The organism is Mesorhizobium sp. WSM4817 (assembly GCF_055811135.1).
This window is the reverse complement of record NZ_JBVVQQ010000003.1, coordinates 229,708-345,050: the sequence shown is the minus strand read 5'-3', so window position 1 is coordinate 345,050 and position 115,343 is coordinate 229,708. Positions and strand designations below refer to the sequence as shown.

Sequence of the window (115,343 nt, the reverse complement as noted above, 5' to 3'; positions counted from 1 at the left end):
GCCAAGCTCGCCCAGGCCGCGCTCGCCAGCCGTTGTGGCGAGCCACGGATGGCGGCCGAGGCCGAGATCCCAAAGATGATGGTGGGCATCGATGATCGGTCCGGAGTAAGGCTTTGACACGCATCTCTCTCATGCTGTGGCCGGCTTCGGAAATCGATCCGGGCTTCATCCTGCGAAGGCGAAAGGACTAGCATCGGATGACCGAAAACTCACCCATGCCGGCGCTCGCGACCCGTGAAAATTTCCTGCTCGACGACCGCATCCGCGGCGTGCCGCCCGGCACCTTCGGGCTGGACAGCAGCCTTGTCGCGTCTGAGCGCTGGCATCCGGCTGCCGGGCGCATGTCGTTGCCGGTGCTGACCCTCGATGAGGAGGCCTTCATCGCCAATCGTGACCTGTTCCTGCGCTACGCGCGCGAACAGGGCGCCATGATCGCGCCGCATGCCAAGACCCCGATGGCGCCGGACCTTGCCCGATCTTTGGTAGAGGCCGGAGCATGGGGCACGACCGTCGCCGATATCAGGCAAGCCGCGGTGATGCTCAGGGCCGGCCTCACACGGCTGATCGTCGCCAACGAGGTTGGTGGATCAGGCGGTGCGAACCGGCTCGCGGCGCTGGTTGGCGTTTGGCCAGGCGTCGAGCTCTTCGTCTTCGCCGACTCTGTCGCCGCCGTGCATGCGCTCGCCGAAGCCTGGCGGGACAATGCAATGCTGCCGCCGTTGCGCGTGCTCGTCGAACTCGGTGCTGGCAGGGCAGGCGCGCGGACCACTGGCGAAGCCGAGGCGATCGCCGATGCAGTTGCTGCAGCCGGCGGACGGCTGCTGATTGCCGGCGTTGCGACCTACGAAGGTGCCGCGGCGCAACCCGACCCCGGCCGCACCGAGGAGGTGATCTCGGCTCTGCTGGCGATGACCGCCGACATGTTCCTGCGGCTGCGCGCCCGCGTCGGCGGCGACGTGCCGCTTATCGTCACGGCCGGCGGCTCGGTGTTCTTCGACAAAGTGGTCGCCGCGCTTTCGCCCGCCGTTTCCGGGGACGGCAATGCGACGCTGGTATTGCGCAGCGGCGCCATCTTCTTCCACGACCATGGTGTCTATGATCGCTCGCTTGGCGCACTTGACGCCCACAACGGCTTTGCGGTCGGCGGCGTCAGCGTTTCCGCACGAAATTCGTTTCGTCCGGCTTTGCGCCTGTGGGCCGAGGTGCTGTCGCGGCCGGAGGCCGGCCTGGCAATCTGCGGCATGGGCCTGCGCGACGTGTCGTTCGATCAGGGCCTTCCGATGGTGCTCGCGGTCTTCCGGACCGGCAAGCCGCTGCCGGCAGCGCGCGCCGACGTATTCAAGCTGAACGACCAGCACGCCTTCCTGACAATCGCGCCGGACGACGACATTGCCGTTGGCGACGTCATTGAATTCGGCATCTCGCATCCCTGCACCTGCCTCGATCGCCATCGCGTGATCTTCGGCGTCGACGCGGCCGGGCATGTCCGCCACGCCTTTCCCACCTATTTCGGCTGACCGGATCTTGTGGTGGCCCCAAGAGAATCTCGAAAGGATCCAATATGATCAAGTATTTCCAGTCCGGCTCCCGCATGTCGCAGGCGGTCGTCTATGGTGGCCTTGTCCACATTGCAGGCCAGGTCGCCGACGATCGCAAGGCCGGCATCGAAGGCCAGACCAGCGATGTGCTCTCAAAGATCGAGGCGCTTTTGGTCGAGGCCGGCAGCAGCAAGTCGAAGCTTGTCGCGGTCAATATCTTCCTGCCGCAGATCGGCGACTTCGACGCCATGAACAGCATCTACGATGCCTGGGTGGATCCCCAACGCCTGCCGGCGCGGGCCTGCGTTGAGGCGCGTCTCGCCGATCCCGACCTCCGCATTGAGGTCTCGGCGATCGCCGCCATCTGAGTCTCCGCCATGCACACCGGCCTCACCCATACGCTCGATTTCGACCGGGACGGCAAGACATCAGGCCATCTCAGCATGCCCTTCTCGATAGACCGTTCGCCCTATTTCCAGGTCAAGGTCCCGATCTGCCTCATACGCAACGGTGAACGGCCTTCGCTGCTTCTGATGGCCGGCAATCACGGTGACGAATATGAGGGCGAGCTGTCTCTGGCAAAGCTGATCCGCCGGCTCGATCCCAAGCAGATCAAGGGCCGCGTCACCATCCTGCCGATGGCGAACGCGCCGGCGGTCATGGCCGCCAAACGTTGTTCGCCGCTCGATGGCGGCAATCTCAACCGAGCCTTTCCAGGCGATCCGTTGGGCACACCGACAAGCCGGCTCGCCAGTTTCCTCGAGACGGAACTGTTCCCTCGCCACGACATCGTCTTTGACATCCATTCGGGGGGCACCTCGATGGAACATCTGCCTACAGCACTCGTCGAGCGCAATACCGATCCCGACCGCCACAGGCGCGGGGTGGAACTGATGCGGACGCTCGGCATGCCGTATGGCTTCGTGGCCAACAATGGTCAGGCCTCGCCGACCTCGATGGGCGCAGCCCGCCGGGCCGGCGCCATTGGCATCAGCGGCGAGTTCGGCGGCGGCGGCACCGCGACAGTCGATACGATGGCGATTACCGCTCGCGCGATCGACAATCTGATGGTCGCCGTTGGCGTGGTCGAGGCGCCTGTCCTTTCGCCGGAGTTAAAGCCTTCGGCGCCGACGCGACTGCTCTCGCTCTCCCGGCACGGTCAGGGCCTCTACGCCACCCGCCGCGGCTGGTTCGAGCCCGCCGTCAGGCTCGGCGACGGCGTCAGCGCCGGACAATTGGCCGGCTGGTATCACGACCTCGAACGGCTCGATCTTGCCGAGGAAGCCCTGCATTTCGCCGAAGGCGGTATCGTGCTTTCGCGCAGGCTACACACGATGTGCGAGGCAGGAGATTGCCTTTTGCAGGTCGCCGAGCCGGTGGAAGGCTGACAGAAAACCAACCGGCGCTTGCTCACGCCACATTGCAGAAAACTGAGGATACTTCATGCAGCATTCGATGTGGACCTACCCCTGGGATGTCCAGGATCTGGGCTTGGAAGCCGTCGAACGCGATCTCGTCGAGCGCGCCGGGCTCAACATGATCAGTCTCGCAACCTCCTATCATGCCGGTCGCTTCCTGCAGCCGCGCAGCCCGCGCCGCAAAGCCTATTTCCCGGAGGATGGCACGATCTACTTCAAGCCAACCGCCGCCCGATGGGCCGATCTCGTGATCCAGCCGAAGGTGGCCCAAATGATCACGGAAGGTGGCGACGTTCTGGCCGAACTTATCCAACGGCGCGAGGCAGGCGGCCTCCAGGTGTCGTGCTGGACGGTCTGCCTGCACAATACCCGCCTCGGCATGCTTTATCCGCAGGCCGTCACCCGCAACGCCTTTGGCGATCCCAATTATTACAATCTGTGCCCGTCGCATCCGGATGCGCGCGCTTATGTCCGCGCGCTCGTCGCCGATGTTACGCACACTTATAAGCCGGACAGAATCGAACTTGAAAGCCCGTCCTTCATGGGCTTTGCCCATGAATACCATCATGAGAAGGATGGTGTCGGGCTGACGCCGGAAGACGACTTTCTTCTGTCGCTGTGCTTCTGTCCGTCCTGCCTCGCCCGCGCCGCTTGTGCCGGCATCGAAGGCCAGGCGGCGCGTGACCTCGTCAAGCAGTGGATTGCCGAGGCGTGCGAGCGCGCGGTGCCTGAACGGCGCTTTCCAGAATTTCCCGCAAGTGGCCTCGACACCTTTTTGCCCTGGCCGCATCTCCACGCCTATCTGTTGTGGCGGATCGAGCCGGTGACCAGTCTTGTCGCCGAACTGCGCGAGGTTGCCGATCCGGGGACCCGTGTCCTCGTCATCGACCTGCGAGACGGCTGGCTCGGCGCCTGCGATCTGGCAGCGCTCGGCAAGGTCTGCGACGGGGCAATCCTTTGTGCCTACGACATGCAGGCCGGCGACGTGACGGGCCTTATGGCGGCTGGCCGCACCGCGCTCGGGGCAGAGAAATTCCTCGGCGCCGGCTACCGGCTCTTTTATCCGGAAATGGCAGGCCCTGAAATTCTCGCCGCCAAGGTGAAGCCGGCGCTGGCGCCGGACGTCGACGGTATCAATTTTTACAATTACGGCCTTGTCCCCGCCGCACGACTCGATTGGGTGCGTGCAGCACGACCTGGCTGAACAAAACGATCCGTGTGCCGCAGTCGAAAGCGCGTCGCGGCTGAATGGATTCATGCGAGGCGCTTTAAGTCATTGTTATGCATGACAGCGCTGTCCGGCCTCGCGACCTGTCATTTCCCTCCGCTCCAGAACCTCGCGCTATCGGATCGGGGCTGACGCGCAGCGAGCGGATGGACGCGATCGCCGGCCCCGTTCTGGACCTGGCGGCCCTTCTCCCAGCAAACTTCCCGCTCTGAGCCGAGGGGTGGCTGCCAGACCGACCCAGTGTTTCGCCAGACAGCGCAAAACCGTCGTCAGCGCGTGTGCCGCACAAGATGGGGTTCGACCAAGGCGCGTATTTCCGCGGCGGGCGCCGCTTCGCCGGCAGCACGCAGCGCCCGTTCGTAGCGTGCATAGTCTTCTACCGCGCCTTCGAAATCACGGCGCGACAGCCGCTCCCTGATCAGCGCCTTGCAGACGGGTCCGGCATCCGGATAGAGGTCCAGCGCCCTCAAATAGATCGAGCGCGCTTCCTGGACGTTGCCGGTTGTCTCCAGCCGCTGGCCGATCCGCAATCCAAGATCGATCAGATCGCGACGCACTTTTTCAGCTGCGGCGAGCGACCAGAAGCTGCCTCGCTCGTGCAGGAACAACGGACCGGGGAATGCGAGGAACAGCGCTTCCGCTTCCGGTCGCAGCCCGGCCGCCTCGCCATTGGCTGTCGTCACGGATTTGAGCCGTGCATCCCAGTCGGCGAGGTCGACCCAGACCTTGTACGATGCGAGGCGAAGCTTGCCTTCGCGCTGAACGATGAGGTCGATCCGCCCGAGCAGCTTGCGCAGCCGATGCAGCGCCTGCTCGCACGCCGCCCGCGCCTGGTCGCCGTCGAGATCTGGCCACAGCCAGTCCTGAAGGGTCTCCAGCGAGCAGGTGTTGTCTTTCGAGATCGCCAGTACCCGCAGGATGTCGAGAGCCTTCGTCGGTGGCTTGGCGCCGAGATTAAGGCGGTTTCCATCGAGTTCGAGCCGAAAGCCCCCGAGGACGTGGACCTTGAGCGGCCATGGCCAGGCCGTGGGCCGCCGTTGCGGCGCGTCCAATCGACGTTCCCGGATAAGTGACCGGCAAAGCTTGGGCTCGATGCCGCGCTCAAGCGCATCGCCAAGCAGTTCGGCGAGCAATTCCGGAACGTTGAGGAGCACCATTGGCCAGCTGACGTCGCGCAGCGCCTCCATGAAGAGCTTCAGCCGATCGCCGTAGCGTGGACCCTGGTCCCACAGGCTCTCCAGCGCGGCCGCTGCAAGCATGCATATCTGGGTTCGCTTGCGGGCGCCGCCCTCCAGCCGCGGCAGCAAGTCGCTGAGTAGCGCGGCGGCTTCGCGCGGCTTCCTGTCGGCGAGCAGCACCTGGAACTTCGTGATGCAGTGGGCCCAGCGCTCGACCATCGGCTCGTTGGCGGCCTCGCTCGCCGCCATGAAGCGCTCGCAATCCTCATAGGCGGCCGCGAAATCGCCTTGCCTGGCATGAAGCGCGGCATAGCAATTGGCGACGATGGCAACCTGTGTGCTGAAACGGCTGTCGGCGATCTCGGCCAGGCGCTCGACCACCTGGTGGAGCTCGGCATAGTCGTTGCGGAACTTCATCTGCATCTGGAGATGATACAGGCCACCGAACTCCACACCCTTGAGCGACTCGCGCTCACCGATGGCGATCGCCTCCCGCAACGCCGCTTCGGCCGACGGGTAGGGAAAGCCCCGTCTCTTATACGGGAAGTAACGGCCGCTCTTGGCGCCAAACTCGACCAGCCACATGCCGAGGACCCAAGGCAGCACCTCCTTGTCGGCCAAATCCTCGACAACGCTGTCGACGGCCTTGGTGAACAGATCGGCCCGCATGACCGATACCGAATGCTCGATCAGCGTTTCGCTGGCAAGCAGCCGTAAGCCGCTTGGGTCGTGCTCGGGATTCCGGGTCAGCCGCTCCAGCAGTTCCGTTTCCAGCGCCTGCCCGGCCGGGCTGTTGCGGTAGTACTCGTCGCCGAAGTTCAACGCCCGCACCATGCCGATGCGCACCAGCATCGCTTCCTCTGAAGGCAGTTCCGGCAGGCCGCGCTCGATGATTTCGAACGCCCGGCGGGTCCAGGCTGAAAGACCCTCATAGGTGCGCCAACTGTCCGTCTTGACCAGAACCGCGCGCGACACCGTAAGACAAAGCCCGCGCTGATCGTCGGCCTCGCCAAAGGCATGCCATGCCTTCGACAGCCAGTGCTCTGCCGCGGCGTCGTTCGGCATGTGGGCCACGCCCAGCCAATAGAAATGCCAGCCATTCATGAACGCTTCCGGCAACCGGCCCACCCATTCGGTGAAGGTCGTTCGATGTCCCTGCGCCAGCACGGCCTCCGCCCGGCTCAGCATGAGCCCGCTCGCCTGGTCCCAGTCCTCTGCCTGCAAGGCGAGGTGTATGGCTTCGTCATATAGACCGGCGTCGGCGAGCACCTTTGCCGCCCTTTGTTTGAGCGACTTCTGCTCTTCTGCCGTCACACGCTGTGCGAAGCGTCGGTCGAGGAAGTCCCGCAACAGGTCGTGCAGGTGGAAAACGTCGCGGCTGTTTTCCGTTCGCGTGACCAGCAATTGCCGCTGGTAGAGCCTGTCGAGCAGCTTGCCCGCTTCGCCCGACCCGATCATCACGTCCGCCAGTTCGGTGCTGATCTCGGGCAGCAGATTGAGTTTCAGCAGCATGTCCTGGTCGGCGGCGGGAAGGGAAAGGAAGAAATGGCGGCCGAGAACGTCCGACAGCGCGTTCTGCCCGCCGGCTGCTGCCCCGCTCGTTTCGTCAGGTCCGACCGCCGAGCCGTGATCGGCGAGGAGAACCAGCCCGATCGCCCAGCCGCGCGCCGCTTCGACATCGACTGGAAGGGCGCCGTTCTTCGAACGCAGCTTGACGAAATCGCGTGCTTCCGATGTCGAGAATTCGAGCGCCGATCGATCGATGACGGCCACTTGGCCCTTGAGGACGAGGTCGCCCAGTTCGTCGTGGGGCAGCGTGCGCGAGACGCAGATGCAGCGGACCGTGTCAGGAAGTTCACGGAACATCACGGAAAGCACAGCCCGGAATTCGGGCGTGTCGGCGTCGTGCAAGTCGTCGAGGACCAGAATGGTGCCGGGCTTCAACCGCGCAAAATACGCTCTGAAGAAGCGCCTGGCGAACTCCTTCGGCTGCTCGACATATTCGACCCCAAAGACCGGCAAGTTTCCAACTGCGGGTGAGGCGAGTGACTGCGCCAGATATTGAAAGAAGCGCGCGATATCCTGGTCGCCCTCGTCGATGCGGAACCACACATGCGGTGCCGCGACGCTTTCGAGGTAGTCGATGACCGCCGTCGTCTTGCCGTAGCCGGCCGGCGCGGCCACCCAGCATACGCTCGAACGCGATTTCAGGCCGATCGCTTCGAGAACGCGGTTCCGCCTCAATATCCTGGCGCTGCGCGGCGCCGCCAGCTTGGCGATCCTGCCTGTGCCCGAGAGCGGGCGCCTCGCATCGGCGTCAATGGCATCTGGGGCGGTCATCGGGGCTCCCGCTCGACGAATCATCGAGCGTCGGTCGGGCCATGATGACCGTCCCGCCGCCCGGATTGACCTTAGGGTAGCGCAATCCTGCGACAATTCGTAGGGGCTTCGCAGATGAAGCGGCAACAGCCGAGTGCAACCGTCGACTGGATGCCTGCGCGGTCGCGAAATCAGCAGCAGACGCGGCCGAATTGCGAGCGGCAATGGGCGACCGGTGAATCCCGCGCTCCATCTTCGACAGTCCGCTCCAGCGGCCCGCGCGCGGATTGTCCGCACTGCCGCACGCGGATCGCTTGCGGAATTCGGTGCTCGCCGTACCAACTGCAAGCCGAGCATCGCTGCTACGATTTGAGCTCACGCTGACGTTGCCGGTGCGAACGGCCGGTCGTTCAATCGGCCGGGACGCTTTCCTGTCGCTCTCCGCTGGCTTTTGCGATGAAGCTGCGCCAACCGCCATAGGCCGAAATGTCGATCGCCTCTGACAACCCGGCGGTCTCAACCAGAAAGCCTTTGGCCGATGTCCCGTCTTCGAGCTCGATCGTGCCTATGCCGAGCGGCGGCGGGATCGCGGCCACGAAGCGTCCGAACGCGTCTGGTGAAAGCCGCCAAACCTCGACATCGATCGACGTCCCGTGGCCATCGGCAACACGCACGAGCCCTGGCTTGGGCACGGACTGGCCGGCGAGCGCATAGAGCTGATAGGAGGCAACTGTCTTGGCGGCCCTGCTCAATCGCGCGCCAAGCGCGCAGAGCTGGCCGTTGAGCGGCATCCCCGACAAATGCGCGCCGACGACCACGAGCTCGATCATGCCGTCATCGACGTCAGGGGTCTTGGCGACGCAGGCAGGCATTGCCCAACCAGTCGCGCCAAGGCCGAGACCGCTGGCTCGATGGAGATCACGGGCGAGCGCCGCCGTCAGGGCGTCCTTGCCGGCGGCAGCAAGCAAGGTAACGCTCATCGGCAGACCGTCGTCGCGCTTGCCCATCGGCACGGCGATGCCGCACATATCGAGCAGATTGACGAAGTTGGTGTAGGTGCCGAGCCGGCTGTTGGTGACGATCGGATCGGCCAAAACAGTCTCCAGCGAATAGTGCGTCGGCGCCGTCGGCACGCAGAAAAGGTCGACCGAGGCGATGACAGGTGCGAGCCTGGCCTTGTGGCCCTGCAGCGCATAAAGGCCGTTGAACGCGTCTGCCGCGGAGAGCTTTCGCGCCCCTCCGATGATTGCGCGCGTTACCGGGTGCATGGCTGCTTCGCTCGCTTCCATGAAATCCGCAATCGCCGCATAGCGCTCGGCCACCCAGGCGCCTTCGTAGAGCAGGTTGGCGGTAGCGTAGAAATCGCCGAAGGGAATTTCGATCAGTCGGCAGCCGAGCTGTTGCAGCGTCCGCAGCGCCGTTTCGAATCCAGCCTGCATGGCCGCGTCGCCAAAAAATTCCCGGTCCGCTTTTGCGGGAACCCCGACGGTCAGCGCTGGTGGACGCGGACCAAGCGGCGGCGCCGCGATAGCGCGCGAATAAGGATCGACGTCATCTTTGGCCGTCGCGGCCCTGAAGACGCTGTAGGCGTCATCGACGGTGAGCGCGAATACAGAGACGCAGTCGAGCGTGCGGCAGGCCGGCACCACGCCGGTGGCCGACAGCGCGCCGACGGTCGGCTTCAGCCCGACGATGTTGTTGAGGCCGGCGGGAATGCGGCCGGAGCCTGCGGTGTCGGTGCCGAGGGCGAAAGAAACGATGCCGTGCGCCGTCGCCACGGCCGAGCCGCACGAGGAACCGCCCGGCACCAGGTTAGGATCGATCGCGTTTCTCGGGATCGGATAGGGCGTGCGCACGCCGACGAGGCCGGTGGCGAATTGGTCGAGATTGGTTTTTCCGACGACCAGCGCGCCGGCCGCCCTCAGACGCGCGACGACGGTGGCGTCTTTCGACGGCAAGTAGGCATATTCGGCGCAGGCGGCCGTCGTCGGCATGCCGGCGACATCGATGTTGTCCTTGACCGCGAACGGCATGCCCCACAGCGGCTTTGCCACCGGATCGAACCCGCCGAGTGCGTCGGCTTCGGCGAGCAGGTCCGCCCTGCTCGCCAGATGGATGAAGATGCCGGGATCGTCCGCTTTCGCTATGCGCTGAAACACGGTTTCAATAATGGTAGTGGCCGACATGCCGGTTGCATAGCTCGCGTGCAGGCTGCCGATATCGAAGCGGATGTCGCTCATTTCGTCTCGTCCAGAATGATCACCGGCAGATTCCACTGGATCAGCACGACGCAGCCGTCTTTCGTCCACACCGAATGCTCGGTCCCGACCGGGTTCAGGATCACGCTTCCGGGAAGATAGTCGCCATTCTCGTCGCTCTGGGTGCCTTCCAGCACAACGATGGTTTCCAGTGCGACATGACGATGGCGCGGCACGCCGGCGCCGGGCCGATAATTCAGGATCGCGACGGAGGGTTCGGCCGGTCCGCCCCTGAGCAGCCAATGCACCGTGATGCCTTCGCGAAAATGCTCGAATGCCAGATCACGCCAGCCCCCATGGATGAGAGCCGGGTATGCAATGTTAGGCATCGGCAATTCCTTTGAGCACCTGGTCCGTCATCGCCGTCCAGCCGACGATCGCGCCCTGCGCCCTGATCATGGCCAGCGCGGCCGCCTTGAATTCCGGAAAATAGCTCTCCGTCGCATCCTCCGCCAGCAGGCATTCGTAGCCGCGGTCGTTGGCCTCGCGCATCGTCGTCTGCACGCAGACTTCCGTCGTAACTCCGGCGAAGACGAGCTGCTGCACGCCGAGCCGCTTCAGGTCCTCGCCGAAGCTGGTAGCGTAGAACGCGCCCTTGCCGGGTTTTTCGATGACGATTTCGCCAGGCAGCGGGGCTACCTCGTCGAGGATCGCCGTTCCCGGCTCGCCGACGACCAGCACGCGGCCCATCGGACCGACATCGCCGATTCGGATCGACGGATTGCCACGATTGCGCTTGGCCGGCGGCAGGTCCGAAAGGTCCGACCTGTGGCACTCCATCGTGTGGATCACCGGCAGGCCGGCGGCGCGAAATCCCTGGATCAGCCTTTTTACCGTCGGCACAATCGCCACCACCCGGCCGACGTCATTGCCGAGGCTGGCGCCGAAGCCGCCCGGCTCGGCGAAATCGCGCTGCATGTCGATGACGACCAGCGCCACCGCCTCAGGCTTGAAGGCAAACGGAAACGGCAGCGCGTCGATCTCCGCCATCAGTGATGTCCCGCCATTTGCTCGCCGATCGTCTGGACGCTCGCCTGGGCGATCGGCGTTTCGTAGACCAGCGCGCCGTCGGACATGACGAAGATGCGGTCCGAGAGCTCCAGCAATTCGTCGAGGTCCTCCGACATCAAGAGCACCGCGGCACCAGCGTTGCGCGCCTTCATGATGCGGGCGCGGATTTCGGCGACGGCAGAGAAGTCGAGGCCGAAGCACGGATTCGAAACAATCAGCAGATCGACCTTGCCGGTCAGTTCGCGGGCGAGCACAGCGCGCTGGACGTTGCCGCCGGAGAGCGACGAAATCGGCGAGGCGAGCGAGGCTGTCTTGACCTTGAACTGCTCGACCAGCCGCGTCGCATAGTCCCTGATGGCGCTCATCCGGATCCAGCTTATCGGCTTGCCGGCCTCGTTCAGGTCGAAGGTCCGGAATGCCATGTTTTCCGCCACCGTCATCCTCGGCGCGCAGGCATTGCGCAACGGTTCCTCCGGGATGAAGCGCACATTGAGCGTGCGGGCCTCGGCGCGGCTGGCGCCGTAGGGCGTTCCCTTCACCAGAACGTCGCCGGCATCACGCGTACGCTGCCCGGCAAGGACTTCTAGAAATTCCTTCTGGCCGTTGCCGGAAATGCCGGCGACACCGACGATCTCGCCGGACTTCACATCGAGCTCGCCGATATTGATGGTTTTCAGGCCGGTGCGGTCGGGCGCCTTCAGTGCCTTCACCGTCAGGATTTGCTTGGCGCCGACCGGCAACGGAGCGCGGCTGTCGAGCGCGGCGATCGGCTGGTCACCGATCATCATCGCCGCCATCTGCTTGTGAGACAGCTCCGATACTTTCCCCGTTCCTGTCAGTCTGCCCTTGCGCAACACAGTGATGTCGTCGGCAAACGCCGTCACCTCGTGGAACTTGTGCGAGATCATCAGCACGGTGAGATCGCCCGCCTTGGTCATGCCGCGCACAAGGCCCAGCACTTCCTGCGCCTCGCCGGGGGTTAGCACCGACGTCGGCTCATCCAGCACCAGAAAACTGCGGCCGAGATAAAGCTGCTTGATGATTTCGAGCTTCTGTTTCTCGCCGGCGGCGAGTTCGGCCACCTTGACGTCGAGCGGCAGCTTGAACGGCATCCGCTCCATGAATTGGGCAAGTGCGGCGCGTTCCTTGCGCCAGTCGATAATCCCCGGCACCTTCTCGCGGGAAATGACCAGGTTTTCCGCACCCGTGAGCGACGGGACGAGGGTAAAATGCTGGTAGACCATGCCGAGGCCGAGCGCCGAGGCGTCCTTCGAACTGGCGATCCCGACCTCGCGGCCGTCGACCAGAATTTCGCCGGCGGTCGGGTGATAAAAGCCCATGATGCATTTGACCAGCGTCGACTTGCCCGCGCCGTTTTCGCCAAGCAGCGCATGAAACGATCCCGCCGGCACCTTGATGGAGACGTCGTCCAGCGCGGTGAAGGCGTCGAAACGCATGCTCATGCCGATCGTCTCGACGCCAACCGCTCTTTTGCTGCGATCACTCATGATCGAACCTCATGGCAACTGGGCGACGAAGGACGCCGAATTGGACACCGCGCCGAACACGCCGCCTTGCATCTTGATCATCTTGATCGCAGCGAGATGGTTGCCGTAGTCAGTCGCCCCGCAGCAATCCTCCAGCATTACGCATTCGAAGCCGCGGTCGTTGGCTTCGCGCATCGTCGTGTGCACGCAGACGTCGGTGGTGATGCCGGTCAGCACGATGTTTTCGATGCCGCGCTGGTTGAGGATCAGCTCCAGGTCGGTGGCGCAGAACGAGCCCTTTCCCGGCTTGTCGATGATCGGCTCGCCTTCGGCCGGATAGAGGTCGGGGATGATGTCCCAGCCCGGCTCGCCGCGCACCAGGATGCGCCCGCAGGGTCCGGGGTCGCCGATGCCGGCATTGATGCGGCGCGAGCGCCAGCGCTTGTTGGCCGGCAGGTCGGCGAGATCGGGCCGGTGGCCCTCTCGCGTATGAATGACGGTGTAGCCCTTCGCCCGCATGGCAGACAGCACCGATCTGATCGGTTCGATCGGCGCCCGCACCAGCGAGAGATCGTAGCCCATATGATCGACATAGCCGCCCGGCCCACAGAAATCGGTCTGCATGTCGATGATGATCAGCGCCGTGTTGTCGGGCCGAAGCTCGCCATTGTAGGGCCATGGATAGGGATCGGCATCGATGTAGCGCTGCGTGATCTCGGCTCTGGCGTTCATTGAGAAAAACTCCAGTCTGGAAACGTCATTTGGTGATCGACAGTTCGCCCGGTGCGCCGGCCAGCGAACGGCTCGGCGACGAGGTGGCGATCATGATGACGAGGGTGAGAATGTAGGGTGCGGCGTAGAACAGATAGTAGCCTTGCGTGACGCCGACCGATTGCAGCGCCGGCCCCAGCGCGCCGGCCCCGCCGAACAGCAGCGCGGCGGCAAAGCAGCCGAGCGGGTTCCAGCGCGCGAAGATGACCAGCGCCACCGCCATCAGCCCCTGGCCCGACGAAATGCCTTCGGTCCAGCTGCCGGGATAGTAGAGCGACAGATAAGCGCCGCCGATTCCGGCCAGCGCGCCGCCGATGCCGGTGGCGATGAGGCGCACCGTATTCGGGTTGAGGCCCATGGCGCGCGCGGCGTCGGAACTGTCGCCGACCACGCGCAGGATCAGGCCGGCCCGGGTGTTGCGGAAAGCCCACCACAGGAACACGGCAAGTGCTGCACCGATCAGGAACAGCACGTTGACGTTGAGCGCCGCCTGCACCTGCGGAACATCGGACCAGCCGCCAAACGGGATGGCCGGCAGGTCGGGCGCCGAGGGCTGGATGAACGGTTTGCCGAAGAAGAAGGCGAGACCCGAGCCGAACAGCATCAGCGCAATGCCGATGGCGATGTCGTTAACGCCACGGAATCTGCAGATCCAGCCGTGGAACAGGCCGAAACAAAGACCGGCGGCTGCGGCGGCCAGCAGACCGAGCCATGGTGAGCCGGTCATCACCGCGACGGCATAGGCGGTCATCGCGCCGAACACCAGTGTGCCTTCGAGACCGAGATTGATGCGCCCCGAACGCTCGGTGATGGCTTCGCCCAGCGACACGAAAATGAAGGGCGTCGACACCCGGATGGCGCCGCCGAGCATGGCGAGCGGAACGCCCCAGAGGCCGATCTCGGTTGCGTTCATCAGGCAGTTCCCTTCAGGAGATCGGGCCTTTTCAAGAGATCGCCCCTCTGCCAGAGGTCGGGATTGAAGGCCTTGAAGCGGCCGTAGAAGGTTTCGCTGAACAGGATGACGACGAAGAGCATGCCCTGCAGCACCAGCACGGTGGCGTCGGGCAGGTCCATGCGGCGCTGGATCAGCCCGCCGGAGGCGTCGATGCCGCCAAGCAGGAAGGCGACCGGGATGATGGCGAGCGGATTGTGGCGGGCGAGGAAGGCGACCAGGATACCGGTATATCCATAGCCGGCGGCGAGCGAGGCGTTGGCGCTGCCCTGCACGGCGGCGACTTCGAGCATGCCGGCAAGGCCGGCAAAGCCGCCGGCCAGCGCGGTGAAACCGACAATCAGCGGTCCAACGGCAAGTCCCTGCACCTGGGCTGCCCTGACATTGCCGCCAGCGATGCGAGCGGCGAACCCCCAGCGGGTCTTTTCGATCAGCAGCCAGGACAGAATGCAGGCGATGATGCCGACGACAAGGCCCCAATGCACGTCCATGCCGGGAATGTTGCCGATGCGGTAGGCCTCAGCCAACGGCTCGGTCGACGGTTTGTTGAGCGAGGCGGGATCGCGCAGCGGTCCGTCCACCAGATGGTTCATCAGGGCGATGGCGATATAGGCCATCAAAAGGCTCGATATGGTTTCGTTGACGGCACGGTAGTGGCGTAGCGCGCCGACGGCACCGATCCAGATGCCGCCGGCGGCCAGGCCCGCCACGCCCATGACAAGAATAACGAAAAAGGCGGGGGCGCCGCTGGCGGCCACGCCCATGGCAGCCGCCGCAACGCCGCCCAGCACGATCGCGCCTTCGCCCCCGATGACGACAAGGCCGAGCCGGGCCGGCAGCGCCACGCAGAGCGCCGCAAGCAGCAAGGGTGCGGCCCGCGACAGCGAGTTCTGGATCGAGAACCACGAGCCGAAGCCGCCGCGCCACATCGTTTCATAGAGCTGCGCCGGCGATTTGCCGACCAGCGCGATGAACAGGCTGAACAGGGCCATGCCGACAATCAGGGCCGCGAGCGGGATGACGAGGGCTTCCGCCCGCCGGGCGATCCATTCGAGCGCCGTCGGATAGCTTTTGGCGCCGAGCATCACTGGCACGCTCGCGCTGCTCACGGTGTCTGCCATGGCCCCCGTCTCCGATCCATGCTCAAGCGGTCGAGCCGACGACACCCTCGACGAGATAGTCCATGCTTTCCAGCTCGATCGCGGCTTCGACGAAGGTCTGGCCCTCGGTTGCGACGACGTCGCCCTTGTTGTTCTTCAACGGCCCCTTGATCACCGAAAAGCCGCCCTTCATCATTTCGGCGAGCGTGCCGTCGAACTGTGCGCGCGCCGCCTCGCTGACCGCGGGGCCGAGCGGGCTCATCTTGACGAAGCCGTCGGCCAGTCCGCCGCGCGTGAAATTGGGCAGCGGCTTGCCGGCCACGAGGTCGTCGACGAACATCTTGTAGACCTTCGCCCAGTTCCATTCCGCGCCGGTCAGGTATTTTTCAGGTGCCAGCGGGCTCTGATTGGCATGGTAGCCGCAGATGAAGGCGCCGCGCCCCGCCGCCGTTTCGACCACCACTTTCGGGCTGTCGACATGGCAGGTGATGACGTCGGCACCCTGATCGACCAGTGCATTGGTGGCCTCCGCCTCCTTGACCGCCAGCGACCATTCGCCGGTGAAGATCACCTGGCAGGTGATTGCCGGGTCGACCGAGCGTGCGCCGAGCAGGAAGGAGTTGATGTTGAGCAGGACCTGCGGAATGGGCTTTGCCGCGACGAAGCCGATCTTCTTGGTCTTGGTGGCGTGGCCGGCGGCGACGCCGTTGAGATACTGGCCCATGCCGATATAGCCGAAATAGGAACCGGCATTCATCGGATGCTTGTCCTTGTTCCACATGCCGCCGCAATGGCGGAACTGCACGTCGGGGAATTTCGCGCACATGGCCATCATGTGCGGATCGAAATAGCCGAAGGAGGTCGGGAAGATCAGCGAGGCGCCGTCGAGGTTGATCATCGATTCCATCGACTTCTGGACATCGACCGTTTCGGGGACGTTCTCCTCCTCGACCACGGAGATGCCCTCGATGGCCTTCAATGTGGCGGCACCCTCGGCATGCGCCTGGTTATAGCCGTAGTCGTCCTTCGGCCCGACATAGATGAAGCCGACAGTGACGGCAGCGGCGAACGCCCTGCTGATCGGGAATGACGCCGAGGCCAGGCCGAGCGCCGCTCCGGCGGCGGAGGTCTTGAGCAGATCGCGGCGGCTAAGCATGAATCTCTCGGTCATGTGAATGCTCCCTGTTGAACCGTTTCCGGGTCGATTAATCCCCTTCTCGTACAAGTGCATGCAATCGCCGTGCCAGTTCAAAAGCTGGATTTTATCCAATTAAATCAGTTGGCTGGCTAATTAGCCGTGCTCAAGCGAAAGGCAATTGCATACACTTTTTGCCATTCAATTAGCCAGTTTGACATCCAGATTAAAATTGAGGCATAGAGGACGCGCCCGAGTCGAAACTTCCGGCGAGCCACTTGCCGCACGGCCGCGAAAAAGACTGGACGGAGGAGAATTGTCGGGGAAGCGCAGCTTGATCAGGTCGGGCACGACCGTCGATCAGATGGTGAGGGCGATCGGTGACCGGATCGTCACCGGCTTCCTGCGCCCCGGCGAAAAGCTCGACGAGGCCTCGCTTGCTGCCCGTTTCGATGTGTCGCGCACCCCCGTCAGGGAGGCGCTTGGCCGGCTGAGCGCCATGGGGCTGGTTGAAAGGCGGCCCAACCGTGGCGCTACCGTCGCCGTGGTGACGCAGGAGCATCTTGCCTCGATGTTCGAGAGCATGGCCGAGCTTGAAGCGATCTGCGCGCGGTTCTCGGCCGAGCGCATGACCGCTGGCGAACGCCGCGCGCTCGAAATCGAGCACCAGGCATCGGCGCGCCTCGTGCAATTGGGTGCGGAGGAGGACTACGAGTATTTCAACACCGAGTTCCACACGCGGCTCTATCGCGGCGCGCACAGCAAGCACATCTATGAACTGACCGTCATGACACGCAGCCGGCTGGCGCCGTTCCGGCGCGCGCAATTCATGCTGCCGGGCCGCCTGGCCAAATCCTGGCAGGAGCATGACGTCATCGTTACCGCAATCATGCGCGGTGACGGCGCCGCCGCAGGACAAGCAGCCAAGGATCACGTCTCCATCGTCAGCGAGGCGAGCGCCGTCTTTGCTGCGGCCGACCCGATGAAACCGGCGACGGTTTCGATCGGAGTGTCTTCCTAATGGACAAAACCTGACGCGTGGTACCCGAAAACGGAATACCGTTTTGACCCCGAGGCGACCTATGTCTTGCGTGTAGCGAATGGCCGCTTCGCGCCTCGATGTCGACCTCGCGGCACGCCATCCCGGCGTGAGCCCCATGGGACTGCAGCAACTGCTTGAAGCTTTCCGCGCCTATACGGGCGACGTCGAAAATCGTGCTATATCATCGGACACGAAGCACGGAGGCAGCTCAGGCGCAAAAAAGCCGTGAGACAAGAGTCGGCGAAATCTGTCGGATTTGGTCTTAGCCGTCATCGATGCCTTAGTTGCGCTGCCCGGCGTCTCGCCGCACAGAGATTTCTATCTCAGCGCGCGCCAGTTGCAACGTCACGAGTAGTGGAATGCCACGTGGCAATCGGTCCCCAACATCAGCCCGTCTTCGATCTCAAATCGGCGGCGGCGATGACAAAAGTCACGCCGAGCAGGCCATGGCCTAGACATCAGGATGCTCTCGGCAGCGCTTCTGACGATGGGATAACCCGCAAGGAATCCCGGAGGGTGTGAGCCATGTGGAGGATAGGCCATGAAGTGGAAGTCGCTTCGATCAACTGCGCTCGCCGGCCTCACCGTGGCCGCGATTCTCCTGGAGGCGCGGGCTGGGTTCGCCGTCGACGAAGAACCGTTGAACCTGCTGCGGCTCACCTCGGCGAAGGTCGAATCGACCACTTCTCCCGCCGACGTGACTGCGATCGCGCGGTTGACAGACGGCGACGCGAAGACGGTCGCGGAGATCGACGCGACGGAAGCCACACCGCTGGACGTCACGTTCACGTTCGGTGGAGGCGTTGTGGCGCCGGAGGGGATCAGGGTCACGCTGCCGGAGGGCTCGGGCAGCGCGGCAGTTCGCGTGGAGATCCTCGTCTCGACGGCGTCGGCGCACGCCGGGTTCCGGTCCCTTCGCACTGACCCGCTTGCGGCGGAGGGCAAGCCGCAGACGTTCGAGTTCCCCACCACCGCGGCGCGCTGGATCATCGTGCGGCTCGCGCCGCAGCCCGGGGCGCGCAAGGTAGCGGCAGCGGAAGTGGAGGTTATCGGTCGGGAGGGTGAGCCGAAGAGCCACTACGCGTTCGCCGAGTCTCCGGCGAAGGCCTTCGACGTGCTCACGCGCCTCGAGAAGACGACGTCGCTCAAGCTGGCGGTCTCCGACGACGAGAAGGCGATGTTCGCGAAGGCGAAGGCGGGGCGCTTGACGCCCGTGGAGTTCGCCGAGGCCGCGCTGCTGGCGTCGGGCGTAGTCGACGCGGGAAAAAGGAAGGAGTACCTGAAGCGCCTGGACGCGTTGGAGCAGCAGGCCCGCGCGGCGGTGGCGAACACGCGCACTCCCGCGGCCAAGGGCGAGGCGCTCCTCGAGTGGCTCCACAAGGGCCCGATTTCGAAGGGCTACGTGGCGCGCCAGACCGGCCTCTCGGTGATCTTCGACACGGGTACGTTCAATTGCGTGTCGTCCGCCGTGCTCTACAACGTGCTCGCGCTGCGGCTCGGGCTGGACGTGCGCGCGATCGAGGTGCCCGACCACGCGTTCTCGATCCTCTACGACGGCACGCGGCACATGGACGTGGAGACAACGAACGCCAAGGGGTTCAACCCCGCTAGGGACAAGGCCGCCATCGCCAAGTTCGAGCAGATGACGGGCTTCCGCTACATCCCCGACGCGCACCGCGACCAGCGCCGAGAGGTCGAGGAGGCGGGGCTGGCGGCGATCATCTACTACAACCAGGGCGTGTTGCTCTCGGAGGCGAAGCGCTACCACGAGGCGCTCGTGGCGAATTTCCGGGCGATGAGCCTCGACCCCGAGTTCGGCTCGGCGGTGAAGAACGCGCTGGCCGTGCTCGCGAACTGGGGAGCGGAGCTTTCGCGCGACGGCAAGTTCCAGGAGGCCCTGGAAGTCGTGACGACCGGCCTCGCGCTGGCGCCGAAGGACGCGGCGCTCGTCAATAACCATTCGGCTGTTTGGAGCCAGTGGGCGCTCAGCGCGGTGGACGCCGGCAAGCCGTCCGAGGCGCTCGCCATCCTCGAGCGAGCGGCCGCCGCGGTGCCCAGCGGGGGGTTCGAGGGGATGCAATCGCTCGTGTACATCCGGCCGGCGGACATACGGATGCGGGAGGGCCGGTGGGAGGACGCGCTCGCGGCGGCCGTGCCGGGCTTCGAGGCGCTCGCGGGCGAGCCGCGCAAGGAGCTCGAGAAGTGGCTCGGCTACTTCGGGCAGGAGTGGTCCGCCGCGCTGGCCAAGAAGGAGGGTGAGGCGAGGGCACTTGGGGCACTGCGCGGTTTCGTGGCGCGCTTCCCCGGCAACGAGCACGTGACTTCGGCGGCGGACAGCCACGTACGCCGGATGGCGTTCGGGTTGGCCGACGCGGGGAAGTTCGAGGAGGCGCTCGCGGCGATCCAGGGGGCCAAGGATTTGATGAAAGACACAGCGGGCGTCCGCGAGGCGTCGCTTTACGTCTACGACGACTGGGCGAAGCGCCACATGAAGGACGGTCGGTGGGAAATGGCGGCGGATGTGTACGTGAAGGGGTTCGCGGCGTACCCGGGCGAGGGGCTGTTCAAGGGCAACGTGGCGTATCTTGCGCAGGAGTGGACGAAAGCCGCCTACGCGAAGGGCGGCGCGAACGCGGCGGCCGAGGTGATGAAGTTGATGGCGGAGCGGTTTCCGGGGCTGACGGGCCTGTCGAAGAGTGGCGGGAATGAACTGCAACGGCCCGTAAACGCGCGCGTCGAGGAGGGGAAGTACGAGGAGGCGCTCGCGGCCTTGGAGAAGGGGCGGCAGCTGCTGGAGGATAGCGACGCGGAGCAGACGTACCTGTACGTGTACGACTTCTGGGCGAGGAAGCGCATGGAGGCCGGCGCGTGGGAGGAGGCAGCGGACGTGTACCTGAAGGCGCTCGCGCGATATCCCGACGCGGGCATGCTCAAGCAGAACGTCGCGTACCTGGGCCAGGAGTGGACGAAAGCCGCCTACACGAAGGGCGGAGCCCCGGCGGCCGCCGCGGTCGCGAAGGTCCTCGCGGCGAAGTTCCCTGGAGTCGAGTCGATCGGGAAGTCCGGCGGCCAAGGGGTGGCCCGTGTAGTCCATGACTTGATTGGAAACGGGAAGTTCGAGGCCGCGCTCGCGGCCGTGGACCAAGGGAAGGAGTTCCTGCCGGGAAACGAGGCGCAGGAGCTCTACTTCGCGGCATACGACGGCTGGGCCAAGCGTTACATGCAGGACGGCCAGTGGGAGAAGGCGGCAGACGTCTACGAGGCGGGTCTCGGGCGGTTCCCCGCGATGGAAAAGCTTCACGGGAACATCGGGTGGTTCGCGCAAGAATGGGCGAAGGAAGTGGCCGCTGGGCAGGGGCCGGACAAGGCCGTGGAAGTTCTGCGAGCGTTGAAGCAGAGGTTCCCGGGCCTGCAGAACGTAGCGCGATCGTCTAAGAACTACCTGAACAACAATGTGAACGCTCTCGTGCGGGACAACAAACACGAGGAGGCGCTCGCTGTGCTCGAGAGGCTGAAGGACCTCGCGGAAGGGGAGGCGGACGTGGAGAGGCTCGCAGTGTTCGCGTACGACCGGTGGGCGAGGAGGTTCATAGAAAAGAAGGACTGGGACGGGGCGATTGCGATCTACGACGAGGGCCTCGCGCGGTATCCGGACCAACGATTGTTCGAGCAGAACAAGGCGTATTGCATCGAGCAAAAGAGCAGGTAGGAGCGGGCTGTCCGCTCACGGGTGGATCCGGCACCCGTATGCCTCCCAGAGAGGACCCGGGTGTTGGGGGCAGGGAAGGGGAGTTGCTAACGGCATCAAGTCCAGTCCCGCACAACTGGACGAGAAAACCAAGCAATCTCGGGGCCGTGTGTTTTGGGGGAATGACGTGAGATGACCCCTAGCAGCAATCAGGCAAACTGCCCAATCCGTCGGCGATGCGATGATTTTCGCGTCACTCGGGCAAATCTCGAAGCCGCACAGTTCCACAAATGCCGGGCATTTGGCATAATTCGGCTTTGGCATGCTCCTTGCTTCGTAGATGGTGTGCAGAGCGTCTAGGGTTCCGGCCGCGACAAAGCGGTGCTGGTCCAAGAGATGCGACCGCCAGGGATGCACTGAGGCATCCGGCGGAACACGGCGGGCCAAAATCCCGGGAGAACCCTGCACGGGTTTGCTGGCGCGAACCTCTCCCGGATACGCGCTCGCAAACCCCAACATCAAGTCCGGTCGCAATCCGGATCGCGAACAGGGGTACGCAATGCTTCGCAAGCTGGCCGCAATCATCCTAGCCGCATCACTCAGCCTTCCCATCGTTTCCGCCGCCGGCGCGGCGCCCAAGAAAGACTTCAAGATATGCTGGTCGATCTATGTCGGCTGGATGCCGTGGGGCTATCTCTCCGACAGCGGCATCATGAAGAAATGGGCCGACAAAAACGGCATCAATGTCGAGATCACCCGCATCAACGACTATGTCGAAAGCATCAACCAGTACACCGCCGGCGGTTTCGACGGCTGTTCGATGACCAACATGGACGCGCTGTCGATCCCCGCTGGCGGCGGCGTCGACACCACCGCCTTGATCATCGGCGACTTCTCCAACGGCAATGATGCGGTGATCCTCAAGGACAAGGCAGCGCTCGCCGACATTGCCGGCCAGAAGGTCAACCTCGTCGAGCTCTCCGTCTCGCATTACCTGCTGGCGCGGGCGCTGGACACGGTCAAGCTCGCCGAGAAGGACATTACCGTCGTCAACACGTCCGACGCCGACATGGTCGCCGCCTATGGCACCAGCGACGTCACCTCGGTCGTTACCTGGAACCCGCTGGTTTCCGAGATCGTCGCCATGCCGGGTGCGCACAAGGTTTTCGATTCCGCGCAGATTCCCGGTGAGATCATCGACATGATGGTCGTCAACACCGAGACGCTTAAGGACAATCCGGCATTGGGCAAGGCGCTTGTCGGCGCATGGTACGAGGTGATGGAACTGATGAACTCCGACAGGCCGGAAGGCAAGGCAGCCAAGGAGGAGATGGCCAAGGCATCCGGCACCGACCTCGCCGGCTTCGACGCGCAGCTTGCCTCGACGGCAATGTTCTACGATCCTGCCAAGGCGGTCGACTTCGCCAACGGCGCCGAATTGCCGAAGACGATGGATCTGGTCCGCAACTTCCTGTTCAGCCATGGCATTCTTGGCACCAACGCGACGAGCGTCGACGTGGTCGGCATGAGCTTTGCCGACGGATCGACGCTGGGCGACGCCAACAACGTCAAGCTGCGTTTCGATCCAGCCTTCATGGCCGAGGCGGCAACCGCAACGCCCTGACCCGACATGCTGGCCAAGGGAATGAGCGCCAGGGATGAAGCCTCCGCGACGGGCGGTGAGGGCATTGCGCGCCCTTCCCGGCCAAGGCCGAGGGTGCGCCTTCGTATGATCAATGCGAAGGTTTCGCGCGGCGGCGCCTTGTTCCTCGGCGGCTTGCCGTTCCTGTTCGTGGCGATTGCCTATCTGATCGCCTCGGCGCAACGGCTGGCGGTCAATCCCAGCGACAAGCTGCTGCCTTCGCCGCCACAGATGTGGTCGGCCTTTCTTGACCTTGCCACGGTGCCTGACAAGCGCTCCGGCGACCTCATCCTGTGGGTCGACACCTATGCCAGCCTCCTCAGGCTGTTCGCGGGCGTGGGCGTGGCGACGGTCGCCGCGCTTTCGCTCGGCATTGCCATCGGCTTCATCCCGCGGGTGCGGGCCTTCCTGCTGCCCTTCGTCACCGTCGTTTGCGTCATCCCTCCGCTGGCGTTGCTGCCGATCCTGTTCATCGCGCTCGGCCTCGGCGAAACGGCCAAGATCACGCTGATTGCTCTTGGCGTCGCGCCGGTGATGGTGCGCGACATCGCCAACCGGGTGGTGGAGTTGCCACCAGAGTTGGTGGCCAAGGCGCAGACGCTTGGCGGCAACAGCTGGACCACGGTCTTGCGGCTGGTGCTGCCGCAGATCATGCCGCGCCTCATCACTTGCGTGCGGCTGGCGCTCGGGCCGGCCTGGCTGTTCCTGATCGCCGCCGAAGCCATCGCCTCGACCGAAGGGCTGGGTTACCGCATCTTCCTCGTCCGCCGCTATCTCTCGATGGACGTCATCCTGCCCTATGTCGCCTGGATCACGCTGCTTGCCGTGATCACCGACTGGCTGCTGGTGCGGCTGTCGCGGGCAATCTCCCCTTGGGCGCATCCGGTGGAGGCCAGATGATCCGCATCGTCGTTCACGGGCTGGAAAAGAGTTATGGCGATGCCCGCGTGCTCGAGCGGGTCAACGTCACCGCCGAAGCCGGCGAATTCCTGTCGCTGGTCGGCGCCAGCGGCTGCGGAAAATCGACGTTCCTGCGCATTCTGCTCGGCCAGGAGCAGCAGAGCAGCGGCGTCGTCATCGTCGGCGATGGTCCGATCGTGCCCGAGCCGACGCCGCAGCGCGGCATCGTCTTTCAGCGCTATTCGGTGTTTCCGCATCTGACCGCCATCCAGAACCTGCTGCTGGTCGAAGACTTTCGCTCGGGCGGGCCGTTTGGCCGCGTCTTCGGCGCCAGGCGCAGAAACGCCAGGCAACAGGCCGAGGCCATGCTGGCGCGGGTTGGCCTCGCCCATGCGCGCGACCTCTATCCGGCATCGCTCTCCGGCGGCATGCAGCAGCGGCTGGCGATTGCGCAGACCTTGCTCGGCCGGCCGCAGATCCTGCTTCTCGACGAGCCGTTCGGGGCGCTCGATCCGGGCATCCGCGTCGAGATGCACGACCTGCTGACCGAGCTCTGGACCGAGCATGGCATGACGGTGGTGATGGTCACCCACGATATCGGCGAGGCCTTCAAGCTCGGCACCCGTGTGCTGGTCTTCGACAAGGTGCGCCACGATCCGCAGTTCCCGTCGGCTTACGGCGCGACGATCACCTACGATTTGAAGCTCGATCGCAAGACCCGGGCTTCCTCTCATCACTTGGCCAAGGTGGCCGCGATGGTTGGGACGACCCGGCCGGATACAGCAACGGCGACGACGGCGTCGTAACGGAGAGTTTGAATGTCCAGAGATATCCCCGAACGCAGCCACCGCCGTGCAGGGCTCGTCGCCCGGGCGGCCAGGGAGCGTTTTCACCACCCCGATTTCGACGCCCGCGGCACGCAGGGCTGGAAATCTATCGAGGCCGAGGGCAAGCTGCCGGAAAGCGGCTGGCGCAAGGAGCAGCAATGGGCGCTCGACATGGGCCTGCCAGGGTCGGAGTCGATCGTCGACAAGTCGATCCCGACATTCGCGCGCGGCGAGTTGCCGCATTTCGCCGGCATCAACACCTTTCTCAAGGCGCCCTATGTCGAGAACGTCCGCGACGTCGGCAAATATGATGCTGCCGTCATCGGCATTCCTTTCGACAGCGGCACCACTTACCGGCCGGGAACCCGCTTCGGGCCGCAAGGCATTCGCCGCATCTCGGCGCTGTACACGCCGTACAATTACGAGCTCGGCGTCGATTTGCGCGAGCAGATGACGCTGTGCGACGCCGGCGACGTCTTCACCATTCCCGCCAACCTGGAAAAGAGCTTCGACCAGATCACCAAGGGCGTCAGCCATGTCGCTTCGTCCGGCGCGCTTCCGATCATGCTGGGCGGCGACCACTCGATCGGTTTCCCTTGCGTGCGCGGCATCGCCGATGTGACCTCGAAGCGCATCGGCATCATCCATTTCGACCGCCATATCGACATCCAGGAAAAGGATCTCGACGAGCGCATGCACACCACGCCCTGGTACTGGGCGACCAACCTGCCGAACGTCTCGGCGACCAATCTCGTGCAGCTCGGCATCGGCGGCTGGCAGGTCCCGCGCTACGGCGTCGCCGAGGCGAGAAAACGCGGCACCAACGTGCTGACCATTGCCGACATCGAGCAGATGGGGCTTGAGAAGGCGGCGGAAATCGCGCTCGAGCTCGCATGGAAGGACACCGACGCCGTCTACATCTCTTTCGACGTCGACAGCCTCGATTGCGGTTTCGTGCCCGGCACGGGCTGGCCTGAGCCGGGCGGCTTCCTGCCGCGCGAGGCGCTCAAGCTGCTTGGGCTGGTGACCGCACCCGGCATTTGCGGCCTGGAAGTGGTCGAGGTCTCGCCGCCCTACGACACGTCGGACATCACCGCGCTGTTCGGCGTGCGCGTCGTCGTCGAGGCGCTTGGCTCGATGGTCGCCCACGGCAATCTCGGCAAGCACAAATCGATCATCGACAAACCGGTGAGTTTCTGACCATGCACGACGATCATCACCACAGTCATGGCCATGACGGCGGCCACAATCATCACGGGCCGAACGGTCATCATGACCATCCGCACGCCCCCGGCCACAATGGGCCCGCTGGCAAGCCGCTGCAATGGCAGACGCCGCATCTGCCGGACCAGGCTCACGAGCCGCCGGTTGATCCCGCATCGGTCGACCTCGACCTTGTCGAAACCGCCTTCCTCGAAGGCTTTGCGCGGGCGCCGGACCCATCCAGCTTTCTGCGCCTGGCCGGCATACCCTTTGTCGGCGAGATGGCCAACGGCGTGCGGCTTCATCTCTTGCGCGTCGAAACCGAGGATCTGGTCGACGTCGGCGCGGTCATGCCGCTCGTCGGCGGCACCGGCGTCGCCTATCATCCGCTGCCGGCGCGCCTGACATCGCACCGCCGACGTCTCGCTTTCATCTATCACGACGGCGCTGAGCAAAAGCCGCTCGGCTTCGCCGCGGCGCGCGCCCTTGCGGACCGTTCCGCCGCTTCGCAATTCACCGTCCCCGGGCACTGAAACCAGAACCCGTCATTCTCATCAAACAGGTGCAACCATGAAAACTTTCGCAAGCATGAAGACATTTGCAAGACTTGGCATCCTTTCAGCTCTCGCCGCCCTCACACCGTCGCTGGCGTTTGCCCATAGCGGCGGCGCTCACGTCCACGGCTTTTTCGCCGGCCTTGAACATCCGCTGTTCGGCATGGATCATCTGCTCGCAATGGTCGCAGTCGGCATCATCGGCGCCCGTGCCGGCGGGCGCAGCATTGTCCATGTGCCGCTGTTCTTTGTCTCGGCCATGGTCGCAGGGGCCTTTCTCGGCATGGCCGGCATCGGCCTGCCTTCGCTTGAAACCGGCATCGCGCTGTCGCTCGTGGTCTTCGGCGCCGTGGTCGGCCTCGCCAGGCCGCTGCCGCTGGCCACCGCCGCGGCGCTGACGGCCCTGTTCGGCCTCTTCCACGGCAACGCCCACGGCCTCGAGATCCCCGGGAACGCCGACAGCATCGCCTACGCAGCTGGCTTCGTGCTCGCCACGTCGATGCTGCATGCGATCGGCATTCTGTCCGCTGTCAAGCTGGCTCGTTGGCCGACGACGGTCCGCACTGCGGGGTTCGCCACCTCGCTGGTTGGAATGGCCATGGCGGCCCAAAGTTTGTGAGTGAGGCGATCAAAAACGCAGGCAGTCGGCAAACAGAACTGGAATGCAGATGAGCCAGAAATTGTCGATGAGGCTGCAGCGCATCCGCGATTTGCTTTACCAGATCCTGAAGATCCGGGCCGAGCGGCTTTGAGGGACGCGGTTATCGCGTCCCTGCGGTCATCATGAGCGTCAGAACTCGAGCGCCTGTCTGAGCGCCGGACCGCTCCTGACGCGCAGATCGAGGTCGGCCTCGATATGGTCGATGTGGTGCAGCATCAGTGCGCTGGCGCGTTCGGAATTGCCATTTTCCAGCGCCTCCAGGATATTCATGTGTTCGCTATGGCCGCAGCTCGAGACGCCCGAGCGGCCATAGAGCGCGATCACCAGCGATGACCGCGCCACCAGTTCTTCCATGAAGCGCTGGAGGATGGCGTTTCCGGCAACCGAAGCCAGCAGCAGGTGAAAATCGCCCGAAGCCTTGATTTCCGAGCGTCTTGCATTTGGTCCGCGTTCGGCAATGAAGCGGCCCTCTTCATCGAGCTGCGCCTTGAAGGCAGCGACATGGTCCGGCGTCATCCGCCCGGCTGCGGCAATCGCTATGCCGGGCTCGATCAGCCGGCGCGAAGCGAAGACCTGACGCGCTTCCTCCGGCGACGGGTTGGCGACGAAGGCGCCACGATTGCGCTCGGTCCGCACCAGGCCTTCGAAGGAGAGCATCTGCAGCGCCGCGCGCGCCACGGTGCGGCTGACATCGAATAAAGTGCCGACCTCGCCTTCCGACAGCTTGGTTCCGGGCGCCAGCCGGCGATCGACGATCGCGTCGCGCAACTGGTCGCGGATCGCCTGGGCGCGATCCTCGTTGGCACTGTCGACAGCAGGGAAAGTCTGGTCGGCTATATTCATGATGGTGGTCCCTGCGCCTTTCTACCCTGAACCGGGTCGCTTGCACGAGGGGCAAAGTGAATACGATGCCGGAAAAGATTGCATACGATTTTTGCGGGAATCGCCAGCGATCGCCTATAATTTGTGCATTCGTAGGCATGCCATTTCGAGGGGCGGCCGGAGGCAATTCTGATTTTCCCAAGGAATCAATCGTTTGAGGCCGATCTAGGGCAACTGGCATGCATGATGCTTTGCTTAAGTTGATTTAGAGAGGAAGCCGGATGTCCAAAGCCGCCGAAATCGACATCGTGTCCGTTTCGAAGATCTATGGCGCAACGACTGCCGTCGAAGACATCAGCTTGAAAATCCCCGCGGGAACCTATTGCTGCCTACTCGGGCCGTCCGGCTGCGGCAAGACCTCGACGCTGCGCATGATTGCCGGACATGAGAGCATATCGAGCGGCGACGTGCGTCTCGGCAACACGGTGGTCACCGACTTGCCGCCGGCCAGGCGCGGCACCGCCATGATGTTCCAGTCCTACGCGCTGTTTCCGCATCTCGACCTGGTCGACAATGTTGCGTTCAGCCTCAAGATGAAGGGCGTCGGCAAGGAAGAGCGCCGCGCCAGGGCGCTCGATATGCTGAAGCTGATGCAGATGGAGGGCTACGCCGGCCGCCGCCCGGCGCAGCTTTCGGGCGGACAGCAGCAACGCGTCGCTCTGGCCCGCGCCCTGATCACCGACCCCGAAGCGCTGCTGCTCGACGAGCCACTATCGGCACTCGATCCATTCCTGAAGATCCGCATGCGGGCGGAACTGAAGAAGCTGCAGACGTCGCTCGGCATCACTTTCGTCCACGTCACCCACAGCCAGGAGGAGGCGATGGCGCTCGCCGACCTGATCGTGGTCATGAATGACGGCCGTATCGAGCAGGCGGCGCATCCGCGCATCGTCTTCGAGCGGCCGGCCACCGCGTTCGTCGCCCGCTTCATGGGCGATCACAACGTCGTCTCCGGCCGCGTCAGCGGCAGCCGCGACGGCATGGTTGTCTTCGATGTGCCGGGTGGGGCCTCGCTTGCGGCCAGCGGGCAGGGCAGGGCGATCGGCGAGCCGATCGATATCGCCATTCGCACCGACCATGTGCGGATCGGCGACCCAGTGGCCACGGGGCTCGGCTTCACCGGCATCGCTTCCAACGTCGAATACCGCGGCTCTACCGTAAAACTCTCGGTCAATGGCGCCGGCATTGAGGATTTTACCGTCATCGTCGACGACACCAGCTTCTTCGCCAAGCCGGTCGCCGTCGGTGACGCGGTGCCGATCGCCTGGGACGCCGAGGACGCGATCGTCCTTGGTCGTCTCGATTCCTGAACCAGAGCCATCAATCAAAACAGGGGAACTGACATGACCAACACCACCGACAACAAGACAGGAATTTCCCGCCGCTCGCTGCTCAAGACCGGTGCTGCCGCCGTCGGTCTTGCCGCCGGTTCGGGTGCCATCACCGGGTTCCCGACGATCTGGGCGCAGAACCCGATCACGCTGCGCCAGTTCGGCACCGGCGTGTCGAACCTCAACGCCATTGCGGACAAGTGCAAGGCCGACCTCGGCATCACGCTGGAAATGACTGCGACCGATTCCGACGCCGCCGCCCAGCGCGCGGTGACCCAGCCGGACAGCTACGACATCGCCGACATCGAATACTGGATCGCCAAGAAGGTCTATCCGTCCGGCGTGATGCAGCCGATGGATGTCAAGAAGCTGAAATATTACGACAAGATCGTACCGCTGTTCATCACCGGCAAGCTGACGCCCGACAGCGTCATCGCCCAGGGCACCGCGCCGCATACGGTCGGCTTCGTCGAGGCGCAGGACGCCAAGACCTTCGCCAAGCAGCCGACCCAGTGGATGACGATGGTTCCGACCATCTACAACGCCGATACGCTCGGCATCCGCCCCGACCTTGTCGGCCGCGACATCACCACCTGGGCCGACATCATGGATCCGGCCTTCAAGGGCAAGGCCGCCATCCTCAACATCCCGTCAATCGGCATCATGGATGCGGCGATGATCATGGAAGCCATGGGCAACATCAAATATGCCGACAAGGGCAACATGACCAAGGAGGAGATCGACAAGACCATCGACTTCCTGATCAAGGCCAAGCAGGACGGCCAGTTCCGGGCGTTCTGGAAATCGTTCGACGAGAGCGTTAATTTGATGGCTTCGGGCGAAGTGGTTATCCAGTCGATGTGGTCGCCGGCCGTCGCTGCGGTGCGCTCCAAGGGCATCGCCTGCAAGTACCAGCCGCTCAAGGAAGGCTATCGCTCGTGGGGCGGCGGCCTTGGCCTGGCGGCGCACCTCAAGGGCGCCGAACTCGACGCCGCTTACGAATACATCAACTGGTACCTCTCCGGCTGGGTCGGCGCCTACCTCAACCGCCAGGGCTACTACTCGGCCGCCATGGATACGGCCAAGCAGTTCATGTCCGAGGACGAATGGGGCTACTGGGTCGACGGCAAGCCGGCCAAGGGCGACATCATGGCGCCGGACGGCAAGATCATGGAGAAGGCAGGCGCGGTGCGTGACGGCGGCTCCTTCGTCCAGCGCATGGGCAAGGTCGCCTGCTGGAACTCGGTCATGGACGAGGACCGCTACATGGTGAGGCGCTGGAACGAATTCATCGCGGCGTAGTGCCTTCTTGCCTTCTCCCCTTGTGGGAGAAGGTCGCCGAGCGAAGCTCGGTCGGATGAGGGGTGTTGGACGGATCGCCAACGCTGAGTTTCTTCCAACACCCCTCATCCGTCTTGCCGCTGCGCGCCAATCCACCTTCTCCCACAAGGGGAGAAGGGACGCAGCTCCGGCCGCCTCGCAGCCTACCGAGATGTTGATGACAGCAGTGCTCGAACGTCCTGGAATGATCGCCGCCAAACCGGCCAGACGCCGCCGCGTCTCGGTCGCCCGCTTCGTCCCCTATCTCCAGGCGGCGCCGCTGGCGCTGATCCTCGGCGCGTTCCTTTTGCTGCCGATCCTGATGATCGCCGTGGTCTCCTTCTGGGATTACGATTTCGCGGCGATGTATCCGGATTTCCTGACCATCAACTACGCCGACACGCTCGGCTCGTGGGTGACCTGGAAAACCTATCTGAACACGCTGAAATACGCTGGTATCGTCTGGGCACTGACGCTGTTCGTCGGCTTCTGGGTCGCCTATTTCCTCGCCTTCCATATCAGGACCACCGCCATGCAGATGGTGCTGTTCCTGGTCTGCACGGTGCCGTTCCTGACCTCCAACATCATCCGCATGATCTCGTGGATTCCGGTGCTTGGCCGCAACGGCCTGGTCAACTCGACGCTGGTTGAGATCGGGCTGATCCCGAAGCCGATCGAATGGCTGCTCTATTCCGAATTCGCCGTGGTGCTGGCCATGGTGCATCTCTACACGCTGTTCATGGTGACGCCGATCTTCAACACGCTGATGCGCATCGACAAGTCGCTGATCGAGGCCGCGCGCGATGCCGGCGCGTCCAGCTGGCAGGTGTTGTGGAACGTCGTCATCCCGCTTGCCAAGCCCGGCATGGCGATCGGCACCATCTTCGTCGTCACGCTGGTGATGGCCGACTTTTCGACGGTGCAGGTGATGTCCGGCGGACAGAGCGCATCCGTCGCGCTGATGATGAAGAACCAGATGTCGCTGCTGCAATATCCGGCAGCGGCCGCCAACGCGGTCGTGCTGCTGGTGCTGGTGCTGCTGATGGTCGCCGGCATCCTGCGCATCGTCGACATCCGCAAGGAGCTGTGAGGCGATGAGCCGGGACAAGCGCACCCTTGAATTCTACGTGCTGGCGGCATTCTTCGCCCTTTTCGTGCTGTTTCTCTACGGCCCGCTCTCGGCGATCCTGATCCTGTCCTTCCAGGGCGAGAATGGCGGGCTGACCTTTCCGCTGAACGGCGTTTCGCTGCACTGGTTCGCCAATCTGTTCGAACGCCAGGCGGTCGGTGATTTCGGCGGCAGCTTCAAACGCTCCTTTATTCTTGGCCTGATGGTGATGATCGTCACCGTCGGCGTGTCGCTGCTTGCCGGTCTTGCCTTTCGGCAAAAATTTCGCGGCGCCACCGCATTGTTCTATCTGGCAGTCGCCAGCCTGGTCGTGCCGTCGATCATCATCTCGCTCGGCATTGGCGTCGTCTTCCAGCAGATCGGCTTTCGTCCCGCCTGGTACACCTCTGCTTTTGGTGCGCATCTGACCTGGACCTTGCCTTTCGGCGTGCTGATCATGTTCGCCGTCTTCAACCGGTTTTCGCCGGCCTATGAGGAAGCCGCGCGGGACTTGGGCGCGACCTCCTGGCAGACCTTCGCGCATGTCGTGCTGCCGATGATCGCGCCCAGCCTGATCGGTGTCGGCCTGTTCGGTTTCACCCTGTCCTATGACGAGTTCGCCCGCACCCTGATGACCTCGGGCACGTTCAACACGCTGCCGCTCGAAATCTACGGCATGACGACGAATGTGACGACGCCAGTGCTCTATGCGCTGGGCACCGTGACCACGGTATTTTCCTTCCTGGTGATTTTGGCGACGCTCGGCGCAATCGCCTATGTCGGCGGCCGTCGGCCGCGAGCTTGAGAGAACCGCAGTGCAGATCCTCGTCGTCAATCCGAACACCACCGCCAGCATGACCGAAACCATTGCAGCGGCGGCGCGGCTCGTCGCCGCCGCCGGAACGGACATCGTCGCCGTCACCTCGTCGATGGGACCTGTGTCGATCGAAGGCTACTACGACGAGGCGCTTGCCGTGCCGGGCTTGCTGGTCGAGATCGCCGCCGGCGAACGCTCGGGCGCGCAGGCCGCGATCGTCGCCTGTTTCGACGACACCGGCCTCGATGCGGCGCGCGCCATGGCCAACATTCCGGTCATCGGCATCTGCGAGGCAGCGCTCAGCACGGCCTCTTTCATCGCCCAGCGCTTCACCGTCGTCACCACGACCGAGCGCTCGCGCGTGCCGGTCGAAGCGCTGGTGCAGCGCTATGGCATGGCAGGACGGGCACGCGTGCGCGCTGCCGACATTCCGGTTCTTGCGCTCGAAGACCCAACCTCTGATGCGATCCTGAAGCTGCGCGGCGAGATCGCGCGCGCGCTCGACGAGGATCGCGCCGAGGCCATCGTGCTTGGCTGTGCCGGCATGGCCGATCTCGCCGCCGCGCTGCGGCGGGAGTTCGGCGTTCCGGTCATCGACGGCGTCGGCGCCGCGGTCAAGCAGGCCGAGGCACTGATCGCGCTTGGCCTGTCGACGTCCAAGCGTGGCGCCTATGCAAACCCGCTGGCAAAGCCCTATCTTGGCGCATTGAAGTCCTTCGCCCCCGGTACCGTAGCCGCCGAGTGAGGCAATGCGCCGAACGATCAGAACGCTCGCACTTGAAGACGTAAAAATCCTTGTCGACTGGGCGGCAGCGGAGGGCTGGAATCCCGGTGTTGGCGATGCCGTGGCGTTCCATGCGGCGGATCCAGAGGGCTTCATCGGCGCCTTTGTCGATGGCGAGATGGTGGCCGGTATTTCGGCCGTCGCCTATGGCGACGATTTCGGCTTCATCGGTCTCTACATCTGTCGGCCGGACAGGCGTGGAGAAGGTCATGGCAAGGCGGTCTGGGATGCTGGCATGGCGCGGCTCGGCGACCGCACGATCGGCCTCGATGGGGTCGTCGAACAGCAGGCCAACTACCGCAGCATGGGTTTTGCGCCGGTCTACCGGACGATCCGCTTGGTCGGCACGCCGAACGCTCCGGCAGCTGCCGACAGCGATATTTGCGTCATAGGCCCGGAAGCCGATGTCCTGGACTACGACAGCCGGTTCTTTCCCGCTCCGCGGCAATCCTTCCTGGAACACTGGCTGCGCCCGCCGCACGTCGCGCTTGCGATCGTCAGGGATGGCGCCATCAAGGGGTACGGCGTCGCCCGCCGCTGCCGGGACGGCTGCAAGATCGGTCCGCTCTTTGCCAACAGCCTGGACGCGGCAAGCCGCCTGTTCGCGGCGCTCGCCAACGCCTCGGGACCCGGAAATATCCATCTCGACGTCCCCGAGACCAGTGGAAGCTTTGCGGCTTTCCTGTCGTTCGCCGGCCTTCAACCGGGCTTCGAAACGGCTCGAATGTACAAGGGAAAAGCGCCGCAGCTCGCGCAGTTCGGCGTCTTTGCGATCACGACTTTGGAGCTTGGTTGAGACGGCGTCAGCTTTTTGTGCGCAGATCATCGATGCGAAGTTCCACGCCTTTTGGCTGGTCTCCTCGCGAAAAAACGTAAATGCCCAAGGCGATGGACTGCGACAACCAGAGCGCCGACGGCGAGGTACAGATTGTTCTGCCTCATCCAGTCGGTCGCGTGTCATGTGCCATAGGGATGATGGCACCGCCATGCTCCCGCATGAGCTAAAAAGTTAGCCCGCCTGCATGTGCAGCGTTCAGGTCGCCAACGCATCAATTGGGAAAGCCCGGTCGACGGGAGAAATACTCCTCTGAGAGGCGGGAACATTACCGTCGAAGTGCTGTTAGGTCCGTTCCTCTAACGGAGATAGACCATGTTTTTGCGCGTCGACAAGCTTCAGATCGAATTACCGGCACCGGCCCAACAGGATGTCAATGCCGCTTCAGCGCTCCAGGAGTTGCTTGGCGGGAAATACGGAGAAATGTCCACACTCGGTAACTACCTCTTCCAAAGCTTCAATTTCCGATCAAAGAGCAAGTTGAGGCCGTTCTACAGCCTGGTCGCGGCCATCACCGCCGAAGAGCTTGGCCATGTCGAATTGGTCAGCAATGGGGTGTCGATGCTTGCGAACGGTCCTGATGAACCCGGCGCTGACACGGTAGGTCCGACAGATATCACCGGCGCGCCGTTCGATATGATGAAGGACGCAAGACTGGCTGCCGGATTTTTGTCGCATGGTGGTGGCGCCGTGCCGATCGATTCAAATGGCCTGAGCTGGAACAAGGATTTCGTTACAACGACCGGCAACGTCATTTTTGACCTCCTCCACAATTTCCACCTCGAATGCGGAGCCCGCCTTCACAAACTGCGGGTCTACGAAACCTTGTCGGACCCGACCGGACGGGAGGTCTGCGGATATCTGTTGGTAAGGGGATCGGTGCATGCCCACGCCTATGCCCTCGCGCTCAAACAAATAACGGGTGTCGAAATCGAGAAGATGCTTCCAACGCCCAACATTCCGCTGGCAAACATCCCGGAGAGCCAGAAATATCTTGAGGAAGGCTCGCACCGACGCCTTTATACATTCAGTCCCGAAGATTACCGTGAGATAGCTGGGATCTGGGGCAATGGCGAAATGGCTCTCCCGGACGATCCTCCAGGTGAATTGGAGGTTGTCGAAGGAATGCCGGATGGCGGAAAGATCCAGGAGTTGGTGGGAGAGCCATCAGCTTTCACACCGGATTACGCGCCTGAGGAAATGTACGAGATTGCATCCAAGCTTTACAAGGCGTCTCGGTAACGAGCCTCGATCGGTTAATGACGATGCCGTCGTTGCAGGCAAAGCCCGCGATCAGGCCGGGCCCAGCCGGACACCGTCCCGACTCGCGCTCCGGCTAATACAGCGGCTTGGCCATGTGCCGGGGCGCCGGCCATTCCGTCGTGATCCCGGGCTGCACCGGCCGCTCGAGATAGGTCGACAGAACCACATAGCTTCGCGTCGAGGTCACGCCAGGCGTTTCGTAAAGCCGCGACAGCAGGCCTTCGAGCGCCCTTGTGTCCTCGGTGCGGACCTTGATCAGCATGCATGTGTCGCCGGCCACCGAATGGATCTCCTCGACTTCGGGATGCTCGGAAATCGCCATCAGTTCGGGGGTCTTTCCCCAGCCCTTGGTGTCGATGTGCACGAAGGCAAGCAGCGGCTTGCGCACCGCCTTGGGATCGATGATCGCCGCAGTGTTGCGAATGGCGCCGCTGCGCCGAAGCCGCTTCACCCGTTCATGCGCGGCCGGCGGCGACAGGCCGACGCGATCACCGAGCTCGGCATAGCTGACCGTGGCGTCGTCGACCAGAACGCCTAATATTTTTCGGTCGGTTGCGTCGACGTCCCGGGCAGCGGGCCTGTTCTGCAGAATGCCATCTGTTTCTTCATCCATGGCGAAATTCCTTGTTGATACAGAACTTAGTACGGCCATTATCGCCTTATGACGAACAGTGATCAAGTCGCAACATTGACGGCAAGGCCGCCTATCCCGGCGCTCGCCTATCTCCTCACCGGATGCATCGCGGTGATCGGCTCGAATTCGCTGGTTCTCGGTCCGATAGCACCGGCGGTGGCGGCGTCGTTTGCGACGAGCGTGCCGGCCGTCATGATCGCGTCCGCTGCCTTCGGCCTCGGCACATCGGCAAGCGCCTTGTTCCTGGCCCGCTATATCGATCGGCTCGGCGCCCGCCGCATGCTGCAAGGGGCCTTGCTGCTGCTGGCGGTCGCGCTCCTCGCCAGCGCCGCCGCGCCGACGGTAACGGCGCTGGTTGCAGCCCAGCTTGTCGCCGGCATCGCCGCCGGCGTTGCCATGCCGGCAATCTATGCCAGCGCCGCTGCGATCGCGCCGCCTGGCCGCGAAAGCGGAACCATCGGCGTCGTGCTGACCGGTTGGACCCTGAGCATGGTCGCCGGCGTCTCATTGTCGGCGGTGCTTGCCGACCTCGTCCATTGGCGCGCCGTTTTCGCGGCGGTCGCGGTGCTTGCGGCGCTCGCGTTGACCGGCCTTACGCTGACCTCGCTCGGCGATGTCAGGAAAAGCGGCCCGGCGCCGACGCCGCTCGGCGCTTTGGCCGTTCCCGGCATAGTGCCGCTCCTGGTCGCCTGCGGCGCCTTCATGACCGCCTTCTACGGCGTCTATGGTTATCTTGGCGATCACCTTCACAATGGCTTGGGACGGCCGGTCAGCGCCAACGGCTTGGCGGCGCTCGCTTATGGCGCCGGCTTCGGCATGGCGGCACTGCTTGACGGCGTGATCGATCGGCTTGGCGCGCGACGTGTCATGCCGTTCGCCTATCTGCTCGTCGCGGCCGTCTATGTCGCGCTCGCCGCGGCAGGCAGCAGTTTCCATCTGACCATCGCGATGGTCGCAGTCTGGGGCCTTGCCAATCATTTCGGGCTGAACGTCCTGGTGATGCGCCTCTCGGCGCTCGATCCTGCGCGGCGCGGCACGATCATGGGCTTGAACAGCGCGGTGACCTATCTCGCGGTGTTTGTCGGCACCACGGCCTTCGGACCGCTTTATTCCAGCTTCGGCTTTGCGGCATCTGCAATGGTCGCCGCGCTGCTCATGCTGGTTGCCGCTTCGGCGGCGGCGTGGCATTCGCCGCGGCCCGTGTAGTCGCGGAGCCACGCGGCGGCAGCGCTTGCGCTCCCCGCCTTTCCTTCGGTAAATGCAAATGAAAGTGCCACGCGTCCGGAAGCGCTGTATACGGGTATCCGGCTGTGAGCCTGTCTGGACAAGCGATGAACATGACGCTTGAAACCACCGCCGACCCTTCGCCGAAAGAACTCGCTTTTCTCGGGGAGCGGCTCAGCGCGTTCAACGACAGCGAAGTCGGTCCGGCCAACAGGAAGGTGCTCGCCGTGTTCGTGCGCGATGAGCACCGTGCGGTTGTCGGCGGCATCTCGGGATATACCGCCTGGGGCTGGCTCTATGTGCAATGGCTCTGGGTTGATGAGCGACTGCGCGGCCAGCGCATGGCCGGCAGGATGCTGGACGCAGCCGAACAGGAAGCCGTCGCACGCGGCTGTCATGGCGCCTTGATCGACACGTTCAATCCCCAGGCGGTCAACGCCTATGAGCGTCAGGGGTATCGGCTGTTCGGCGCGCTTCCCGATTTTCCCGTCGGCCGCAGCCGCGTCTTCCTGCAGAAGAAACTGCTGGCTTGATCAGCCGGCAAGGCGTCCGCCGCGCATCGGCTGTGGCACACCGGTGGTGGTCGGAAAACTGATCGGCAGGCCCCTGAGCACGCGAACCGCAAGGAAGGCAAAGCACTCCGCCTCGACCGCGTCACCCTTCCAGCCGAGCGCCTCCGCCGGCACCGCTTCGACGCCGGCGCGGCTGGCGAGCATGGCCATGATCGTCGGGTTGTGGCGGCCGCCGCCGCTGACCACCAGTCGCTTTGGCCGGTGCGGCAGGAGGTCGAGCGCCTTGCCGACGGCTGCGGCGGTGAAGGCCGTCAGCAGCGCGGCGCCATCCTCAGCATTCAATCCCTCCGCCATGGCCGCGCCGAAATCGAAGCGGTCCAGCGATTTTGGATAGGGCTTGGCCAGGTAGGGATTCTGCAGGAGCTTGGCCAGCCGGTCTTCGTCGACGGTGCCGGTCCGCGCCAGCGCACCGTCGCGATCCATGTCGCCAAGTCCTTTCGCCTTGATGAAATCGTTCAGCGGCGCATTGGCCGGTCCGGTGTCGAAAGCGACGATATTGTCCTTGCCGTCCCACCAAGTGATGTTGGCGACGCCGCCGAGATTGAGCACCGCCGTGTCGCCGCTGATATCGGCATCGCGCAGCAGCGCGGCATGATAGGCGGCCGACAGCGGCGCCCCTTGTCCGCCGGCCCGCATGTCGGCCGAACGGAAATCATAGGCGACCTTCGTCCCCAGTATGGCATGCATCAAAGCCCCATCGCCGAGCTGGCGGGTCTGGCCGAGCCGGCCGGTTTGCGGGGCGCGATGCAGCACGGTCTGGCCGTGGAAGCCGACGACGCCGATATCGGCCATCGTCAGCCCGTAGCTTTCGACCAGGTCCTTGACGGCCGCAGACTGGGCGCGCGTCAGCGCTTCTTCGGCTTCGCGAAAGATCGCCGGTTCCGGTCCGGCAAAATTCCACGCCCTGGCCTGATCCAGCGTCTCCTCCAGCAGCGTCCGGATCGATCCGGGGTAGGGCGCCAGTGTGTAGGTGCCGAAATCCGCGATCCGCTCGCCGTCGGTCTTGATCAGCGCAACATCGATATTGCCATCCAGCACGGTGCCGGTCATCAGCCCGACGGCCCAGATTGGTTCACCACTTTTCGCAATCATCACGTGTTAGGCTCCGTTGACGCGATCGCCGACCGATGGGCGAATCTCGATAATCCCGCGCTGTCGAAATGGATGTGTCGGATGGATCCGTTTGGTGAGCAAGGTCCCATGCCTTGCCTTTGTCGAAGTCGGTCCATCCTGGATACTGGTATACCGGTATCCAGACAGCTTCACAGCGTCTTTTCGCCGATCGCCTTTCGCAAAAAACCGCCCGCATTGTCGAGCGCCTCGCGTGCCTCTTCGATGCCCATCCCGGTGATTGTCACCAGTATCGCCAGCTTGACGTCCTTGCCGGTCTGGTCGAGCGCCCGTCGTGCCTGCTGCGCTGTGCAGCCGGTGGTCTGCATGACGATCCCGACCGCCCTGGCGACGAGCTTCTTGTTGCTGGGATTGAGGTCGACCATCAGGTTCTGATAGCTCTTGCCGATCCGGATCATGCTGGCTGTCGTCAGCATGTTGAGAACCAGCTTTTGCGCGGTTCCCGACTTCAACCGGGTCGAGCCGGCGAGAACCTCTGGACCGACAAGCGGAGAGATGGCAATGTCGGCAATGTCGGCAATGACTGACCTGGGGTTGCAGGAAAGCGCCACCGTCGTTGCTCCGACCTGCTTTGCATAGGTCAAGCCGCCGATGACGTAGGGTGTGCGGCCGCTGACCGCGATGCCGACCACCACATCGTCGGCGGTCAACTTGATGCCCTGCAGTGCCTTGATGCCTTGTTGCGGATCGTCCTCGGCGCCTTCCACAGCCCGCACCAGCGCTTTGGGGCCGCCGGCGATCAGGCCGAGCACCATGTCCTCGGGCACGCCAAATGTCGGCGGACATTCCGAGGCATCGAGGACCCCCAGCCGGCCGCTCGTGCCGGCGCCCATATAGACAAGCCGCGCGCCTTTTTGAAACGCACTAACGATCCGGTCTACGGCGGCAGCAATTTGCGGAATGACCTTCTCGACGGCGGCCGGAACGCCGCTGTCCTCGTCATTGATCATGCGCAGGATATCGATGGTCGGCAGCAGGTCGATATCCATCGTCCTCGGGTTCCGATCCTCGGAAACCAACCGCTCCAACTCCGACATCAATTCCTGTTCGCTCATGAGCGTGCTTTCAAACTTCTTGTCATCGGCAACAAGTAATGTGATGCGGCGCCAGGCGTTGACCAGTACCAGCGACTGGCATCGACAGGCTCGCCAGCCAAACAAATGTTGACAACATCATCTGTTGTTGGTCAAAGTTCAGCATGAAACGCGCGGGCCGAGGTGAGGCAATGGACGACCTTGGAGCACAGGAACGGGCAGTGCTGGATCTCATCGCGGCGAACCCGTTCGCCGGCCAGCAGGACATAGCGGCCGCGCTCGGAATTGCCCGCTCGACCGTCGCGGCCCACATCGTGCAGCTCGTCAACAAGGGCTACATTCTTGGCCGCGGCTATGTCTTGCCGGCCTCCAAGCGCATGATCTGCATCGGCGGCGCCGTCCTCGACCGCAAGTACCACGCCAAGAAGGATCTGATCTTCGGGACGTCGAACCCGGTCGACGGCTATCGCAGCTTCGGCGGCGTCGCCCGCAACGTCGCCGAGAACCTTGTCCGCCTCGGCGTCGACATAAGCTTCGTTTCGATCGTCGGCGACGACGAGACCGGCCGCTCGCTGGTGCGGCATCTGCGCGACCTCGGCGCCGACGTCAGCCAGGTCATCACCACCACGGAGCGGCCGACGGCGGAATATGCGGCTATCCTCGATCTCAACAACGATCTCGTGCTCGGCATCGCCGACATGGAGATCTTCGATCTGTTTTCGCCCTCCTGTCTCGACCGTTTCTGGCCGCATCTGGCTTCGGCGAATTGGGTGTTCATCGACTGCAACCTGCCGGCCGCGACGATCGCAGCGCTGATGTCACGAAAGCAGGGCGCGCGCTTCAAGCTCGCCGTCGACACGGTGTCGTCGCCGAAATCGGCGCGCCTGCCGAAGGACCTGGCCGGCATCGACCTCTTATTCACCAACCATGACGAGGCCAATACGATGCTTGGCATCACCGATGCCGACAAGCGGCTGAAGCCGAAAGAGGCAGCGGCGGCGCTGCGCGCGGCCGGCGCCAGCGAGGTGATCGTGACCATGGGCGCGCACGGATTTGGGGTCGCGACCGAAGGCGGCGTGGCAACGATGCGTTCCGTCCCGGCCCGCGCCGTCGACATCACCGGAGCCGGCGACGCAATGATTGCCGGCACCATGTACAAGGTGCTTTCGGGCGATCCCGTGCTCGACGCGGCGCGCACCGGGGCGCTGCTCGCCACGCTGACCACCGAGAGCGAATCCAGCGTCCATCCCGATCTGTCGCCGCGCTTCCTCACCGCCGGCATGTACCGCATTCCCGCCTGAACGCGAGTCGAACCCTGAAAGCGAACGACGATGAAACCTTCCCTTCTCCATCTGAACGACGAAGTCGCGGCAGCACTTCGTGAAGGCCGCGCGGTGGTGGCGCTGGAATCGACGATCATCACCCACGGCATGCCCTATCCGGCCAATCTGGAGACTGCCCGCAGCGTCGAGACCGTGGTGCGCGAGAATGGCGCCGTGCCCGCCACGATCGCGGTGGTTGCCGGCAGGATCAAGGTCGGGCTCGATGACCGTGAACTGGAGCAGCTGGCAGCGGCAAAGGACGTGGTCAAGGCGTCCGGGCGCGACCTCGCCGCCATTATGGTGGGCGGCGGCTCGGCCGGAACCACGGTTTCGGCGACGATGCGGATCGCTGCATTGGCCGGCATCGGTATTTTCGCGACCGGCGGCGTCGGCGGCGTGCATCGTGGCGCCGAGGCCAGTTTCGATATCTCGGCCGACCTGACCGAACTCGGCCAGACCGGCACGACCGTCGTCTGCGCCGGCGTGAAATCGATCCTCGATATTGCAAAAACGCTGGAATATCTGGAGACCCAGCGCGTGCCGGTGATTGCCTACCAGAGCGACGACTTTCCGGCTTTTTATACGCGCTCCGGCGGACTTAAAGCCGATCACCGCCTCGATACGCCGCAGGACATTGCGCAGGCCATGCTGCTGCACGAGCAGATCGGCTCGGGCACAGGCATCCTCGTCGCCAACCCAATTCCGGAAGTGGATGCGCTCGATCCGGCCTTCATCGACGGCACGATCACGGCAGCGGTGGCGGAAGCCGAAGAACGCGGCATCGGACGCAAGGAGCTGACGCCGTTCCTGCTCGCCCGCATCAACGAGCTTTCGCAAGGCCGCAGCCTGAAGGCCAACATCGCGCTGGTCCGCAACAACGCCGCGCTTGCCGCTCGCATCGCCGTGGCGCATGCGGGATTGAAGGACATGAAATAGCGGAACTGCCGGCCACAATCGCTGACCTGTCCAGCCGTTTTTCCAGCCGCGACAGGAGCGCGGCAACCTTCTGTGACATGGGCTCACTCGTCCGCCCTGGACGCCTCGGCCTCGGCTCGAACCAGTTTGATGTCGGCTCCCGCCGCCCAGGCGCCGATATCCTCGCGGCGCAATGCCGCCGCCATCATGTCCGGAAACAGATCCGGCGTGCAGGCGAAGACCGGAATGCCAAGTGCTGCGACCGAACCTGCCATTGCCGGATCATAGCCGGGCCGGCCTTGGTCGGTCAGTGCCAGAAGCACGACGACATTGACGCCGGATCGAACCAGCGCCGCCAGCCGCCGCAGCAACTCCTGGCTATTGCCGCCCTCGTAGAGGTCGGTGACCAGCACCAGATGCGACTTGGTTGGCCGCTCGATACGGTCGGCGCAATAGGCGACGGCCTGGTTGATATCGGTGCCGCCGCCAAGCTGCACGCCGAACAGCACTTCGACGGGATCGCTGAGTTCTTCGGTAAGGTCGACGATGGCCGTATCGAAACAGACGAGCTTGGTGCGCACGACCGGCAGCGAGGCCATCACCGCCGCGAAGATCGAGGCGTAGACGACCGAGCTTGCCATCGAGCCGGACTGGTCGACGCAGAGAACGACTTCGTCAAGGTCGACCAGCCGACGCTGCTTGCGCATGAAACCAACCAACTTCTCCGGCACGATAGTTTTGTGCTCGGGTTGGTAGTGGCGAAGGTTCGCCGAGATGGTGCGCTGCCAGTCGATATCGCGGGCACGCGGACGGTTGGTGCGCTTCGATCGGTCGAGCGCGCCGCGTATCGCCTCGGCGGTCTTCTGCTCCAGCTTCTGCATCAGCTTGGCGACGATGTTTACGATGATCGTGCGGGCGATGTCCTTGGTCTTGGCCGGCATGACCGAACGCAGCGAAATCAGGTCGGCGACCAGGTTGACGTCCGCCTCGATCGCCTTGAGGAACTCCGGCTCCATCAGCATCTGCTTCAGGTCCAGCCGTTCGAATGCGTCCTTCTGGACGATCTGAACGACCTGCGCGGGAAAGAAGGAGCGAATGTCCCCCATCCATTGCGCAACGCGCGGTGCCGAGCGGCCAAGCCCGCCACGCCGCTTGCGCGGGTCACTGGCCGCCGCGCTGGCACCATCGCCGTAGAGAGCATCGAGCGCCGCCGAAAGTCGTTTGTCGTCGCTGGAAAGTGCCGCCGACGCCTCGTCATCGGCGCCGATCGCCAGGCGCCAGCGGCGCTCCCCTCCGGCATCTGCAGTGAGTCGGCCGGGCCCGTTCATTTCGCCCTCGTCATCCATTGCCGCTTCCTCCCATGAGCAATGGTCCAAGCCGTTCCAGGTGTCGGCGCCATGCCTCGCCGCCATTCGGCGTCGGCGTCAGGCCAGCCGGCAAGCGCGCGGCACGGCCGAGAACCGCTTCGATCAGTCGCCGGCGCTCCATGCTGTCCAGATTGGAAAAGACGCGGCGCAGCAACGGCAGGTGCGCGATGAAAGCATCTTCGTCGAGAGATTTGAGCCAGGAATCGACCGCGCTGCGGAGACCTTCGTCATAGATCAGCCGTTGACCCGCTGTGCTGAAGAAGCCCTCGAAGAACCCCGCCGCCTCGGCGACTGGCGTGCCCGGCGACAGGCGTCGCCCGAGCAGCTCGGCTGCGGCTTCGGCGGACAGGCGGCCGGCCTCGTAGAGCAGGTGCGCGGCGCATCCGGCCAATAGCGCCGTCGCCCGCGACCCCTCGAGAACGGCAGCCAGCCCGTTGCGCCATCCGTTCAGCACGTCTTCCCCCGGCTCCACCAGCCTGATCGCCTCATCGGCCTTGCGCATCGCTCTTACCAGCGTCGCGGCGGCCTGCTCATCCAGGTCGCGTGCCGCATAGGGAAGCGCGATCGCACCTTCGACGATCAGCCGCTCCATGAGGCCGGAAAGCCGGTTCGTCTCCGTTTTGCGCGCCTCGCCATAGCGGATGATGTCGGCGAGCGGCGGCACCGAGGCCAGAATCTCCAGGCATTCGCTGCTGCGCGCCGCGCGCGCCTCCAGGGCCGCGAGACCGGCCGTCGATGCTTCCAACAGGCCTGCCGTGATGGCGCCCTGGACCAGTGCCGCAAGACTATCGAGGGTTGCTGCGGCTTTGATCATCTGGATCAGGCGGCCGTTGGCAGCCTTTTCGATGGTCGGCCCGTAGATCAGGTTCTCCACCAGGCGAACGGCATATTCCGGCTCCCAGGCCAGGGTCCACCGCTCGCGGAAAGTGCCACGGCTGCGACCGGCGTCCGTCAACTTGCCCCAATGCACGCCGAGCACGTTCAGCCGATGCAGCAATGTCGAACGGAACAGCCCGCTGTCGCTTCGCAGGTCGACGGATAGTTCCCGCTCCAATGCTTCAAGTTTCAGCCGCGCCGCCTTCTGGTTGCGCTGCAGATCCTCGATCAACGGCGCCAACGGCGTGTCGGGTGGAATTTCGCCGACGTCCGCACCTAGAAGCAGCTCGGCTTGGACCACGGCCCACAGCAACGCTTCGCCGTTGAACAGAGCCGCAATTGCGGCGTCGCGCAATTCCTCAAATCCGGGTTTCGGCCGCTCGCGAATCGCGGCGAGCGTGCGGGCGAGCCGCTCCGCTTCGATCAGCGAAGCGGTCGAGACCAGGTGACCCTTCACCCGCAGCACCGCTGCAATCATTGCAAGCCACAAGGTTGCTGCATCGCGCCGGCCGCGCGTGCGCCAGAGATGCTTGCACCAGCCGGGTGCGACGACGCCCGCGCCATAGCCGTAGCCCAGCGCCAAACGCGGTCCCGTCCACGGTGCCCACGTCATCGTGCTCTTGCGCCTTGCAATCCCCTTAAGCAGGGCTTGATCGTTTTTTTGCATGTGTGTCGCCTGCAGTGCCGGCACATGCCACGCCCCGCAGACGACGGCGACAGGTCCGTCGAAATCCTTGCGCGCCGCAGCGATTTCGAGCCGCATATGCGCTTCGCGCTGGCCTCGAACTGCGCGATCGAGCCTTCGCCATCCCTCAGCGTCATCATCGCGTCGGAGATGGCCGCGAATATGGGGCCTGGTTCCGGATTCTGCTCGATGATGTCCGACCACCAGCTTTCGCCATCCTCATAGCCGGCGGCGCGGGCCAGCGTACCTATCGGATCACGCCGATGCGGAGCCACATCGTCACGCTCGCCTGATTCCTTCGCTTCGTCAGCATCGACTTTTTCCGCGCCGTCGACCGCCGCTTCCGAGAAGCGCGCCGACGACGGCAGGTCGATGAAGCGCAACGCCGCCTTGTTGTCCACGGCCCAAAGGACTGCCTGATATTCCGGCGAGAACTCGGCGAATGGCCAGAAGCTCGTCGAAGCCGGATCCTCCTCCGGATAGCAAAGCAGTGCTACCGGCGGCTGCATCTCCGGGCGGGCCAGCAACGGCAGCAGCGCGGAGGCATCGATCGGGCCCTCGATCAGCACGGCGACCGGCTGCAAATCCTGCAATGCCTGCACAAGGCTGTCGGCGGAACCCGGCCCGTGATGGCGTATGCCGAAATAGGCGACGTCGCTGTGCCCCATGACGTCAGATCGCGGCGTTCAAGGCCGCATAATAACCGGCATAGTCAGGTCGCTTCTTGAGCACTGTTTCCAGGTATTCTTCCAGCACGACCTTGTCCTGTACCGGGTCTTTCACGATTGCGCCGACAAGGCTGGCGGCGAGACCTTCGGCGCCGAGCTTGCCGCTGTCGAACCACGCCGCCTGGCTCAGCCCGCCAACCATCGTCGCGATCGCCTCGGCGGTCGACAGCGAGCCCGAGGGCGTCTTCAGCGTCACCTTGCCGTCGGCGGTCGCACCGGACCGCAATTCACGGAAAATGGTCAATACCCGGGCTATCTCCTCGCCGACATTTTTCGGCACCGGCAGGTCGAGCCCGCCGGCCATCTCATCGACCCGCTTGGAGACGATCGCCATCTCTTCAGCCATGTCTTCCGGCAATGGCAGCACCACGACATTGAAGCGACGCTTGAGTGCCGAGGAGAGTTCATTCACACCTTTGTCCCGATTGTTTGCCGTGGCGATGATGTTGAAGCCGCGCTGGGCATAGATCGATGTGTTCAATTCCGGGATCGGCATCATCTTTTCGGAAAGTACGGTGATCAGCGTGTCCTGCACATCCGAGCCCATGCGCGTCAGTTCCTCGAGTCGGCAGAGCTTGCCGGTCTGCATGGCGCGGTAGAGCGGCGTCGGCACCAATGCTTCCTGGCTCGGGCCCTTTGCCAGAAGTTGTGCATAGTTCCAGCCATAGCGGATCTGGTTCTCGTCGGTGCCGGCCGTGCACTGCACGATCAGCGTCGAGTCGCCCATGATGGCGGCGGCCAGATGTTCCGACACCCAGGACTTGGCCGTTCCGGGAACGCCGAGCAGCAACAGTGCGCGGTCGGTGGCGAGCGTTGCCACCGCGGTCTCCATCAGTCGGCGGCGACCGACATATTTTGGCGTTACCGGCGTGCCGTCACCGGCCTTCCCGCCCAGCAGATAAGTCAGCACAGCTTGTGGAGAGAGGCTCCAGCCGGCAGGCTTTTGCCTGTCGTCACTGCGCGCCAGCGCCTGCAATTCAGAGGCATAGGCCTGCTCGACCGGCAGACGGATGGCAGCGTTCATATGAATTCTCCGGATTGATCATGTGTCGGTTCTAGACTGATGTTCGGCCAGCGCCGCGTTGAGACGCAGGACACTGAGTGATGGGGCTGCGGGCGGCATGCCGGCGGCGACGACCTCGTCGATCAATTTTGCTGCTGTGGTCGCGGTGGCAAGGTAGCCGATCGTTTCCAGTATATCGTCGGCGCCCCGGCGCATGGCGTCGTCGTTTCCCGCAACGACGGAACGCAGCGCCGCAAGAGCCGACCCATTCGAAAGATCGTCCCATTCCAGCCAGCCAGCATCAATGCCTTCCGCCAGATTGATCGCGTTGAGGTAATTCGCTTGCTTGAGGATCAGCCGGACGAGGGCTCGTTTTTTGCGACTGTCCAGGCGTGGCGTGAGGTGCAGTACGAACAACGCTGGCTTGCCGCCATCGGCGACAAGTGCGTCCGCCATATGCGTCACCGCGGCGTCGCTCCCCGAAGCGGCGACCATTCGTGCGATCAGGATGTCGGCATTGTTGTCGGCGCCGAATTGCCAGGCTCCTATGAACTCAGATTCGGTAACACTGAACCGCGCGGCCAGGTCGACCAGATTGCAGGTCTCGAACAATTCGGCGCGACGCTTTTCCTGCGCCGGCGATTTGAACTTCGCCGGCGTGTAGATGCTGCGGCGGCGGATGAAGCCGGATTTGCCTTCGCTGATGAAAGCGGCGAGTTCAGCTGCGGGATCATCCGGTCCGCCATCGTTTGAACGGCCGTGCTCGCCCAACCTTGCTAGCAGCCGGCCAGCCAGTTCGCGCACCTTGCCGGACCTGTCGGCGGAGAGGCTTTTAAGGAACGGCGCGTCCTCAGGATTCAGGCCGAAGCGCATGAGTTCGACGAGCGCAAGCCTGACCTCGGCGGGCTCGCCCGACGCCTTGGCCTCGATCAGCAGTCGAGCCGAAGCCGGTTCACTGCGGCGCATGTCTGCCAGCGCGATGCGTCGCGCGGCGGGATAGAACTCATCCCAATTTTCCACCGTCAGTTTCTCTTGCGGGGCATGTCTCTGCCCGTCCACGCATACTTGCCAGTCGATCCAGGGAGCGTAGACGTCCGGACTGTTCTGATCCGACGCCACGGGCATCCAGTCCATCGGATGGAGCACAAAGCCGCGGCTGGCGACAAGCGTCACCACGCGCGACTTGCGTCTCGCTTCGACGGCATGTTTCAGAGCGGCTCTCAACAGCGGCCGCAACCGCTCCGGCAGCATCGGGAGCGCAAGCCTGGGCAGCGGAGGCCGGCGCCTGAGTGTCTTCGGCGCCGCCGGCCGCAGGGCGACGTCGAGCGCCTGTGCTGCGATTGCCAGGAGCCGGCGCTCCTGCTCGTCGGGACTTGCACCGCCGGCGATTGTCTTCCAGGCGGTCGGAGCCAGATCGAAGGTGGCTCCGCCGGTGATCCAGCAATCGCGCATTGTCGCCAGGCCTGTTTGCTCGCCCTCGTTCACGACAGGTCAAGCCTCCCGAACCCGCTTTGAGCCGCCAGAAGGTCAAGCCGGGCGCCATCCCAGAGCGCTGCCGTGGCCGCAAGGTCGAGGCCGAGCAATGTTTGATTGACAGCGCCTGCGATCGGCAAGGCGATCCCTTGCGGATCATCCGCGGCCTGCCACCAGCCTGTGCCGCGGTCATCGACCAGGATCGCACCAGGCGGCAGCATGAGAGGACAGTCGGTAATCCAAGGCGCAGCATCCTGATAGGAAGCATGCGTGGCGAGTGGGTCCTTTGCAGCGCGAAAGCTGAAATCAGGCCACGCGCCGGACGTCACTTCACCCATGCGTTCTGCCACCAGTGCGCGCAGCGGCTTGCGTGATGGATAGAAGACCACCCGGGCATCGAAACGATCGCCCGGCGCAAAAGCATTGGACCGGCGTCCGGCAGAAGCCGGAAAATAGTCGAGCAGCACGGCAAATTGCGGGGTAGCGCACTTCAGATCGAGCAGCCAGGTCGAATGGCTGACGAGACCGTCACGGCGGCTCTCGATCTTCTCGCCCAGAACCTCCCAGAAGCTTTCGACCTGTCTTGCATCCGGATTGGCCAGGACCTGTTCGCGGGTTTCAGAGGTCGATACGAGGCGCTTCAATTCGGGATCGTCGGGCGCCGACCGCCACGCCTTGGCCAGCAGCACAAGCTTGCCGAGCTCACGGATCGCCGCATCTGGTTTTTCTTCGCTTCGCAGCGCCATCAGCCGCGAAGGGATCTCGTCGATGCGACCGGCAAGCGCGGTTGCCTTCATGTCGACCAGCCGCGCGGCAATCCGGCGGCAACGGTCGCTGCTGCCGTCGACAAACCCGGAAAGACCAAGCCGCAACTGGTCGGCGATCCATTGGTCGAGTTCATCGAGCGCCGCCGACACTGCTTGTCGTGTGTCTTCCGCCCGCTTGCGCTGCGCAGCCTCACGACGCTCCACCGCCGCAACGTCTTCTACCGCGGCGCTCTCGTCCGTCCGTGCAGCCTCATCGATGCTCTTGGCTGCCGCACCTTCTATCGGTTGCGCTGGCGGTGGCGTCGTCTTCCTGCGCCTGCCAAGCCAGTCATTCACCCATTCCGGCGAGGATTCGGCCGCGGCAAAACTGGCTGGCGCGGTGGCGGCAATCCACATCAGCGCCAGCGCGTGCTTGCACGGGAATTTTCGCGACGGGCAGGTGCATTTGTAGCCGTGATCGCCGGTGTCGACCACCACCCGATATGGATTGGAGCCGGAGCCCTGGCATTCACCCCAGATGAGCGCCTGGGGCTCATGCTTTTCGAGCCGCGGCCAGTTCGATCGTTTGGTCAGCTTGGAGGCGGCGCTCAGCGACGCCTGATCGGGAGCAAGCGCCTCAATGGTCTTCAAATCGAATTCCAAGCCGCGCCCCTCGTGACTCGAACCAAACACCTGTCGCCAGGATAGATAGCCGTTCGTGAAGAATTATTGTAGCTCTCGCAATGTGAAGATCGATACGTCTCGGCCCCTGACCTCCTTGCCCGAATTCGCCTGATCCGCAAGCGAACTCCACCGCCATTCGGCGGGCAGAGCATTTTCAGCAAATCGGCGGTTGGCGTCGGTCAGCCCAGTTATGCGCTCATTGAACGGGAGCAGGCCTTTGCGGCCATGCAACTGGTTCGCTTGGAGCGAGCCGTTCAGCCTTTGCCCTTCAGGTCGACAGGCATGGCATTTCAGACTGGCACCGCCCTGCACGATGGCTGCTTCAGCAGGCCTTTTTTGCCCTCTCAAGCTGATTTGAACGCTGCGGCGCTTGACTCCTGCGGCACCTTGTGAAAAATTTTGCACCAGCTGATAAAAATATCTTAGGGCGGAAATGGTTGGTTTTGGAAACGGCCTCCTGCGCGACGATGAAACCAGTATGGCGACGCGCGCCGCCTGGCTCCATTATGCTGGCGGCCTGACCCAGTCGGAGGTCGCCAAGCGGCTTGGCCTGACCAGCCTCAAGGCGCATCGCCTCATTACCAAGGCCAATCAGGAAGGGCTGGTCAAAGTCTATATCGACGGCGAAGTGTCGGAATGCGTCGCGCTTGAAGACGATTTGTCCAGCCGCTACGGCCTCGATTATTGCGAGGTCGTTCCCGACTTCGATGGCGAGGACTTGCCGCTCAAGGCGCTCGGCATCGCCGGCGCGCAGTTCCTCAAACGTGAGATCGAACGCGGCGAGGATACGCTGATCGGCGTCGGCCATGGCCGCACGCTCGCCGCCTGCGTCGAATATCTGCCGCGCATATCGGCCGAAAAGACCCGCTTCGTTTCGCTGCTTGGCGGCCTGACGCGCAAGTTCTCGGCCAATCCGCACGACGTCATTCACCGCCTGGCCGAACGGACCGGCGCCGAAGCCTATGTGATGCCGGTGCCGATGTTCGCCAACACGGTCGAGGATCGAACCGTGCTGCTCGGGCAGAAGGGCATCAGCGAGGTTTTTGATCTCGGCAAGGCCGCCGACCTGCTCATCGCCGGCATCGGCACTGCCGAGCGCGAGGCGTCGCTGGTCGCCACCGGCATGATCGAGAAGGGCGAAATGGAGGAGATCCGCCGCAACGGCGGAGTCGGCGAGCTGCTCGGCCATTTCTTCGATGACGCTGGAAAGGCGGTCGAGACGACGCTTTCCAACCGGGCGCTGGCACTGGCGCGCGAAGACATCAGCAATCGCAGGATTGTCGCCGTTGCCGGCGGCAAGGTGAAGGTTCGTGCCATCAAATCGGTGTTGGAGGGTCGCTATCTCAAGGGCCTGGTCACCGATGAGCGGACGGCGCGAAAACTCGTGGAGCAGACGCCGGTCGGGTAGCCGGCAGCCATTCGATTGAAACTACCCTGTGGAGGAGAAGACAAATGCATGAGAAAGAAAAAGACCTGATCGACGCGTTCCTGCGCGGACAAGTCGATCGTCGTGGGCTGATCAAGGGCCTTGGCGCGATGGGCCTTGCCGCCGGCACGGCCGGAACGCTGCTCAATCTGGGGCAGACCCGTGCGCTGGCGGCGGACTTTGACTGGCAGGCGCACAAGGGCAAGACCATCAAGCTCTTGCTCAACAAGCATCCTTACGCGGATGCGATGATCGCCAACCTTGAAAACTTCAAAAAGTTGACCGGCATGGAAGTCGTCTACGACGTCTTCCCGGAGGATGTCTATTTCGACAAGGTCACCGCTGCGCTGTCGGCCAGCTCGCCTGAATACGATGCCTTCATGACCGGCGCCTACATGACCTGGACCTACGGCCCGGCCGGCTGGATCACCGACCTCAACGAGTGGATCAAGGATCCGACCAAAACCAATGTGAACTATGCCTGGGACGACTTCCTGCCCGGCGTCAGGAAGTCCTGCGCCTGGAACGGCCAGCCCGGCGGCGTGCTCGGTTCCGATGATGCCAAGCAGTGGTGCATTCCGTGGGGCTTCGAACAGAACAACATCACCTACAACAAGGGCATGTTCGACAAGGTCGGGGTCAGCGTTCCCGGCAATATGGACGAGATGGTCGCTACGGCGGCCAAGCTCACCAAGGATGTTGGTGGTGGCGTCTACGGCATCGGCGTGCGCGGTTCACGCTCCTGGGCGACGATCCATCCCGGCTTCCTGTCGGCTTATGCCAACTTTGACCAGAAGGACCTGAACGTCTCGGCTGACGGCAAATTGTCGGCCGCGATGAACACCGCCGAATCCAAGGCCTTCCACAAGCAATGGGTCCAGATGATCCAGGAGAGCGGCCCCAAGGACTGGTCGACCTACACCTGGTATCAGGTCGGCACCGACCTTGGCGCCGGCGCCTCGGCGATGATCTTCGACGCCGACATCCTCGGCTACTTCATGAATGGCGGCGACAACAAGATGGCAGGCAAGCTCGCCTTCTCCGCCTTCAAGGCCAATCCCGCCGCCAAGGCTCCGACGCCCAACATCTGGATCTGGTCGCTGTCGATGTCCAACTTCTCCAAGGACAAGGACGCCACCTGGTACTTCATGCAATGGGCATCAGGGCCCGAGCATGCACTGTTCGGTGCGACCGAGATGGACTTCGTCAATCCGGTCCGTCAGTCGGTCTGGAACGACCAGATGTTCCGCGAGAAGCTGAACAAGAGCTATCCGGGCTATGTCGAGATGTTCGACGTCTCGGCGCCCGGCGCCAGCATCAAGTTCACCCCGCAGCCGCTGTTCTTCGATCTGACCACCGAATGGGCGGCGACGCTGCAGAAGATGGTGGCCAAGGAAGTGCCGATCGATGAAGGCCTCGACATGCTGGCGACCAGCGTCGACGGCCAGCTCAAGGAAGCCGGGCTCGGCTGAGTCCTGGCGGCCGGACGGCCCGCTGCCGCGGGCCAGCCGGCCATTCCACTGCGAAGCGGCGCCTGGAGCATCGGACCCAAACCGGTTTTGGGAAATTCCGATGCTCAAACACTGGCGGTGCCGCCACTCGCCCAACCGGCCGCCTAGCTCCCTGGGCGGCCGGCAGGGCGAAGCAACAGAGATGACGGGTGAGCCACGATGACTACTGCGACAATGCAAAGAAACAGGCCTTCCGGCTTCAGGATCAGCAAGAAAGTGCTGCCCTATGTGCTCAGCCTGCCGGCCTTGCTCGTCTGCATCGGCATCCTGATCCCGTTCTTCACATCGGTCGTCTATTCGTTCCAGCGCTACCGGCTGAGCCAGCCCTGGGCGCGGCAGTTCAACTGGGGCGACAATTACATCTCGTTTTTCACCGACCCGAGGTTCTGGAACACGCTGGAGATATCGCTGCTCTATGCCGGCATCACCGTGCTGCTCGAATTGCTTCTCGGTCTCGGCATCGCCATGCTGCTGCAGAAGCGCTCGACGCTGAACAACTTCATCTCGATCATGCTGTTGATGCCGCTGATGACAGCGCCGGCGCTTGCCGCGCTGATGTGGAAGCTGATGACCAATCCCGGCTTTGGCGTGCTGAGCTATCTCGCCAGCCTGATCGGATTGCAGGATTTCCGCTGGGCCTCGTCGCCATCGACCGCGCTTTTCACGGTGGTGCTTGTCGATATCTGGGTCTACACGCCCTTCATCATGATCCTGCTGCTTGCCGGCCTGCGCAGCCTGCCGACGCAGCCGTTCGAGGCGGCGGCACTTGACGGCGTGCCGCGGAGTTTCGTGTTCTTCCGCATCACCTTGCCGATGCTGACGCCCTACATCCTGACGGCGACGCTGTTTCGCCTGCTGGATTCCATCCAGCAGTTCGACATCATCTATGCCATGACCCAGGGCGGTCCGGGCGACACGCTGACCGTTTTCCAGGTCGAGGCCTATCTCAACTTCTTCCAGTCGACCAACGTCGGCCGCTCGGCGGCGCTGATGATCATCCTGTGGGCGATCACCTATTTCCTCTCGAATATTTTCATCAAGAACTGGCTGCGGCTGCGCGAACGCGCCCGCGGCCAGGCATAGGAGGCCGGGATGGAACACACCTCGCTTCTTGAACGCATCCTGCGTGGCATAGCGCTGACGCTGGTCGTGATCTTCTTCATGTTCCCGATCGTCTGGATCCTCATGATGTCCTTCCAGACCAACGAGACCATCCTGCGGATTCCGCCGCAGCTCGTCTTCAAGCCGACGCTGGCCAACTACACCGCGCTGATCACCGGCAAGCTGACCACGGCGGCCGGCACGCTCGACATCGCCTTCATGCGCAACCTGTGGAATTCGGTGTTCCTGTCGGTCACCTCGGTCGCCGTCGCGCTGCTGCTCGGCGTCCCCGCCGCCTACGCCTTTGCCCGGCACAAATTCCGCGGCTCGGAGGACATCGCCTTCACGCTGCTGTCGTTCCGGTTTGCGCCGGCGCTGCTGGTGCTCCTGCCGCTCACCCTCTATTTCCAGAAGCTTGGACTGGCCAACACCTATATCGGGCTGATCTGGGTCTATCAGCTGATCTGCCTGCCGCTGATCCTGTGGATCGTGCGCGGCTATTTCGAGGACATCCCGGCCGACATCGAATATGCCTATCGCATCGCCGGCCATTCCTGGTTCGCCACCTTCCGCAAGATCGCGCTGCCGCTCGCCGGCCCCGGCATCGCGGCTGCCGGCCTGCTCGCCTTCATCTTCGCCTGGAACAATTTCATCTTCGCGCTCGTGCTCGCTTCGGCCGACAAGCAGCCGGTGACGGTCGGCGCGCTCGCCTTCATCACCTCCTCCGGCATCCAGTATGGCCAGATCTCGGCAGCGATCGTGCTGTCGATCACCCCGACGCTGGCGCTCGCCCTTTACGCGCAGCGCTATCTCGTCGAAGGCCTGTCGCTCGGCGCGGTGAAAGGATAGCTCCGATGGCCAGCCTCGAATTGCGAAATGTCGTCAAGCGCTACAAGAGCCAGACTGTGCTCGACAATCTGTCGCTGAGCGTCGCCGACGGCGAAACCCTGGTCCTGTTCGGACCGTCGGGCGCCGGCAAGACGGTGCTGCTGCGGCTCGTCGCCGGCGTCATCGACCCTGATGAGGGAAAGATCTTCATCGGCGGCGAGGACATGACCGATCTTGACGCCGAGTTCCGCGGCGTCGGCATGGCATTCCAGAATTTCGCGCTGTTTCCGCACATGACCGCCTTCGACAACATCGCCACGCCGCTTCAGGCCAAGCGATCGTCGCAAAGCGCGATGAAGGCGGGCGTCGAGAGCGTCGCCAAGCTGCTGAAGATCGGCCACGTGCTCAGCCATAAGCCACGGGCGCTGTCCAACGGCCAGAAGCAGCGCACCGCTCTCGCCCGCGCTCTGGTCGGCTCGCCGCCGGTGCTGCTGCTCGACGACCCGCTGCGCAACGTCGATGCCAAACTGCGCTTCGAAATGCGGCTCGAACTGCCGAGGCTGCTGGCAGATCGCGGTGCGACCGTCGTCTACGTCACCCAGGACTACAAGGAGGCCATGGCGCTCGGCGATCGCATCGCGGTGATGTCGCAAGGTGTCATCAAGCAGCTCGGCACGCCCGAGCAGATCTATCGTGAGCCGGCCAACATCGAGATCGCGCGGCTGTTCGGCGATCCGACAATCAACCTGCTCGACGTCAAGCCGTCGCGCGATGCCAAGGGCATTTATGTCGGTCTGTCGAATGTCCAGGTCCATCTGACCGGCGCCTATGACGCGACGGTCGGCCGCGATTGCATGATCGGTCTGCGGCCCGAAGCGCTGCGCTTCGTCGACGAAGGAACACCCGCGGCCATTCCGGTGACCGTCGAGGCGGAGACGCCGCTCAACGAAAAGATCGTCACGCTGGTGCGCACCGTGCGCGGCCGCGAAATCCTGGTCTCCCGGCCGGCCGGAACAGCGGGTCAAACGGAGGGCGGGGCCTATATCGCCGTCGACGGCAAAAGCGCCCTGCTGTTCGATCGTGCCAGTGGCGACCGTATCGGCTCGAAAAACGTCGTCAATTTGCGCAGCGGAGAAGCGGCATGAGCCAGAGCGCACTCACCATTTCCGGCGTCGACAAATTCTACGGCCCGATCGACCGAGGTGTGCACGCCGTCCAGAATCTGACGATGGAAATCGACAAAGGCGAGATCGTCGCACTGCTCGGTTCGTCCGGCTGCGGCAAGACCTCGACATTGCGCATGATCGCCGGCTTCGAAGAGGTCTCGCGCGGCAGCATTTCGGTTGCCGGCCGCAAGGTGCACACGCTGCCGCCGGTCAAGCGCAATGTGGCGATGGCGTTCGAGGGCTATTCGCTGTATCCGCCGCTGACTGTGCGCGAGAACATGGCGTTTGCGCTGAAGGCGGCCAGGCTGCCGAAAAGTCAGGTCGACGCGAAAGTTGCCAGCATCGCCAAGCTGCTCGAGATCGAGGACATTCTTGAGCGCTATCCGAGTTCCATCTCCGGCGGCCAGCAGCAGCGCGCCAGCCTCGGCCGGGCGCTGATCCGCGAGGCCGACCTGCATCTGCTGGACGAACCGATGGGCCAACTCGAGCCGCAGCTTCGCGCGGTGCTGCGCGGCCGCATCAAGCACTTCATCAAGGAGCGCGGCTTGACCGCGATCCTGGTCACTCACGACCAGACCGAGGCCAATGCATTGGCCGACCGGATCGCGGTGATGGAAGGCGGCGTGCTGCAGCAGTTCGATACGCCCAATATGCTCAAGCAGCGGCCGGCCAACCTGTTCACCGGCACGTTCGTCGGCGAGCCGCCGATGAATGTCTTCGAGGCCTATGTCGGCACGGCCGCCGACAAGATCAATCTGCGGCTGCCCGACGGGCTTTCACTCGACTATGACAAGGACGCGTTCAGCGGCTCGGTTCGCGACGAATTGCTCAAACGGCAGCGGGTCGTCATCGGTGTCAGGCCCTATGCGGTTCGCCGCTCGAAGGACGGCGTGCCGGCGACGGTTTCGGCCAACCAATGGCTCGGCGACCAGACCCATATCGCGGCGGATTTCGCCGGCGGCTCGCTGGTCCTGGTCGAACATGACCGGACCCGGCTAGAGCTTGGCGCGCCGATCAACATCAGCATCGATCCGAAAAATCTGCACGTCTTCGATCAGTCCAGCGGCATGGCCATTTCGCACGGCATGGAGCTTGCCTGATGCGGGATGTGCTGATCGGCATCGACGCCGGCACGTCTGTCATCAAATCCGTCGCCTTCGACACGGCGGGCCGGCAGCTCGCGGCCTCGGCGGTACCGAACCGGTACGAGACCTTGCCGGGCGGCGGCGCCGAGCAGGATCTGGCACGCACCTGGACCGATACGGCGACCACATTGCGACAGCTTGCCGACAAGGTGCCGGACCTCGCCAGGCGCATCATTGCGATCGCGGTGACCGGGCAGGGCGACGGCACCTGGCTGATCGACAAGGACGGTGAGCCGGTCGCCAAGGGCTGGCTGTGGCTCGACGCGCGCGCTGCCGCCATCGTCGAGGAGATCCGCGCGCGCCCCGATGACCGGCTTCGTTTCGAAAAGACCGGCAGCGGGCTCGCCGCCTGCCAGCAGGGGCCGCAGCTTGCCTTCATGAAGCGCAACGCGCCTGACAGGCTTGCCGGCGCCGCGACAGCTTTCCATTGCAAGGACTGGCTCTATTTCAACCTGACCGGCGAACGCGCCACCGATCCTTCCGAGGGCACCTTCACCTTTGGCGACTTTCGCACCCGCGGCTATTGCGACGAGGTGCTTGAGGTGCTCGGCGTCGCCGACCTCAGGCATCTGCTGCCGCCGATCATCGACGGCACCAGGCATAGCGCCGGCCTGTCGGCGGCGGCTGCCAAAGCGACCGGGCTGCTTTCCGGTACGCCGGTGGTACTGGCCTATGTCGACGTGGCCTGCACCGCGCTCGGCGCCGGCCTGCTCGACCGCGAGCGCAAGCCTGGCTGCTCGATCATCGGCTCCACCGGCATGCATATGCGGCTTGCTCAGACGCCGGACGAGGTGCTGCTCAACGAGGCCAGGACCGGCTACACGATGACGATGCCGGCGCCCGGCGTCTTTGCGCAGATGCAGTCGAACATGGCAGCGACGCTCAACATCGATTGGATCCTTAGCCTCGCCTCCGGCATACTCGCCTCGCAAGGCATCACCCGCAGCAATGGCGAGATGATCGCGCTGGTCGACGAATGGATATCGTCATCGGAGCCGGCCTCGCTGCTCTATCAGCCCTATGTGTCGGAGGCCGGCGAGCGCGGGCCGTTCGTCGATGCCAATGCCAGGGCCGGTTTCGTCGGCATTTCGTCGCGGCACGGTTATGCCGATATGGTGCGCGCTGTTTTTGAGGGGCTGGCATTCGCGTCGCGCGATTGCTACGCCGCCATGGGGCCGCTGCCGAGCGAAATCCGGCTGACCGGCGGCGCCGCCAGAAGCCCGGCTCTGCGCAAGATCCTCGGCGCTGTCGTCGGCGCCGACATTCGCACCAGCCAACGCGAGGAAGCCGGTGCCGCGGGCGCCGCGATGATCGCTGCGGTCTGCGTCGGCCAATACAGTTCGATGGACGAATGCGTCGGCGAATGGGTCACGCCGCTGCTGGGCGCGGCGGAACCGAGCGACCGAAAACTTGCCGCGATCTATGAGCGGGCGGTTCCGTCCTACACATTGGCGCATGAGGCGCTGCGGCCGGTCTGGCGGTCGATGGCCGCGTCCAGGGCAAACTGAGAAGTCGAGCATGCGTAAGAAGATTGCAATCATTGGCGACCGCTTCATGCTTCCCGAGATCTTTCGCGAGAAAATCGAGACGGCCTGCGGCGACAATCTCGACATCCGCACCCTTGAGGCGGCCTGGCCCGACGAGCCGATGGAATTCGGCAATGCGGCGCTCGGCCTCGACAAGGTGAAGGAGTATTTTGGCGATCCGGACGAGGTGGTCGATTTCATTGGCGACGCCGAGATCTTCGTCACCCAGCTTGCGCCGCTGTCCGAGACCATGATGCAGCGTCTGCCTGCGCTGAAGCTGGTTGCGGTCTCGCGCGGCGGCCCGATCAACATCGACATGGTTGCCGCCAAGGCCCACGGCATCACCGTCGTCAATGTGCCCGGCCGCAATGCAAGTGCTGTGGCCGAATTCACCATCGGCGCGATCCTTGCCGAGACGCGGCTGATTCGGGTCGGGCACGAGGCCTTGCGCAAAGGGGAATGGCGCGGCGATCTCTACCGGGCCGACCGTACCGGCCGCGAGCTCAACGAAATGACCGTCGGCGTCATCGGCTACGGCAATATCGGCACCAAGGTTGTCCGCCTGCTGCGCGCCTTCGGCTGCCGCATCCTGGTCACCGATCCCTATGTGCAACTGAGCGCCGAAGACCGCAATGACGGCGTCGAACTGGTCGCGCTCGACGATCTCCTGTCCCGCTCCGATGTGGTCACGCTTCATCCCCGGGTGACCGAGGAAACCCGCGGCCTCATCAACAAGGACATCATCGCTCGGATGAAGCCGGGGGTGATCTTCGTCAACACCGCGCGCGGGCCGCTGGTCGATTACGACGCGCTTTACGATGCACTGGTCTCAGGCCATATCGGCAGCGCCATGCTGGAGACGTTCGCGGTCGAGCCGGTGCCTGCCGACTGGCCGCTGCTGCAGCTTCCGAATGTCACCTTGACGCCGCATATCGCCGGCGCTTCCGTGCGCACGGTGACCTATGCGGCCGAGCAAGCGGCCGAAGAGGTGCGCCGCTTCATCGTCGGGCTCCCGCCGGTCAACCCGTGCTGAAGGTCGCGGCAGCCATGAAACGCAATCCAGGCATAGAGGATCCGGCGAGATGAGCGGCGCCACTGAAATCGTCGATCTGTTCGTCATCGGCGGTGGCGTCAATGGCGCCGGCATCGCGCGCGACGCAGTCGGCCGCGGGCTTTCCGTCATCCTGTGCGAAAAAGACGATCTCGCCGAAGGCACCAGTTCGCGATCGGGAAAGCTCGTCCATGGCGGCCTGCGCTATCTCGAATACTACGAATTCCGGCTGGTGCGCGAGGCGCTGATCGAACGCGAAGTGCTGCTTGAATCGGCGCCGCATATCATCTGGCCGATGCGCTTCGTGCTGCCGCACAGCCCGGACGACCGGCCGGCCTGGCTGGTCCGGCTCGGTCTGTTCCTCTACGATCATCTTGGCGGCCGCAAGCGGCTGCCGGGCACCCGCACGCTCAACCTGCGCACCGCGCCCGAAGGCGCACCGATCAAGGATGCGTTCAAGCGCGGTTTCGAATATTCCGATTGCTGGGTCGACGACGCCCGTCTCGTCGTCATCAATGCGCTCGACGCTGCGGAACGGGGAGCCAGGATCTTCACCCGGACCGCCTGCACCGCCGCCCGCCGTGAAAACGGCCTGTGGTCGGTCGAGATGCGCGACAGCCGAACCGGCGTCAGGACCACGGTTCGGGCGCGTGCGCTGATCAACGCCGCCGGTCCCTGGGTCAACGACATCATCAACCGCGTGGCTGGCCAGAACTCCAAGCGGAATGTCCGGCTGGTCAAGGGCAGCCACATCGTCGTGCCGAAATTCTGGGAAGGGCGGCAGGCCTATCTGGTCCAGAACAGCGACAAGCGCGTGATCTTCATCAATCCCTACCAGAACGATCTGGCCCTGATCGGCACCACCGATATTCCCTATGAGGGGCGGCCGGAAGACGTGGCGGCGGATGCCAGCGAGGTCGACTACCTGATCAAGGTGGTCAACCGCTACTTCAAGCGCGAACTTGCCCGCGACGATGTCATCTACTCGTTCTCGGGCGTCAGGCCGCTCTATGACGACAACTCCGACAATCCGAGCGCGGTGACGCGCGACTATATTTTCGAACTCGACGCATCATCCGGGCAGGCGCCGCTGCTCTCCGTCTTCGGCGGCAAGATCACCACCTTCCGCAAGCTGGCCGAGCATGCGCTGGACCGGATCGCACCTTTCTTTCCGAAAATGGGCAAGCCGTGGACGTCGAAAGGCTACCTGCCGGGTGGTGATATCGCCAACGCCGATTTCGAGCAGTTCCTCGGCGATCTCGGCCGTGAATTTCCCTGGATGCCGGCATCGCTGGTCAAACACTATGGCCGGCTCTACGGCACTAGGACGCGCGTTGTGGTCGGTGCGTCCAGGTCGCTCACCGAACTGGGCCGGTGCTTCGGCAAGGATTTTTTCGAACGCGAAGCCAGTTATTTGTTCGAGCATGAATGGGCGCTGACCGCTGCCGATATTCTCGAACGGCGCACCAAGCACGGCCTGCATCTGTCCGCCGCAGAAAGAGCCGCCTTCGAGGACTGGTGCGTTGGCCGACTGGTGAGGGCAGGCTGATGACTTTTACGCTTTCCCTCAACACCAATCCGCTGGTCAACCGTTTTGCCGAACCGGACGATCTGATCGACGCGATCGCCTACGACATCGGCATCCGGGACGTGCAGCTCACGCATGAATTCGTCAATCCCGGCTGGCCGGCGGCGACGATATCGAAATTCGTCCGCCTGTTCCGCACGGCGCTCGACCGCACCGGCGTGCGCGTGACGTCCGGGATGACCGGCCCTTACGGGCGGCTCAACCATTTCGGCCATCCCGACGCCGACGTGCGACGATACTACGTCGATTGGTTCAAGACCTTTGCCGACATTTCGGCCGAGCTCGGCGCCAGCGGCATGGGCACGCAGTTCGCGATCTTCACGCACCGGGATTTTGACGATCCCGAGCGTCGCGCGCGGCTTTTCGACATCGCGCTGGAATGCTGGCGCGACGTCGCCGAGCACGCCAGGGCGGCCGGTTTGACCTATCTGTTCTGGGAGCCGATGTCGGTCGGCCGCGAATTCGGCCATACGATCGAGTGCTGCCGGTCCCTGCACAACGAGATCGAAGCGGCCGGCATGGCCATCCCGCTGAAGATGATGGTCGATATCGACCATGGCGACGTCACCTCGAGCAATCCGGACGACATCGACCCCTATGCCTGGGCCGAAGCCTTTCCCACGGTATCGCCGATCATCCACATCAAGCAGTCGTCGATGAACAAGGGCGGCCATTGGCCGTTCATCGCCGCCTACAACAAGGACGGCCGCATCACACCGGAAAAATTGTTGGAGACGGTTCGCCGCGGTGGCGGCGTCGACAACGAGATCTGCCTCGAACTGTCGTTCCGCGAACGCGAGCCGGTCGACCACCAGGTCGTCGCGATGATCCGCGAGTCGGTCGATTATTGGGCGCCGTTTATCGAGACCGGCAGGACGGCGATTTTGCCGCGAGCAGGATCGCTTCAGGTTTGAAGCCGTCCTCGACTGGATTATCCACGTTCGCGCTGCCCCTCACCTGCCTGCCGGCATCCTCTCCCCGTATAGGGACGGGGAGAGGGGAGCTGTCGTCGCCGGTTTCGCCAATCGCCAGCGTTGCAGGAGTGGCGCCAACGTCGCGGCCAGCCCCTTTCTCCCCGTTTTCGGGGAGAAATGCCCGGCAGGGCAATGAGGGGCAGCGCCGACTCCGACAATTGGTCGTCTCAAGCACGGGTTAGAAGCCGAAACGATTACACTGTGCTCATGCCTGCCTCAACACGTCAGCCGAACTTCGGGTCGAGACTGCCCGACTTGTAGCGCTTGGCCATTTCCGAGACCGGCAGCGGCTTGATCTTGGGGGCGTTGCCGGCAGTGCCGAACTGCTCGAAGCGCTCTTTGCACAGCTTCCTCATCGCGGCCATTGCCGGCATCAGATATTTGCGCGGGTCGAACTCGCTCGGGTTCTCGGTCAGCACCTTGCGGATCGCTCCGGTCAGCGCCATGCGGTTGTCGGTGTCGATGTTGATCTTGCGCACGCCGTGCTTGATGCCGCGCTGGACCTCCTCGACCGGCACACCCCATGTCGGCTTCATCTGGCCGCCATATTTGTTGATGATCTCCTGCAGCTCTTCAGGCACCGAGGATGAGCCGTGCATGACCAGGTGCATGTTCGGCAGGCGGCGGTGGATCTCCTCGATCACGTTCATGGCGAGCACCGCGCCGTCCGGCTTGCGCGAGAACTTGTAGGCGCCGTGGCTGGTGCCCATGGCGACGGCCAGCGCATCGACATGCGTGTCCTTGACGAACTGCACCGCCTGCTCCGGATCGGTCAGCAGTTGGTCGTGGCTGACGGTGCCCTCGACGCCGTGGCCGTCTTCCTGTTCGCCGCCGCCCATCTCCAGGGATCCGAGAACGCCGATCTCGCCTTCCACCGACACGCCGCCCCAATGTGCCATGTCGACGACGCGCCGCGTGATGCCGGAATTATAGTCGTAGTCGGCCGGCGTCTTGCCGTCCTCCTTCAGCGATCCGTCCATCATCACCGAGGTGAAGCCGTACTGAATCGCTGTCACGCAGGTGGCTTCGTTGTTGCCATGGTCGAGATGCATGCAGACCGGGATATCGGGATGGATCTCGACCAGCGCGTCGATCAGCTTGGCCAGCACGACGTCGTTGGCATAGGCGCGGGCGCCGCGACTCGCCTGCAGGATGACAGGCGATTTGGTCTCCTCGGCCGCCTCCATGATGGCAAGGCCCTGTTCCATATTGTTCATGTTGAAGGCAGGCACGCCATAGCCGTGTTCGGCGGCATGGTCGAGCAATTGTCTCAATGTGATGCGAGCCACCCAATGGTCTCCCGTATTTGGTTTCAAGCCTATGGTTTGCGAGCTGTCCGGTGGTCATTCAGCCCATTGATGCTTCTGGCCGGATTTCCGGAGAACCGCAACCTCTGGCCATGCCGGCGAGAGCAATTCTTGTTACAAGGCAGCGATCAGAAGCCCAAGGAAATGTAACATTATCACAAAAAATTTGGCATGTATGCGATTTTATCTGTTATAATAGCTTCTATCAGCCGTTTCTGCCACGGCGGACGCGGCGACGCGAATTAAAGGAAACAGGCTGGACGATGAAGAGCGACGGCCGGCGGCAAGGCATCATGGATTTTCTGATGGACACCGGCACGGCCAGTGTCGATGACCTTGCCTCGCGCTTCGGCGTGTCGAAGATGACCGTCCATCGCGACCTTGACGAGCTCGAGGAAAGCGGCTTCCTGCGCAAGATACGCGGCGGCGCCTCGATTCAGCCGAGCGGCCTGTTCGAAAGTGATTTCCGCTACCGTCAGAAGCAGGCCGCCGAGGAGAAGCAGCGCCTGGCGGTTGCCGCCGTGGCTGTCATCGAACCGGGCCAGACGGTGATCATCGACGACGGCTCGACGGCGGGCGGCATTGCGCGCCACCTTGCGGATCTGCGCCCGCTGACGGTGATTTCCAACAATCTGGCCGTGATACAGGATCTGGCCGGCGTCGCCGGTATCACCCTGATCGCGCTCGGCGGCCAGTACAGCAAGAAATTCCACGGTTTCTTCGGCCTGCTTGCCGAGGACACGCTGAGATCGTTGCGCGCCGATGTCGCCTTCCTGTCGTCGTCGGCCATCCACGGCGTTTCCGCCTTCCACCAGGACCAGGAAGTGGTCCATACCAAGCGGTTGATGATGGCCGCGGCCGCCCGCAAATATCTGCTGGTCGATCACGGCAAGTTCGGCCGCACCGCCCTGCATTTCCTGACCGATCTCAAGGCGTTCGACGCCGTCTTCACCGGTCGAGAACTGGGACCGCAGATGCGCGAGGCGCTGGATGGCGCCGGCGTTTCGCTGACACTGGTCGAGAAGGACTAGACCATGATCCCGAAAAGTGGGAACCGGTTTTCGGAAAAGATCATGGTCAAAGAAGATAGAGCCCGCCTCGCGGGATGGAACAGGCTCTAGAAGGAGGACGCGTGGCTTACTGGGTCGGCACAAGCTGGAAAATGAACAAGACGCTTGCAGAAGCGACTGACTTTGCCAGGGCGCTGGCGGGGTTCGTCCCCGGTTTCGACGACCGTATCCAGCCCTTCGTCATCCCGCCCTTCACGGCGGTCCGCGAGGTCAAGAAAGCGCTGGCATCGACCCGGATCAAGGTCGGTGCCCAGAACATGCACTGGGCCGACGCCGGCGCCTGGACCGGCGAGATCTCGCCGGTGATGCTGACGGACTGCGGGCTCGATCTCGTCGAGCTCGGCCATAGCGAACGGCGCGAGCATTTCGGCGAGACCGACAATACGGTTGGTCTCAAGACCGCAGCGGCGGTGAAGCACGGGTTGGTGCCGCTCATTTGCGTCGGCGAGACATTGGCGCAACGCAACAGCGGCCAGGCCGATGCGGTGCTGGCCTTGCAGGTGCACGGCGCGCTGCAATACCTCGAAGGCCAGGCCAAGGCGGCGACGATCCTGTTTGCTTACGAACCGGTCTGGGCGATCGGCGACAAGGGCATTCCGGCAAGTGCCGACTACGCCGACAGGCAGCAGGCGCTGATCAAGAAGATCGCCGGCGATCTTCTGCCGGCCATGCCGCCGGTGCTTTATGGCGGCAGCGTCAATCCGCAAAATGCCGCCGAGCTGATCGGCCAGCCTCATATCGACGGGCTGTTCATCGGCCGCTCCGCCTGGCAGGCGGAAGGCTATATCGACATCCTCGAACGCGCCTCGGCGGCGATCTAGAGCATGATCCCGAAAAGTGGAATCCGGTTTTTCGGAAAAGATCATGCTCAAACAAAAGATAGCATGATCCCGAAAAGTGGAATCCGGTTTTCGGAAAAAGATCATGCCCAACAAAAGTTAGAGCCCCATCCCGATGCCATCGGGATGGAACAGGCTCCAGAGCAATCGAACAGGAAAGGACAGAAAAAATGAAAATAGCCATTGGGGCCGACAGCGCCGGCAAGCCGCTGCTCGACGTCATTGCCGCTCACTTGGCCACCAAGCCCGGCCTCTCCGTCAGCGACGTCAGCCAGGCCGGCTACTATGCCGACCTGTCGCAGAAGCTCGCCCAGACCATCCTCGACGGCGAAAACGATCGCGGCATCTTGTTTTGCGGCACCGGCATCGGCGTTTCCATCTCGGCCAACAAGGTGCCCGGCATTCGCGCCGCACTCACCCATGACACCTATTCGGCGGAGCGCGCGGCGAAATCCAACAATGCCCAGATCATCACCATGGGCGCCCGCGTTATCGGCCCGGAACTGGCCAAGTCGATCGTCGATGCCTGGCTCGCATCGGAGTTCGACGAAAACGGGCCATCGGCCGGCAATGTCCAGGCGATCGACAGGCTCGACGCGGCGAAGCTGGGCTAATGCATGTTGCCCAAAAGCATGCCCTCGGGCGTGAACCGAGGGTGCGCAGCGGTTTTGGGATAACGACATGTATAAAACAGGAGCTTAAGCGCGTCGCATTGATGCGATGCGCTTAAGCCAGGCTTTTTCGCATCGCGCCGATAACGGTGACCGCCGACGCCGCGCCGGGGTCGATGTGTCCAAGCGACCGCTCGCCGAGCCGCGACGAGCGGCCCTTCGCGGCGATCATATCCTTGGTCGCCTCGGCGCCCCGTTCGGCTGCTTCGAGGGCGGCTGCCAGGCTTTCGGACAGGGTCTTGCCGGCGGCATGGGCAGCGGCCGCGGCTTGCGCCGCCGGCAGCCAGGCGTCGACCATCGTCTTCTCGCCGATCTCCGCCTTGCCGCGATCCTGGATGCCTTGCGCCATCGCCTGGAACAGGGCGACGACATCGGCGCCCGCCAAGGTCGCCTTGCCCTTGACGGCAGCCGCACCACGCATGAAGGCCGTCGCGTAGAGCGGGCCCGACGAGGCGCCGACGGCGTTGAGGAACGACTTCGCCGCAGTGTTGAGGAGAACAGTCGGCTCGGTTGCCGTGAGCTCCAGCGGCGCCAGCGCATCGCGCACCGCCCCAAAGCCGAGCGCCATGGCGATGCCATGATCGGCGTCGCCGATGACCCCGTCGAGCTGACAGAGCCTGTCCTTGTCGGCTTCGATCGCCACCGCGATCGCATCGAACATTCTTTTCAGATCGGCTGCATCGATGGATGTCATGGATGCACCCTTTCAGCCGGCGCGGAACATGGCGCAGTCGCAAGGATGGTCGAGCATCGTCTGCAATTCGGCGTCGAGATGCATCAGCGTCACCGAGGCGCCGGCCATTTCGAGCGAGGTGCAATAATTGCCGACCCAGGTCGCGTGAACTGATACGCCGATGTCATCGAGCCGCTGTTTGACGCGCCGGTTCATGATGTAGAGCTCCATCAGCGGCGTCGAGCCGAGCGAATTGACGAGCACGGCGACCTTGTCGCCGCGTGCCGGCGCCATCTCGTCGAGGATCTTGTCCAGCATCTCGTCGGTGATCTCGTCGGCGGTTTTCAACTTTCCGCGGGCGATGCCCGGCTCGCCATGGATGCCCATGCCGATCTCCATCTCATCCGGTCCGATCTCAAAATTCGGCCGGCGGGTCTGCGGCAGCGAACAGGGCGACAGCGCCACGCCCATGGTGAAGGTGTGATCATTGGCCTTCCTGGCGATACGCTCGCATTCGTCGAATGACAGCATCCGCTCGCAGGCGGCACCAGCGGCCTTGAAGATGAAGAAATTGCCGGCGACACCACGGCGCTTTTGCCTCTGGTCGCGCGGCGCCGATGCCACGTCGTCGGTGGTCAGCACGGTGCGCACTTCGATGTCATCCATCGCCGCCATCTCTGCGGCCATGTCGAAGTTCATCACGTCGCCGGCATAGTTGCCATACATGAACAGCACGCCGGCGCCGCCGCTGGCCGCCTTGGCGCATTCAAGGATCGGGTCCGGCGGCGGCGAGGCAAAGACATTGCCGATCGCCGCCGCGTCGGCCAGCCCCTTGCCGACGAAACCGAGGAAGGTCGGCTCGTGGCCGGAGCCGCCGCCGATGACGAGGCCGACCTTGCCCTGGCGAGGTCCATCGCGGGCGATGATCGAGCGTGGGCTGCCCTCCATGCTTTTGAGATGGCGGGGATGCGCGGCCAGAATGCCTTCCAGCATCTCGTCGACAGTGCGGTTGCCGTCGTTGATGATCTTCTTGGTCTGCACCGGCAGCCTCCCGATTTCGGTAATTTCGCAGATAGTACAGCGTGTTACCGGAATTTCCACCCGGGGAGGGAGATTTCACGCGGCAATATGTTCCGGCGCGGCCAGTACCTGCACGCAGGGATTGGCAGCCGCTTTGTCCTTGAGCTTGAAATGCCCGAACAAGACTTGCCGCGTCAAATGGCGATCACCGGCAAGGCAGGCAGCAGCTTGTCCAGGGTGATGGGAAAGTCACGCACCCGCACGCCGGTCGCGTTGTAGATGGCGTTGGCAACAGCTGCGCCCGCACCGCAGACGCCGAGTTCGCCGATCCCCTTCGCGCCGAATGGATTGGCCTTGTCGTCATGTTCCTCGAGGAAGACGACCTCCATCTCGGGGACGTCGCCGTTGATCGGGACGTGATACTCGGCAAGATCGTGATTGACGAATTGGCCGTAGCGCCGGTCGAGCACCGTCTGCTCCATCAGCGCCGCACCGATTCCCCAGGTCATGCCGCCGATGATTTGCGAGCGCGCGGTCTTGGGGTTGAGGATACGGCCAGCGCCCATCACCGCCAGCATCCGGCGCATGCGGATCTCACCGGTATCGCAATCGACAGCGACCTCGGCGAAATGCGCGCCATAGGAATGCTGCGAGTAAGCCTCGTATGACGGGGTGGCTGCGCCGGCGGCTACGGAACCCTCGGCCTCGAACCCGTCGGGAGCGATCCGCCGGACGAGGTCGGCCAGGCTTGCCGAACGCTGGCCGAGCCTGACCTCGCCGTCGGCAAAGCTCGCTTCGGTGGCGCCAGCGCCGCGCAACGGCGAGGCTTCGCTCGACCGCGCCGCCTCCAATATCCGTTCCCTAAGGGCGTTGCAGGCGTTGTGCAGCGCCGACCCTGCACTTGCCGCGCCCCAGGACCCGCCGGAGCCGGCGGTACGCGGGAAACGGCTGTCGCCAAGCTCCACTTTGACGGACGAGATCGGCACGCCGAGGCTGTCCGCGGCGATCTGGGTCAGGATCGTATAGGTGCCGGTCCCGATATCGGTCATGTCGAGCCGCGCCGTCACCCGACCGTCGCGGTCGATCGCAACCCGCGCCGTCGCCGCGCCGATGTAGTTCGGACGGATCGCCGCCGCCATGCCGTAGCCGATGAGCATGCGGCCCTCTCGGGCGCGGCCCGGCGTCGGGTTTCTTTGCTGCCAACCGAAACGGCGGGCGCCTTCCTCCATGCAGGCGACGAGGTTGCGGGTGGAGAACGGCACGCCGCGCTCGGGATCCTGGGCCGGTTCATTGCGGATCCTGAGTTCGATCGGGTCCAGTCCGAGCCGCTCGGCGAGTTCATCCATGGCGCATTCGAAGGCCAGCATGCCGGGGGCTTCGCCGGGCGAGCGCATCCATTCGCCGCGGTTGATATCCAGCGGGACCAGGCGATGGCGGGTGACACGGTTCGGCGCCGCATAGAGCGAGCGGGCAAAAACTGCCGTTTGCTCGCAGTACTCCTCGAAGCTGGACGTTGCCGACCAGACGTCGTGCGCGATCCCGGTGAGCCGCCCGTCGATGTCCGTGCTGAGACGCACCTGTTGGATCATCTCTGCGCGATGACCGGCATTGGCGAACATCTGTTGTCGCGTCAGCGCGATCTTGACGGGACGCTGCAGGACCTGCGCTGCAAGCGCGGCCAGGATCGTATCGGCATGGGCAATCAGCTTGGAGCCGAAGCCGCCGCCGATGAACGGGCTGATGATGCGCACGCGCTCGGGCGGGATGCGAAGCGTGCTGGCGACCCCCGCCCGGAAATTCGCCAGGGTTTGCGCCGATGTATGGATCGTCAGCTCGTTGCCTGACCAGGCGGCGAGCGTCGCATGGGGCTCCATCGGATTGTGATGTTCGAAGGGCGTCCGGTAAGTGGCATCGACCTTGACCGGAGCCGCGGCAAAGGCGCTCTCGAAGTCGCCGATGACGCTGTCGGTCTCGAAGCCGGCATTGGTCCGCTTTGGTGCGTAGGCGTCGGCCACATGTCCCGGCAGATCGTAGAGGCCCGGCTCCTCGTCGTAGCGCACTTTGATGAGGCCGGCGGCAGCGCGTGCCGCCTCGAACGTCTCCGCAACGACCAGCGCGACGGGCTCGTCGTAATAGCGCACCCGCTCGCTGTTGAGTGCGGGCCGGGCGCGGGTGAAGACCTCCGGCACCGTCGGCGTGATTGCCGGGCCGAAATCCGGCTGGGCCGGCGCATTCCGGTGCGTCATGACGAGCAGCACTGCCGGCGCCCGTTCGGCTTCGGCCGTGTCGATCTCGGCAATGCGCCCCTTGGCGACGGCAGCGCCGAGAATATAGCCAAAGGCTGTACCCTCCAGCGTATTCTCGTAGGCGTAGGTGGCATCGCCTCTCACCTTGAGCGGACCATCGATGCGATCGAATGGACGCCCGATGACGCCGCTGCGTGTTTCGCGAGAACGGTTCGAGGTCTTCGTCTCTGTCATCATGTCACCTCATGCACTCTCGGCGGCAGCAGCGAGCGTGTGCCGCATCGTCCGTTTCGCCAGCGGGATCTTGAAATCATTGCCGCCATATCCGACGGCTCCGGCGAGCGCGGCTTCGGCCGCGTCGGTAAAGGCGCCGTCGGACGCCACCGCTCCAGCGAGGGTGCGCTCTGCCTCCGTCGCGCGCCAGGGCTTGGCGGCCACGCCGCCCATGGCGATCCGAGCTCTTTGGATACGATCGCCGCTTTTCTCGACGATTGCCGCCACCGATACCAGCGCGAAGGCGTAGGAGGCACGGTCGCGCACCTTCCGGTAAACCTGCCGGCCGGGCGGTGGCGGCGGCAGGTTGACCGCGGCGATCATCTCGCCGTGGCCGAGCACGGTCTCGACATGCGGCGTCGCCTCGGGCAATCGATGGAGATCGCCGATCGGCATCGTGCGGGTCTCGCCACCGGGCGATATGGTCTCGATCCTGGCGTCGAGCCCGGCCATGGCGACCGCCATGTCGGAGGGATGGACCGCGATACAGGCTTCGCTGGCGCCGAGCACGGCGTGCATGCGATTGAAGCCCTGCAGCGCCGCGCAGCCCGAACCTTGCTCGCGCTTGTTGCAAGGCATGCTGCGGTCGTAGAAATAGGGGCAGCGCGTGCGCTGCAGGAGATTGCCACTGGTCGAGGCCTTGTTGCGTATCTGGCCGGATGCTCCCGCCAGCAGCGCTTGCGTGAGCATCGGATAGCGCGATCTCACCCGCGGATCGGCGGCAAGATCGCTGTTGCGGACCTGGGCGCCGACCCGAAGCCCGCCCGCCGCCGTCTCCTCGATCCGATCGAGCGGCAGCCGGCTGATGTCGACGAGATGCGCTGGGCGCTCGATCTCGAGCTTCATCAGGTCGAGCAGGTTGGTGCCGCCGCTGATGAACTTGGCGTCCGGCCGCGCCGCGACCGCGGCGGCTGCCTGCTCGGCACTTGCCGCACGTTCATAAGTGAAGGACTGCATTGCTCACGCCCCCTCTGCCGCGTCGCGGATTGCAGCGACAATGTTCGGATAAGCGGCACAACGGCAGATGTTGCCGCTCATCCGCTCGCGGATCTCGCCATCGGTGAGGGCGACGGAAACCGCTGCCAGGTCGGCGCTCGCATGGCTCGGCCAGCCGGCCCTGGCCTCGCCCAGCATAGCGACCGCCGAGCAGATCTGGCCCGGCGTGCAGTAGCCGCACTGAAAGCCGTCGCGGGCAACGAAGGCGGCCTGCACCGGATGCAGCCGGTCGCCCTCGGCCAGGCCCTCGACCGTGGTGATCTCGTCGCCTTCATGCATTGCCGCAAGCGTCAGGCAGGAATTGATCCGGCGCCCATCGACCAGCACCGTGCATGCGCCGCACTGGCCGTGGTCGCAGCCCTTCTTCGAGCCGGTGAGGCCGAGATGGTTGCGCAGCGCGTCGAGCAGCGTCGTCCGCGGGTCGAGTTCGACGGCAAAATCCTTCGCGTTGATCCGCAGCGACATCGGCATGGTCGGCGCCGGCGTCGGCGATGCGGCCGCCGCAACGGCGCCGGCCGGCTCCGCGTATACCGGTATACCGGTAGCCAGCAGCACGCCGGTCGCCACCCCGCCCTCCAGAACCGTTCGACGAGTCGGCCCGCTCCTTGTGTCTGTTTTGGCCATGCATGATCTCCCAGTCGCAGTTCTGTCACTCATCGACCTTGGAGGTGGGAAGGCGCGCGGCGGCTTTCTTTCAAGAAACCGGCGGCAATATCAGGATTCCGGAGAAGAATTCACCCGATAGGCCCGAGGCGTCATGCCCCTGAGACGCCGGAAGGTCGTGGTGAAGTGGCTCTGGCTTGAAAAGCCGAGCCGAAAGGCAATGCTGCCGATCGACAAACCCGTTTCGCGCAGCAGTATCTCGGCTCGCCGCACGCGTTCCTCGATCACATAGGCATAGGGTGCAAGCCCGGTCGTCGCCTTGAATCGGCGTGCAAAACTGTCGACGGCCATGCCCGCGACGGCTGCCAACTCGCTTAGCGAAACGTCGGCATTCATATGGGCATCGATGTAAGCCTGAACTCGACCAAGCGCGCGACGGCTGAGACAGCCGTGACGCACTGACGGGTGTTGCTCCCGGTTCAGGGTGGCCACGCGGAGGCTGACCAAGGCGACCAGATGCTCGATATAGGCGGTGTCCGGCTTGTGGCCGAGTGCCATCTCGTCGCGAAGCGAACTCAGCAGCGTGGCGATCACCACGTCTTTCCTGTTCACCAGGATCGGCAGGTCTCTCAGGCGTTCGCAGCCGGGAAGCCTGATATCGGGATCGATCCACAGGGCTGAGTAGGAGAGGTCTACATCGCGATAGAACCCGTGCCGCTCGGCGCCTGCGGGGACGAAGGTGAGGGCTCCGGGACGGTCCATTCCGTCGTACAGCGATTTTGCCTCGTGCCGGATAGAGGTATGGGAAGTTCCGCCTTCTTCGGTCAGCACGATCAGATGATGAGGGGCTGTCCAGCGCAGTTCCGCCTCGCGGCACGCCCACCGCCGGTTGTCGAAAACGATCGAAGAGCTGGCCCATGACGCGGTTTGCAGGGGCTCCGACTTCTCCTCCTGGCTCCGAACCCGTCCGTCACCAAGCAATGGTCTGAATGACATCGCGGCATCCCGCTGGTTCATTCGCGGAGCCGTGATCCAGCCCCGCTTGAGCGTTTACGCCGCCCCGCCGCTGCGCGTACGGCGCCTTATGTGGGGCAGCTATCGTGTGTTGGTAACCGCGCCGTGTTCAAGAAGTCGTGAGATCAGGCAATCCTGTCAGCCGCCGAGCCCATCGCGGATGGCGCAGAAATAGTCGTCGCTTCCGACTTGCCCGCCCTTGAGCGCAATCTCCAGTCCGTGGATCGCCTTGACGCGCGAGTGGGCGACGCAAAGCGGCGAGCCCGGCGAGGCGGGCAGCGGCATCCTGACCGTCAGCGCATCGACGCCCATCTGGCCGAGCGCATGGCTCGACGTATCGCCGCCGGCAATGACCACGCGCTGCAATTTCTGTTCGATCGTCAGCTCGCGAAGAAGTTCGCCGAGGCCGCGGCCAAGCTTGTGGCGGGCGCCTTCCTGCCGATCGATTTCGGCGCCCCGGTCGGCTGCGGGACCGAGGGCGGTGTAGAGGACGACGCTGCGACCGGCTTCGAGGCTGGCACGCCCGCTTGCTGCCGCGCGCGCAATCGCATCGCTGGAGGCCTCGGAAACCAGTTCGACAGGGTCCACCGCGACGCCGTCGAAACCGTCCGTCAAAGCATGCCGGATCTGTCGTTCCGTCGTCGGCGAGCAGCTGCCCGAGACCACTGCGATCCGGTAAGCCGCACCCGGCGGCGAAAAGCTGGGCTCGGCACGGACGGTCCGGTTGGCGGCCCATTCGGCCAGCAGCGCATATTCGATGCCCGAAGAGCCGACGACGAATGCGCCCGGCCGGCGAACGCGCCATATCTCCTTGCCGGCAAGCGCCTGACTTTCCAGGCTGGCGACATCCAAAAGCACGATGTTGGTGGCATCGGCGAGCAAGCGATCGAATGCTTCCGAGCGCGATGCCGACTGCAGCGTCGCCAAGTCGACCAGCCCCGAGGTAAGGTCCGTCTGGCGCGACAGATGGATCAGCAGGTCGGATTCATCCATTGGCGTGGTCGGGTGTCGGCTCATCACCGGGTGGCGGTCGATACGGAAATATTGTTCGCGGTAGGCAGCAAACAGATGGCCGAAGGCGGTGTAGCGCTTGAGCTGCGGCGCGCCGACCACCAGCGGCACGCTGTCCTGGCTAAAAACCGAGCGGCCGATCTCGATAGCCCGTCCGATGCTGCCGATCGCCGGGCTGGAATCGAAGGTCGAGCAGATCTTGTAGTGGCAGATCTCGGCGTTCAGGGTCTTCAGCCAGGCGAAGGCGCGGTTGAGGTGCATGTCCATCCACTGCGGCGTCTCGCTTCGGCTGGTGCCGGCCAGGCCGATGGCACGGCAATGCCTGAACTGCGAAAGCATGGCCCCGTCCGGCTGGCGCATGAACAGCACGGTCGGCACACCGCCGAGCTCCAGCGCCTCCATGACATCGGTCGAGCCGGTGAGATCGTCGCCATAATAGCTCAGAAGCAGGCTTTGCATGGCGTCAGGCCGCTTTGCCGTCGCCGAATTTCTCGATCGACCGCGCCAGTTCCGGGTGGCTCAGGGCGAAGTCCGCCAACGGTATGCCATCGACCGCCGCCTGCCAGGCTTGCTGCACGGCGCGTACGCCGGCGCCCGGTCCGTCAGGATGGCTGACGATGCCGCCGCCGCAGAGATAGAGAAGATCGACCGTTCGGCCGGTTCGCCGGTAGGTTTCGGGGGCTTGTCCACCCCATTGGCCGGAGCCGGCGACCGGCAGCGCGCAATCCTCCGGCGAAAAGATCGGCGTGGTCACCGCCTCGAAGGAACTGATGAAGGACCAGTCCGGCTCCCAATATTTCGAGGCGATGCCGTTGATCTGGAACTGGTCGACGCCGAGCAGCCGCCAGAACTGCTGCCAGACCTTGAAGTCCATGCCCAGACCGGGGTGGCGGGTGAGGATGTCCCAGCCGTTGCGGTGGGCATGGAGCACCAGGCTGGAGCGCTTTCTCAGGTAAGCCATGCCGCCGAAGCCGACGGAATTGATGCTGACCACGGCGCAATTGCCGCCAGCCTTCGCCACCAGATCATGGTTGCGCATCACCTCGTCCGGGTCGGCGTGCGAGATGCCAAAGGCATACATCACCTTTTTGCCGGTCTTCTGCTCATGGTCGAGGACGAGCGGCATGATCGCTTTCACCCGTTCCGATAGCGGCGAATAGGCCGGGCTCATCAGCTTCTCGTCGTCCTTGATGAAATCGACGCCGGCGTCGATCAGCTCACCGACCATTTCCGCCGTCTCGTGCGGGCGCAGCCCAAGCGCCGGCTTGACGATCGTTCCGATGATCGGGCGATCCCTGACGCCGGTCAGCCGGCGGGTGCCGGCGACACCGAATTGCGGACCCGGATGCGCACCCCGGTATTCCTCCGGCAGCTTCATATCGACGACGCGAATGCCGGACAGGCCCTTGATCGAAAAGGCGCCGCCAATGGCGATGGTCATCAATGCTGAAAGATCGGTGCCGATGGCATCAAGCGGAAATGCGATGTCGACATCCGCCCGCTTGAAGGGCCCGTCGCCGGCTTCGGGAAGGGACGGGCGATCGGCGTCCGGCAGAGGCCGTATCGCCAATACGCGTGCCGCCACCCGGGCCTTGAGCTCCTCGGTCTCGCCGGCCAGCGCGACGAAGGTTCCGGTCGACTGGTCGCTGGCGATCTTGGCCGCCAGCGCCTCGATGCTGCCTGGGGTTTCGATGCGATAGGTGAGGGTGATCATAGTCCGAAAAAAGTTCCCTGATCTTCGAAATCTGGTATAATGAGTACCTAAGTATTGCAAGCGATATCCTGCTCGGCCGAGCATTCCGAGATTCGTGATGACGATGCTAAACAGAACCGTCAAGGGAGTGATTCGCGACGATGAACCGTTCGGAGCCGATCGTCCGGCGCAAACTTTCCGACGAAGTGTTTTTGCGACTGAAGCGCTTGATCACCAGCGGCGAATTGCAGCCGGGCGACGACATGCCGTCGGAGCGCGAGTTGATGGAGCGCTTCGCGGTCGGCAGGCCGGCGATCCGCGAGGCGATGCAGGCGTTGAGCAATATGGGCCTTGTCGCGATCTCGCATGGCGAGCGGGCGAAGGTGCTTCAGCTGACCGCCAAGTCGATCATCAAGCAGGTCGACGGCGCCGCTAAGATCATCCTGTCGTCATCGAAGGACACGCTGGAGCACCTCAAGAGCGCCCGCATCTTCTTCGAGCGCGGCATGGTTAGGGAAGCCGCCGAAAAGGCCACCGCCGAGGACGTGCAGCGGTTGCGGGCAACCGTTGCCGAACAGTGGAGCTTTCGCGGCGATTCCGAAGCCTTCATATCCGCCGATATGAAGTTTCATACCCAGATCGCGGCCATATCCGGCAACCCGATCTACGTCGCGGTCAGCGAAGCGATGCTTGGCTGGCTGAAGGAATATCACACCGAGATGCTGATCTGGACCGGCAAGGAAAATTTTACGCTGACCGAGCACGAAGAGATCATCGGCCGCATCGAGCAGAAGGACGCGGACGGCGCCGAGAAGGCGATGATCAAGCACCTCGAGCGTTCACGCGCGCTCTATGTGATGAATTCCGGGTGATGAACTCCGGCAGCTGATTCACCCGATCCGGGTGATCGCGTAAGGCGTCATCACAAGGCGGCGTTGTTCGAACCCGGAAATCTCAACCGTCACTTCGCTCGCCGTCAGGTTCGCCAGCCACATGACGGTCTGGCCCGCGGCAGAACGGCCGGCCAGCGTGAGCAGCCGCGTCTCATCGCTCGTCCTCGCCGCCACGTGCCTGAAGCCGGCCAGTTCGCAAAGCCCCTGCACGGCCTGGAAGATCGGCCGGGGTTCACCTTCGCCGACGGGTTCCCCGGATTCCGCCAGCACGCCGAACGGTCCAGTGAAGCTGGACAGCGTGAGCATCTCCAGTCCGGCCGGCGCGACCCGCGCGGCATAGCCGATCGTCCATGCTGCCGCGAACAGGCCGGCATGGCGCGGATCCCGGTCGGCCATGGCCATGCGCTGATTGTGCGGGTTGGCCTTGGTCGCGCCGCCATAGGGGTTCTGCCGCATGGCGATGGTCGACGGGCCGATCCGGTAGGGTTTTGCCCCAAAGATCGCTCGCGCCGATCGGGTGATGAACGGCAGCGCCTCCAGCGACTGCATGACGCTGAGATCGTCGGCGGCGTGCACGATCGGGCAGGTGCAGTGGCTGACGAAATCGAGCAGATCGGCGGGAACGAGCTTGCGGTTGAGTTCGGTGAAATAGCTGAACATGCCGCCGCCGAGGCGGATGTCGGGAAAGGCGCGGCGCGCCGCGGCATAGACATCTTCAAGCGGCGGACATTCAGGCCATGCGCTGCCCGGCGGCGTCGACTGCCGGTCGACCGAAGGCGAGACGGCAATAGCCGAGAGTTTCAGCCCGGCCTGACGCACCATGCCGGCGACGCCTGAGAGCTCGGCATCGAGATCGCCAACGCAGGAAACGACGCATTCGAGCGTGGTCTCGGCCCGGTAGTCTGCGGCAAGCCGGGCAAAGGACTGCAAGGCGTCGAGGCCATGGCCCCGCGTTGGATCGTAATGGAACATCAGCTGCTGCGGGCCGAGCGCGGACAGTGTCGGCAGGTTTGCCAGCGCCGTCTCGACCTCGTCCGGATAGATGATCACGCCGATATCCGGCAGCAGCGGTCCGGTTTCGCCGAGTTCGACTCGGACCGGCTCGGCGGTTGCTGCGGCAGCCGGCACCCTGCCGCCGCCGGTCACACGCAGCCTGATCGTCTGGCGCACAGTCTGGCCGGCGGGCAGCATGTAGGGCCAAGGCAGCGCCAGCGGCCGGACGTAGGTCTTGTAGGACGCGTCCGACCAATTGCGCTGGTCCTCCATCTCGAACGCATCGCCTTCCATCCGGCATTCCGCGGTGACGCGGGGCCGGACCTCATGCGTGATCGCCCGCAGATCCTTGAAAGGCTGCCAGGGGTCGATCAGCTCAGGAAGTTTCGTTGCGACGACGCTGCCGTCGGTGTGCTCGACAGTGACCGGGCTGCCGGCCAGGCCGGCGATTGGATGCAGGATGCAGAAGCCGCAGCGATTGGTCTCGAAAGCGTTTTCGGGAAGCGCGCTCACGTCGAAAACCAGCTGGCCGTCGGCGGAACCTTTGATCGTCGCGCGAAAGTTGAGCCGGCTTCCTCCCGGCCCGACACAGCTTGCCGAATAGCTGACGAAGAAAGTGTCGGCATCTTGGTCGATAGTCAGGTCCGCAAGCGTCGGCTCGTAAGTGCCCCAGTCGCGATCCCTGACGATATAGGCTATGGCGCGCAGCACTTCGATGCCGCCATGGCGGATGGTGCGCAGATTGCCGTTGACGAAGTCGGCGCTGAGTGCGCCGGCGCGCAGCCTGACCGGCTCGGCCTGGACAGCGCGCGTGCCATAGAGGAGGAAGGCGTCGGCGGTCATCTCAGCAGCGTGTCGATCTGCACCGGCTCACGGCTCGCAGCACTCGCATAGGCGGCCTCGACCAGCGCCAAGGTCTTGAGATTGTCGGCGCCCGAGGTTGCCGGCTCGGCTTTGCTCGCCAAGCAGGCGACCCAGTGCTTTTGGATGGCGACGACGCTTTCCTGGATGTTGTGCCACGGCCGCGATGCCCAGGGCAGCAGCGGCGGCGAGACGTCGCTGACCGCCGTTCCGTTCCTGCCGGTGACGGTGAGCCGGTAATCCTGCTCGAGCCGGATCGTGCCGTCGCTGCCGTCGATCTCGACCAGCGTCTGCGGAAACGGCTCGGTCGCGAGCTTGGTCGCATAGCTGCAGTCGACCACGGACGTTGCGCCGCTCTTGTGGTCCATCAGCATGGTCGCGACGTCCTCGCCGGCAATGTTGGGGTTGATGCGAGCGGTTCGGGTCGTGATCGTCGAAACGTCGCCCAGCAGGAAGCGGGCTATGTCGAGACTGTGGATGCCGAGGTCTTCGATGATGAAGCGCTTTCCCGTCGCCAGATAGGGCTGCCCGGAAAACACGTCATAGGCCGAGCGGAACGAGATCCGGCCGAAGAAGGGCGTGCCGATGTCGCCGCTGTCGAGAACGGCGCGCACCGCCTGGATCGGCGACTGCCAGCGAAAATTTTCATGCACCATCAACGCCACGCCGGCATCGCTGCATGCCTTCACCATGGCCTTGGCGTCGGCAAGCGTCGGCGCAAACGGTTTTTGGCAGATCGCCGGAACGCGGTTTTGTGCCGCCATCTCGACAAGCGAACGATGGCTCGGCGCGGTGGTGGCGATATCGACGAAATCCAGGCTTTCGCCCGCAAACAGTGCCGCCGCGTCTGTGTAGCGTCGCTCAATGCCGAACTGGTCGCCGACCACCTTGAGCCGTTCCGGGTCGCGGTCGCAGATGGCGACGATCGACGTGCTGTCGATGTCGCGCCAGGCATGCATCTGGTTGACGGCAAAGAAGCCGCAGCCGATCAGCGCTCCTCGCAGTTCCGCCACGGGTCAGCCCGCCTTTGCCATCTGCATCAGCGTCACCCGGCTCTGCAGCCGGCGCTGCGCCTGGTCGACGACGACGGCGACGATGATGACGAGGCCCTTGATCACCATCTGCCAGAACGAGCTCACCCCCATCATCACCAGCCCGTCGGAAAGGATGCCGATGACGAAGGCGCCGACGATGGTGCCGCCGATCGTGCCGCGGCCACCCGACATCGAGGTGCCGCCGAGCACCGCCGCGGCGATGGCGTTGAGCTCGAAGCTTTCGCCGGTCGCCGGATGCGAGGCCATCAGTTCGGAGGAGATGATCAGCCCGACGACCGCCGCGCAGAAGCCGGAGAACATGTAGACGAACATCTTCACCATATTGACCCTGACGCCCGAAATCCGCGCCGCCCGTTCGTTGCCGCCGACTGCGAAGATGTGGCGGCCGAGCGGGGTGTATTTGGCGAGATAGGCCGCCCCAACTGCTACGACGACAAGAATCCATATCGAGACCGGCAGACCGAGCAGCCGGCCGGCGCCGAGGAAGCCGAACCCGGTCGTGCCCAGATCGGGCTTGCCGACGAGGTTCGGAAAGGTGCGGCCATCCGACGACAGCAGCGCCAGGCCGCGCGCGACATAGAGCACGCCGAGCGTGGCGATGAACGGAGCGACATTCAGCCTGGTGATCAGCAATCCGTTGACGGCGCCGATCAATATGCCGATCGCCAGCGTGATCAGTGCGATCTCGAAGACGTTGAAATAGATCGTATAGCCGACCTGCAGGTCGATGCCGTTGAGCACGAGATAGCCGGCGACCATGCCGCACAGGCCGACAATCGAGCCGACCGAGAGGTCGATGCCGCCGGTGATGATGACGAAGGTCATGCCCATGGCGAGGAAGGCGTTCAGCGCGACGTGCTTTGACATCAGGATCAGGTTGGCGGCCGAAAGGAAATTCGGCGCCGCGATCGAGAAGAAGATCAGGACGGCGATCAGCGCAATGAACGTCCTCGCCTTCATCAGCGTCAGCAGCACGGAGCCGCTCGAGGCGGAGGCAACCGAAGCCTTGGCCGGGATGTCAGTCATGGGCGTGGCTCTCCATGTGCGGGACCGGCCCGTGGCCAAGCGCCGATGCGGCGACAAGTGCCGCCTCCGTCGCCTCGGCGCGATCGAACATGCCGGTCAGTTTTCCATTGCTCATCACCGCGATGCGGTCGGACAGCGCCATCACCTCGTCGAGATCGGAGGTGGCGAACAGAATGCCCAGCCCGTCGCGGGACAGTTTGCGCATGGTGCGAAAGACGTCGGCCTTGGCGCCGACATCGATACCGCGGCTTGGTTCGTCCATCAGCAGCACCTTCGGTCCGGTGAGCAGCGCCTTGCCGATCACCACCTTCTGCTGGTTGCCGCCCGACAGCGACGAGACCTCCTGTGCCGGATCGGTGACCTTGATCGCCAGTTCCCGCACCATCTGCGTCACCGCCTGGTTCTCCTTGGCGCCGCCGATATGGAACACGCGGACAAACCGCGACAGGCTGGCCAGCGTCAGATTGCTGGCGACCGAGAGGATCGACACCAGACCTTCGCGCTGGCGGTCCTCGGGGATCAGCGCCAGCCCGCGCCGGATGCGCCGCGTGGTGTCGCGTTCTCTGACCTTCTTGCCGGCTATGAAAATCGTTCCGGTGGCATGGCCGTGGCGCCCCATGATGCAGTCGAACAGCTCGCTGCGACCGGCGCCCATCAGGCCGTATATGCCGAGGATCTCGCCGGCACGCAGCGACAGCGAGACATGATCGACCGCAAGCCCGCCGGTCACGCGCGGCAGGCAGATGTCCTCGGCGCGGAAGATCTCATCGCCCGGAACATGGCCGTCGGCCTTGGCGAAGTCCTTGGCGTCGGAGCCGATCATCTGCCGCACGATCCACTGCGTGTCGACGTTTTTCATCCTCTCCTGGCCGGTGATGCGGCCGTCGCGCAGCACGGTGATGTAGTCGCCGATGCGGATCAGCTCCTCGAGCCGGTGCGAGATGTAGACGATCGCCACGCCGCGTGACTTGAGGTCGGCAATCACCTTGAACAGGATCTCGACTTCCGCCGCACTCAGCGCCGAGGTCGGCTCGTCCATGATCAGGATGCGCGCATCGAGCGAGACTGCCTTGGCGATCTCGACCAGCTGCTGCTGGCCGATGCGCAAATCCTCGACCAGCATGTCCGGCCGGATGCCGGCTTGCAGGCGCTCGAGAAATTCCGCCGCGCGGCGCTCCTGTTCCCGGCTGTCGATCTTGCGGAACCGGTTGGTTATCTCGCGGGTGGCGAAAATGTTTTCGGCGACCGTTAGATTGCCGAACAGGTTCAGCTCCTGGAACACCATGCCGATGCCGCGGTTCACCGCGTCGCCGGATGAGGAGAAGGAAACCGCTTCGCCCTCCAGGAGGATGCGGCCGAGCGTCGGCTGTTCGACGCCGGCGATGATCTTCATCAGCGTCGATTTGCCGGCGCCGTTTTCGCCGACCAGCACGTTGACCGCGCCCTTGCGCACTTCGAAATTCGCGCGCTTGACCGCGACTGTCCCCGAATAGACCTTGGAGACGTCTTCCAGCTTCAGGATGACATCATGATCGCCGGCGGCAGTCATGGCTTCGGCCCCACCTCTGCCTCCGCCGGGGTCACCAGCGGCAGGTCCTGGCCGCTGCCCATGACATAAGCGCCGACAACCCTGACGCTGCGGCCCTCCAGCGCTTCGCGCGGCAGCTTGGAGAGCACCGTCTTGTCGGCATGGATGTTGAACGCCTTGCCGAACTGGGCGAAGTCGATCTGATTGGTAAAATCGTTGAACTGGATGAAGTCGAGGCTGTCGCGCAGCGCGGTGCCACGCATCGCGGGTCCGATCTGCACCCGTCCATCCGCCTTGCCGTCACCGTCGGCATCGACATCCATGGTTGCCGCGCGTGATTGTGTGTTCGCCGCAACAATCTTGCCTTGGAGGCGAACCGCGAAGGTCCACGGCGAATTCGCCTGCTTCTTCGGATTGCCATACTTGGCGCCGGCAGCCGCAGGATCGGCTTTCGCCAGGGCATGAACCTCGGGAAACGATCCGGCCTTCTGCTGGAGATAGGGCAGCATTTTGGCAGCCCAGATATCGCCGACCATCTTGTCCGCATTGAAGGCCGATGCATTACCGCCATCTTCCGCGGACGGTGTCGGCAGGATCTTGCAGGCAGTCAGGCTGATGCCAAATATCACGGCAAGGGTCGGCCAAGCGAGGGTCGGCCAGGCAACGGTCGGCCAAGTCAGCTTTTTCAACATGTCGGCTTGTTCGGCATGGCGGTCAGGGCACCCGGGAAATGGAAGCAAGGGACGAGCCGGAAGCTCGTCCCTTGCGATTGATGTCACACCGGCTCAGTTGGTCAGCGCGAAGGTTTCCAGCTTGGCGGCATTGTCGCCATTGATCAGGACGCAGTCCATCAGCTGCTTTTCCTCGGCCGGAGACTTCTTGTTCTTGATGAAGTCGTTGGCCTGCTCGACCGCCATCTGCGCCTGCGCATAGGCCGGTTGCAGGACTGTGGCCTTGATGCCGCCAGAGGCGATCGAGTCGCGGACGTCATTCGATCCGTCGAAGCCGACGACGATGACGTCCTTGCGGCCGGCGGCGGCAAGGGCGGCATGGGCGCCCATCGCCATCGTATCGTTGCCGGAGATCACGCCCTTGATGTCCGGGTTGGCCTGGAGGATCGATTCCATCTTGGCATAGGCCTCGGTCTGGCTCCAGTTGGCCGATTGCTGCGCCACCATCTTCAGGTCCGGATAGTCGTCGATGACGTCGTGATAGCCCTTGGAGCGGATGCCGGCATTGGTGTCGGATTCCTTGCCGACCAGCTCGACGTAATTGCCTTTCTCGCCCATCAGCTTGACGAACTCCTGCGCGCCAAGCTGGGCGCCCTGGTAGTTGTTGGAGACGATTTGCGCGACGGCGACGCCGGTGGCGTTGATCTCGCGATCGATCAGGAACGACGGAACGCCCGCGTCCTTGGCCTTCTGCACGGCGGCGACCGAGGCGTCGGCGCCGGCATTGTCGAGGATGATGGCCTTGGCGCCGCGGCCGATCGCCGTGTCGATCAGCTCGGACTGCTTGTTGGCGTCGTCGTCATGGACTAGCACCAGCGTTTCATAGCCGAGTTCCTTGGCCTTGGCTTCCGCGCCGACGGCTTCGGCCTTGAAGAATGGGTTGTCGTGCGAGGGCGTGATGATGGCAATGAGATCCGCCGCATAGGCGGGTGCCGCGGTGCCCAGCGCCAGCATGCCGGCAAAAGCCGCAAATGTCATTCTGCGAGTGAGTTTCATGATTTCCTCCCATTTGAAAAAGCCTGTGCTTCCGCGGCCCAGGCTGAAATGCATTCCAGTTTGTCAGGCGGATCGCGTCCGGTGTCGCGGATCGGGTCATTTGCCGGCTCACCCGGGCGGATCATCCGGCTCGGTTCCGTCTTCAGCCTGCCCCTCCACCTGCCGCCTGCCGAATTTTCAGCCCGGCCTCGGCTGGCCAAAGCCAATCCAACAGCTAAGCCAACTGGTATAATGAGTCAACCACAAATTCAGATGATATGTATCTGATGAGCAGCAAGCGCCACCGGAGAGTCATCCAACCAAGAGCGATACTTCGTTCCCTACGATGCGCCTGCATCTGGCCAGGTCGGAGAACCACCACCTTAAGGAGTATGATACGCGGGTGAGGGCGCAATAATTTAAGTAAGGAGTAGACACTCCTAAGCCTTATTCGGTGCTCAGCGGGTACGCGCAGGCTTTGCTAGTGTCGCGTCGTGGTTGTGGAAGTTCTCCCTGCCCCAGCCTGCGCGCGGTTTTTCTAATGAAATCCGTTCGCGGCAAGGGTCGCGTTGCCGGTGAGGTTCAGCTATGACTTTTGTGCAGAGTTTCAGGCCGCCATCCTGCAGCCCCGCGCCAAGCTTTGCTGACCGACGGCATTCGGCTTCATTGCGTGGCATGCGCGGCAGGAGCTGCAGCGCCATGCTGTGCCTCATTTCGTTGTGTATCATCCTGCTGCTGGGATCTGCGGCACACGGTCGGCCGAAGGCTGACGACAGACTTGCTCCGCGAGACACGATCGAACTGCACGTTTGGCAGTGGACTGCCTTGCGCGACGGCGTTCTGGAAGCGTTGCAGCTCAACCATAGTTTCACCATCGACGCGACTGGCACGCTTGACCTTCCCTTGATCGGCAGCATTGCCGCCGCAGGTCTGCGTGAGGAGGAACTGGCAAAGCTGATTTCCGATCGCTTGCAAGCCAGGAGCGGCCGTCAGGAACGGGCTGACATAACCGTCAGACTGATACAAAGTTCGCCTTCGGACCTCACAGCTTCGGTGGAGGTCAAACAAGAAGCGCTCGAACCGCCGGCTGACGCAGCCAGCGACGGCTCTTCGGCCGTGGCTTCGCAACGCGCCAGTGTCGAGAACGGCCAGGCCGAGGCGCAACCGGGCGTGCACGGTTCCCACACATCTCGGCAGCCTGCTGCGGAGCAGCAGCAAACTCTGCAAGGGGCATTGCTGAATGAGCTAGCCGCCGCTCGCATGGAAATTGCGGCAGCGCGCGCGGAAGCACTTGCGGCTCGCCAGACTGCTCGCAACGATGCCGCGCGACACAATCAGAACCTTGCGACGGCGCGTCAACGGGCTGACGCCTTGGTGCGGGAACTCGATGCGATGCGGACTGACCGCGGTACGCTGGAACAAAAGCTCTTTGCGGCGCTAAGGGAAGTCGACGCGCTCAGGAAGAGCGTGCAGCCGGCTCGCGGTGACCCGGCTCGCGCTGACCATGACGGCCGCGATTTGGCGGCGGCGCGAGCCGAACTGGCCGTGATGCAGCGCGGCGCCCGCGATGCCAGTGCGCAGGCGCGTGCGGTAGCCGACATGATGGCTGAACAAGCACAGGCGCTAAAACAGCAGCGGCGATGGGCCGAAGAGCTCGCGCTCGATCTGGAAGTGGCGCAAAGCCAAGTGAAAGGCTTGAAGGCCAAAGCCACTCTCGCCGATCACGAGAAGGCCGCCATGCTTGAAGCGCGTCACTCCATGGCGGCCTCTGTGGCAGAGGCGCAGCGAGCGCTGGATGAGGAGCGGCACAAGGCTGAGCGCTTCGAACGCGAACTCACCGCGGCGCGCCAGACCATCGACGCGCTTGAGACAAGCGCGGATCTGGCTGCGGCTGCGCGCACCGACGCCATCAGGGAACGACAGGTGGCCGAGGCGGCTTTGAAGCGAGCTGGCGACGCACTCGAAGTGGAGCGCGAACGGGCAGATTCAGCTGCTCGTGATCGCGACAGCGCCCGGCGGGAACGCGACGCGGCAAGGCAGGAAGCGAGCCGCGTCTCGATGGAGCTGAGCGTGGCGTTGGAGCAGGAGCGCAACAAGGCCATCGGCCTGGCCCGCGAGCTCAGCGCCGCTCGAAAGGCGGTTGACGTTGAAAAGGCCCGGGAAGAGCGTCGCAGCGAGCGTATCAACCGCGTTCCGAAAGCGCGTGCCGTCGCAACTTCGCGTGCAGATGTGTCCGTGCGCTCGCGACCAGCCCGTCAATCGGGGTTGCGGGAAAACCACAAAGTGAAGGCCAAAAAACCATCGCGACCTGTTCTGGTGGCGACCATCGCGCTTCCCGACGCGTTGCTCCCGACGCGACCGCCGAAGCTCGGCGCTCCCTAGCGAGGGGTGATCGTGAAGGGCATTTCCGTGGGCCGAATCCATGCCGCAGGAGGAATATGGTGATGAACAAATACGTCGCAGCCGCATTGACCGTCGCGATCGCAATTTGCCCTGCCTCGGCTCTTGAGGCGGGGCTTGGCGGCAAACTTGGCGGTGTCGGGGTCGGTGCTGGCCTTAGCGCCGGCCCGAAAGGCGCCTCGGTGGCGGGCGGCTCGAGCGTCGACGGAGTAGGGGGAGCAAGCCTTGGCGGATCGCTCGGCGCGGGCAAGGGATCGCTCGGTGCCGGACTTGGCGTCAGCGGCAACCTCGGCGGCGCAAGCGGCGGCCTGTCGACAGGTGTCGGGGTGGGCGACCCTTCGTCCGCATCGGGCACCGCTCCAGGAGGTAAGCCAGGCAACCCGGCGCTGGGCGCTGGGCAAGCCGCGAGCAGCAATGCCGGCATCACGCCAGCCACCACCAAGGCCAAGGCTGCGAGTCAATTCGCCATCCTGCCACGCAAGCTCAGGCCTTCCGGAACTGGTCGCAACACGTCGGCGCGGATCACCTATGGCTATCCGTTTATGGCGCCACTGAAAGCCAACCCCGGTATCCCACCAGCTGTGGTGCGCGCCTGCCGCACGGCGATCGCGTCGGCCGCGACGCCGCTTGGCGCCGTGCTTGTTCACGCGGTAAGCGCGGGCCCGTTGCAGCAACGTCGGGGCGCGCTCACGGCGCCGATCGAGGTGCGCATACACTATGCAAGACAAGGCGGCGTCGAGGTTCGGCAGGCGCGAGTCGGCTGTCGCCTCGATGCGGCGGGCAGGGTCACCGCGGTGACATAGGAAGCGGCTTTACCTTCTCCCCCTGTGGGAGAAGGTGGCCTCGCGAAGCGAGGTCGGATGAGGGGTGTTCCAGCTTGGCAAAAACGGCATTCCGTCCAGCACCCTCAACCGTCTTGGCGCTGCGCGCCAATCCACCCCACAAGGGGAGAAGGAAAAGGTCACCTCAGGTGATGCGCTGGATGCTCGCTGCAATCTCTTCCGGCTCGAAGACCCGCTTCCAGTCTTCGCGCATCAGCACCGGCTTGCCGAACTCGATTGCCTTGTTGCAGGCGTCGGAGAACACACCCTTGGTCTCGCCGAAGATGACGGCGCCGAGCACATTCATGTGGCCAAGCAGGAAGTCGAGCGCGGCCTGCTGGTCGACTCCGCGCGCGACGACCTCGTCGACCGCTTCCTTCATGACGACCAGCAGCGAAGCGCAGACGGTCTCCGAAAGGCCCGGCTCGAGCAGCGCCATCTGGTCGACCGTGACGCGATGCGACCGCATCACTGGAGCCCAGATGATCTTGGCGATCGCTTCGCCCTTGGCGAAATCCTCCTCCGGTCCCTGCATCAGCGCGCTGACCATATGCTGCTTGGCCTTGACGCCGCCGAAATAGTCCTTCTTGGCCGCCATGTCGGTCTCGTCATTGAAGATCGGCGGATGGCAGGGATGGGTGACGAAATAGGTCAGGTCCGGCCGCTTCGGCAGATGGCCGGCGAAAGGCGCTGCGGCGTCGAGCACGACCACCATTGTGCCGGACGCAAGCTTGCCCTCGATGCTGGCAGCGACCTTGCCGATATGGGTGTCTGGAACCGCCAGGATCACCACCTCGGCACCGTTCAGGGCTTCATCGGCGCTGACCGCGTCGATGCCCAGCCCGGTCTTCAGCCGCTCGCGGCCGGCGTCGCTGACCTCGACATGGCGTAGGATGTAGGGAGAGCCGCGAAAATTGGTCGACAGGCGGTAACCCATTTTGCCGCCGGCACCAAACAGCGCAATCGTTGTCATCTAGCCGTACTCCTGATCTCCAACGATGGCCCTGCCGATCGTCACCTTAGTAACTGGTATAATCACACTACCATGGATTGGCAATCCGGTTTGGGACGAACGCGTTCACACAGCCAATTCCGCAGTCCCGCCGTTGGCTGCGCCAGTTGGTGGCGGCCTTGTCGGATCATGCGGTGGATCGACATTGCAATGCCAGGAGTCATGCAGACGCAGATCTTTTGCATTGCCTGCGAGGCCGGGTCTTTCAGAGGCCGGCGAGCGGGCAGTCTTGATGTTTACGGGGTCCGCTGCCAACCGGTTCAGCAGTACCCGTGACAGCAGGATCATCCCCGTCCGGGAAACATCGCCTTCAAGCCGTCGCGCGAAGCCCTGGCGACGCCGCGTTCGGTGATCAATCCGGTGACCAGCCGCGCCGGCGTCACGTCGAAGGCCGGGTTCGCCGCGGGCGTCGTCTCCGGCGAGATGCGGACCTGCGCAATCTCGCCACTCGCGGTCTTGCCCCAGACCAGTGAGACCTCGTCGCTGGAACGCTGTTCGATCGGGATTTCGGCCAGCCCGTCACCCACCGTCCAGTCGATGGTTGGCGACGGCAGCGCGACATAGAACGGCACGTCGTTGTCGGCGGCGGCCAGCGCCTTCAGATAGGTGCCGATCTTGTTGCAGACATCGCCGTCGGCGGTGGTGCGGTCGGTGCCGACGATGACCATGTCGATCTGGCCGCGCTGCATCAGATGGCCGCCGGCATTGTCGACGATCAGCGTATGCGGCACGCCGTGGCCGGCCATCTCCCATGCGGTCAACTGGGCGCCCTGGTTGCGCGGGCGGGTTTCATCGACATAGACATGAACGGGAATGCCGGCTTCCGTTGCCAGATAGATCGGCGCCGTGGCGGTGCCGTAGTCGACGGTGGCCAGCCAGCCGGCATTGCAGTGGGTCAGGATGTTGACCGGCTCGCCCGGTTTTTTTCGCGCTGCGATTTCCCTGATGATTTCAAGCCCGTTAACGCCGATGGCGCGGTTGAGGCCGACATCCTCGTCGGCGATTTCGCCGGCGCGCCGGTAAGCCGCCTCGGCGCGCTGTCCAGATGGAAGCGGCCGCAAGAAATTGCGCATCTCATCGAGCGCCCAGCGCAGATTGATCGCGGTCGGGCGGGTTTCGTGCAAGACCTCCCAGACGCCGTCGAGTGCCGCATCGGATGGGTCGTCGGCCATCTGCATGGCGACGCCATAGGCCGCGGTGACGCCGATCAGCGGCGCGCCGCGCACCCACATGTCGCGGATCGCCGTGGCAATGCCGGCAACGGTGCCGACTTTTTCGACGCGGAAATCATGCGGCAGCCAGCGCTGGTCGATGATCTCCACCGAACGGCCGTCGCCGCTCAGCCAGATGGTGCGATAGTGGCGGTCGCCGACGTTCAAATCCTGTTCTCCCGTTCGATCAGTGCGGCCAATTTGTTGACCTCGTCGATGCTGTGGATCTGGCGCCGGTTGACGGCGATGTGACGGCCGAATTTCAGCGCCTTTGCCTCACATGTGGCGCGCAGATCGGCGTCGGCAATGGTCTCGAAATCGGCGTTGTGCGCGAGGCCCAGAATGCGCCTGTGCACCTCGACGCCGGCAAAGCCCAGCATGTCGGTCCACACCTGGTGCAGCATGTGGTCGAGCGCCTGTTCGGCGCCAAGCCTGTCGCCCTGATCCTCGAACAGGCTCTTCTGGTAGAGCATGCCGGTGCGCTCGGTTCGCCACAGATGCGAGAACTCGCTGCGGAACACCGACCATGTGTCGACCGTGACGTCGAGCAGATAGGCGCGCATGGTGTCGCGCTTCCCGTTCTGCTCGTGGCCACGCTGCGAGAAGAACGCCATCCAGAAATTGGCGAGCAGCATGCCGACGTCGAAGGCGATCGGGCCGTAGAAGGCGAATTCGGGATCGATCATCCGCGTTTCTGTCTCGGTGACCATGATCGAGCCGGAATGCAGGTCGCCGTGCAGCAGCGTCTCTGCATTTGCCGCAAAAATGTGCTTCAGCCGCTGCGCCTCGACCTTGAGGTCGCGGTCGGCGCGCAATTCTGCAACGATGCTGTCGAGCTGCGGGCTCGTATGCCGGTTCATCTTGGCATCGAAATACGGGTCCGAGAACACCAGGTTCTCGGTGATGTCGCAAAGCTCGACATTGTCGGCGAACAGCGCCAGATCGGCCTTGCGATCCCTGGTCGCCATATGCAGGTCGGAGCCGCGAAACAGGGTGCGGGCCATGAACAGGCCGATGTCCCTGGCGATGTTGGGCAGTTGCCGGCCCTCGATCAGCGCCCGCCGCAGGATGATGTGCGGCGACAGGTACTCCATGATGATCAGCGCCTGGCCTTCGTCGAAGTGATGGATCGCCGGCACCGAACCGGGCGCTCTCGCCTGCTGCCGGGTCAGCGCGTGATATTCAAAGAAGGAGCGTTTTAGCGGCAGCGGCCAGCTGTCGCCGACCAGGCGGACATAGGGCAGGGCCTGCTTGACGACGGCCGCACCCTGCGCACCCCTGACGATGAACACCAGGTTCAGATTGCCGTCGCCGACCTCGCGAACCTTCCAGCGGCTCGTGTCCTTGCCGATATGCGAGCACAGCGCCGCGTGGGCGCCGAGGCGTGCCGCCAGTGTTTCGACCGACAGTGCTTCGAACGGCAATTTCCCAGTCATCCTCACCTCCCGTTTACGTGCTCTCATCTTAGTGGAGCCATCACGGTTGGTCCAAGCTAGGAAGCCCTCTGGCAATTGTCAATCGTGTTGACAATTGCCGGAACAGCCCATAGCGTCGTCGCCAGGGAGGAACGAATGGGCAATGATGCCGTGTTCCGCGTCGACGGCCTGAGGAAATCCTTCGGCCCTATCGAGGTGCTTCGCGGCGTCTCGCTCGATTTGCATGCCGGTGAAGTGACCGTGCTGATGGGCGCCAACGGCGCCGGCAAATCCACCCTGGTCAAGATCATCAGCGGCGTTTATGAGCGCGGCAGCGGCACGATGAGCCTCGCCGACCAAAACTTCGCGCCGAAAACGCCGGCGGAGGCGATCCGCGCCGGCGTCGTCACCGTTCATCAGAACATCAATGACGGTGTTGTCGCCGACCTCGACGTCGCCACCAATTTGACGCTCGACAGGCTGAGCGGCAGCGGCGCGCCGACCCTGTTCAATCCGGGCCGGGTGCGCCGCGAGGCAAAGGCGGTTGCCGACCGCATGGGGCTGGCGATCGACCTGAAAGCCCGGATCAGCGATCTGTCGCTGGCCGATCGCCAGATGGTGGCGATTGCCCGCGCCATGGCGCATCAGCCGAAGGTGCTGATCCTCGACGAGCCGACCTCGTCCTTGTCCAGCGCCGAGGCAGATCGGCTTTTCGCGCTGCTCGACAGGCTGCGCGAGCACGGCGTCGCCATCCTCTACATCTCGCACCGCATGTCCGACATCAGGCGGCTTGCCGACCGGATCGTCTCGATGCGCGACGGCGTCGTCTCAGGCGTCTTCGACCGCAAGCCGCTCGATTATGAAGGCGCGGTCAACGCCATGCTCGGCCGCAAGATCCAGCTCGACCGGATCGTCGCCAGGAATTCGGCCAGGCCTGTCCTGACGATCGACGGGTTGCGGATTGCCGAAGGTTCCAGGCCGATCTCGCTGACGCTCGGCGACGGCGAGGTCGTTGCCATCACCGGCCTCGTCGGCGTCGGCAAGACAGCGCTCGCCGAGACGCTGTTTGGCGTCCGCAAGCCGCTGTCCGGCACCATGGTGCTGAACGGCAAAGCCTATGCACCGGGGTCGACAGGCGAGGCGATCGCCGCCGGCGTCTTTCTCGTCGCCAAGGACCGGAGCGAAAACGGGATCGTCGGCGACTTCAACATCCAGGAAAATATCAGCCTGCCGTTCCACAGGCGGATGTCGCGTTTGGGCGTCCTCAAGCGCCGCGTCGAGCGCGCCATCGCCCACCCGGCAAATCCAGGAATTGGGCATCGTCTGCCGCTCGGAGAAGGACGAAATGTCGGCGCTTTCGGGCGGCAACCAGCAGAAGGTGATGGTCGCCCGCTGGATGTCGCAGGCGGCAAGACTGTTCATCCTGGACGAGCCGTTTCAGGGCGTCGACATTTCAGCCAGGCGCGATATCGCGGCCAAGCTGCGGGCGAGCGCCAACGGCCGTGCGACGCTGCTGTTCGTCACCGAGCTCGATGAGGCGCTGGAGACCGCCGACCGCATCCTGGTGATGTCGGAGCAGACAATCGTCGGCGAACATCGCAATGCCGACATCGACCTCGAGCGGCTGCTGGCCGAAGTGGCGGGCGGGCCGCTGCACAGTGCAGCGTGAGGCGGGCAGTAATGGGACGTGGAATGGAGAGGGCATGAGTTCGGGTTGGGTAAGGATGGCAGCCGCGCGCGACCATGCCATCCGCTATGGCTTCATCGTTCTGCTGTTCGGGTTGATCGCCTATTTCGCCATCGCCGCCGATGGCTTCGTCTCGCCGCAGAGCGCCGTCTTCATCTTCCAGTCGGTCGCCATCACCGGCGTGCTGGCGCTCGGCGTCACCGCCACCCTGGTCGTCGGCGGCTTCGACCTGTCGATCGGCTCGGTCGCTACCAGCGCCATGATGGCAGCCGCCTATGTCATGGTGGTGCTGGAGCAGAACGCCATCGTTGCGGTCGTCGCCTGTCTCCTGATCGGCGTCGTCGTCGGCCTCATCAATGGCTGGCTGATCGTCTATATGCGCGTGCCGGATCTGCTGGCGACGCTCGGCATGATGTTCCTGCTCGTCGGCTTGCAGCGCATCCCGACCGAGGGCCGCTCGATCGCCACCGGCATGACGATGCCCGACGGCTCGGTCGCCAACGGCACGTTCGGCCGCGCCTTCCTGGCGCTCGGCCGCCACCGCTTCGATTTCTTCATCCCCAACCTCATCCCGGTTTCGGTCGTCGTCCTGCTCGTGCTTGCGGTGCTGATCTGGTTCTTTCTCGAATACACCCGTTTCGGCCGCATGATGTATGCGGTCGGCAGCAACCAACGGGCTGCCGAGCTCGCCGGCGCGCCTGTCAAGGCATACAAGATCTGGGCCTACGTTATTTCGGGGGTTTTTGCCTCGATCGGCGGCATTTTGCTCGCTGCCCGGCTTGGACGTGGCGATATCGCCTCGGGTAATAATCTCCTGCTCGACGCAGTGGCTGCGGCGCTCATCGGCTACGCGGTTCTTGGCGCCGCCAAGCCGAACGCCTTCGGCACGGCTGTCGGCGCGGTGTTTGTCGGCGTGCTGCTGCAGGGCCTGACGATGATGAACGCGCCCTATTACACGCAGGATTTCATCAAGGGCGTGGTTCTCGTGGTTGCCCTGGTCTTCACCTTCGCCCTTTCCGGCAGGGGCAACAGGTAGGATTTCGACGGATAGGATTTTCGACCGGCTGAAATTTGAATTCAACAAGAGGAGGAGACACCATGAAGATCACAAGAAGACTTTTGGCGAAAGCAGCACTCGGGCTTGCCGGTGCTGCGCTGCTGATGCAGGTCCCGGCAATGGCGCAGGACAGGCCGGCGCCGTTCGACAAGCCCGGCGCGGTCAAGATCGCGCTGGTCCGCTATCTCTCGACCGGCGACTTCTTCCAGGCCTATCTGTCCGGCGTCGAAGCGCAGGCCAAGGCGCTTGGCGTTGATCTGCGCGTCCTCGACAGCCGCCAGGACGCCGCCCTTCAGGCGGACATGGTCGACCAGGCCATCGCGCTTGGCGTCCAGGGCATCATCATCCAGCATGGCTTGACGGAATCGATGAAGGACGCCGCCCAGCGCGCGGTCGACGCCGGCATCAAGGTCGTCGCCTTCGACGTCAATGTCGGAAACCCCAAGATACCGCAGATCGAGCAGTCCGACCGCGACCTTGCACGCCTCGCGCTCGAGCAGGCAATCAAGGACAATGGCGAGAGCTGGAAGGCCGGCTACGTCTATGTCGCCGGCATTGCGCCGCTCGACCGCCGCAACGAGACCTGGGTCGAGTTCAAGAAGAAATATCCGGGCATCAACGAGGCGGCGATGTTCGGCACGCTCGACAATCCGATCGCCAATTCCGTCGCCAACCAGGCCCGTTCGGTGCTGTCGGCCAATCCCGACATCAAGGTGATGTTCGCGCCCTATGACGAATTCGCCAAGGGCGTGAAGATCGCCGTCGACGAGGCCGGCCTGTCGCAGGACATCAAGATCTATTCGGCCGACATCTCGACCTCCGACATCGCCGCGATGCGCGAGCCCGACAGCGCCTGGGCGGCAACCGCTGCCACCAACCCGGCCGTCGTCGGCCAGGTTTCGGTGCGCGCGCTGGCTCAGCTTTTGGCCGGCGAAGACCCCGGCCAAAACGTCATCGTGCCGCCGACGCTGATCACCCAGAAGGACCTGATCGACAAGGACATCAAGAACATGGAAGACCTCTCGGCCAAGCTGCCGCAGTTCGCCCATGCCGATGTCGCGATGCCGGCCTGGATGCCGAACCCCAACGCGAAATAGCGTTCCGCAGGCGTAAGGGACGAGCGGCTTTCGGGCCGCTCTTTTCCAGGTCTGAATGCCTGCTTCGTCGGCGTGAGCCGATATCTAGCCACGGGCGCGGCATTCTGCCTTCAAACCGCGTATGAACTCGGCGGGTTCGACGTTCACCGGCTTGCCGCTGGTCATGCCGTCGGCATAGGCTCGTTTCAAATGTTCCAACTCCAATGCGCGCAATTCCTCGCGCTGTTCCCACAGGCGCAGGGCGTCGCGGACAATCTCGCTGTTAGAGGCATATCCCCCGCCTTCGACAGCGCTTTGCAGGCGGGCAGCCTGCTGCGGGGTGAGGGATATGGTAAGGGTGCGCATGGGTTGGGTTTTCATGCTTAGCCTGCAGTCCAATAGTCCCGCGGTGAGGATGGCAAGTTTCCAGCCCGCAGCGCAAAAAATCCTAAGTTGCGTGCCCGCCTCGGCTACTCATTGAACAGATCGGAATGGGACCCGGTGCGAGCAAGCTGTAGCTCATCGCCGGCGACACGATAGATCAAGAGCCAGTCCGGTTCGATGTGAGCGTCACGATAGCCTTTCCAGTCGCCCTTCAGTGGATGATCCTTATAACTCGCTGGGAGTTCATCGCCGGCGAGCAGGAGGCCCAACAGCTCGCGCAGCTTGCCAAGATCTTTGCCACGCTTCTCGGCACGTTTCACATCACGGCGGAATTGTCCGGATCGAACAGGCGCCAGCACATCAGATTTCCAAGTCCTTGAACAACTCGTCGGCCGAGGCGAAACGCTTGCCCTTGCCCTGCTCCAATTCGGACATGGCCTTTCGAGTGGTTGCGTTCGGCACCTTCACCGGAAAGGGGAACTCCTTGTCGGCGGCGACGCGGACCAGCAGCAGGCGAATGGCGTCGGAAACGGACAATCCCATTGCCGCCAAGGCTTCCGTCGCCTGTGCCTTTGTCGCCGCATCGATCCGAGCGCGGACCACAATTTCCGTTGCCATATTACTGCTCCTTGAAGAGAGCTACAATGTAGCTACGAAAGGCCGAATTCGCAAGCCGTCCGGTCCAGTTCGTACCGTTCGAAAATGTGCGGCGTTTGAGCGACATGCATTACCGCAGCGCCGCCGCGATGTTGCCGCCGTCCACCGTCGTCACATTGGCGGTGGTGCGCTCTGCCAGCGCCTGATGCAGGAAGGCCTGGGCGACGTCTTCGGCCGTCACTTCCTGCCCGAGCAGATTGCCCGCCATATATTCCTTTTCCGAGACCCCGCGGGCGCCCGAACGGCTGGCGATCATCGCGTCGGTCAACAGCCCGGAACGGATGCGGTCGGCGTTGACGGCATTGGAGCGGATGCCGTGGGCGCCGTAGTCGACAGCATATTGCCTGGACAGGAAAAGCGTCGCCGCCTTTGGCATGCCATAGGCGCCGAACTTCGGACCCGGATTGATCGCCTGCTTGGAGGTGTTGAACAAAAGCACGCCGCCGGTGCCCTGCTCGAGCATGATGCGCACTGCGTTCTGCGCCGCCGACTGGTGGGCGAAGAAATTGAGTTCGAAGCTCTTGCGCAAAGTGGCGTCGTCGAGTTCGCCGATCCTGCCTTCCCAAGCCGCACCGGCATTCGAGACGAGGATGTCGAGGCCACCGTAGACGGCAATGGCCTTGTCGAAGGCAGCGCGCATCTGCGCCGGGTCGGTGATGTCGGCGCCGACGCCGATCGAACCGTTGCCAGCTTTTTTTGCCGCCTCCGTCGCCCTCGCCGCGTCGAGATCGACGACGACCGCATGAGCGCCATTGTCGGCGAACAGCTTTGCCGTGGCGGCACCGATCGCGCCGGCACCGCCGGTGACCAGCACAATTTGGCCGGTCAGCGGCTTCGGCTTGTTGGCGGCGAGCTTGGCCTGTTCCAGCGACCAGTATTCGAGCGGAAAAAGGTCGGCCTTGGACAGTGGATGGAAATCGCCGATTGCTTCGGCGCCGCGCACCGCCTCGATCCACATTTCACCGACGTCGGATGCAATCTTCGCATCCTTCAGCGTGCGGCCATGGCCGAACATGCCGAGCCCCGGCACCAGCGTCAGGCGCGGCATCTGGTCGAGCATAGTGCGCTTCACATCGTCGAGCGCGTCGTTGGTCTCGAAGTAGGCGCGATAGTCCCTGGCGAATTTTTCGACATGCTGGCGAATGACGGATTTGTAGTCGCCGATCTTGTCCGCGTCGGGCGCCGGCAACGCCATCGGTCCGGTCTTGATGCGAATCGACAGGTCGGGCGTCGACACACCGCGCCCGGCATAGTCGGCAATGTCAGCCGAATTGATGAAATCGACGATCGCGTCCGAGGTGCGGAAATCGCTGATCATACGGTCGAAGCGGCCTTCGCCGCGCGCCACCGCCACCGCGCCGCGCAGCATCGGCGCAATCTCCGCAGGCTTCGCCAGCCTGGCCGGCAAGGCGGTTTTTTCGCTGCGCGGCTTGCCGTGACTGGCGATGAAATCCTCGGCGAGGTTCACATAATGGATCATCCGGTCGTAAGCCTGCTTGGCATCGTCGCCGAAGGTGAAAATGCCATGCTTGTCGAGGATCAGGCCTTCGACCGTCGGGTCGGCGTCAAAGACATCGGCAGCCGCCTTCGCCAGGTCGAAGCCCGGCATGATGTAGGGCACGAACCCCATCTTGTTGCCGAAGACCTTCTTGCTCAGCGCCTCGCTATCGTCCTGGTCGACAATGGCGAGGATGGCGGTCGAGTGCGTATGGTCGACGAATTTATGCGGCAGGAAGGCGTGCAGCAGTGTCTCGACTGAAGGGTTGGGCGAAGACGGATCGATCAGGTTCACCCGCTGCAGCGCCACCATGTCTTCGTCGGAGAGTTTTTTGAGCGACCGCGCCTTGAGCAGCGCGCCGAGCTTGACCGCCGGCAGGCCCTGCGGCTCGATGATGCCCATGTCCCAGCCGCTGCCCTTGACGCAGAGCACGTCCCATTCGTCGCCGACGAGATCGATGGCCTTTGTTTTGCACGATGTGTTGCCGCCGCCATGCAGGACAAGCCGCGGTTCGCCGCCCAGAAGCCTGGTCGTGTAGACGCGCAGCGCCAGGTCGCGGGCCACACCCTTTGTTGCATAGTCGGCAACCAGCTTCTCCGCGTCGCCGTCATTCCACAGGTTCTTCATGTTCGCTTCGTCCGGTTGTTTTGTTGTGAAACAGGAATGCCGCGACGCCTTGATGACAATGCGTCCGCGGCTTGTGTTCTCTAGGCGACCTTTTCTACTGCCGGTCCGGCATGGTCGAGCAGCCGTCGCGCCATCCGGGCGCCGACCACCAGATGCGTGCATAGCCCACCCGCGATCGCCGCCACCAGCGGTCCGAACTTGCTGTCCTCCTGCACCACCACGAGGCGCTTTTCAATCTTGCGCAGCGATGACAGCTCCGCCGAAATGATCCGCCTGTTGTAGCTGCAGTCGAGCGCCTTGCCTTGCGCATCGATGATCTGACCGGCGATGACGCCGGCAGCCCCGGCACGACGCAGCACCTCCATTTCGCTGGCAGTCAGCGCGCCGCATTTGACGACATGGCTGTCGGCGTCGACGGTGCCGACTGAGTAAAGCGCCAGATTGCACGCACTGATGCCCGACAACTGCTCGCGGATCACCGGCTCGTCGCGCAGGCCGCGCGCCAGTTCCTCTGTCGTCAGCACCAGCGGCGCATAGAAATTGAGTCCCTTGGCATTGAGCCGGCGGGCGATTTCCATGGTGCATTGGTCGGGGCGGTAGGAATAGGGGGCTCCCAGATTGCCGCAGAGCTGCACCACCGTGACATCCTGCAGATCGGCATAGGACATGATGTCGGCGATCGTATAGATGGTCCTTCCCCAGGCGACGCCGATGCGATCGCCCTTCTTGATCAGCTCGAGAAAGACGCTGGCCGCCAGCACCGCGATGTCGGTCGACGGATCGGCGACATGGCCGTTTTCCGGCGCTATCCAGACGGCATCGAGCTTCAATGCGTCTTCGAGTTTGCGCGCCATGACGTCGTCGGTGAAAAGCTGGGTCGAGGTCGAGATGTTGACGATGCCGGTCTCGCGCGCTTTGCGCAGATACATGGCGACCGAGGCTCGGGAAATCTTGAGCTGGCTGGCGACCTGGTCCTGGCGCAAGCCGTGGGCATAGTAGAGCCAGGCGGCCTTATGGATAAGCTGTTCTGCCGGTCGGATCGCCATGCCATCTCCTTGCTGACATTATTCACGGCTGTCGACAAAAGTCAAACTGGGCAAAGGCAAGGATGCCTTTCGCCCGCTGAATCTACATCATATCTTGTGCCAAATGCGCTCTATCGTGGCATGGTGACGGGCCGGAAGCCTGTGGGTAGAAGGTTTCGATCAGACATTAGCGGAGGACGGGATGGGCAATCCCTACGAACAGGATCTCGGCAGGAATCCAGCCAACCACCAGCCGATGACGCCGCTCAGCTATCTGGAGCGGGCGGCAAGGACCTTTCCCGACCATGTCGCCATCATCCATGGTCGCCAGCGCACGACCTATCGCGATTTCTGGCGGCGGTCGCTGAAACTTGCCTCGGCGCTGCAGAGGCGCGGCATCGGCAAGGGCGACACCGTCACCGTCATGTTGTCCAACACGCCGCCGATGCTGGAAGCGCATTTCGGCGTGCCGATGACCAAGGCGGTGCTGCATTCGCTCAACACCCGCCTCGATGCCGCCGTCATCGCTTTCCAACTCGACCATGCCGAAACCAAGGTGCTGGTCGTCGATCGCGAATTTGCAAATGTCGTCAGCGAGGCGCTGGCGCTGGCCAGGGTAAAACCGCTGGTCATCGACTATGACGATCCCGAATACGCCACTGACGCCCCCTATCCCAAGGGCGAGCGGATCGGCTCGCTCGATTACGAGACCTTCGTCGCGGGCGGCGACGAGGATTTCGCCTGGTCGATGCCGGACGACGAATGGGACGCGATCTCGCTCAACTACACCTCCGGCACGACAGGCAATCCCAAGGGCGTCGTCTATCACCATCGCGGTGCAGCGCTGATGGCCTATGCCAACACCATCCATGCCGGCATGGGCAAGCATGCTGTCTATCTGTGGACGCTGCCGATGTTCCACTGCAACGGCTGGTGCTTTCCGTGGACGCTGGCCGTGCAGGCCGGCACCCATGTCTGCCTGCGCTGGGTGCGGCCGAAGCCGATCTACGACGCCATCGCCGACCACGGCGTCACCCATCTGTGCGGTGCGCCGGTGGTGATGTCGGTGCTGATCAACGCCAGCGACGAGGACAAGCGGCAATTTCCGCAGACGGTCACCTTCAACACCGCCGCGGCACCGCCGCCGGAAGCGGTGCTGTCGGGCATGGCCGATGCGGGTTTTGCCGTCACCCACCTCTATGGCCTGACCGAGACCTATGGCCCGGCGGTCGTCAACGAATGGCATGGCGAGTGGGATGGGCTGGAGAAGGGACAGAAGGCGGCGAGGAAGGCCAGGCAAGGTGTGCGCTATGCCGCGCTCGAGGATCTGACGGTGATGGACCCCGAGACGATGGAGGAGACGCCGGCCGACGGCGAGACGATCGGCGAGGTCATGTTCCGCGGCAACATCGTCATGAAGGGCTATCTGAAGAACCGCAAGGCCAGCGACGAGGCCTTCGCCGGCGGCTGGTTCCACTCGGGCGACCTCGGCGTCATGCATCCCGACGGCTACATCCAGCTCAAGGACCGCTCCAAGGACATCATCATTTCCGGCGGCGAGAACATCTCCTCGATCGAAGTCGAGGAGGCGCTCTACAAGCACGGCGCCGTCGCCTCCTGCGGCGTCGTCGCCAGGCCCGACGACAAATGGGGCGAGGTGCCGGTCGCCTATGTCGAGCTGAAGCCGGGCAGGACGGCGACCGAGGCCGAGATCATCGATCACTGCCGCGCGCTGCTCGCCCGCTTCAAGCTGCCGAAAGCGGTGATCTTCGCCGAAATCCCGAAGACCTCAACCGGCAAGATCCAGAAGTTCAGGCTGAGGAAGATGGCCAAGGGATAGGTGGATCAGGACCCCCCTTCAGCGGCAAATCTCAGTGGCAAATCGCAAACCGTGGGGATTAGCTGAGACACCCCTTCACTTCGTCATCCTAGAGTCTGCGCCGCGTCGCTCTGCTCCTTGCTTGCCCTAGGATGACGAAGGTGTAGTAGCCTATGCCAATCGCCAGCGTTGGAGATTGTTGGTTACAGCCGGCCGGCAGCGACCGTCCACAGGTTCAGAACCAAATTCTCTGGGCAGGGAAACTAGATCGAAAACGCCCCGCTCGCCACCACGATGCCGCGTCCAGACACGCTCACCGAGCCGGCGTCGACATCCACCTCGATGATGCTGGTACGTCCGAGCGCCGTGCCTTGCTCGACCTTGACTACGCCGGGCTGCGCAACACCGTGTGCAACCAGATGTGCGGCGAGCGGACCAGCCGCCGTACCGGTTGCCGGATCCTCGGCAATGCCGACAGTCGGGTTGAAAAACCGTGCATACGCTGTGCTTCCCCGCAGTGGCGGATCAAGTGAGAAGACGTAGCAGCCTTCCCCGCCGACCTCGTTGAGCAGGTCGAAAAGCTGTTTGGCGTCAGGCGAAATCCGGTCGACGGCTTGGCGATCGCGGATTGGCACCAGGAGATGGGCAGCACCGGTCGAGACCACCTGGCAAGGCACGACGTCCGTTATTTCTTCAGTATTTAGGCCAAGTGCCGCGGCAAGGGCGCCAGGATTTGAGATCTGCCGGCCGGCCACTGGGGCTTCTTGCCGCATAATGATCTTTTCGAGTTTTCCTTGGCTTTGCCAGATGGCCAATGGATATACCAAGTCGCCGATCTGTTGGTGAAACCATGTCGGGCCATCGCCCAACTCGAGCCGCCCCGCCGCAGCGAGCCACCACCAGGCCCCTAGCGTGTTGTGGCCGCCTGCGCCGAAAACCTCCACGCCTTTCGGCGTGAAAGAGCGCAATTTCCAATCGGCGTCCGCCCGGGTCGCCGGTAGGACAAAAGTGGTCTCGGACTGGTTGAACTCACGGGCAATGTTCTGCATCAGCTCGAGCGCCAACTCGTCACCGCCATCGACCACCGCGAGGGAATTGCCAGTCAGCGGCTCTACCGCGAAGACATCGACGAAATGAAATGGAATTGTTCTGTTCATGGTTTTCCTCCGAGAACCGCAATTGGGCCCGTTTCGGTATTGCAGACAATTTCTAACTAGGGGAGGTGGGAGAGCACGTTGAGCAGCTTGCCGGTCGGGTCGGCAATGAAGAAGCGTCTTACCCCCCACGGTTCGTCGGTCAAATCATAGACCACTCTGCAACCGATCTCGTTTGCGCGAAGATAAACCGCGTCGACATTGTCGACCTCGATCGACAGATCTGGCACCGGTGTGCCTGAGCCGCCCTCGCTGGCGATGCTGATCTGGGGGACGGTGGTTTCGCTGGACGCCAGCGTGACGAGCCAGCCGTGATCCATGACGGCATCGAGCCCGAACAAATCGGTATAGAACTTCCGAACATCCGGAATGCTGTCAGTTGCGATATTCGAGACAATGCGCAGCACGGTCATTCCATGTCTCCTTCACAGCTTGGCGTATCTCCACAGCTTCGATGATAATGCATTGCTGCGCTGCGCGGACCCGCAGTAGGCTTCGTTAACGCTGTTCACGCCTAGGTTGTATCAAAGGATGTCACCGGTCGTCCAGAAAGGTAACATCACCTGTTGACAGGCGGGAAATTTCGAATTACGAGTGACGAAATTCAAAATTCGTCACTCGTAAGAGCTAATGATACATGATGCATGACACCCTCGACACGACGGCTGATCTGGTCCGGCAGGAGAATGTCGCGCGCATCCTCGATTGCGCAGAGCGGCTGTTCCGCCACTACGGCTACGGCAAGACCAATGTCGCCGACATAGCCCGTGAACTCGGCATGTCGACGGCCAACATCTACCGTTTCTTCGCCTCCAAGGTCGAAATCCACCAGGCCGTTTGCGGCCGTATGCTCGCTACCTGCTACCAACTGACCTACGACGCCTGCCATAGTCCCGGAACGGCCAGCGAAAGGCTGCGCCGCTACGTGCAAACGCATTATCAGTGGACCCGCGACACCATGCTCGACCAGGAGAAGGTGCACGAAATGGTCGTCGTCGCCATCGAGCGCGATTGGCATGTCATCGAGAAGCATATCGACAGGATCCGCGGCTTGGTCGAGGAGGTGATCCGCGAGGGAATCGCGGCCGGCGAGTTTGCCGACCAGGACCCGGAAGTCGCTTCGCGGTGTTTCGGCGCCTCTATCATCACCCTGTGTCACCCGCAGATGGTCGCCCAGTGCCTTGCCAAGAACAACCGGGCGATGCCGGACGAGCTTATCGAGTTTGCCATCAGGGCCTTGAAGAAATGACCGGCGGCGTCCGCCGGGCGTCGACAATCCATCTCCAGTTCGGGAGTACGCAAGTGTCTTTGTCCAAATCCATCATGAACAGGCTGCCGGCCATTGGTTCGGCTCTGGTCGTCGTCGCTGCGCTTGGGCTCGCCGGTTGCTCGCAAGAAAAAGTGGAAGTCAAGGACATCGTCCGGCCGGTCAAGGTCGTCGAGATCGCCAAGGCAAACGATACCCGTGAGCTCTCCTACTCCGGATCGGTGCGCGCCCGCACCGAGATGAATCTCGGGTTCCGCATCAACGGCAAGATCACCGAGCGCCTGGTCGACATCGGCCAGCGCGTCAAGCCGGGCGACGTTCTGGCCCGCATCGATCCCGCCGACTACGACCTTTCGGTCAAGAGCGCCGAGGCCAGCCTCGAGGCCGCCGAGCGGCAGGTCGAGACGACGGGCCTTGCCCGCCGTCGTGCCGAACAGCTGTTTGCCAAGAAGTTCGCCTCGAAATCGCAGCTCGAACAGGCGACGCTCAGCCATGATCAGGCGGTCGCCACCCGCAATTCCGCCCGCTCAGCGCTTGACCAGGCGAAGAACCAGGTCCGCTACACCGACCTCAAGTCGGACAGGAGCGGCATCGTCACCTCAGTCACCGCCGATGTCGGTCAGGTGGTCGGCTCAGGCACGCCGGTTGTGACCGTTGCCGTCGACGGCGAAAAGGAAGTGCTGATCGCCGTGCCCGAAACCGATATCGCCCAGTTCAAGCCGGGCAAGGACGTCAAGGCAAGCTTCTGGGCCGACGAAGCGCTGACGCTCGACGGCAAGGTCCGTGAAGTCGCCGGCAGCGCCGATCAGCAGTCGCGTACCTTTGCCGTTCGCGTCAGCCTGCCCAACGATCCGCGCGTGCTTCTCGGCATGACCGCGAATATCGAGGCTTCGGCCGCCAACAACAGCCTGCAAAGCGTATCGATCCCGTTGAGCGCGCTGGCGCAAAAGGACGGCCAGCAGATCGTCTGGACCGTGGACCGCAGCGGCGAGACCGTCCATGCGCGTCCGATCAAGGTCGCCGAGTTCACCGCCGACGGCGTGCATGTTGCCGAAGGGTTAAAACCCGGCGATGTCGTCGTTGCGGCGGGCACGCAATTCATGACCGAAAATCTGAAGGTCAAGCTGGCCGGCGATGCGGTGCAGCAGTCCGCATCGGCGGACGATGATGGCGGGGCCATGAAGCGCGTGCGCTGACGGCCAGGCATAAAACGGCTTTTCCTCGCATCGGCGCAAGCCGCGAGGTCAAGCGGTTCACGGTTTCCGGGCGGCAGGTGCCCGATTGTCGAGACGTCAGGTCGATGTACCCCCCCGACATCGGTCCTGGCGCCCCACGGCGATGAGTGTCTCTCCGCTCGGAAAGCCTCGCCGCCCGGAAGCCACCATAAGAAGCTCCGTGGGCATGCCATGTGCGTGCGCTGACGATCAGACAGATGGACTGGCGCTATGACCACCGACACCACCGACACCCATGAAAAAAGGCCCTTCAATCTTTCGCGCTGGGCGATCGGGCACCCGAGCATTGCGCGGTTCCTGTTCGGCCTGATCATCGTTGCCGGCGCGCTCGGCCTGATGCGCATGGGCCAGAAGGAAGACCCGGATTTCACCTTCCGCGTCATGGTTGTCCAGGCGGTCTGGCCCGGTGCCTCGATCCAGGAGATGGAGGACCAGGTCGTCAACAAGATCGAGCGCAAGCTGCAGGAAACGCCGCATCTCGATTTCGTCCGCTCCTACACGCGCGCCGGCAGCGCCATCATCACCCTGCAGGTGGAAGGCGACACCAATCCGACTGAGGTCGCGGATGCCTTTTACCAGGTTCGCAAGAAGGTCGGCGATATCGCCAATGAGCTGCCCCAGGGGCTGCTTGGGCCTTACTTCAACGACGAATTCGGCGACACTTTCATCACCCTGCATTCGATCAGCGGCGATGGCTACAGCTATCCCGAACTGAAGAAATTAGCCATCCAGGCGCGTGACATGCTGCTGACCACGCCCGGCGTCGAGAAGGCCGTGATCATCGGCGACCAGCCGGAAAAACTCTATATAGATGTTTCGTCCAAAGTGCTTGCCGAGCGCGGCCTGACACTCACCGATCTGCAGAACGCGATCAAGGGCCAGAACAATGTCGATCCGGCAGGCTCGGTCGACACCGGCCAGCGCTCTGTGCGCATCTCGGTCGAAGGCAGCGTGACGGAGGCGGCCGACATCCGCGAACTTCGCCTGCGCGCCGGCAACCAGGTGACGCGCCTCGGCGACATCGCAACCGTGACCACAGGTCTCGAGGATCCCTATCAGCGCAAATACCGCTTCAACGGCCACGACAGCGTCCAGGTCGGCGTCGTCATGGCCAAGGGTTTTAACGTCACCGATGTCGGCAAGGAGGTCGAGGCTACCTATCACCGCTTCGAAGAGGCCTTGCCTTACGGGGTTTCGGTCGATCAGATCGCCGACCAGCCGGAAGTCGTGCGGGACGCGGTGGGCGAGTTCATGACGGCGCTCGGCGAGGCGCTGCTGATCGTGCTTGTCGTTTCGTTCCTGACAATCGGCTGGCGTTCGGGCCTGGTGATCGCGATCACCATTCCGCTCGTTCTGGCCGCGACCTTCGCCATCATGTACGAGATCGGCATCGATCTGCAGCGCATTTCGCTTGGCGCGCTGATCATCGCGCTCGGCCTGCTTGTCGACGATGCGATGATCGTCGTCGAAATGATGGAACGCAAGCTCGAGGAAGGGATGGTCAAGATCGAGGCGGCGAGCTTCGCTTACACCTCGACGGCCTTCCCGATGCTGACCGGCACGCTGATCACCACCGCCGGCTTCATCCCGGTCGGCTTCGCGGCTTCGACGGCCGGTGAATATGTGCGCACGCTGTTCTACGTTGTCGGCATCGCGCTGGTCGTCTCCTGGTTCGTGGCGGTCTATTTCACGCCGTGGCTTGGTCACATGATCCTCAAGCAGCGAAAACACGCCGGCAGCCATCACGATGTCTTCGACACGCGCTTTTATCGCCGGCTTCGCGCCACCGTCAGCTGGTCCGTGCGCCACCGCATCATCGTGCTGGTCATGACGCTGGTGACCTTCGTCACCAGCCTGTGGGCGTTCCAGTTCATCCCGCAGAATTTCTTCCCGCAGTCGTCGCGTCCGGAAATCCTTGTCGACCTCTGGCTGCCGGAAGGCGCCAGCATCAAGGAAGTCGAGACGCAGGCCAAGGCGCTCGAAACCAGGATGATGGACGACAAGGACAAGCGCTTCATCGCCACCTATATCGGCGAGGGCGCGCCGCGCTTCTTCCTGCCGCTCGACCAGCAGCTTCGCAATCCGAACTTTGCCCAGCTTCTCGTGATGGCCAATGACGAACCGGCCCGCGAGCGGCTGATCGTCAAGCTGCGCACCATTCTGGCCGAGGATTTCCCGTCGGTCCGCGCCAAGGTCGACCGCCTGTTCCTTGGGCCGCCCACCGGCTGGCCGGTGCAGATGCGCGTCATGGGCCCGGATCGCCAGGAGGTGCGCCGCATCGCCGACGAGGTGAAGGCGAAGTTCCAGGCAAATCCGCTGCTCGGCGCCGTCCACGACGACTGGCTGGAGCCGGTGCCGGAGATGAAGCTGGTGATCGACCAGGATCGCGCCCGTGCGCTCGGCGTCACCTCGCAGCGCATCCGCCAGATGCTGCAGGCGACCATGTCGGGAGCGCCGCTCGATGATTTCCGTGATGGCGAGGAGACGGTTTCGATCGTCGCTCGCGAGCCGGAGGCAAGCCGCCACCTGCTGTCGGCGGTCGACTCGATCTCTGTCCCGACGGATTTCGGTGGCTTCGTGCCGCTGTCGCAGGTCGCCAAGGTCGTCCCGGTGCTGGAGCAAGGCGTCGAATGGCGGCGCGACCGCCTGCCGACCATCAGCGTGCGCGCCACGCTGCCGGACGGCGTGCAGTCGAACGACGTCGTCATGAAGATGTACAGCGAGATGCAGGGCCTGCGCGACGGCCTCGCGCCCGGCTACGCCGTCGAGATCCAGGGCGGCGCCGAGGATTCGGCCGAAAGCCAGGCCTCGATTGCTGCGAAAGCGCCAATCATGCTGGCCGTCATCGTCGTGCTGCTGATGATCCAGCTGCAGCATTTCGGCAAGGCGATGCTGGTGCTGGCGACCGGTCCACTCGGCATTATCGGTGCTGCGGCGGCACTTTTGATCAGTGGCGCGCCGTTCGGCTTCGTCGCCATTCTCGGCGTCATCGCGCTGCTTGGCATCATCATGCGCAACTCGATCATCTTGGTCGACCAGATCGACCAGGACATCGCAGCCGGCATGGAACGCTCGGAGGCCATCATCGGCTCGGCAGTCCGCCGTTTCCGGCCGATCATGCTGACGGCGCTGACGGCGGTCCTGGCACTGATCCCGATCTCGCGCGGCGTCTTCTGGGGTCCGCTCGCCTATGCCATGATGGGCGGCATCCTCGTTGCCACGGTGCTGACCATCCTCGTCCTTCCGGCAGGCTATGCCTTGTTCTTCGGCCGGGAGCGCAAGAAGGTCGAGGACGCGGCGCCGGCCGCCGAGCCGAAACGGGCGGAAAACGATGACCAGCCGCAACTGCCCCTGGCGGCCGAATAGGGCTGTTGGCAGATGTGACGTCCAGGGGTTAAATCCGCCCACCGGCAGGAGCGCCGGAGGAGGACGTCATGACCATAGCTCAGGCACCGGTGGCGCTGCGCCGGCCGATCGACGGACGCCACCGCCAGATGTTCATCGATGGCGCCTGGGTCGACGCCCGCTCGGCCCTCACCATGGAAACTCGCAATCCGGCCACCGGCGCGGTCATTGCCACGGTGCCGCGCGGCGACCGCCAGGACATCGAGCTGGCAGTGGCGGCGGCGCGCAGGGCCTTCGACGGGCCGTGGAGCCGGTGCAAGCCCTATGAGCGGCAGGTGCTGCTGCTCAGGATCGCCGATCTCTTCGAAAAGCACTGGGAGGAGATCAGCCGCTCGGACACGACCGACATGGGCATGCCGATCGTGCGCACCCTGGCCAACCGCAACCGCGTCATCGGCATGCTGCGCTATTACGCCGGCATGGCGACGTCCCTGCACGGCGAGACGATCGAGAACTCGCTGCCGGGCGAAATCGTCTCCTTCACGCGCAAGGAGCCGGTCGGCGTCGTCGGCGCCATCATCCCGTGGAACGCCCCGACGGCGGCTTCGATCTGGAAGATCGGACCGGCGCTGGCGACCGGCTGCACGGTGGTGCTGAAACCGTCGGAAGAGGCGCCGCTGACGCCGCTTCTGATCGCAGACCTCATGAACGAGGCCGGCGTTCCCCCAGGCGTCGTCAACATCGTGACCGGCACCGGCGCCGAGGCAGGCGCCGCACTTGCCGAGCATATGGGCGTCGACAAGATCGTCTTCACCGGCTCGACGGCAACCGGCCAGTCGATCGTCCGCGCCTCGGCCGGCAACCTCAAGCGCGTCTCGCTGGAGCTTGGCGGCAAGTCGCCGGTCATCGTCTGCGCCGACGCCGATCTCGACAAGGCGGTGCCGGTGGCGGCGATGTCGGTGTTCGCCAATTCCGGCCAGATCTGCATCGCCGGCTCGCGCCTGTTCGTCGAACGCTCCGTCCATGATGAATTCGTCGAGCGGCTGGCGGCCTATGCCAAGGGTCTCAGGATCGGCGACGGCATCGATCCGGCGACCGAGATCGGCCCACTCGTCTCCGAAAAGCAGCTGCAACGGGTCGCCTCGTATCTTGAGGCCGGCACGGCGGAGGGGGCGACCCTCGTCACCGGCGGTCAACGCCTCATGGAGGGCGCGCTGGCCGCCGGCAATTTCGTCGCGCCGACCGTCTTTGCCGATGTTTCGGACGACATGAAGATCGCGCGCGAGGAGATCTTCGGGCCGGTGATTTCGGCGCTGCCGTTCGATACGCTCGCTGAGGCGGTCGAGCGGGCCAACAACACGCCTTACGGTCTTGCTGCCGGGGTCTTCACCCGCAACATCGCCACCGCCCACCAGCTGTCGCGAAAAATCCGCGCCGGCTCAGTCTGGGTGAACACCTATCACGCCATCGATCCGGCCGTGCCCTTCGGCGGCTACAAGATGAGCGGCTACGGCCGCGAGGGCGGTGCCGAGCACCTCGACGAGTATCTCAACACCAAGGGCGTGTTCATCAAGATCGATTGAGCGATCCGCCGAATAATGCATGTCGCGCAAGCACGCCCTCGGGCTTGAACCGAGGGTGCTTGGCTTGAAAACAGCTGCCGGACGCTGCCAAATTACCGAAGTTGGCGCGCTGCCCCTCATCCGCCTGCCGGGCATGCCCGGCAGGGCGATGAGGGGCAGCGCAAACCTGGGGCGATTGCCCTGAGTTGGCACCTCTCGATATCGCCTATCAGGACCGCGGCCTGGTCTTCTGCGGATCGTAATGGGCAAAAGTCACGACGCGCGCCGGCAGCCGCTTGCTGTGGCCGTCGAGCTTGCCGATCTCGACCGCGGTGCCGATCGCGGAATGGGTGACGTCAAGCCTGGCCAGCGCGATGTTCTTGTTGAGCAGCGGTGAGCGCATGGCGGAAGTGACCTCGCCGATCTGGGCGCGGCCGACATGGACGCAATCGCCATGGCCGACCGCGACATTGGCGTCGATGTCGAGGCCGACCAGTTTCCTCTGCGGGTTTTCTCTGCGCCGGATCAACGCCTCGCGGCCGATGAAATCGTCGGTCTTGCTCTTCAGCGGCACGGTGAAGCCGATGCCGGCCTCGAACGGATCGGTCTGGTCGGAAAATTCATAGCCGGCAAAGATCAACCCGGCCTCGATGCGCACCATGTCGAGCGCCTGCAGCCCCATCGGCTTCAAGCCATGCGGCTGGCCGGCCGCCCAGATGGCGTCGAACACCTTTTCGGCGTCGCGCGGGTGGCACCAGATCTCGTAGCCGAGTTCGCCGGTGTAGCCGGTGCGCGAGACGACGATTGGAATGCCGTTGCCGCCGCCGATGCGGGCGACGGCGAAACGGAACCATTCGAGCTCCTCGATCGACGGCTGCAGCGGCGAAGTCCAGATGATCTCCTTCAGGATGTCGCGGCTCTTCGGTCCCTGCACGGCGACATTGTGCATCTGGTCGGTCGACGAGCGCACCAGCACGTTGAGGCCGAGGCTCGTCGCGGTGTCGCGCAGCCATTCGCCGGACAGATCGTCGCCGCCGACCCAGCGGAAATTGTCCTTGCCGAGCCTGAGCAGCGTGCCGTCGTCGATCATGCCGCCATGCTCGTAGCACATGGCGGAATAGACGACCTGGCCGACGCCGAGTTTTTTCACGTCGCGGGTCAGCGTGTATTGCAGCAGCGCTTCCGAATCCGGGCCGGTGACCTCGAACTTGCGCAGCGGCGACAGGTCCATGATGACGGCGGCCTGCCGGCAGGCCCAGTATTCGTCGATAGGGCCCTCTTTTGCGAAGGAATTGGCCAGCCAATAACCCCTGTACTCGACGAAGTTGCGGGTGTGCTTGGCAAAGCTCGAATGAAATGATGTCTCGCGGGTCATTTTCGGTTCCGAATCGGGCGTCATGCGTCTGGCGATCGCTCGCGAGAATTTGTGCTGGCCGGAATAGGTCCGCACATGGATGTCGGTCAGGTTCCAGCCATTGGCCGGCGTCGTGTCGTCGGGACAGGCGGACGACACGCAAACGATGTCGGTAAGCGCCCGCAGCAGCACATAGTCGCCCGGCCGCGACCATGGCTCGTCCGACACCATGACGCCATGCGCGTCGATCGCCGTGTTGAAGAAGAAATTGATCGCCATCCAGCCCGCGCGCGGGCCAACACCCCTGTCGGCGAGCGCGCGGTTGAAATTCTCCGAGCAGTTGGGATGACCGGGATAGCCGATGTCGTCGTAATATTTGGCGGCGCAAGCGAGCGCGAACGCATCGTGCCGGCCGCAGGTGTCCTGCACCACCTCGACCAGCGGCTCCATGTCCTGGTCGTAATATTTCGAATGCAGGCCGGGCATCGGATAGCTCGAACCCATCAGCGTGCGGGTCGTCGTCACGTCGAGCGGATGGTCGCGTCCCTTGTCGAGCTTGCGCGCCGAAAAGCACTGGAAGTCGGTGCATTGCCGCCCGTCGACATCGATGATCTGCAGATAGTCACCCGCCCTGACGAAGTAGGCTTCCGCGGTCGCCGAATGGACGCGCAAATCGAGCACCGGGTCGGCCAGCGGGTCGCCAAGCCTGGACTTCGCCGCCGGACGGATCGTGGCGCGGCGCACGATGATGCCGAGCGGCGTTGCAGTGTCGTGGCCGTCGACCGGCATCGGCCCGCCCGGGGCGGCGATCAGCATCGAGGCGTCGCGCGCGACGGCAAAACCCTGTTCGGTGCCGGCAGGGGTGGCGCCGCCGAAGATGCGAGCCGCGTTTGGCTGATCGAGCTGCACCTGGCGTCGCTCGAGCCCCCGGCGCAAGGACGCGAGGCTGTCGTCGCCATTGGCCAGCAACGCCTTGATGCCGGCGGCATTGCTGTTCGATTTCTCGCCGAAAATGCCGGCATCAGTCACGCCGCTCTTGTCCCATGCCAAGAGCTCGCAGGCTTGGCCGCCTTCGACGTTGCGTACGATGATGGTATCGCCGGCCTCGACATCGATGAGCACCGCGCCATTGCCTTGAACGGAATAGCGCTCCATGCCGGCGGGCAGCGCGATCTCGCCGGGCCGCAGGATTAGGCTCGGTCGAGGCGGTCCGGCAGCGACGGCGGGGTAGGGCGACTGGCTCATCTCGACCCGGGTCTCAAGAAACAAGTTTGCCTGTCCGTAAAATTATTTTATCAGCAAGAATAGCAGTGCGTGTCGGTTTGGCAAGGCGAAGGTGGTGGGGCTCCCCCTTCTCCCCTTGTGGGAGAAGGTGGCCGAGCGAAGCTCGGTCGGATGAGGGTGCTCCAGCTTGGCATCGGCCGCACTCCGTCCAACACCCCTCAACCGTCTTGGCGCTGCGCGCCAATCCACCTTCTCCCACAAGGGGAGAAGGGAAGAGGCAACCGCTACCCCAACTCCGCGGAATACCCGATGTCGACGCCATACTCGGCGGCTGCGTCGAGCATCGTGTGCCACAGGCTTTCGGCGAAACTTGCAAACACCAGAAGATTGAACACCGGCTGCCCGTCCGGCCGATCATTGCCACGCCAGAGATTGACGCCGGTGTGGTCGATCGATGTGGTGGCAGCGGCGTCGATCGAAAACGCCGTCGGGTGCAGATCGATCGATGACAATTTCGCCAGCATGGCGCGCGCCTTGGCTCCCGAGACGCTGATCAGGGCGCGCGCATGCGATTGGTCCGACAGCGAGGCGGATTGCGAGAACGCCTGTCTCAAAATGTCCATCACGTGCTTGCCGCCTTTGGACAGGACGAGGAACTGGTCCGGTCCCGACCAGATGAGCGCAGCGTCCGCAGCTTGCACCGCCTTGGGCGCGTCCGGAGCCGCCATGCCGAAGCGGGCTTTGGCGGCGTTTGCCAGTTCCGCCCCTTTGCCGCGCCGCGCCATCACCTGGATCAGGTCGAAATTGCGAACTTCACTGAGGGAAATGCCCGACGCGACGTCGCGCGCGCCATGGGCGCCCACGACAAGTGCGTGCTCCAGCGGACTGCGAGAAAGCCACGAAAACTCAGCCACGCTGGCGCCCTCCATCCGGATCGTAGAAGACGGGATTGCACAGCTCGACATCATAGTCTTCACCGCGCAGCGGGTCATGCGCATGGACGATCTCCCCGATGCGCTCGCGGCCGCGCTCGACAAGCGCCAGCCCGATCCACTGGTCAAGCGTCGGCGAGAAACAGACCGAGGTGACATAGCCCTGGTCGTTGGCGGAACCCGGTACCTCGGCTTTCGGAATGATATGCGCGCCGGAGCGCAGGCGGCGCGCTCTGTCCGTCGGCTTGATGCCGACCACGACCTGCCGGTCCGGTGCGACCAGCGCCTCGCGTCCGGCCATGACGCGGCCGATAAAATCCTTTTTGGTCGACATCATCTTGCCCAAGCCGAGATCGGCCGCGGTCGTCGTGCCGTTCAGCTCGGGCCCGGCGACATGGCCCTTTTCGATGCGCATGACGCCAAGCGCCTCGGTGCCATAGGGTGTGGCGCCGAATTGTTTGCCGGCTATCATCAGGTTGCGCACCAGCGCGTCGCCGTAGCGGGTCGGAACGGAGATCTCGAACGCCATCTCGCCGGAGAACGAAATGCGGAACAGCCGCGCCCCGATGCCGCCGCGAAGGGATACCTCCCGCGCGCCCATGAATGGAAAGCCCTCGTTCGAAAGGTCCTCTGAATCATCAACGATCTGTTTCAGCAACTCCCGTGCGCTCGGCCCGGCGATCGAGAATTGCGCCCACTGGTCGGAGACTGACGTAAGTTGCACGTCGAATTGAGGAAACAGCACCTGCCGGCAGAATTCGAGATGCTGCATCACCGGCCCGGCCTTGGCGGTCGTGGTGGTCAGGAAATAGTGGTCCTCGGCCAACCGCGACGTGGTGCCGTCGTCGTAGACCATGCCGTCCTCGCGCAGCATCAGCCCGTAGCGGGCTTTTCCCACAGCAAGGTTGGAGAAAGTGTTGATGTAGACGCGGTCGAGGAAGGCGCCGGCATCCGGTCCGTGCACGTCGATTTTGCCGAGCGTCGAGACGTCGCAAAAACCGACACCGCCGCGCACCGCCTTGACCTCGCGGGTGACCGTTTCCAGCCAGTCCTTCTCGCCGGCGCGCGGATACCATTGCGCGCGCTTCCACAAGCCGGTGTCGACGAACACCGCGCCCTGTTCGGCTGCCCAGTGATGCGACGGCGTCAGCCTTGTCGCATGGAAGTTTTCGTCGCGATGATGGCCGGCAAACGCGCCGATGGCGACCGGCACATAGGGCGGACGGTAGATCGTCGTGCCGGTCTCGGGAAGGGATTTTCCTGACAGCGCCGCCATGATCGCGAGGCCGGCGACATTCGAGGTCTTGCCCTGGTCGGTCGCCATGCCGAGCGTCGTATAGCGCTTGAGGTGCTCGACCGACTCAAAGCCTTCGCGCTGCGCCAGTTCGATGTCCGCAGCGGTGACGTCATGCTGGTAGTCGACAAAGGCTTTGCCTTTGCCGGCAACATGCCAGAGCGGGGTCAGCGAAAAAGCTTCGTCTTCGGCGACTGGCGGAGCGCCGGCATTGCCGCTGTGTCCGGCACTCTGCGCTGCCGCCGCACCGGCGGCGAATCCCTGGCGCAGGCAGGCGCCGAGCCCAAAAGCGCCGTTGGCGGCACCGGCGGCCACCATGCCGGGAGGCGCGCCGTCCGGCACGAAGGCGGATATGTCGTCCTGCCATTTCGGCCGGCCGCGATGGTAGGAAGTCAGCCCGACCGCCGGGTTCCAGCCGCCGGAAACGGCAAGCCCGTCGGCTTCGACCTCGGCGCGTGCGCCGCCGGCGAGCGCCACCGAGATTTTCCTGACACCGTCCTTGCCGCCGTCCACCCCGCTGACGAAACCGTTCAAAACGGCAAAGCCGGCCTTGGCGGCAAGCGCGCGATGCGCGGCCGATACGTCCGGACGCGCATCGACAACGGCAGCGATCTGCAATCCGGCGTCGAGTGCTGCCTCGACCGTGCGCCAGCCATCCTCATTGTTGGTGAACAGCGCAATCCTCTTCGCCGGGGTTGCCGCATAGCGCGCGATATAGGTCCGCATCGCCGAAGCCATCATCACGCCGGGCGTGTCGTTGCCGGCAAAAACGATCGGCCGTTCGATGGCGCCGGCGGCAACAATCGAGCGCTTTGCCACGATCCGCCACAGCCGCTGGCGCACCTGATGCTCTGGCGGGGAGGGCAGGTGGTCGTTGACCCGCTCGATCGCGCCATAGGTGCCGCCATCATAGACGCCGAACAGCGTCGTGCGGGTCATGATGCGGACGTCCGGCAGCGAGGCGAGCTCGGCCAGCGTGCGCGAAATCCATTCGGCTGCGGGCACCCCGTCGATCGTGCCGCCGTCGGCAAGCAGGCGGCCGCCAAGCGCAAAATCTTCCTCGCACAGGATGACGCGGGCACCAGATCGGCCGGCGGCAAGTGCTGCCGCCAGCCCGGCTGGGCCGGAACCGGCGATCAGCACGTCGCAATGCGCCCACGTCTTGTCGTAATGATCAGGATCGGCAACGCCCGCGGCGCGGCCGAGACCCGCGGCGCGGCGGATCGCCGGCTCGTAGACCGCTTCCCAGAATTTTGCCGGCCACATGAAGGTCTTGTAGTAGAAGCCGGCGACGAAGATCGGTGAGAACAGCTGGTTGACTGCCATCAGATCGTGGCGCAGCGACGGCCAGCGGTTCTGGCTGGCGGCTTCCAGACCGTCATAAAGCTCGGCGGTGGTCGCCTTGGTGTTGGGCTCGCGCCGGGCTCCGGTGCGCAGCTCGACCAGTGCGTTGGGTTCTTCCGAGCCCGCGGTCAGGATGCCGCGCGGCCGGTGGTATTTGAACGAGCGGCCGACCAGTTTGACGCCATTGGCGATCAGCGCCGAGGCAAGCGTGTCGCCCTGGAAGCCGGCAAAGGTTTTGCTGTCGAAGCGAAAGTTCAGCGGCGCCGAGCGGTCGATGAGACCGCCCGATGTGAGACGATGGGGCTGGCTGGTGATCACGGTTGCCGGCCTTCATGCAGGAGCGTCGCGCTGCCCCTAACCCTCCCCCTTGTGGGGAGGGTCGCTGCGAAGCAGCGGGGTGGGGGTGCGGCGCCGGGGGGCCCCCCCCCCCCCCCGGGGGGCCCCCCCCCCCCGCGGGGGGGGGGGGGGGGGGGGGGGTGGGGGGGGGCGGGGGGGGGGGGGTG

At 63.8% G+C, this 115,343-nt stretch carries 94 protein-coding genes, 3 pseudogenes and 1 riboswitch (1 of these 98 running past the window's edge); of the genes and pseudogenes, 49 read left to right on the top strand and 48 right to left on the bottom strand.

From position 1 onward, the window contains the following. On the bottom strand, window positions 1-120 hold the 5' portion of the coding sequence (locus tag AC0L2K_RS06490; RefSeq protein ID WP_287063069.1) for an amidohydrolase family protein. 819 nt of this gene lie to the left of the window's left edge; the window shows 120 of its 939 coding nt (coding positions 1-120); it begins with the start codon at window positions 118-120; the stop codon falls past the left edge of the window. Between the two features lie 77 nt (window positions 121-197). Between AC0L2K_RS06490 and AC0L2K_RS06485 the strand changes: the two genes are divergently transcribed. Genes AC0L2K_RS06485 through AC0L2K_RS06470 form a run of 4 tightly spaced genes read left to right on the top strand, consistent with a single transcriptional unit; the run spans window position 198 to window position 4,160 of the window. Continuing rightward, window positions 198-1,517: an alanine racemase gene (locus AC0L2K_RS06485; protein WP_473530907.1), complete on the top strand. Its 1,320-nt coding sequence runs from the start codon at window positions 198-200 to the stop codon at window positions 1,515-1,517. Between the two features lie 44 nt (window positions 1,518-1,561). Beyond that, the gene (locus AC0L2K_RS06480) at window positions 1,562-1,906 is read left to right on the top strand and encodes a RidA family protein (RefSeq protein ID WP_473530906.1); all 345 of its coding nucleotides are present in this window, start codon (window positions 1,562-1,564) and stop codon (window positions 1,904-1,906) included. Window positions 1,907-1,915: 9 nt separating this feature from the next. Beyond that, a complete protein-coding gene (locus AC0L2K_RS06475) occupies window positions 1,916-2,926 on the top strand; it encodes a succinylglutamate desuccinylase/aspartoacylase family protein (protein ID WP_473530905.1) in 1,011 nt (336 codons plus the stop codon). A 55-nt stretch (window positions 2,927-2,981) separates the two neighbouring features. After that, the gene (locus tag AC0L2K_RS06470) at window positions 2,982-4,160 is read left to right on the top strand and encodes a hypothetical protein (RefSeq protein ID WP_473530904.1); all 1,179 of its coding nucleotides are present in this window, start codon (window positions 2,982-2,984) and stop codon (window positions 4,158-4,160) included. A gap of 293 nt (window positions 4,161-4,453) precedes the next feature. Here AC0L2K_RS06470 and AC0L2K_RS06465 read toward each other — a convergent pair whose 3' ends face one another. From AC0L2K_RS06465 to AC0L2K_RS06425, 9 genes are all read right to left on the bottom strand, one after another. Then, window positions 4,454-7,702, bottom strand: coding sequence for a winged helix-turn-helix domain-containing protein (locus AC0L2K_RS06465; protein WP_473530903.1), 3,249 nt, complete (start codon window positions 7,700-7,702; stop codon window positions 4,454-4,456). A gap of 389 nt (window positions 7,703-8,091) precedes the next feature. Beyond that, on the bottom strand, window positions 8,092-9,921 hold the full coding sequence (gene atzF / locus AC0L2K_RS06460; protein WP_473530902.1) for an allophanate hydrolase: 1,830 nt from the start codon (window positions 9,919-9,921) through the stop codon (window positions 8,092-8,094). Further along, window positions 9,918-10,268: a cupin domain-containing protein gene (locus AC0L2K_RS06455; protein WP_023800139.1), complete on the bottom strand. Its 351-nt coding sequence runs from the start codon at window positions 10,266-10,268 to the stop codon at window positions 9,918-9,920. Before AC0L2K_RS06455 ends, atzF begins: the two co-directional genes overlap by 4 nt. Next, window positions 10,261-10,929 (bottom strand): cysteine hydrolase family protein, encoded by a 669-nt coding sequence (locus tag AC0L2K_RS06450; RefSeq protein ID WP_473530901.1) that lies wholly within the window; start codon window positions 10,927-10,929, stop codon window positions 10,261-10,263. The genes AC0L2K_RS06455 and AC0L2K_RS06450 overlap by 8 nt, the downstream gene beginning before the upstream one ends. Beyond that, entirely contained in the window at window positions 10,929-12,458 is a 1,530-nt protein-coding gene (locus AC0L2K_RS06445; RefSeq protein WP_473530900.1) for an ABC transporter ATP-binding protein, read from the bottom strand. Before AC0L2K_RS06445 ends, AC0L2K_RS06450 begins: the two co-directional genes overlap by 1 nt. A gap of 9 nt (window positions 12,459-12,467) precedes the next feature. Next, a complete protein-coding gene (gene biuH, locus AC0L2K_RS06440; protein ID WP_287119710.1) occupies window positions 12,468-13,169 on the bottom strand; it encodes a biuret amidohydrolase in 702 nt (233 codons plus the stop codon). A 25-nt stretch (window positions 13,170-13,194) separates the two neighbouring features. Further along, complete coding sequence (locus AC0L2K_RS06435) at window positions 13,195-14,121, bottom strand: ABC transporter permease (RefSeq protein WP_287119711.1); 927 nt, start codon at window positions 14,119-14,121, stop codon at window positions 13,195-13,197. Further along, window positions 14,121-15,281, bottom strand: a complete 1,161-nt coding sequence (locus AC0L2K_RS06430; protein ID WP_473530899.1) for an ABC transporter permease — start codon at window positions 15,279-15,281, stop codon at window positions 14,121-14,123. The genes AC0L2K_RS06435 and AC0L2K_RS06430 overlap by 1 nt, the downstream gene beginning before the upstream one ends. Window positions 15,282-15,303: 22 nt before the next feature. Then, window positions 15,304-16,431, bottom strand: a complete 1,128-nt coding sequence (locus AC0L2K_RS06425) for a BMP family ABC transporter substrate-binding protein (RefSeq protein WP_473530898.1) — start codon at window positions 16,429-16,431, stop codon at window positions 15,304-15,306. A 298-nt stretch (window positions 16,432-16,729) separates the two neighbouring features. On the opposite strand from AC0L2K_RS06425, the gene AC0L2K_RS06420 reads away from it, so the two are divergent. The 8 genes from AC0L2K_RS06420 (at window position 16,730) to AC0L2K_RS06385 (ending at window position 26,870) form a co-directional block, all read left to right on the top strand. After that, window positions 16,730-17,416, top strand: a complete 687-nt coding sequence (locus AC0L2K_RS06420) for a GntR family transcriptional regulator (RefSeq protein ID WP_287063046.1) — start codon at window positions 16,730-16,732, stop codon at window positions 17,414-17,416. A gap of 562 nt (window positions 17,417-17,978) precedes the next feature. Beyond that, window positions 17,979-21,146, top strand: a complete 3,168-nt coding sequence (locus tag AC0L2K_RS06415) for a hypothetical protein (protein WP_473530897.1) — start codon at window positions 17,979-17,981, stop codon at window positions 21,144-21,146. Window positions 21,147-21,470: 324 nt separating this feature from the next. Next, window positions 21,471-21,585: riboswitch (guanidine-I (ykkC/yxkD leader) on the top strand. A 99-nt stretch (window positions 21,586-21,684) separates the two neighbouring features. Then, window positions 21,685-22,749: a putative urea ABC transporter substrate-binding protein gene (locus tag AC0L2K_RS06410; protein ID WP_473530896.1), complete on the top strand. Its 1,065-nt coding sequence runs from the start codon at window positions 21,685-21,687 to the stop codon at window positions 22,747-22,749. A gap of 105 nt (window positions 22,750-22,854) precedes the next feature. Next, entirely contained in the window at window positions 22,855-23,667 is an 813-nt protein-coding gene (locus AC0L2K_RS06405) for an ABC transporter permease (RefSeq protein WP_287063040.1), read from the top strand. After that, window positions 23,664-24,473 (top strand): ATP-binding cassette domain-containing protein, encoded by an 810-nt coding sequence (locus tag AC0L2K_RS06400; protein WP_287171725.1) that lies wholly within the window; start codon window positions 23,664-23,666, stop codon window positions 24,471-24,473. The genes AC0L2K_RS06405 and AC0L2K_RS06400 overlap by 4 nt, the downstream gene beginning before the upstream one ends. A 12-nt stretch (window positions 24,474-24,485) precedes the next feature. Then, window positions 24,486-25,694, top strand: a complete 1,209-nt coding sequence (locus tag AC0L2K_RS06395) for an agmatinase family protein (RefSeq protein ID WP_128171904.1) — start codon at window positions 24,486-24,488, stop codon at window positions 25,692-25,694. A gap of 2 nt (window positions 25,695-25,696) precedes the next feature. After that, on the top strand, window positions 25,697-26,230 hold the full coding sequence (locus AC0L2K_RS06390) for a hypothetical protein (RefSeq protein ID WP_473530895.1): 534 nt from the start codon (window positions 25,697-25,699) through the stop codon (window positions 26,228-26,230). 37 nt (window positions 26,231-26,267) lie between these two features. Further along, complete coding sequence (locus tag AC0L2K_RS06385) at window positions 26,268-26,870, top strand: HupE/UreJ family protein (protein WP_473530894.1); 603 nt, start codon at window positions 26,268-26,270, stop codon at window positions 26,868-26,870. A gap of 171 nt (window positions 26,871-27,041) precedes the next feature. Here AC0L2K_RS06385 and AC0L2K_RS06380 read toward each other — a convergent pair whose 3' ends face one another. Beyond that, entirely contained in the window at window positions 27,042-27,755 is a 714-nt protein-coding gene (locus AC0L2K_RS06380; protein WP_023800160.1) for a GntR family transcriptional regulator, read from the bottom strand. 260 nt (window positions 27,756-28,015) lie between these two features. Here AC0L2K_RS06380 and AC0L2K_RS06375 point away from each other — a divergent pair, with 260 nt between their 5' ends. The 7 genes from AC0L2K_RS06375 to AC0L2K_RS06345 all read left to right on the top strand — a co-directional run bounded on the left by AC0L2K_RS06375 (window position 28,016) and on the right by AC0L2K_RS06345 (window position 35,231). Next, entirely contained in the window at window positions 28,016-29,104 is a 1,089-nt protein-coding gene (locus AC0L2K_RS06375) for an ABC transporter ATP-binding protein (RefSeq protein WP_473530893.1), read from the top strand. A gap of 33 nt (window positions 29,105-29,137) precedes the next feature. After that, entirely contained in the window at window positions 29,138-30,427 is a 1,290-nt protein-coding gene (locus AC0L2K_RS06370; protein WP_473530892.1) for an ABC transporter substrate-binding protein, read from the top strand. A gap of 196 nt (window positions 30,428-30,623) precedes the next feature. After that, window positions 30,624-31,535, top strand: a complete 912-nt coding sequence (locus AC0L2K_RS06365) for an ABC transporter permease (RefSeq protein ID WP_473530891.1) — start codon at window positions 30,624-30,626, stop codon at window positions 31,533-31,535. Between the two features lie 4 nt (window positions 31,536-31,539). Then, window positions 31,540-32,358, top strand: coding sequence for an ABC transporter permease (locus tag AC0L2K_RS06360; RefSeq protein ID WP_023800164.1), 819 nt, complete (start codon window positions 31,540-31,542; stop codon window positions 32,356-32,358). Then, window positions 32,330-33,115: an aspartate/glutamate racemase family protein gene (locus tag AC0L2K_RS06355; protein ID WP_287119723.1), complete on the top strand. Its 786-nt coding sequence runs from the start codon at window positions 32,330-32,332 to the stop codon at window positions 33,113-33,115. Before AC0L2K_RS06360 ends, AC0L2K_RS06355 begins: the two co-directional genes overlap by 29 nt. Window positions 33,116-33,119: 4 nt before the next feature. Further along, window positions 33,120-33,950 carry a GNAT family N-acetyltransferase gene (locus tag AC0L2K_RS06350; RefSeq protein ID WP_473530890.1) on the top strand — a complete coding sequence of 277 codons (831 nt, stop codon included), beginning with the start codon at window positions 33,120-33,122 and terminating at the stop codon, window positions 33,948-33,950. 354 nt (window positions 33,951-34,304) lie between these two features. Continuing rightward, window positions 34,305-35,231 (top strand): manganese catalase family protein, encoded by a 927-nt coding sequence (locus AC0L2K_RS06345; protein WP_128179715.1) that lies wholly within the window; start codon window positions 34,305-34,307, stop codon window positions 35,229-35,231. 94 nt (window positions 35,232-35,325) lie between these two features. On the opposite strand, the gene AC0L2K_RS06340 is transcribed toward AC0L2K_RS06345, so the two are convergent. Further along, window positions 35,326-35,865: an Lrp/AsnC family transcriptional regulator gene (locus tag AC0L2K_RS06340; protein ID WP_123146884.1), complete on the bottom strand. Its 540-nt coding sequence runs from the start codon at window positions 35,863-35,865 to the stop codon at window positions 35,326-35,328. Between the two features lie 48 nt (window positions 35,866-35,913). On the opposite strand from AC0L2K_RS06340, the gene AC0L2K_RS06335 reads away from it, so the two are divergent. Both AC0L2K_RS06335 and AC0L2K_RS06330 read left to right on the top strand, forming a co-directional pair. Next, window positions 35,914-37,092 (top strand): MFS transporter, encoded by a 1,179-nt coding sequence (locus tag AC0L2K_RS06335; RefSeq protein ID WP_128171914.1) that lies wholly within the window; start codon window positions 35,914-35,916, stop codon window positions 37,090-37,092. 125 nt (window positions 37,093-37,217) lie between these two features. Beyond that, window positions 37,218-37,643, top strand: coding sequence for a GNAT family N-acetyltransferase (locus AC0L2K_RS06330; RefSeq protein WP_128171915.1), 426 nt, complete (start codon window positions 37,218-37,220; stop codon window positions 37,641-37,643). On the opposite strand, the gene AC0L2K_RS06325 is transcribed toward AC0L2K_RS06330, so the two are convergent. Continuing rightward, complete coding sequence (locus AC0L2K_RS06325; RefSeq protein WP_128179719.1) at window positions 37,644-38,774, bottom strand: anhydro-N-acetylmuramic acid kinase; 1,131 nt, start codon at window positions 38,772-38,774, stop codon at window positions 37,644-37,646. It lies immediately after the preceding gene. 170 nt (window positions 38,775-38,944) lie between these two features. Next, window positions 38,945-39,868, bottom strand: a complete 924-nt coding sequence (murQ, locus tag AC0L2K_RS06320; RefSeq protein ID WP_473530889.1) for an N-acetylmuramic acid 6-phosphate etherase — start codon at window positions 39,866-39,868, stop codon at window positions 38,945-38,947. A 170-nt stretch (window positions 39,869-40,038) separates the two neighbouring features. On the opposite strand from murQ, the gene AC0L2K_RS06315 reads away from it, so the two are divergent. Together AC0L2K_RS06315 and AC0L2K_RS06310 are read left to right on the top strand one after the other, a co-directional pair. Next, the gene (locus tag AC0L2K_RS06315; protein WP_473530888.1) at window positions 40,039-41,148 is read left to right on the top strand and encodes a carbohydrate kinase; all 1,110 of its coding nucleotides are present in this window, start codon (window positions 40,039-40,041) and stop codon (window positions 41,146-41,148) included. A 30-nt stretch (window positions 41,149-41,178) separates the two neighbouring features. Beyond that, window positions 41,179-42,105 carry a pseudouridine-5'-phosphate glycosidase gene (locus AC0L2K_RS06310; protein ID WP_473530887.1) on the top strand — a complete coding sequence of 309 codons (927 nt, stop codon included), beginning with the start codon at window positions 41,179-41,181 and terminating at the stop codon, window positions 42,103-42,105. An 83-nt stretch (window positions 42,106-42,188) separates the two neighbouring features. On the opposite strand, the gene AC0L2K_RS06305 is transcribed toward AC0L2K_RS06310, so the two are convergent. From AC0L2K_RS06305 to AC0L2K_RS06280, 6 genes and pseudogenes are all read right to left on the bottom strand, one after another. Beyond that, window positions 42,189-43,430 carry a VWA domain-containing protein gene (locus tag AC0L2K_RS06305; RefSeq protein ID WP_473530886.1) on the bottom strand — a complete coding sequence of 414 codons (1,242 nt, stop codon included), beginning with the start codon at window positions 43,428-43,430 and terminating at the stop codon, window positions 42,189-42,191. After that, window positions 43,423-45,680 (bottom strand): annotated as a pseudogene (locus tag AC0L2K_RS06300) (DUF5682 family protein). Before AC0L2K_RS06300 ends, AC0L2K_RS06305 begins: the two are co-directional and overlap by 8 nt. Window positions 45,681-45,684: 4 nt before the next feature. Next, the gene (locus tag AC0L2K_RS06295) at window positions 45,685-46,764 is read right to left on the bottom strand and encodes an ATP-binding protein (protein WP_473530885.1); all 1,080 of its coding nucleotides are present in this window, start codon (window positions 46,762-46,764) and stop codon (window positions 45,685-45,687) included. Between the two features lie 18 nt (window positions 46,765-46,782). Next, window positions 46,783-48,228 (bottom strand): DUF5691 domain-containing protein, encoded by a 1,446-nt coding sequence (locus AC0L2K_RS06290; RefSeq protein ID WP_473530884.1) that lies wholly within the window; start codon window positions 48,226-48,228, stop codon window positions 46,783-46,785. After that, the gene (locus AC0L2K_RS06285; protein WP_473530883.1) at window positions 48,225-49,625 is read right to left on the bottom strand and encodes an SWIM zinc finger family protein; all 1,401 of its coding nucleotides are present in this window, start codon (window positions 49,623-49,625) and stop codon (window positions 48,225-48,227) included. Before AC0L2K_RS06285 ends, AC0L2K_RS06290 begins: the two co-directional genes overlap by 4 nt. Before the next feature lie 63 nt (window positions 49,626-49,688). Next, a complete protein-coding gene (locus AC0L2K_RS06280; protein WP_473530882.1) occupies window positions 49,689-50,051 on the bottom strand; it encodes a hypothetical protein in 363 nt (120 codons plus the stop codon). Between the two features lie 28 nt (window positions 50,052-50,079). On the opposite strand from AC0L2K_RS06280, the gene AC0L2K_RS06275 reads away from it, so the two are divergent. The 10 genes from AC0L2K_RS06275 to AC0L2K_RS06230 all read left to right on the top strand — a co-directional run bounded on the left by AC0L2K_RS06275 (window position 50,080) and on the right by AC0L2K_RS06230 (window position 61,902). Next, window positions 50,080-51,054: a sugar-binding transcriptional regulator gene (locus tag AC0L2K_RS06275; protein WP_027152561.1), complete on the top strand. Its 975-nt coding sequence runs from the start codon at window positions 50,080-50,082 to the stop codon at window positions 51,052-51,054. 44 nt (window positions 51,055-51,098) lie between these two features. Next, window positions 51,099-52,544, top strand: a complete 1,446-nt coding sequence (locus AC0L2K_RS06270) for an ABC transporter substrate-binding protein (RefSeq protein ID WP_123146896.1) — start codon at window positions 51,099-51,101, stop codon at window positions 52,542-52,544. A 198-nt stretch (window positions 52,545-52,742) separates the two neighbouring features. After that, window positions 52,743-53,666 carry a carbohydrate ABC transporter permease gene (locus AC0L2K_RS06265; protein ID WP_027152562.1) on the top strand — a complete coding sequence of 308 codons (924 nt, stop codon included), beginning with the start codon at window positions 52,743-52,745 and terminating at the stop codon, window positions 53,664-53,666. Window positions 53,667-53,675: 9 nt separating this feature from the next. Next, entirely contained in the window at window positions 53,676-54,533 is an 858-nt protein-coding gene (locus AC0L2K_RS06260; protein ID WP_023800184.1) for a carbohydrate ABC transporter permease, read from the top strand. 5 nt (window positions 54,534-54,538) lie between these two features. Continuing rightward, window positions 54,539-55,657 (top strand): ABC transporter ATP-binding protein, encoded by a 1,119-nt coding sequence (locus tag AC0L2K_RS06255; RefSeq protein ID WP_473530881.1) that lies wholly within the window; start codon window positions 54,539-54,541, stop codon window positions 55,655-55,657. Continuing rightward, a complete protein-coding gene (locus tag AC0L2K_RS06250) occupies window positions 55,654-56,778 on the top strand; it encodes an ABC transporter ATP-binding protein (protein WP_023800186.1) in 1,125 nt (374 codons plus the stop codon). Before AC0L2K_RS06255 ends, AC0L2K_RS06250 begins: the two co-directional genes overlap by 4 nt. Further along, a complete protein-coding gene (locus AC0L2K_RS06245) occupies window positions 56,778-58,331 on the top strand; it encodes an FGGY family carbohydrate kinase (RefSeq protein ID WP_473530880.1) in 1,554 nt (517 codons plus the stop codon). Before AC0L2K_RS06250 ends, AC0L2K_RS06245 begins: the two co-directional genes overlap by 1 nt. A 10-nt stretch (window positions 58,332-58,341) precedes the next feature. Next, window positions 58,342-59,382: a 2-hydroxyacid dehydrogenase gene (locus AC0L2K_RS06240; RefSeq protein ID WP_473530879.1), complete on the top strand. Its 1,041-nt coding sequence runs from the start codon at window positions 58,342-58,344 to the stop codon at window positions 59,380-59,382. 49 nt (window positions 59,383-59,431) lie between these two features. After that, entirely contained in the window at window positions 59,432-60,949 is a 1,518-nt protein-coding gene (locus AC0L2K_RS06235; RefSeq protein ID WP_287171735.1) for a glycerol-3-phosphate dehydrogenase, read from the top strand. Next, the gene (locus AC0L2K_RS06230) at window positions 60,949-61,902 is read left to right on the top strand and encodes a sugar phosphate isomerase/epimerase family protein (protein ID WP_473530878.1); all 954 of its coding nucleotides are present in this window, start codon (window positions 60,949-60,951) and stop codon (window positions 61,900-61,902) included. Before AC0L2K_RS06235 ends, AC0L2K_RS06230 begins: the two co-directional genes overlap by 1 nt. A 284-nt stretch (window positions 61,903-62,186) precedes the next feature. Here the strand turns inward: AC0L2K_RS06230 and fba are convergent, their stop codons facing one another. Further along, window positions 62,187-63,251, bottom strand: coding sequence for a class II fructose-bisphosphate aldolase (gene fba / locus AC0L2K_RS06225; protein ID WP_473530877.1), 1,065 nt, complete (start codon window positions 63,249-63,251; stop codon window positions 62,187-62,189). A 281-nt stretch (window positions 63,252-63,532) separates the two neighbouring features. On the opposite strand from fba, the gene AC0L2K_RS06220 reads away from it, so the two are divergent. From AC0L2K_RS06220 to derI, 4 genes are all read left to right on the top strand, one after another. Then, on the top strand, window positions 63,533-64,300 hold the full coding sequence (locus AC0L2K_RS06220; protein ID WP_023800192.1) for a DeoR/GlpR family DNA-binding transcription regulator: 768 nt from the start codon (window positions 63,533-63,535) through the stop codon (window positions 64,298-64,300). Between the two features lie 74 nt (window positions 64,301-64,374). Then, window positions 64,375-65,160 (top strand): triose-phosphate isomerase, encoded by a 786-nt coding sequence (locus tag AC0L2K_RS06215; protein ID WP_287073374.1) that lies wholly within the window; start codon window positions 64,375-64,377, stop codon window positions 65,158-65,160. A 3-nt stretch (window positions 65,161-65,163) separates the two neighbouring features. Continuing rightward, window positions 65,164-65,352 (top strand): hypothetical protein, encoded by a 189-nt coding sequence (locus AC0L2K_RS06210; protein ID WP_473530876.1) that lies wholly within the window; start codon window positions 65,164-65,166, stop codon window positions 65,350-65,352. Beyond that, window positions 65,349-65,792 carry a D-erythrulose-4-phosphate isomerase gene (gene derI, locus AC0L2K_RS06205; protein WP_027152577.1) on the top strand — a complete coding sequence of 148 codons (444 nt, stop codon included), beginning with the start codon at window positions 65,349-65,351 and terminating at the stop codon, window positions 65,790-65,792. The genes AC0L2K_RS06210 and derI overlap by 4 nt, the downstream gene beginning before the upstream one ends. A 112-nt stretch (window positions 65,793-65,904) precedes the next feature. Here derI and dhaL read toward each other — a convergent pair whose 3' ends face one another. The 8 genes from dhaL to oiaX all read right to left on the bottom strand — a co-directional run bounded on the left by dhaL (window position 65,905) and on the right by oiaX (window position 75,399). Next, window positions 65,905-66,543 carry a dihydroxyacetone kinase subunit DhaL gene (dhaL, locus tag AC0L2K_RS06200; protein ID WP_091599884.1) on the bottom strand — a complete coding sequence of 213 codons (639 nt, stop codon included), beginning with the start codon at window positions 66,541-66,543 and terminating at the stop codon, window positions 65,905-65,907. A gap of 12 nt (window positions 66,544-66,555) precedes the next feature. After that, a complete protein-coding gene (locus tag AC0L2K_RS06195; protein WP_473530875.1) occupies window positions 66,556-67,563 on the bottom strand; it encodes a dihydroxyacetone kinase subunit DhaK in 1,008 nt (335 codons plus the stop codon). Window positions 67,564-67,736: 173 nt separating this feature from the next. Then, window positions 67,737-70,022 (bottom strand): xanthine dehydrogenase family protein molybdopterin-binding subunit, encoded by a 2,286-nt coding sequence (locus AC0L2K_RS06190; RefSeq protein ID WP_473530976.1) that lies wholly within the window; start codon window positions 70,020-70,022, stop codon window positions 67,737-67,739. Between the two features lie 9 nt (window positions 70,023-70,031). Further along, complete coding sequence (locus AC0L2K_RS06185) at window positions 70,032-71,018, bottom strand: FAD binding domain-containing protein (protein WP_473530874.1); 987 nt, start codon at window positions 71,016-71,018, stop codon at window positions 70,032-70,034. A gap of 3 nt (window positions 71,019-71,021) precedes the next feature. Then, on the bottom strand, window positions 71,022-71,681 hold the full coding sequence (locus AC0L2K_RS06180) for a 2Fe-2S iron-sulfur cluster-binding protein (RefSeq protein WP_473530873.1): 660 nt from the start codon (window positions 71,679-71,681) through the stop codon (window positions 71,022-71,024). Window positions 71,682-71,771: 90 nt separating this feature from the next. After that, window positions 71,772-72,491 carry a helix-turn-helix domain-containing protein gene (locus AC0L2K_RS06175; protein WP_473530872.1) on the bottom strand — a complete coding sequence of 240 codons (720 nt, stop codon included), beginning with the start codon at window positions 72,489-72,491 and terminating at the stop codon, window positions 71,772-71,774. Between the two features lie 321 nt (window positions 72,492-72,812). Next, the gene (locus tag AC0L2K_RS06170) at window positions 72,813-74,144 is read right to left on the bottom strand and encodes a four-carbon acid sugar kinase family protein (protein ID WP_473530871.1); all 1,332 of its coding nucleotides are present in this window, start codon (window positions 74,142-74,144) and stop codon (window positions 72,813-72,815) included. A gap of 4 nt (window positions 74,145-74,148) precedes the next feature. After that, window positions 74,149-75,399: a 3-oxo-isoapionate-4-phosphate decarboxylase OiaX gene (gene oiaX, locus AC0L2K_RS06165; RefSeq protein ID WP_128245511.1), complete on the bottom strand. Its 1,251-nt coding sequence runs from the start codon at window positions 75,397-75,399 to the stop codon at window positions 74,149-74,151. Between the two features lie 140 nt (window positions 75,400-75,539). On the opposite strand from oiaX, the gene AC0L2K_RS06160 reads away from it, so the two are divergent. Beyond that, a complete protein-coding gene (locus AC0L2K_RS06160; protein WP_473530870.1) occupies window positions 75,540-76,250 on the top strand; it encodes a transcriptional regulator NanR in 711 nt (236 codons plus the stop codon). An 18-nt stretch (window positions 76,251-76,268) separates the two neighbouring features. Here the strand turns inward: AC0L2K_RS06160 and apnL are convergent, their stop codons facing one another. The 6 genes from apnL to AC0L2K_RS06130 form a co-directional block, all read right to left on the bottom strand. Beyond that, the gene (gene apnL, locus AC0L2K_RS06155; RefSeq protein ID WP_473530869.1) at window positions 76,269-78,107 is read right to left on the bottom strand and encodes a D-apionate lactonase; all 1,839 of its coding nucleotides are present in this window, start codon (window positions 78,105-78,107) and stop codon (window positions 76,269-76,271) included. After that, entirely contained in the window at window positions 78,104-79,138 is a 1,035-nt protein-coding gene (locus AC0L2K_RS06150) for a Gfo/Idh/MocA family protein (RefSeq protein WP_473530868.1), read from the bottom strand. The genes apnL and AC0L2K_RS06150 overlap by 4 nt, the downstream gene beginning before the upstream one ends. Window positions 79,139-79,141: 3 nt before the next feature. Beyond that, window positions 79,142-80,206 carry an ABC transporter permease gene (locus tag AC0L2K_RS06145; RefSeq protein WP_473530867.1) on the bottom strand — a complete coding sequence of 355 codons (1,065 nt, stop codon included), beginning with the start codon at window positions 80,204-80,206 and terminating at the stop codon, window positions 79,142-79,144. After that, window positions 80,199-81,755, bottom strand: a complete 1,557-nt coding sequence (locus AC0L2K_RS06140; RefSeq protein WP_473530866.1) for a sugar ABC transporter ATP-binding protein — start codon at window positions 81,753-81,755, stop codon at window positions 80,199-80,201. Before AC0L2K_RS06140 ends, AC0L2K_RS06145 begins: the two co-directional genes overlap by 8 nt. Then, a complete protein-coding gene (locus tag AC0L2K_RS06135; protein ID WP_473530865.1) occupies window positions 81,752-82,426 on the bottom strand; it encodes a DUF2291 family protein in 675 nt (224 codons plus the stop codon). Before AC0L2K_RS06135 ends, AC0L2K_RS06140 begins: the two co-directional genes overlap by 4 nt. A gap of 93 nt (window positions 82,427-82,519) precedes the next feature. Next, on the bottom strand, window positions 82,520-83,461 hold the full coding sequence (locus tag AC0L2K_RS06130; RefSeq protein ID WP_031255363.1) for a D-ribose ABC transporter substrate-binding protein: 942 nt from the start codon (window positions 83,459-83,461) through the stop codon (window positions 82,520-82,522). 567 nt (window positions 83,462-84,028) lie between these two features. Here AC0L2K_RS06130 and AC0L2K_RS06125 point away from each other — a divergent pair. The 3 genes and pseudogenes from AC0L2K_RS06125 to AC0L2K_RS06115 all read left to right on the top strand — a co-directional run. Then, window positions 84,029-84,397 (top strand): annotated as a pseudogene (locus tag AC0L2K_RS06125) (polysaccharide biosynthesis/export family protein); the annotation flags it as partial. A gap of 414 nt (window positions 84,398-84,811) precedes the next feature. Beyond that, window positions 84,812-85,822, top strand: a complete 1,011-nt coding sequence (locus tag AC0L2K_RS06120) for a hypothetical protein (protein WP_473530982.1) — start codon at window positions 84,812-84,814, stop codon at window positions 85,820-85,822. A gap of 62 nt (window positions 85,823-85,884) precedes the next feature. Then, a complete protein-coding gene (locus AC0L2K_RS06115) occupies window positions 85,885-86,643 on the top strand; it encodes a hypothetical protein (protein WP_473530864.1) in 759 nt (252 codons plus the stop codon). Between the two features lie 163 nt (window positions 86,644-86,806). Here the strand turns inward: AC0L2K_RS06115 and AC0L2K_RS06110 are convergent, their stop codons facing one another. The 3 genes from AC0L2K_RS06110 to mtnK all read right to left on the bottom strand — a co-directional run bounded on the left by AC0L2K_RS06110 (window position 86,807) and on the right by mtnK (window position 90,320). Beyond that, a complete protein-coding gene (locus AC0L2K_RS06110; protein WP_128171941.1) occupies window positions 86,807-87,634 on the bottom strand; it encodes a phosphogluconate dehydrogenase C-terminal domain-containing protein in 828 nt (275 codons plus the stop codon). Between the two features lie 323 nt (window positions 87,635-87,957). Continuing rightward, window positions 87,958-89,052: an S-methyl-5-thioribose-1-phosphate isomerase gene (gene mtnA / locus AC0L2K_RS06105; RefSeq protein ID WP_473530863.1), complete on the bottom strand. Its 1,095-nt coding sequence runs from the start codon at window positions 89,050-89,052 to the stop codon at window positions 87,958-87,960. After that, window positions 89,049-90,320, bottom strand: a complete 1,272-nt coding sequence (gene mtnK / locus AC0L2K_RS06100) for an S-methyl-5-thioribose kinase (protein ID WP_473530862.1) — start codon at window positions 90,318-90,320, stop codon at window positions 89,049-89,051. Before mtnK ends, mtnA begins: the two co-directional genes overlap by 4 nt. A gap of 135 nt (window positions 90,321-90,455) precedes the next feature. Between mtnK and AC0L2K_RS06095 the strand changes: the two are divergent. The 3 genes and pseudogenes from AC0L2K_RS06095 (at window position 90,456) to AC0L2K_RS06085 (ending at window position 94,140) form a co-directional block, all read left to right on the top strand. Continuing rightward, window positions 90,456-91,968, top strand: a pseudogene (locus AC0L2K_RS06095) (sugar ABC transporter ATP-binding protein). A gap of 34 nt (window positions 91,969-92,002) precedes the next feature. Continuing rightward, window positions 92,003-93,022 (top strand): ABC transporter permease, encoded by a 1,020-nt coding sequence (locus AC0L2K_RS06090; RefSeq protein ID WP_287171745.1) that lies wholly within the window; start codon window positions 92,003-92,005, stop codon window positions 93,020-93,022. 62 nt (window positions 93,023-93,084) lie between these two features. Next, window positions 93,085-94,140: a substrate-binding domain-containing protein gene (locus tag AC0L2K_RS06085; protein ID WP_128171944.1), complete on the top strand. Its 1,056-nt coding sequence runs from the start codon at window positions 93,085-93,087 to the stop codon at window positions 94,138-94,140. Window positions 94,141-94,224: 84 nt separating this feature from the next. On the opposite strand, the gene AC0L2K_RS06080 is transcribed toward AC0L2K_RS06085, so the two are convergent. The 5 genes from AC0L2K_RS06080 to AC0L2K_RS06060 all read right to left on the bottom strand — a co-directional run bounded on the left by AC0L2K_RS06080 (window position 94,225) and on the right by AC0L2K_RS06060 (window position 98,331). Next, window positions 94,225-94,485: a type II toxin-antitoxin system ParD family antitoxin gene (locus AC0L2K_RS06080; protein WP_473524729.1), complete on the bottom strand. Its 261-nt coding sequence runs from the start codon at window positions 94,483-94,485 to the stop codon at window positions 94,225-94,227. Between the two features lie 104 nt (window positions 94,486-94,589). After that, complete coding sequence (locus AC0L2K_RS06075; protein ID WP_023800221.1) at window positions 94,590-94,862, bottom strand: type II toxin-antitoxin system RelE/ParE family toxin; 273 nt, start codon at window positions 94,860-94,862, stop codon at window positions 94,590-94,592. Window position 94,863: 1 nt separating this feature from the next. Further along, on the bottom strand, window positions 94,864-95,121 hold the full coding sequence (locus AC0L2K_RS06070) for a type II toxin-antitoxin system RelB/DinJ family antitoxin (RefSeq protein ID WP_473530861.1): 258 nt from the start codon (window positions 95,119-95,121) through the stop codon (window positions 94,864-94,866). A 109-nt stretch (window positions 95,122-95,230) separates the two neighbouring features. After that, window positions 95,231-97,285: a bifunctional aldolase/short-chain dehydrogenase gene (locus AC0L2K_RS06065; RefSeq protein WP_473530860.1), complete on the bottom strand. Its 2,055-nt coding sequence runs from the start codon at window positions 97,283-97,285 to the stop codon at window positions 95,231-95,233. A gap of 80 nt (window positions 97,286-97,365) precedes the next feature. Then, window positions 97,366-98,331 carry a sugar-binding transcriptional regulator gene (locus tag AC0L2K_RS06060; protein WP_128171948.1) on the bottom strand — a complete coding sequence of 322 codons (966 nt, stop codon included), beginning with the start codon at window positions 98,329-98,331 and terminating at the stop codon, window positions 97,366-97,368. 181 nt (window positions 98,332-98,512) lie between these two features. On the opposite strand from AC0L2K_RS06060, the gene AC0L2K_RS06055 reads away from it, so the two are divergent. Next, on the top strand, window positions 98,513-100,150 hold the full coding sequence (locus AC0L2K_RS06055; protein WP_473530859.1) for an acyl-CoA synthetase: 1,638 nt from the start codon (window positions 98,513-98,515) through the stop codon (window positions 100,148-100,150). A gap of 242 nt (window positions 100,151-100,392) precedes the next feature. Here the strand turns inward: AC0L2K_RS06055 and AC0L2K_RS06050 are convergent, their stop codons facing one another. Continuing rightward, complete coding sequence (locus tag AC0L2K_RS06050) at window positions 100,393-101,286, bottom strand: PhzF family phenazine biosynthesis protein (protein ID WP_287226142.1); 894 nt, start codon at window positions 101,284-101,286, stop codon at window positions 100,393-100,395. 56 nt (window positions 101,287-101,342) lie between these two features. Continuing rightward, complete coding sequence (locus AC0L2K_RS06045) at window positions 101,343-101,696, bottom strand: VOC family protein (RefSeq protein WP_473530858.1); 354 nt, start codon at window positions 101,694-101,696, stop codon at window positions 101,343-101,345. A gap of 227 nt (window positions 101,697-101,923) precedes the next feature. On the opposite strand from AC0L2K_RS06045, the gene AC0L2K_RS06040 reads away from it, so the two are divergent. The 4 genes from AC0L2K_RS06040 (at window position 101,924) to AC0L2K_RS06025 (ending at window position 108,713) form a co-directional block, all read left to right on the top strand. Then, a complete protein-coding gene (locus AC0L2K_RS06040) occupies window positions 101,924-102,532 on the top strand; it encodes a TetR/AcrR family transcriptional regulator (protein WP_128167597.1) in 609 nt (202 codons plus the stop codon). A 74-nt stretch (window positions 102,533-102,606) separates the two neighbouring features. After that, window positions 102,607-103,746: an efflux RND transporter periplasmic adaptor subunit gene (locus AC0L2K_RS06035; RefSeq protein ID WP_473530975.1), complete on the top strand. Its 1,140-nt coding sequence runs from the start codon at window positions 102,607-102,609 to the stop codon at window positions 103,744-103,746. Window positions 103,747-103,995: 249 nt separating this feature from the next. Further along, window positions 103,996-107,151: an efflux RND transporter permease subunit gene (locus AC0L2K_RS06030; RefSeq protein WP_473530857.1), complete on the top strand. Its 3,156-nt coding sequence runs from the start codon at window positions 103,996-103,998 to the stop codon at window positions 107,149-107,151. A 68-nt stretch (window positions 107,152-107,219) separates the two neighbouring features. Further along, window positions 107,220-108,713 carry an aldehyde dehydrogenase family protein gene (locus tag AC0L2K_RS06025; protein WP_473530856.1) on the top strand — a complete coding sequence of 498 codons (1,494 nt, stop codon included), beginning with the start codon at window positions 107,220-107,222 and terminating at the stop codon, window positions 108,711-108,713. A gap of 208 nt (window positions 108,714-108,921) precedes the next feature. Here the strand turns inward: AC0L2K_RS06025 and AC0L2K_RS06020 are convergent, their stop codons facing one another. From AC0L2K_RS06020 to AC0L2K_RS06010, 3 genes are all read right to left on the bottom strand, one after another. Beyond that, window positions 108,922-111,291: a DUF1989 domain-containing protein gene (locus tag AC0L2K_RS06020; protein ID WP_473530974.1), complete on the bottom strand. Its 2,370-nt coding sequence runs from the start codon at window positions 111,289-111,291 to the stop codon at window positions 108,922-108,924. A gap of 263 nt (window positions 111,292-111,554) precedes the next feature. Next, entirely contained in the window at window positions 111,555-112,184 is a 630-nt protein-coding gene (locus AC0L2K_RS06015; protein ID WP_473530855.1) for a sarcosine oxidase subunit gamma, read from the bottom strand. Then, on the bottom strand, window positions 112,177-115,155 hold the full coding sequence (locus AC0L2K_RS06010; protein ID WP_287226453.1) for a sarcosine oxidase subunit alpha: 2,979 nt from the start codon (window positions 115,153-115,155) through the stop codon (window positions 112,177-112,179). Before AC0L2K_RS06010 ends, AC0L2K_RS06015 begins: the two co-directional genes overlap by 8 nt. Window positions 115,156-115,343: the final 188 nt, after the last annotated feature.

What these genes read in the sequence shown, in the direction of transcription:
- AC0L2K_RS06485 (WP_473530907.1), top strand. Translation starts at nt 198, where the DNA reads ATGACCGAAAACTCACCCATGCCGGCGCTCGCGACCCGTGAAAATTTC.
- AC0L2K_RS06480 (WP_473530906.1), top strand. Translation starts at nt 1,562, where the DNA reads ATGATCAAGTATTTCCAGTCCGGCTCCCGCATGTCGCAGGCGGTCGTC.
- AC0L2K_RS06475 (WP_473530905.1), top strand. Translation starts at nt 1,916, where the DNA reads ATGCACACCGGCCTCACCCATACGCTCGATTTCGACCGGGACGGCAAG.
- AC0L2K_RS06470 (WP_473530904.1), top strand. Translation starts at nt 2,982, where the DNA reads ATGCAGCATTCGATGTGGACCTACCCCTGGGATGTCCAGGATCTGGGC.
- AC0L2K_RS06465 (WP_473530903.1), bottom strand. Translation starts at nt 7,702, where the DNA reads ATGACCGCCCCAGATGCCATTGACGCCGATGCGAGGCGCCCGCTCTCG.
- atzF (WP_473530902.1), bottom strand. Translation starts at nt 9,921, where the DNA reads ATGAGCGACATCCGCTTCGATATCGGCAGCCTGCACGCGAGCTATGCA.
- AC0L2K_RS06455 (WP_023800139.1), bottom strand. Translation starts at nt 10,268, where the DNA reads ATGCCTAACATTGCATACCCGGCTCTCATCCATGGGGGCTGGCGTGAT.
- AC0L2K_RS06450 (WP_473530901.1), bottom strand. Translation starts at nt 10,929, where the DNA reads ATGGCGGAGATCGACGCGCTGCCGTTTCCGTTTGCCTTCAAGCCTGAG.
- AC0L2K_RS06445 (WP_473530900.1), bottom strand. Translation starts at nt 12,458, where the DNA reads ATGAGTGATCGCAGCAAAAGAGCGGTTGGCGTCGAGACGATCGGCATG.
- biuH (WP_287119710.1), bottom strand. Translation starts at nt 13,169, where the DNA reads ATGAACGCCAGAGCCGAGATCACGCAGCGCTACATCGATGCCGATCCC.
- AC0L2K_RS06435 (WP_287119711.1), bottom strand. Translation starts at nt 14,121, where the DNA reads ATGAACGCAACCGAGATCGGCCTCTGGGGCGTTCCGCTCGCCATGCTC.
- AC0L2K_RS06430 (WP_473530899.1), bottom strand. Translation starts at nt 15,281, where the DNA reads ATGGCAGACACCGTGAGCAGCGCGAGCGTGCCAGTGATGCTCGGCGCC.
- AC0L2K_RS06425 (WP_473530898.1), bottom strand. Translation starts at nt 16,431, where the DNA reads ATGACCGAGAGATTCATGCTTAGCCGCCGCGATCTGCTCAAGACCTCC.
- AC0L2K_RS06415 (WP_473530897.1), top strand. Translation starts at nt 17,979, where the DNA reads ATGAAGTGGAAGTCGCTTCGATCAACTGCGCTCGCCGGCCTCACCGTG.
- AC0L2K_RS06410 (WP_473530896.1), top strand. Translation starts at nt 21,685, where the DNA reads ATGCTTCGCAAGCTGGCCGCAATCATCCTAGCCGCATCACTCAGCCTT.
- AC0L2K_RS06405 (WP_287063040.1), top strand. Translation starts at nt 22,855, where the DNA reads ATGATCAATGCGAAGGTTTCGCGCGGCGGCGCCTTGTTCCTCGGCGGC.
- AC0L2K_RS06400 (WP_287171725.1), top strand. Translation starts at nt 23,664, where the DNA reads ATGATCCGCATCGTCGTTCACGGGCTGGAAAAGAGTTATGGCGATGCC.
- AC0L2K_RS06395 (WP_128171904.1), top strand. Translation starts at nt 24,486, where the DNA reads ATGTCCAGAGATATCCCCGAACGCAGCCACCGCCGTGCAGGGCTCGTC.
- AC0L2K_RS06390 (WP_473530895.1), top strand. Translation starts at nt 25,697, where the DNA reads ATGCACGACGATCATCACCACAGTCATGGCCATGACGGCGGCCACAAT.
- AC0L2K_RS06385 (WP_473530894.1), top strand. Translation starts at nt 26,268, where the DNA reads ATGAAAACTTTCGCAAGCATGAAGACATTTGCAAGACTTGGCATCCTT.
- AC0L2K_RS06380 (WP_023800160.1), bottom strand. Translation starts at nt 27,755, where the DNA reads ATGAATATAGCCGACCAGACTTTCCCTGCTGTCGACAGTGCCAACGAG.
- AC0L2K_RS06375 (WP_473530893.1), top strand. Translation starts at nt 28,016, where the DNA reads ATGTCCAAAGCCGCCGAAATCGACATCGTGTCCGTTTCGAAGATCTAT.
- AC0L2K_RS06370 (WP_473530892.1), top strand. Translation starts at nt 29,138, where the DNA reads ATGACCAACACCACCGACAACAAGACAGGAATTTCCCGCCGCTCGCTG.
- AC0L2K_RS06365 (WP_473530891.1), top strand. Translation starts at nt 30,624, where the DNA reads ATGACAGCAGTGCTCGAACGTCCTGGAATGATCGCCGCCAAACCGGCC.
- AC0L2K_RS06360 (WP_023800164.1), top strand. Translation starts at nt 31,540, where the DNA reads ATGAGCCGGGACAAGCGCACCCTTGAATTCTACGTGCTGGCGGCATTC.
- AC0L2K_RS06355 (WP_287119723.1), top strand. Translation starts at nt 32,330, where the DNA reads ATGTCGGCGGCCGTCGGCCGCGAGCTTGAGAGAACCGCAGTGCAGATC.
- AC0L2K_RS06350 (WP_473530890.1), top strand. Translation starts at nt 33,120, where the DNA reads ATGCGCCGAACGATCAGAACGCTCGCACTTGAAGACGTAAAAATCCTT.
- AC0L2K_RS06345 (WP_128179715.1), top strand. Translation starts at nt 34,305, where the DNA reads ATGTTTTTGCGCGTCGACAAGCTTCAGATCGAATTACCGGCACCGGCC.
- AC0L2K_RS06340 (WP_123146884.1), bottom strand. Translation starts at nt 35,865, where the DNA reads ATGGATGAAGAAACAGATGGCATTCTGCAGAACAGGCCCGCTGCCCGG.
- AC0L2K_RS06335 (WP_128171914.1), top strand. Translation starts at nt 35,914, where the DNA reads ATGACGAACAGTGATCAAGTCGCAACATTGACGGCAAGGCCGCCTATC.
- AC0L2K_RS06330 (WP_128171915.1), top strand. Translation starts at nt 37,218, where the DNA reads ATGAACATGACGCTTGAAACCACCGCCGACCCTTCGCCGAAAGAACTC.
- AC0L2K_RS06325 (WP_128179719.1), bottom strand. Translation starts at nt 38,774, where the DNA reads ATGATTGCGAAAAGTGGTGAACCAATCTGGGCCGTCGGGCTGATGACC.
- murQ (WP_473530889.1), bottom strand. Translation starts at nt 39,868, where the DNA reads ATGAGCGAACAGGAATTGATGTCGGAGTTGGAGCGGTTGGTTTCCGAG.
- AC0L2K_RS06315 (WP_473530888.1), top strand. Translation starts at nt 40,039, where the DNA reads ATGGACGACCTTGGAGCACAGGAACGGGCAGTGCTGGATCTCATCGCG.
- AC0L2K_RS06310 (WP_473530887.1), top strand. Translation starts at nt 41,179, where the DNA reads ATGAAACCTTCCCTTCTCCATCTGAACGACGAAGTCGCGGCAGCACTT.
- AC0L2K_RS06305 (WP_473530886.1), bottom strand. Translation starts at nt 43,430, where the DNA reads ATGGATGACGAGGGCGAAATGAACGGGCCCGGCCGACTCACTGCAGAT.
- AC0L2K_RS06295 (WP_473530885.1), bottom strand. Translation starts at nt 46,764, where the DNA reads ATGAACGCTGCCATCCGTCTGCCGGTCGAGCAGGCCTATGCCTCTGAA.
- AC0L2K_RS06275 (WP_027152561.1), top strand. Translation starts at nt 50,080, where the DNA reads ATGGTTGGTTTTGGAAACGGCCTCCTGCGCGACGATGAAACCAGTATG.
- AC0L2K_RS06270 (WP_123146896.1), top strand. Translation starts at nt 51,099, where the DNA reads ATGCATGAGAAAGAAAAAGACCTGATCGACGCGTTCCTGCGCGGACAA.
- AC0L2K_RS06265 (WP_027152562.1), top strand. Translation starts at nt 52,743, where the DNA reads ATGACTACTGCGACAATGCAAAGAAACAGGCCTTCCGGCTTCAGGATC.
- AC0L2K_RS06260 (WP_023800184.1), top strand. Translation starts at nt 53,676, where the DNA reads ATGGAACACACCTCGCTTCTTGAACGCATCCTGCGTGGCATAGCGCTG.
- AC0L2K_RS06255 (WP_473530881.1), top strand. Translation starts at nt 54,539, where the DNA reads ATGGCCAGCCTCGAATTGCGAAATGTCGTCAAGCGCTACAAGAGCCAG.
- AC0L2K_RS06250 (WP_023800186.1), top strand. Translation starts at nt 55,654, where the DNA reads ATGAGCCAGAGCGCACTCACCATTTCCGGCGTCGACAAATTCTACGGC.
- AC0L2K_RS06245 (WP_473530880.1), top strand. Translation starts at nt 56,778, where the DNA reads ATGCGGGATGTGCTGATCGGCATCGACGCCGGCACGTCTGTCATCAAA.
- AC0L2K_RS06240 (WP_473530879.1), top strand. Translation starts at nt 58,342, where the DNA reads ATGCGTAAGAAGATTGCAATCATTGGCGACCGCTTCATGCTTCCCGAG.
- AC0L2K_RS06235 (WP_287171735.1), top strand. Translation starts at nt 59,432, where the DNA reads ATGAGCGGCGCCACTGAAATCGTCGATCTGTTCGTCATCGGCGGTGGC.
- AC0L2K_RS06230 (WP_473530878.1), top strand. Translation starts at nt 60,949, where the DNA reads ATGACTTTTACGCTTTCCCTCAACACCAATCCGCTGGTCAACCGTTTT.
- AC0L2K_RS06220 (WP_023800192.1), top strand. Translation starts at nt 63,533, where the DNA reads ATGAAGAGCGACGGCCGGCGGCAAGGCATCATGGATTTTCTGATGGAC.
- AC0L2K_RS06215 (WP_287073374.1), top strand. Translation starts at nt 64,375, where the DNA reads ATGGAACAGGCTCTAGAAGGAGGACGCGTGGCTTACTGGGTCGGCACA.
- AC0L2K_RS06210 (WP_473530876.1), top strand. Translation starts at nt 65,164, where the DNA reads ATGATCCCGAAAAGTGGAATCCGGTTTTTCGGAAAAGATCATGCTCAA.
- derI (WP_027152577.1), top strand. Translation starts at nt 65,349, where the DNA reads ATGAAAATAGCCATTGGGGCCGACAGCGCCGGCAAGCCGCTGCTCGAC.
- dhaL (WP_091599884.1), bottom strand. Translation starts at nt 66,543, where the DNA reads ATGACATCCATCGATGCAGCCGATCTGAAAAGAATGTTCGATGCGATC.
- AC0L2K_RS06190 (WP_473530976.1), bottom strand. Translation starts at nt 70,022, where the DNA reads ATGACAGAGACGAAGACCTCGAACCGTTCTCGCGAAACACGCAGCGGC.
- AC0L2K_RS06185 (WP_473530874.1), bottom strand. Translation starts at nt 71,018, where the DNA reads ATGCAGTCCTTCACTTATGAACGTGCGGCAAGTGCCGAGCAGGCAGCC.
- AC0L2K_RS06180 (WP_473530873.1), bottom strand. Translation starts at nt 71,681, where the DNA reads ATGGCCAAAACAGACACAAGGAGCGGGCCGACTCGTCGAACGGTTCTG.
- AC0L2K_RS06170 (WP_473530871.1), bottom strand. Translation starts at nt 74,144, where the DNA reads ATGCAAAGCCTGCTTCTGAGCTATTATGGCGACGATCTCACCGGCTCG.
- oiaX (WP_128245511.1), bottom strand. Translation starts at nt 75,399, where the DNA reads ATGATCACCCTCACCTATCGCATCGAAACCCCAGGCAGCATCGAGGCG.
- AC0L2K_RS06160 (WP_473530870.1), top strand. Translation starts at nt 75,540, where the DNA reads ATGAACCGTTCGGAGCCGATCGTCCGGCGCAAACTTTCCGACGAAGTG.
- apnL (WP_473530869.1), bottom strand. Translation starts at nt 78,107, where the DNA reads ATGACCGCCGACGCCTTCCTCCTCTATGGCACGCGCGCTGTCCAGGCC.
- AC0L2K_RS06145 (WP_473530867.1), bottom strand. Translation starts at nt 80,206, where the DNA reads ATGACTGACATCCCGGCCAAGGCTTCGGTTGCCTCCGCCTCGAGCGGC.
- AC0L2K_RS06140 (WP_473530866.1), bottom strand. Translation starts at nt 81,755, where the DNA reads ATGACTGCCGCCGGCGATCATGATGTCATCCTGAAGCTGGAAGACGTC.
- AC0L2K_RS06135 (WP_473530865.1), bottom strand. Translation starts at nt 82,426, where the DNA reads ATGTTGAAAAAGCTGACTTGGCCGACCGTTGCCTGGCCGACCCTCGCT.
- AC0L2K_RS06130 (WP_031255363.1), bottom strand. Translation starts at nt 83,461, where the DNA reads ATGAAACTCACTCGCAGAATGACATTTGCGGCTTTTGCCGGCATGCTG.
- AC0L2K_RS06115 (WP_473530864.1), top strand. Translation starts at nt 85,885, where the DNA reads ATGAACAAATACGTCGCAGCCGCATTGACCGTCGCGATCGCAATTTGC.
- AC0L2K_RS06110 (WP_128171941.1), bottom strand. Translation starts at nt 87,634, where the DNA reads ATGACAACGATTGCGCTGTTTGGTGCCGGCGGCAAAATGGGTTACCGC.
- mtnK (WP_473530862.1), bottom strand. Translation starts at nt 90,320, where the DNA reads ATGACTGGGAAATTGCCGTTCGAAGCACTGTCGGTCGAAACACTGGCG.
- AC0L2K_RS06090 (WP_287171745.1), top strand. Translation starts at nt 92,003, where the DNA reads ATGAGTTCGGGTTGGGTAAGGATGGCAGCCGCGCGCGACCATGCCATC.
- AC0L2K_RS06085 (WP_128171944.1), top strand. Translation starts at nt 93,085, where the DNA reads ATGAAGATCACAAGAAGACTTTTGGCGAAAGCAGCACTCGGGCTTGCC.
- AC0L2K_RS06080 (WP_473524729.1), bottom strand. Translation starts at nt 94,485, where the DNA reads ATGCGCACCCTTACCATATCCCTCACCCCGCAGCAGGCTGCCCGCCTG.
- AC0L2K_RS06070 (WP_473530861.1), bottom strand. Translation starts at nt 95,121, where the DNA reads ATGGCAACGGAAATTGTGGTCCGCGCTCGGATCGATGCGGCGACAAAG.
- AC0L2K_RS06065 (WP_473530860.1), bottom strand. Translation starts at nt 97,285, where the DNA reads ATGAAGAACCTGTGGAATGACGGCGACGCGGAGAAGCTGGTTGCCGAC.
- AC0L2K_RS06060 (WP_128171948.1), bottom strand. Translation starts at nt 98,331, where the DNA reads ATGGCGATCCGACCGGCAGAACAGCTTATCCATAAGGCCGCCTGGCTC.
- AC0L2K_RS06055 (WP_473530859.1), top strand. Translation starts at nt 98,513, where the DNA reads ATGGGCAATCCCTACGAACAGGATCTCGGCAGGAATCCAGCCAACCAC.
- AC0L2K_RS06050 (WP_287226142.1), bottom strand. Translation starts at nt 101,286, where the DNA reads ATGAACAGAACAATTCCATTTCATTTCGTCGATGTCTTCGCGGTAGAG.
- AC0L2K_RS06045 (WP_473530858.1), bottom strand. Translation starts at nt 101,696, where the DNA reads ATGACCGTGCTGCGCATTGTCTCGAATATCGCAACTGACAGCATTCCG.
- AC0L2K_RS06040 (WP_128167597.1), top strand. Translation starts at nt 101,924, where the DNA reads ATGCATGACACCCTCGACACGACGGCTGATCTGGTCCGGCAGGAGAAT.
- AC0L2K_RS06035 (WP_473530975.1), top strand. Translation starts at nt 102,607, where the DNA reads ATGAACAGGCTGCCGGCCATTGGTTCGGCTCTGGTCGTCGTCGCTGCG.
- AC0L2K_RS06030 (WP_473530857.1), top strand. Translation starts at nt 103,996, where the DNA reads ATGACCACCGACACCACCGACACCCATGAAAAAAGGCCCTTCAATCTT.
- AC0L2K_RS06025 (WP_473530856.1), top strand. Translation starts at nt 107,220, where the DNA reads ATGACCATAGCTCAGGCACCGGTGGCGCTGCGCCGGCCGATCGACGGA.
- AC0L2K_RS06020 (WP_473530974.1), bottom strand. Translation starts at nt 111,291, where the DNA reads ATGAGCCAGTCGCCCTACCCCGCCGTCGCTGCCGGACCGCCTCGACCG.